This is a genomic window from Actinoplanes philippinensis (assembly GCF_900113015.1).
Taxonomy (GTDB): Bacteria; Actinomycetota; Actinomycetes; order Mycobacteriales; family Micromonosporaceae; genus Actinoplanes; species Actinoplanes philippinensis.
This window is the reverse complement of sequence record NZ_FONV01000012.1, coordinates 171,673-282,959: the sequence shown is the minus strand read 5'-3', so window position 1 is coordinate 282,959 and position 111,287 is coordinate 171,673. Positions and strand designations below refer to the sequence as shown.

Sequence of the window (111,287 nt, the reverse complement as noted above, 5' to 3'; positions counted from 1 at the left end):
GTGCCGCTCGTCCGGCCGGCGCATCACGAACGCCTCGACCCGCAGCGCGTGCGCGCCGACGATCAGGTTGCAGGCCGTCTTCAGCTTGTGCGTGCCGGGCAGGGTGACCACATAGGAGCTGTCACCGGTCGCCTCCCACTCCAGCTCGCGCTCGGTCAGGACCTGCTCGATCAGCTCGGTCACCACGCTCAGGACGCCCCTTTCCAGATCGGCCCGGTCACCACGGGACGGATGCCTCTTTCCCCGATCGGTCCGGTCACCACGCTCAGGATGCCCCCATTCCCGATCGGCCGGTCACCACGGGACGGATGCCTCTTTCCCGATCGGCCCGGTCACCACGCAACGGATGCCTCTTTCCCGATCGGCCCGGTCACCACGCGACGGATGCCTCGTCGAGCCGGGCCGCGATCATCGCCCGGTGTGCGCTCACCGCGTCACGGTAGACGCGCAGCAGCGTCTCGGCGGTGCGGTCCCAGGAGAACTGCGACGCGTGGGCGACCGCCCCGGCTGCCAGCCGATGACGGCGGCCGGGCTCGTCGAGCAGCCGGTCCAGCACCCGCGCCCAGTCCCGCGGATCGTGCCCGTCGACGAGCACCCCGCTCACCCCGTCACGCACCGCGGTGACCAGGCCGCCGACCGCGGCCGCGACCACCGGCGTGCCGCAGGCCTGCGCCTCCAGGGCGACCAGGCCGAAGGACTCGTTGTAGGACGGAACGGCGACCAGATCGGCGGCCCGGTAGAGAGACGCCAGGTCGGCGCCGGTCTGCGGCGGCAGGAACACCACCGAGTCGGCGACCCCGAGGGTCGCGGCCAGCTCGATCAACGCGGTCGGCCGGTCCAGGCCGCTGCCGCTCGGGCCGCCGCAGATCACCAGGGTCGCGCCGGTGCGCATCTCGGCCAGGGCGGCGATCAGCACATCGGGCGCCTTGAGCGGCTGGATCCGGCCGACGAACGCGATGATCCGGCCGCGCTCGGGCAGGCCGAACCGGGCCCGGTCGGCCGCGCCGGGCCGGAACCGGCGCAGGTCGACACCCGGCGGCACCACGCTGACCAGCGACGGGTCGGCGTCGTAGTGGGTGATCAGGTCCTGCGCCTCGAACTCGGTGTTGGCCACGAGACGGTCCGACGCGGCGACGACCTGCTCCTCGCCGATCACCCGCGCTTTCGGCTCGGGCCGGTCACCGGTCGCGATGAACCTGTTCTTCACCTTGGCCAGGGTGTGCGCGGTGTGCACGTGCGGCACGCCCCAGCGCTCCCGGGCGAGCCAGCCGACCTGCCCGGAGAGCCAGTAGTGCGAGTGGATCAGGTCGTAGTGGCCCGGCGGGTGCGCGGCCTCGGCCCGGAGCACGCCGTTGGTGAAGGCGCACAGCTGGGCGGGCAGCTCCTCCTTGGCGAGCCCCTCGTAGGGCCCGGCGGTGACATGCCGCACGTGCACCCCCGGCGACATCTCGACGACGGGCGGCAGGTCGCCGGCGGTGGCCCGGGTGAAGACCTCCACCTCGACGCCCCGCTCGGCCAGGCGTTTGGCGATCTCGACGATGTACACGTTCATCCCGCCCGCGTCGCCGGTGCCCGGCTGCTCCAGGGGCGAGGTGTGCACGGAGAGGGTCGCGATCCGGCGAGGAGTCGGCCATCGGCCACCGGCCCGTAGCTCAGCCACGCTGGCTCCCTCCGTATCGGTTCTGCAACATGCTTGTTGCGCCAACGTTCATCTTCCCCATCGGCGGCCCCGGAACCACCACTCAGCCGACCCGGGGTGATCCAGGTCATTGATCACGTGGGACGTCCCTCGTCATGGACCAGAATCGAGGCATGCAGAACATCGCAGTGGTCACCGGCGCTTCCAGCGGGATCGGCGCGGCGACGGCCCGCCGGCTGGCCGCGGAGGGATTCCACGTCGTCGCCGCGGCACGGCGTGCCGACCGGCTGGAGGCGCTGGTCAAGGAGATCGGGGCGAGCGCCACGGCGGTCGAGTGCGACGTCACCTCGGACGACTCCGTGGCCGGCCTGGCGGCGGCGGTGGCCGCGCTCGGCGGTCCGGTCACGCTGCTGGTCAACAACGCGGGCGGGGCCCGTGGCGTGGATCCGGTCGCCTCCGGGTCGGTCGACGACTGGCAGTGGATGTATGACGTGAACGTGCTCGGCACCCTGAGGGTGACGAAGGCGCTGCTCCCGGCCCTGGAGGCGAGCGGCCACGGCACGATCGTGACGGTCGGGTCCACCGCGGCCTTCACGCCGTACGAGGGTGGCGGCGGCTACGTGGCGGCCAAGCACGCCGAGACCGCTCTGGTCGGCACCCTGCGGCTGGAGCTGGCCGGCAAACCGGTCCGGGTCATCGAGATCGACCCCGGCATGGTGCGCACCGACGAGTTCGCGGTCAACCGGTTCGGCGGCGATCAGGACAAGGCCGACGCGGTCTACGCCGGGGTCCGGGAGCCGCTGGTGGCCGACGACATCGCCGACTGCATCGCGTGGACCGCCACCCGCCCGCAGCACGTCAACGTGGACCGGCTGGTGGTGCGGCCGATCGCCCAGGCCGCCCAGCACAAGGTCCACCGCGAGCTCTAGGTTCTCGGGGTATGAAGCCGGTCGGCGCGATCACCCGGGGGACGACCAATCCCAACCGGCTCCGGCGCGTCGACAACTTCATCGCGTACCGCTGCGGTGGGCCTTTGAAAGAGGCGGCGCAGCCGCTGGTGATCGATCTGGGCTACGGCGCCACTCCGGTGACGGCGGTGGAGCTGCGCGGCCGTCTCGCTGCCGCGGTCCGGCCGGACGTCGCGGTCGTCGGTCTGGAGATCGATCCGGTCCGGGTGAGTGACGCCCAGCCGTTCGCGGACCCGCCGTGGCTGGAGTTCCGGCGTGGCGGGTTCGAGCTTGCCGGGCTGACGCCGGTGGTGGTGCGCGCGTTCAACGTGCTGCGGCAGTATGCCGAGGACGAGGTGGCGGCGGCCTGGCGGACGATGACCGCGACCGGGGCGCTGCTGGTCGAGGGCACCTGCGACGAGCTGGGCCGGATCGCCACCTGGACGGTCGTCGAGGGTGGTGTGCCGTCGACGCTGACCCTGTCGGCTCGGCTGCCGACGCTCGGCCATCCGGCGGTCTTCGCCGAGCGCCTGCCGAAAGCGCTGATCCACCACAACGTGCCCGGTCATCCGGTGCACGAGCTGCTGCGGGCGCTGGGTCGCGCGTGGGAGACCGAGGCGACGCCGTTCGGGCCGCGGCAGCGCTGGCCGGCCACGATCCGGCGGATGCGCGACGAGGGCTGGCCGGTGCTCGACGGCCCGGCCCGGTGGCGGCTCGGCGAGCTGACCCTGCCCTGGCCGGGTTAGCCCTGGTCCTTCCGGTCCAGCGCCTCTTTCACCGCGGTCAGGAGGGCGTCGGCGGTGAACGGCTTCTTCACCAGGATGTCGTCCTCGGTGATCTCGCCCTTGGCGACCGCGTGGTCCTTCGGCAGGCCGGAGACGAAGACCACGCCGATCCCGGGGCGCAGACTGCGGATGGTCCGGGCCAGCTCACCGCCGGAGGCGCCGGGCAGTGTCAGGTCGGTGATCAGCACGTCGATCTTTCCGGGGTGATCCCGGGTGATCGAGAGGGCCTCGTCCGGCTCGCCGGTGGCCAGCGTCGTATACGCCCCGCGGCGCTCCAGCATCCGGCGCATGATGTCGCGCAGATCCTCCTCGTCGTCGACGACCAGGATTGTCGGCCTCTCGGCGACCGGCGCCTCGGACATCTCGGTCCTCCTCGGGCTGGGGTCGCTCTCACGCTATCCGCCCCCGAGGCCCGGCGTACGGCTCACCGTCAAAAACCGGCTGGTTCCCCGTGCTGTCCCGAAGGCCGGGAAACAGCACCGGGAACCAGCCGGGTTCTCGCGGCCGGATGCCAGGGCTGTCTCCGCCGCGGGGAGACAGCCCTGGCAACCGGCAAGGGATTCGGTTCAGAGCAGGTGGCCGGTGTAGAGCAGGCGGTTCGGCGAGCCCTTGCCCGGGTCCTTGACCAGGTTGACGCCGGCGTTGGCGACCAGGTCGTCACGCACCTGGCGGGGCGTCCAGTCCGGGTGCGCGGCCAGGACCAGGGCGGCCGCGCCGGCCACGTGCGGCGCCGCCATCGAGGTGCCGCTCATCTTCTGAACGGCGGTGTCCGAGCCCTTCGCCGACGACGTGATGTCCACGCCCGGGGCGAAGATGTCCAGGCAGGTGCCCCAGTTGGAGAAGTCCGCACGGCGGTCGGCGGAGTCGACGGCGCCGACGGTGATCGCGTCGGGCGTGGAGGCCGGCGAACTCTCGCAGCCGTTCTCGTCCTCGTTGCCGGCGGCGATCGCGTAGGTCACGCCCTTGCCGATGGAACGCTTGACGGCCGCGTCGAGGGCCTTGCTGCGCGGGCCGCCCAGGCTCATGTTGGCCACCGCGGGCAGCTGGGCGTGCTCGGTCACCCAGTCGACGGCGGCGATGAAGTCGGAGAACGAACCGGAGCCGTCACAGCCGAGCACCCGCAGGGCGACCAGCTTGACGTCCTTGGCCACGCCGTAGGTACGGCCGCCGATGGTGCCGGCGACGTGGGTGCCGTGGCCGTGGCAGTCGTTCGCGGTGGCGTCGCCGTCGACGAAGTCCCAGCCGCTGCGGGCCCGGCCGCCGAACTCCTTGTGGCTGGTCCGGACACCGGTGTCGATCACGTAGGCGGTGATCGCCGAGGCGGACTTGTAGGTGTAGGTCTTCGACAGCGGCAGCGCGCGCTGGTCGATCCGGTCCAGGCCCCAGGCCAGCTTCTTCGACTGCCGGTACGCCTGGGCGGGAGCCGGCAGGCCCTTGCCGTCGACCACGGCGTCCTGCTCGACGTAGTCCACGGACGGGTCGGCGGCCAGGCGGGCGGCCTCGTCGGCGGTGGCCTCCAGGTGGAAGCCGCGCACCGTGGCCAGGTAGTTGTCGGCGACATTTCCGCCGTACCGGTGGACCAGCTCCTGTGAAGTGGCGGTGACCCGGTCGGCGGCCGGCGTGCCGGATTTCAGCACCACGATGTAGCTGCCGGGGATGGCGCCCTGGGCGCCGGCCCCGGAGATGGATCCCACAGCGGGCACGGCCGGCGCGGCGACGGCCGTCCCGGTGAGGCCCGCGAGGGTGGCGGTGGCGGCGCTCGCGGCGACGGTCAGTCGGATGGCCAGGCGGCGGGCGTCGTTACCGAACATATGTGGTGGGTCCTCTCGGTTGTGTTCTCAGGTCGTGTGGAATCCGGCCCGGGGGCATGCCGAAAGCAGTTGAGGGAAATGTTGGGGACGGCGGGTTGTGCTCCCGGGATCCTCCGGGTTGTGACCGGGTTGCACGGTCCGGGCCGCCAGAGTCACAGCGCGAACCTCTAAGCCACCCGGGCGGGGGGCCGAATTTCTCGCTGTCAGGACCGCTGCACCGCTACCGAAGCACCGCCACCGAGCAACAAGGAGAGCGATATGACCGCACTGCTGTCGCCCGAGATCGACACCGTCGGCGAACTGACCGAGCGCTGCGATCGTTGTGGGGCGGCCGCCAAGCTGGAGGTCGTCCTGACCAGCGGCGGAGACCTGGCCTTCTGTGGGCATCACGCCAACCGCCACCGGGCCGACATCGCCAAGGTGGCCAGCAAGATCCGTCTTGAGGACGGCTTCGACTGGGCGGGCAAGTAACCAACTGCTCACCCCGGGTAGCCCGCGTTATGCTCTTTCCCTCACGTCTTGGGGGTATTTGTGCATATCGCGGCGCACGACGTGGGCAGGTTGTCCCGGCTCGCCGCCGGGTGCGCCGGAGCCACGGCTGCCGTCTTCGGCGCCCTGCACACGTTCGACCCCGGGCCGGCTCCGGCCCTGATCCCGGCCGGGGTCGCCCTCCTGCTCCAGGCGGTTCCGGACCCCGGTGACCAGGCCGGCCGGCTCCGCGCCGGGGCGGCGGTGCTCCTCGCGCTCGCCGCCACCGGCGCCGGCGCCGCCCACCTCGGCTCCCACCCGGCGGCGGCGGTCGCCATCGCCCTCTCCGGACTGGCCCTGGCCTGCCTCGATCTGCGCGTGCCCCGCCGCAGCGGCGGTATCGCCTTCCGGGTGGCCGACCCCCTGCTCCTCGGCGCCGCGATCATCGCGCTCGTCGCCCTCGTGCCCCGGCTCTTCGACGCGGTCGTCTCACCCGGCGAGGAGCCGGAGAGCGTCATGCCCGTCTACCTGGCCGGGGCACTGCTCTGCCTGGCCACCGGCACCATCCTGGCCCGCCCCGAGACCGGGCCGGCGCTCCTCGACGAGTCCGGGCCGCGCGCTGCCGTACGCCGCCTGGCTCCCGCCCTGATCGCCGCGCCCGTCGTCGCCGCCCTGGTCAGCGCCTTCGCCCAGCAGGCCGGCGTCAGCCCGGCGGTGGCCGCGGTGAGCACCGGCGTGATCCTCGCCGCCCTCGCGCTGCTCGCCCTGCTCGGCTATCTGGTCCGCACCCTCGACAACGCCGACCAGCGGGAGAAACACCTCGCGGCCGAGCTGGAGGAGCGGCAGGACTTCGCGCAGACGCTGCTCCAGTCGATGAACGAGGCAGTGATGGTCCTCGACGCCAACTATCGGGTGATCGACGTGAACCGCCGCTGGCGGGAGCTCACCGGACACGACGGCCTCCCCGCCGAGTCGCCGCCGCTGCCGCCACCGGGCACCGGCGGTGACTGGCTTCTGCCCCGCGCCGACGGCACCGACGTGCCGGTGCTCGCCACCATGGCCGCCATCCCGGACGCGGCCGGCGCGACCCGTGGGTACGTAGCCACCTACATCGACATCGCCGAGCGCAAGCAGGCCGAGGAGGCGCTCACCGAACACGCCGCCGAGCTGGAACGCGGCAACGCCGAGCTGGCCGCGGCCCTGGCCTTCAAGAACGACCTGACCTCGATGCTGACCCACGACGTGGCGCAGCCGATCAGCTCGATCGCCAGCCTCGCCGAGCTGCTCTGCGCGGACTGGGCCGACCTGCCCGAGGACATCCGGCTCGAACTGGCCACCAAGATCGACAAGAACACCCGGCGGCTGATCAAGATGATGAACGATCTGCAGCTGCTCTTCCGGCTGGACACCGGGACGGTGACCGCCCGCCGGGTGCCGGTGCCGCTGCTCGAGGTGGTCGAGGCGGCCTGCGGCACGGCCATCGGCACCGGCGACGTCGAGATCGCCATCGACGAGGAGCTGGCGGCGCTGGCCGACCGCGGGCACCTCAGCGTCGTGGTGGAGAACCTGCTGAAGAACGCGCTCGGCCACGGTGCGCCACCGATCCACATCCGGGCCGAGCGGGGCGGCGACGGGACGGTACGGCTGGCCGTGCAGGACAGCGGCGCCGGCATCCCCGCCGACCTGCTGCCCAACCTGTTCGGCCGGTTCATCCGCGGCTCCGGCCTGGGACTGTTCATCGTCCGGCACCTGGTCGAGGCGAACGGCGGGACGGTCCGCTACGAGCCCGCCGAGCCCCGTGGCGCCCGGCTGCTCGTCACCCTGGAGGCGGCGCCGGCGAGCGCCTGAACACGAAAGGGCCCGGAGACGCCGTGCGCCCCGGGCCCCGACGGGAAGCGGGCTATCCGCGCTCCTCCTCGTTGATCATGCCGTTGCCCCACATGTCCGCGCCGGAGGTGCGGCCGCCCATGCGTGCGGTGCCGGCGACACCGGTGTCCCAGCCTGCGCCCGGGCTCGGCGCGGGGGTGTTGCGGTTGCGGATGCGGGCGGCCACCGCGGCCGGCGAGGGGGCGTCGACGCCGGGAAGCAGGTTCTGTGAGCGCGTGCCCATCGTGACGGCGCCGCCGTGCGGGATCGGCCGCCCGCCGAGCACACCGCTCTCCACCAGGCCCTTGAACGTGGTCAGGTCGGCCTTGAGGCGGCGGTTCAGCGACTCCTGGCCGTGCCGGTCGCTGGGCATCAGGAAGGCGATGTCGGCCTCCAGCTGGGCGACGATCTGGGTCTTCGTCTCCCCCATCGGGCGCAGTGTGATCGTCTCCGCGAGCAGCGGGCCCTCCATGGTCGACCAGGAGACCCGCTCGTCCGGCGACCGCTCGATGATCTGGGCGTCGAACTCGCGTCGCTTGCCGTCGACGTCCATGATCCAGTGGGTCTGGTCGGCGCCGATTGGCGTCACCTGCCGCACACCGGTCATGAAACGCGGGTAGTTCTCGAACGCCGCGAGCTGCTCGTACACCGTGTGGACCGGCGCACTGACCTCGATAGCCTGCTGAACCATGCTCATCGCAACTCTCCCATGCTGAAGTGCTGGCATGACAGAGAGTACGGAGGCGAGTGCGTATCGTGTTCGGTTTCGCTGTTCTCCTCAGACACGTCGCAGGTACTGCCAGCGGCCCACCTCGGCGGCGTACCGGGCGTCACTCGCCGGCGCCACCGTCACAGCCGCGTCCAGCAGCATCTGCACCACCCGCGACGACGGGCTGCGCCACGCCTCGCTCACCTCGACGACCGCCCCGGCGGTCCGGCACGCGAAGGCCAGCTCGGCGATCAGCTCCGGCGTCACGCACGAGTCGTCCAGGCCGGCCTGACCGAGCAGCGCCAGCGGACGGGCGAGCTGCGCCGGCACGTACCGGGAAGCCCGCTCCAGGCCCTTGACGGTCGCCGCCACCAGCAGCTCCGCGACCTGGCCGGCGGTCACCAGGCCGAGGTCGAGCCGGGCGCGGACCTCGCGCGGGGTGAGCAGTTCGCCGTCGACCGGCAGGTCGGAGACCGCCACCGAGAGGGCGTCCAGCGGGGCCAGGTCCGGCGGGAGGGCCAGCCAGCCGTCCGGGCGGACCACCTCGACCTCGGCGGCCACCCGCAGCGTCATCTCGGTGCGGTGCCGGGCACGGCGGACCGCGTCGGCGTACGCCGAGAGCCAGGTGGTGTCCGGTCCGGCCTGGTCGGCGAAGGTGAGCGCGGTCAGACCGGCCTGGTCGGCGGCCGAGACCACCACACCGACGGCGTCCCGGCCGGCCGCGAACCCGGTGTGCACATGCGCGTCCACCGACAGGTCCAGCGCGCAGGCGGTGCCCACCGCACCGCCACCGATGACTGAATCGCGCTCTGCGCCCACGCTCTCTCCCCGGCTGAAAGGAGCGGGTTTCTCCCGCCCGATGATGAGAGTGAGGCCCCGATGTTGTCTCCGGGGTCAGTGCCCGGTGCAGGACAGGAGCGTGCGCGGCCCGGATACGCGAGAACGCCCGTCGCCGGCGGCGACGGGCGTCATTCGTGCTCACTGTGCCGTGGTGTCCGGCTTCTCCAACATCTTGGCGAGCGCATGGACCGCATCCTCGGTCGGCGAGGCGGCGGCCCGGTTGGCCTCCTGCAGTTCCCGGTAGACCTCCTCGCGGTGCACCTGCACATCCCGCGGGGCCTGGATCCCCAGCCGGATGACGTCACCGCGGGCTTCGAGCACCGTGATGACGACGTCGTCGCCGATCATCACGCTCTCTCCGGCTCGCCGGGTCAGTACCAGCATCGGTGCCCCCTCCATCCCTCGAACGAACAGCAAAGGCGCGGTCGCGTTGCGACCGCGCCCGCTTGTGGAGGGTCAGAAGTTCCGGTTCATGATCGCCCGGACCGGGTAGCCCGACCCGGAGAGGACGACCTGCATGGCCCGCATGCTGTCGCGGTCCACCACGATCGGGGCGAGCAGGTTCGCGGTGGTCTCGTGCTCGCCGGCGGTGATGACCGTGAGCAGCAGCAGCCGGTCCGGGTCCTTGGTGTTCAGCGCCGCGAAGACCGCGTTCTCGATCTCCGGGGCGTAGTCCGGGAAGAACGGCTCCGGCGGGGCCACCAGGAAGCGGAGCTCGGGGTTCTCGATGGACGTGAACGCGTAGAGCAGACCGTCCTCGTTGAGACGCACCAGGACGAAATCCCGATGAGAGGGGAACCCCGGCATGGGCACCGCCATCGTGATGGTCGGCAGCCCCAGCGACGGGTCGGTCATGGTGGCCTCAATCGGACGGGATGCGGTGCGAGTAGTCATGGTCACCTCAGGAAATCGATGAGCGAGGGCTGGATCACCTTGGCCGTGGCGGCCAAGGCTGCCTGATACGAGGTCTGCTGGAGTTGCAATTCCATGATCGCCTTGGGCAGGTCGACATCCTCGATATCGGACAGCTGCGACGACACGGACATCAAGCGATCCTCTGCGGACTGCTTCATCTGCGTAACCCGATTGTATCGGGCGCCTACGTCCGAAAGGGTTGAATTCAGGGTTTCAGCGGCTTTATCGAGATTCTCCAGGCCGGTCTTGATCCCATCGGCATCACCCGTGCGCATTGCGGTGGAAATGGAGTCGAGCACCCGGAACAGCTGGGCCTCGTTCGGCACCTCGTCACCGTTCGCGTCGACCTGCGGCGTCACCCCGTCGGCCTGCATCATGGCGTCGGTGCCGAACACCTCCGGGCCGCGCACGTCGACGCGGACCTTCGCGTTGGGGCCGATCGCCCGGACGGTCTCGCCGGCCGTCTCCCCCACATAGGAGCCGGAGTCCTCGTACGCGTGGGCGTCCGGAGTGAAGCCGCCGAACACCGGGCGGTTCAGGTACTTGGTGTTCGCGAACTGGACGACCAGGCCCTTGATCTGGTCGATCTCGTCGGCGCGGGCCTTGTTCGCCTGCGGGGTGCTGCCGCCACCGGCGCTCACCCCTTCCAGGGTCAGCGTGCGAACCCGCTGCACCTGGTCGTAGACGCTCTTCAGGGTGTCCTGCACGGTGCCGAGCCGGCCCATCGCGTCGTCGGCGTTGGCCGAGTACTTCTTGTTCGCCCGTACCTCCCCGCGCAGCTGGAGCGCGGTGACGGTGCCGGTCGGCGAGTCCGACGGACGGTGCAGTTGCTTGCCGCTGGAGATCTGGTCCTGCGCGGTCTGCGTCCGGCCCAGGCTCCGCTGCAGGCTGGCCATCGTGCGGGTACGGACGGAGCTCTCGGTCACCCGCGGGCTGCTGCTCATGACGGTGTTCCCCCCACCTGCTACCTACTACCTGCCGACCAGACCGGTTCGGTTGATCAGTTGATCGAGCATCGAGTCGATCGTGGTCAAGACACGTGACGCCGCCTCGTACCCGCGCTGGTACGTCAGCAGGTTGGTCATCTCCTCGTCGAGGTTGACCCCGGACTCGGCATCCCGGGCGGCGTCGACCTGGTCGGTCACCGCGTTCTGGATGTCGCGCCGGCGGATCGAGGACTGCGAGGCCACCCCGAGGTCGCCGATCAGCGCCTGGTACGTGGAGTCCGCCCCGGTCCGGGAAGTGGCCAGTTCGGACAGATCGTCGGCGACCGAGCCGTTCAGCACGCGGGTCGTCGTGCCCACGCCCAGCGGGTCACCGGACGACACCGCCACCTTGTCCACATTGTCGAGAAGCTCGGAGTTGACCCGGATGTTCCGGGCGGTGATGGTCGGGTCGCTGGCCTCGTACGGCACGAACATGTCGATGCCGTGACTGCCGTCCACTCCGTACCCCGCGCTGTGTTTGGCGTTGACGTCCGACGCCAGGGTGGAGGCGACCAGGTCCAGGCGCTGCGAGATCTCCCGCAGCGTGCCGTCCTTGTCCAGCAGCTCCATCTGGGCGCCCATGGTGCCGCTCGCCGCGACCTTGCCGCCGGTGTCCTTCCACTGCAGGTTGACCTCGATGTCCGGCAAGTCCTGGAGCTTCTCGGCACTGCCCGGCACCACCCAGATCTCCCGGGTGTTGAACTCGCTGACCAGCTGCGAGCTGCCGACGTAGACGCTGAGCGCGCCGTTCGGCAGGTCGGTGGCGGTCGCGCCGATCAGCTCGGACAGCTTCAGCATCTGCTGGCCCCGCTGGTCCTGCAGCTCGTTGGCCTGCAGACCGGCCTGGGTGGCGAGGACGATCTCGTGGTTCAGCTTGGCGATCGACTCGGCCGCCTTGTTGACCTCACCGACGTACGTGTCGAGCCCGGCCCTGGTCGACTTGTACTGGTTGTCGAGCTGCGCTGCCGCGTCGTTGAGCGACGACGCGACGGTGACCGACTGCTCCAGCATCGCCGACTTCGGTGCCTGCTTGTCCGGGTTCGAGGCGATCGCGTTCCAGCCGTCCCACATGTCCTGCAGACGGGCCTGCAGGGCGGTGTCGCTGGGTTCGCCGAAGACGTCCTCGATCAGCGTGTACCCGCCGGCCCGCTCGTTGTGGTACGCGGAGTTGGCGTGCTCGGTGAAGCTGCGCTGGTCGAGCGCCGTGTTGCGCAGCCGCTCCACCGAGCTGACCGTGACGCCGTTGCCCACCGCGTTCGTGGTGGAGTAGATGCCCGGCACCAGGTTCGCGTTCTGCGCGTGCATGACCACGCGCTGACGGGTGTATCCCTCGGTGCTGGCGTTCGCGATGTTCTGGCCCGTGACGTCCAGGCCCCGGCGCTGCGCGTAGAGAGACGTGAGCGCCGTGTTGAGTCCGCTGAATGTGCTGCCCATCAGATCGCCTCATCAACCAGGGTGGGGCGCCGCACGGCGCCGCTGACGGTCTGGCCCTGCGGTCCGTACGTTTCCACAGTCTCGGCGAACGCGAGCATGGTTTCGCGAGCCGCGCGCTGGCCCGCGGTCAGCAGCTCACGGTTGACGTCGGCCAGGGCCCGGATCTCCGACGTCAACATCAGGAACGCCTTGCGGTGCTGGTGGAGCAGTTCCGACCAGGGATCGGGGGCGGCGTCGGCGAGCTCGCCGAGCGACGCGTCCGGGGACAGGCCGAGCTCCACGGCGACCTCCTGCGAGTACGCCGCACGGATCACCTCGGTCTGCCGGATCTGATCCAGGACCACCTCCACCTCGCGGGTGGCGTGGCTGAGCCATCGGGACCGGTTGGACGCGAGGAGCAACTGCTCCTCCTCAAGCTTGAACAGCAGCATCTCCAGCAGCTCACGTGAGCGCCAGAGGACACTGGCCAGGTCGGTCAGGCTCACCCGGTCCTCCGTCGTATGGCTGGTCGGGCCTACCCCCTCGGCGGACCCGCTCATTCGGACAGGTCGGCACATCCGCCGTGCCGCTGAGCGCTTTCTCCCGATCGGTACTTCTCCGGTTCGCCCGAAAAGACCGAAAAAATCTCGGAGAATCCTCATGGCTTCTCGGCGACCCGCCGATGGGAAGTGGCGTAACACCACGGCTCATGGACGGGCCGGCTCAAGACCCCACTCAAGGAGGAATCACCCAATGGGTCTTCGCATCAATCAGAACATCGCCGCGCAGAACGCCTACCGGAACCTGTCGGTCACCGACAACCAGATGTCGAAGTCGCTCGAGAAGCTCTCCAGCGGTTTCCGCATCAACCGTGCGGCCGACGACGCTGCCGGTCTCTCGATCTCCGAGGGTCTGCGCGCGCAGACCGGCGGCCTCAAGGTCGCCGTGCGCAACGCCCAGGACGCGATCAGCGTCGTGCAGACCGCCGAGGGCGCGCTCAACGAGGTCACCAGCATGCTCCAGCGCATGCGTGACCTGTCGGTCCAGGCGAACAACGCCTCCCTCGACGACGAGGCCAAGCAGGCCGCGAACGGCGAGTTCCAGCAGCTGTCCGCCGAGATCGACCGCATTGCCGAGACCACCTCGTTCGGCAAGTCGAAGCTGCTCGACGGCACCTTCGGCAACACCCACACCTCGACGGGCACGTCGATCGCCGCGGCCTCGGCGCCGACGACCACCACGGTCAACATCACCGAGCTGGGCGGCAGCACGCTGACCCCGCCGCTCGCCACGGCCGCGATCGACCTGACCGACGGCAAGACGCCGCCCACCACGCTGCCCGCGCACGAGGCGGTCCAGAAGATCAACGACGCCGTCTCCGCAGCCCTCAAGGCCGGCGGCAAGCACGGCGACGAGATCACCTTCAGCGCGGAGGTGGACAGCGCCGGCGCCATCACCTTCAAGGCGCAGGGCTCCACGGCGTTCAACGTCGACGCCGCGACGCTGAACATCGCGGCCGCCGACGCCACCAAGAACACCGCGGCGACGCCGGGCTCGTTCCAGATCGGCGCCAACGCCGGCGAGACGCTGGACGTCGCCATCAACGAGGTCAGCTCGAAGACGCTCGGCCTCAACAACCTGGACCTGACGAAGGCCGCCGACCCGGACAACGGTGTTCCGTCCGGTGCCGCCAAGGCGATGGACGCGCTCGACGTGGCCATCAAGTCGGTCTCGGACACCCGCGCCAAGCTGGGTGCCCACCAGAACCGCTTCGAGCACACCATCAACAACCTCAACGTGGCGGTCGAGAACCTGTCCGCGTCGGAGTCCCGGATCCGGGACACCGACATGGCCCAGGAGATGGTGTCGTTCACCCGCAACCAGATCCTGACCCAGGCCGGCACCTCGATGCTGTCGCAGGCCAACCAGGCCTCGCAGAACGTGCTGTCGCTGCTCCGCTGACGCACCGACTGACAACCGGATAACCACCGGCGACAACTGAATCCGGTCCGCGAACGACCGAACAGTGGGGGTAGTCGGCAAGCCCAGCCGGCTACCCCCACTCCGCTCTCGTCCTCGGTACGAAAGGCAGGCTCCCGTGACCAGCTCCGTTGACGGCCTCGTCAGTGGCCTCAGCACCACCTCGATGATCAATCAGATGATGCAGGTCGAGGCGGCGGGACAGACCAAGCTCAAGACCAAGGTCGAGAAGGCCGAGACCGCGATCAGCTCATACATGTCGGTCAACACCAAGGTCAAGGCGGTCAAGGTCGCCGCGGACGCGGTCGGAAACCTGGCCGCATGGCGTTCCATGAAGGCGTCGTCCACCTCGCCGACCGTCACCGCGACCGCCACCGGTGGCCTCTCCGGCATGACCGGCAACCTCAAGTTCGACGTCACCTCGGTGGCCCGCTCGCAGACCTCGATCCTGGAGGTCGCCGACACCACCGCCGAGGGCGCTCTGCCCTCGACGATCACGATCCAGCCGGGCAAGTGGAGCCCGGATGCCGACAACGACGGCGTCGACGAGTTCACCGCGGTCGGCGACCCGGTCGAGGTGACCATCCCCGAGCCGCGGACCATGGCCAAGATGACCGCGGCGGTCAACTCGGCGACCACCGCGGACGGCACCAGCCTCGGCATTCGCGCCTACACCGTGAACACCACCGGCAACGAGGGCGTCGTGCAGTTCAGCGGGATGAAGAGCGGCGCCGCCAACGGGTTCCAGATCACCGGCCTCGAAGGGTTCGGCAAGGACGGCGCCGACCCCAAGACGACGTCCGCGCGGGACGCCGTCCTCACCGTGAACCCCGGCAGCACCGCCGCGTACCAGGTCAGCAGCACGACCAACACGTTCAGCACCCTGATGCCGGGCGTGACGATCTCGGTCACCAAGGAGGAGGAAGGCGTCGTCGTCGACGCGGCCTCCGACTCGACGGCGATCGCCGACAAGATCCAGGCGATGGTCACCGCGGCCAACGACGCGCTCACCGAGATCGCGGCGCAGACCAAGTACGACGTGGACACCAAGAAGGGCTCGCCGCTGACCGGTGACTTCACCGTCCGGCAGATGAACCAGAGCCTGCTCAGCGCGATCAGCAACGGGCTGTCGTACACCAAGACGCTGACCACCGACGCGGACAACGACGGGAAGAAGGACACCGTCCAGGTCGACTTCGGCTCGCTCAAGCAGCTCGGCATCACGCTCAGCAAGGACGGCAGCCAGTTCGAGTTCTCGGCCTCCGACTTCAACGACGCGTACGTCAAGGACCCGACCAAGATCCAGGAGGCCGGCATGGCCTTCGGGAGCCAGTTGCGCTCCCTGACCGAGGGCCAGACGAACACCATCACCCGCGTCGTGACCGGCCGGAAGACCGAGATCAAGACGCTCAACGACCAGATCGACAACTGGGACGTACGCCTGGCCACCCGCCGTCAGGCGCTGCAGCGGCAGTACTCGTCCCTGGAGACCTCACTGGGCAACCTGAAGAACCAGTCGAGCTGGCTCTCCGGACAGCTGGCGGGCCTGGGCTGACGATCGTCGACCAGGACCCCAGCCGACCGCCCCTGACCGAGGGAGACTCATGAGCGCGCCCCACCTCCGCGACCGCTACCTGCAGGACTCGATCAACACGGCCTCCCCGGCCCGGCTTCTGATCATGCTGTACGACCGGCTGATCCTCGACCTCATGCACGGCGAGGAGGCGCTCCGCAACGACGACCGGGTCCTGGCCAACGAGAAGATCACGCACGCCCAGGAGATCGTGCTGGAGCTGCGGGTCACGCTCGACCTGGAGGCCTGGGACGGCGCGCCCGGTCTGGCCGGTCTGTACGGCTTCGTGCTGACCGAGCTGATCGGGGCGAACATCAAGCGGGACGCCGACCGGGTGGCCGGCTGCCGCTCGCTGCTGGAGCCGCTGCGCGACGCGTGGCGCGACGCCGCCTCGGCCTCGACATGAGCGCGCGGGCGTCGAACGCCGTCGACTGGCGGTCCGCCTGGACCGCGGCGCTCGACGATCTCGAGATGGACGTGCTCGCGGTCGAGACGATGCTGGCCGACGAGCGCCGGATCGCCGAGGCCCCGCCGTCGGACCTGTGGCGCCCGCCGACCGAGCTGGGCGCGCTGCCGCTGGAACTCAGGCCGCGCGCCGACGAGATCCTGACCCGTCAGCTGGCCGCGGCGGAGGAGATCGCCCGGCGGCTCACGGCGAACCGTCAGCAGATGGCGATGACGTCCCGGATCGAGACCGGTGAGGCGGTCAAACGGCCGGTCTACCTGGACTGCGCCATGTAATGCCGAGACGCGAAGGTCCCGGACCCCACAGGGTCCGGGATCTTTTCGTGTGCAACCTTCCGGCAACCGCTTGGGACTCAGCGGATCGGCGAGCACGCCGAACTGCAGGGTACGAGCACGGATCGCTCAACCGAAAAAGCCAAGGACGGGCTACCTCGAACGACTGAGGAGCAACCTTGTTCGACGACCGTTCGTCGTCCGCCCTGCGGGTCGCCGTCGCCGGCCTGGCGGCCCGGCAGCAGGCCATCGCCAACAACATCGCCAACATCGAGACCCCCGGTTACCGGGCACGTAAGGTCAAATTCGAGGAGGCGCTGCAGAGCGCTGTCGCCCGCGGCGATTCACCGGCCGGGGTGTCCCCGAGTGTGCTGACGTCGCTGGAGCCGACCCGGCTCAACGGCAACAACGTCAACCTCGACGAGGAGACGTTGTCGCACATCGACACCACGATGCGCTACCAGCTCGCCATCCGGGCGCTGGACGGCAAGTACAGCCTGCTGCGTGAAGCCATCAAGGGGGCCTGACGATGACCACTTTCAACGCCATCGGGATCGCGGGTTCCGGCGTCACCGTCTACCGCAAGTGGCTGGACGCGGTGGCCGACAACCTCGCGAACATCAACACCACCACGCGGACCAGCGAGAACGCCTTCCAGGCCCGATACGTCGCGGCCCGCTCGGCGCAGGACGGCAACGGCGCCGAGGTCGCCGGGGTCCAGTTCGGCAGCCCCGAGGGCATCCTGGCGTACGAGCCGGACAACCCCCTGGCCGACGCCGAGGGCTACGTCCGCCGCCCGGACATCGACATGGGCAACCAGATGGCCCAGCTGATGATGGCCCAGCGTTCCTACCAGGCGAACCTCGCGGTGGTGGACCGCGCCCGCGACTCGTACACCGCCGCCATCAACCTCGGGAAGTGATCTCCTTGACCTCACCGATCAACCCCATCGGGGGCTTCTCCGCCATCGGCGGCCTCAGCGATCGCGGGGTCGGCCTCGGCGGCCTCAACGGTCTCGGCGGCATGCTCGGCCCGTCCGGGCCGCAGGCGCCGGAGGGCCCCAACGCCGACTTCGCCGGGATGCTCGCCAAGGGCATCGAGAACGTCCAGGCCTCCCAGGCCAAGGCCGCCGACCTGGCCGTCCAGGTCGCCGACGGCCGGCTGGCCGACCCGGCCCAGTACACGATGGCCTCCACCGAGGCGGCCCTCGGACTCCAGCTGACCATGGCGATCCGCAACAAGGCCGTCGAGGCCTTCCAAGAGATCATGAGGATGCAGGCCTGATATGACCGACCGCCTTCCCGCTCCGGTACGCCGCATCACGGACACCTTCAAGTCCTTCACACCGGGACAGAAGGCTGTCACCGTTTTCGCGGTTCTCGCGCTCGCCGTCGGCGGCTACTTCTTCGCCACCTGGGCGGCGAAGCCGTCGTATCAGATCCTCTTCAACAACCTGTCCACGAAGGACGCCAGCGCGATCGTCGAGTCGCTGGACAAGTCGGGCACCCCGTACGAGCTGGCCAACGACGGTCAGACGATCATGGTGCCGCAGGAGCAGGTGAACCAGCTCCGCCTCCAGCTGTCCGGCGAGGGGCTGCCCAACGACGAGGGCACCGGCTACTCGCTGCTGGACCAGCAGGGCATCACCACCAGCGACTTCATGCAGCACGCGAACTACCAGCGGGCGCTCGAGGGCGAACTGGCGAACACCATCAAGTCGATCGACGGCGTCGAGGCGGCGACGGTGCACCTGGTGATGCCGAAGGAGGACATCTTCACCGACGACCAGTCCAAGCCGACGGCGTCGGTGCTGGTCGCGTCCAAGGCCACCAACCCGCTCGACCAGCAGCAGGTGCAGTCGATCGTGCACCTGGTCGCCTCCAGCGTCGAAGGACTCGACCCCACCCAGGTCACCGTCGCCGGCTCGGACGGGCGGATGCTCTCGGCCGGTGGCGGCAACACGGTCGGCGCCGCGGGCCCGGACAGCGGCACCGAGCAGCAGACGGTGGCGTTCCAGAACCGTCTGAACAACTCGCTGCAGCGGATGCTCGACAACCTGGTCGGCCCCGGCCACTCGGTGGTCACCACGAACCCGATCCTGGACTTCGACCAGACGGAGACGGAGAGCAAGAAGTACAGCACCGATCCGTCCATGCCGGCCGAGCAGGAGAACATCAAGAGCGAGACCTACGCCGGCACCGGCCCGAACAACGGCGGTGTGCTCGGACCGGACAACATCCAGGGGCCCAACGGCGTCGGCAGCGGGCAGTACCAGCAGAAGGACGAGACCCGTACCCGCCGCTTCGACGAGGTGCGCGAGGTGCGCCGCAACGCGCCGGGCAGCATCGAGCGGCTCAGCGTGTCGGTCCTGCTGGACAGCACGGTGTCCGGCTCGGTCAAGGCCGCCGACGTGCAGCAGCTGCTCAGCGCCGCGGCCGGGATCGACCCGACCCGGGGTGACACCATCGCCGTCGCCTCGATGCCGTTCGACACCACCCAGGCGCAGGCGGCCCAGACGGAGCTCGCCCAGGCGGCCGCCGCGGAGAAGTCGGCCAAGCAGACCAAGCTGATCCAGACCGGCGCCCTGCTCTTCGTGGTGCTGATGCTGATCATGCTGGCCTGGCGGGCGAACCGGCGCGCCAAGAAGCGTCAGCAGGCGCTCACCGCGGAGGAGCGGCGGCACCTGGAGGAGATGCAGGCGGCGCTGGAGGCTCAGCGCGCGGCTGAGATCGACGTCACCACCGCACACATGCTGGAGCTTCCGGAAGTCGCCGATAAGACGGACGAAGCGCGGGAGGAGCGTCATCGTGAGATCGAGGACCTGGTCCGGGAGAAGCCGGACGAGACGGCGTCCCTGATCCGCAGCTGGATCTCCGCCGACGAGAGCAACCGCTGAACCACAGGAGCAACAGTTGACTACACCGGCGCTCACCACGCTCTCCATGACCGGAGTGCGCAAGGCCGCGATCATGCTCGTCCAGTTCGGCCGGGAACACGCGGCGTCGGTCATGGCGAACATGACCGACAAGGAGGTCGAGATGGTGTCCGCCGAGGTGGCTCGGCTGGGCAAGCTCGACCCCGTCCAGGTCGACGACGTGATGGACGAGTTCTACGCCATGGCCACCACCCGATACGCCGGGTCGGGTGGCATGGAGTACGCCAGGGAGCTGCTGGAGGCGTCGCTCGGCAAGGAGCGGGCGGCGCTGATCCTGGAGCGGCTCGAAGCGTCCATGAACGACATCCCGTTCAACTTCCTGAGCCACGCCGACCCCCGGCAGTTGCTCTCCTACGTCCAGTACGAGCACCCGCAGACCATCGCGCTGGTGCTGGCCCACATCCCGTCCGGGCTGGCCTCCTCGATCCTGGCCGGGCTGCCGCTGGAGGTGCAGACCGAGGTCGCGCACCGGATCGCGATCATGGACCGTACCTCGCCGGACATCATCCGCCAGGTGGAGAGCGCCCTGCAGCGCAAGCTGTCCAGCGTGCTCCAGCCGGACGAGCTGTCCACGGTCGGCGGCCTGCAGCCCCTGGTCGACATCATCAACCGGGCCGACCGCACCACCGAGCGGCTCATCCTGGAAGCTCTCGACGCGCGCAGCCCCGAGCTGGCCGAGGAGATCCGCCGCCGGATGTTCATGTTCGAGGACATCATCAACCTCGAGGACCGCGCGGTGCAGCTCATCCTGCGCCAGGTGGAGCCGGCCGACCTGGCCACCGCTCTCAAGGGCGTGCCCGAGGGCGTGCGCGACAAGGTCACCAAGAACCTCTCCGAGCGTGGCCGGGAGAACCTGCTGGAGGAGATGGACCTGCTCGGGCCGGTCAAGGTCAAGATGGTCGAGGAGGCCCAGGCCAAGATCGTCAGTGTCATCCGTACGCTCGAGGACTCCGGCCAGATCGAGATCCAGCGCGGTGGCGAGGCCGATGAGCTCATCGCGTGACCGGGTGATCCGCGGGGTGGCCGCGGAGAACGCCGCCGCCGCACGGTTCGGCATCGACCTGCGGCAGGAGACACCGGTCGACACCGAGGCCGTGGAACGGGCCCTCCAGCAGGCGCGGACCACCGGATACGCCGAGGGCTGGGCACAGGGCAAACGCGACGCCGCGGCCGCCAACGAGGCGGCCGCGGCACGTGCCGTCGCGGCCGAGGAGGCGTACGACCAGCGCCGCGCCACCGCCCTGGCCAGCGCCGTGAACGCCCTCGGCCGCGCGGTGACCGGCCTGGAGGACCAGCTCATGCCGACCTTCACCGAGCTGCAGGAGGTCGTGCTGGCCAGCGCCTGGGAGCTGGCCGAGGCGATCGTCGGGCGTACCCTGCGCGACGACCCGGAACGCGGCGCGGACGCGCTGCGCCGGGCGATGACCGCCGCGCCGGAACACGGTGACGTGATCGTCAGCCTGCACCCCGACGACTTCCGCAACCTCGTCGGCGAGGGCTCCGCCGAGGACTTCGACTTCCAGGGCCGCCGCATCACGCTGCGCCCCGACCCGGGACTCCAGCCCGGGGACGCGATCGCCGAGACCGGCACCGCCACCGTCGACGCCACCATCGCCGCCGCGGTGGCGAGGGCCCGCGAGGCGCTACGCCTGTGACCGACCTCTTCCAGCACCGCATCCGGAGCGCCGTCGAAGCGGCGCGCCCGGTCGTCAGCGGCCGGGTCACCGGCGCCGTCGGCCTGCGCGTGACGGTGAGCGGTCTGGAAGCCAACGTCGGTGACCTGCTGCGCATCGGCACCGGCCCGGACCAGGTGCTGGCCGAGGTGGCCGCCCTCGACGGCGAACGGCTCTCCTGCATGCCGCTCGGCCCGATCGCCGGGATCGGCGCCGGCACCCCGGCGATCAGCACCGGCGGGCCGCTGCGCGTCGCGGTCGGCCCCGACCTGCGCGGCCGCATCCTCGACGGGCTGGGCCGGCCGATGGACGGCGGCCCACCGCTGCGCGGCGCCCTGGTCCCCATCGACGCGGCGCCACCGTCGGCGATGGAACGGCAGCTGGTGGGTGCGCAGATGTCCCTCGGCGTACGTGTCCTCGACACCCTCGTCCCGTGCGGCAAGGGCCAGCGCATCGGCATCTTCGCCGGCTCCGGGGTCGGCAAGTCGACCCTGATGAGCCAGATCACCCGGGGCACCGCGGCCGAGCTGAACGTGGTCGCCCTGGTCGGCGAACGCGGCCGTGAGGTGCGCGAGTTCATCGAGCACGATCTCGGGCCGGAGGGCCTGGCCCGCTCGGTGCTGGTGATCGCCACGTCGGACACGCCACCGCTGGTCCGGCTCCGGGCCGGCGCGGTCGCCACCCGGATCGCCGAGTACTACCGGGACGAGGGCGCCGACGTGCTCCTGATGATGGACAGCGTGACGCGTGCGGCGATGGCGCAGCGTGAGGTGGGGCTCTCAGTCGGCGAGCCGCCCGCCACCCGCGGTTATCCGCCGTCGGTCTTCGCGATGCTCGCCTCCCTGCTGGAACGGGCCGGGCCGGGCGCGCGCGGCAGCATCACCGGGCTGTACACGGTTCTCGTCGAGGGCGACGACCACAACGAGCCGATCGCCGACGCGGCCCGCTCGATCCTGGACGGGCACATCGTGCTGGACCGCAAACTGGCCACCGCCGGGCACTTCCCGGCCGTCCAGGCCCTCGACTCGATCTCCCGCGTCGCCAACAAGATCACGAATCAGCAGCAGCGGGCCGACGCCACCGAGCTGCGCCGTCTGATGGCCGCGCACCGCGACGTCCGTGAACTCGTCGAGATCGGCGCCTACGTGCCCGGCACCAACCACGACGCCGACCGGGCCAACGCGGCGTGGCCGCAGATCACCGCCTTCCTCCAGCAGGACCTCGACGACCGCACGACGGCCGAGTCCGCGTGGACGGCTCTGCGCGCGCTGATCGCCACCTCCTGACCGGCCGGCTCCCAGGGCGGAAACCACCGCATCAGCCCGGCGGCCGCGTTGCGGCCCCGAGCCCCGGCAACCTCGCGCGGCGCGGGCGGGGCGGTCCGGTCTGCGGTTGAGGACTTTTCCTTTCGTACGAGATGAGGCGCGCGACACCACCGCAGACGCCGCACCGGCCGGCCGGGGTCGTAAACCGGAACCGGGCCGCAGACCGTGCCCACCCGCCGCGCCCGGCCCCGGCCGACGTGAACCGGGAGTGACCGCGCACCGCGCCCACCGAGCACCGGAAAGCAGCGAACGGTGGCCTTGAGGGATGCCGTGTCAGCAGCTCAGTAGCGAAGTCGGTGCAGGGGCTCAGCCGTCCGGCGGGCGGACCGAAGCGGCTAGGTGAGGGCCCACCGGCCCCGCTAGGAGGCCAACGTTGAACCGCCTGTTCCGACTGGCGCCCGTGCTGCGCGCTCGTAAGGCCCAGGAGGACGCCGCCCGCGGCGCCGTCATCCAGTCCCGTGCCGAGATCCGTGAAGCCGAGGCCCTGGTCAAGCGCCGCAAGCTGGACCTCGTGGGGGCGGACGCGCCGAGCGAGGGCTCCGCCCGGGCGATGGTCGCCGCCCTGGTGGCCCGGCAGTCGCTGGCCGCCGGGTTGTTCGATGCGCAACGGATGGTGACCAGCGCCGAGGTGATCGAGCAGGAGAAGCTGGCCGCTCTCGCCGACGCCGCCAAACGCCGCCGCGCCGTGGAGCTGATGGCCGAACGCCACGCCGCCACCGTCAAGGCCCACGACCTGAAGACCGACCAGGCCGCCCTCGACGAGCTCGCGGTCACCGCCGAAGCACGGAACGCCGCCGGAAACGTCGCCGACCCGAACCGGAGCGAAGCATGATGCTGGGTGTCACCGGAGTCCTCTCCCGCGTCGCCGAACTGCAGGATCAGCTGGGTCTCAACCCCGCGCCCACGGTGGTCGGCGGCACGTCGGGCGCGAAGTTCGCCTCGGCGCTCGCCGGGGCCACCGGCGCGACCGCCGGCACCACCGCCGCCTCCGGGCCGACCGGTGGCGACGTCGTCGAGGCGGCGAAGAAGTATCTGGGTACGCCGTACGTCTTCGGTGGCGACGACCCGGCCAAGGGGCTGGACTGCTCGGCCCTGGTCCAGCGGGCCTACCGCGACCTCGGCGTCGAGCTGCCGCGCAACTCCTGGCAGCAGGCGAAGGCCGGCCGTCCGGTGGCGAGCCTCGCCGACGCCAAGCCGGGCGACATCCTGGCCTTCAACTCTCCGGTCGACCACGTGGCGATCTACCTGGGCGACAACCGGATGATCGCGGCGCCGAAGCCGGGCGACCGCGTCAAGATCCAGAGTGTGTACGAGACGCCCAGCGCCATCCGCCGGGTCCTCGACACCGTTCCGTCGGCGGCCGTGCAGGACATGTCGTCGCTGCGACCGGCCGGGCTGCGGGCGGCGGCCACCGGTGGGCTCGGCGGGGTGCCCTACGCGAACCTGTTCGAGCGGGCCGGCGCCGAGTACGGCGTGTCGCCCAAGCTGCTCGCCGCGGTCGCCAAGGTCGAGTCCGGCTACAACCCGAAGGCGGTCAGCAAGGCCGGCGCGCAGGGCATGATGCAGCTGATGCCGGCGACCGCCCGCGGGCTCGGCGTCGACGACGCGTTCGACCCGGCCCAGGCCGTGAACGGCGCCGCCAAGCTGCTCGCCAGGCACCTGCGCGAGTTCAAGTCGGTGCCGCTCGCGCTGGCCGCCTACAACGCCGGTGGTGGGGCCGTGCACAGGTACGACGGCATTCCCCCGTTCGCCGAGACCCAGGCTTACGTCCCGAAGGTGCAGAAGGCCCTCGCCGCCCTCGGCGGCTGACCACGGGCCCGGATCAGACACCCACTAGCAGGGGAGAACGTATGACCAGCGCGAGTTCAGTGTCGGGCCCCGACCGCCGGCCCGGCGCCGACGGGACCCGGCGGGCGGGCGGACGGCGTGGGGAGGGCGGGCCGGAGTTCGGCTCCGCGCTCTCGGCCGAGATGAGCCGGCCCGGTGACGACGACGAACGAGCGGTCGACCGGCCACCGGGCCGGCCCGAGTCCCGCCCCGCCGCCGACCCGCGGAACCTGGCCACCCACGCGGCGGCCCGGTTCGCCGCGGACCGGGCCGCGATGTCCCGCGCCGCCGCCTCCCGGGCGGCGACGTCACCGGCCGCGGGCGAGCGGGCGGCCACCGCGGGTGAGCGAGCCGCAATGTCGCGGGGCGTGGGTGAGCGGGCGGCTCCCGCGCGAGGATCGGCCGACGGACGTGACGGGATGCGGGCCGCTGACCAGCGCGAGGCCGCATCGCGCGCATCCGACGTGCGGGACGCCGCATCGCGCGCGTCCGGCACGCGTGACGCCATGTCGCGTGCGGCGGCGCGGACCGCCGATGGGCGGGAAGCTGCCCAGCGTGCCGCGGCCTCGCGGACGGCCGACGGGCGCGACGCGGCTCAACGCGCCGCGGCCTCCCGGACAGCCGACAGCCGCGACGCGGCTCAACGCGCCGCGGCTTCGCGGGCAGCCGCCGGACGGCCTGGAACGTCGCGGGGTGAGCGTTCCGGGGTCGAGAAGGCGTCGGAGCGGCGGGAGACGACGGGACCGGGGACGAAGCCGGCACCGGACCGGTCGGACGCCCCGAAGACCGTCGTGGACCGGACGACCGGCGCCCCGGTGACCCGGAAGCCCGGGGAGCCCGGCGTGGCCGGGCCACCGGGCGAGGCGGATGCGGACCTGGCCGGGACGGACTCGGCGACCGGTACGGCGAAGACGGACTCCCCCGCCGCGGAGACGGCCGGGACCGAGGACGGCACGGAGGCGGAGAAGGGCACGGACGCGGCCGTGACAGCGCTGGCGACCGCCACGATGCCCGGTCTCACGGTGCCCGTCGCGACCGGGGCCGCCACGGCGGCGGCCGGCGAGACCGCCACGGCGGGAACCGCGGCGATCACCGATGCGGCGCCGCAGGTCACCGCCGGGGCGACCCGGCCGGCGACTGTCACGGCGTCGGCCGGAACGGCGCAGCCGGGCACGGCACAGACCGGCGCCGACCCGGCGGCCGGGACGCAGGCCGCTCCGACCGGCACCGGCCCGGCGGCCGCGGCCGTCTCCGGTGACGCGTCGGGCACTGCTGCCGGAACGGCCGCCCCGGCCGCCGGCGGAACGGCCCCCGCCACGCCGCCGGCCGGTGGCCAGGTCGCCGCAACGGGTGCGACCGGTGCGGCTCCGGCCGGGGTGGGGACCACTCAGGGCGTACCCACGGGGGCTGGAACTCCGGTGGGTCAACCTGCGGCGACCGCCGCCGCGACGGTGACCGAGACCGCCGCCGCGCCACGCCCGGAGGGTCTGCGGACGCCGGAGACGACCGCGACGTCGCCCGCCGCCGACACCATCGGGACGGCCGCCGCCGATCCGGCGCCGACCGGCGAGGTCGCACCGGACACCGGCGGGCAGGGCGGCGCCGGGCAGGGTGACGGTTCTGGTCAGGGCGAGGGCGGCGGTACGGCCGGCGCCTTCACCGGCGGCGTCGAGCGCGCCGCCGAGTCCGGCACCGGTACGACCGCCGCGTTCCCGCAGCTCGGCACCCCCACCGACACCGGCGTCCCGGCGGCTCCGGCCGCCGCCGGCCTCACCGGGGTGACCGGACCGCAGGCCACCGCCCCGGCCGGCCCGGCCGCCGACACCCCGGCGCCGCAGCAGGCCCCGCCCGCACCGGCGCCCCCGGCGGCACAGCTGGCCACCCGGCTCGTCCCGCTCCGGCTGGACGCGGACGGGATCCACCGGCTGACCGTGCAGCTGCACCCGGTCGACCTGGGCCCGGTGCAGGTGGTGGCGGAGATCCGCAACGGTGACATCACGGTGCAGTTGTCCGGTGGGACCGAGGCGGGCACCGAGGCGCTGCGGTCGTCGCTCGACGATCTGCGGCGTGAGCTGGAGAGTTCCGGGTTCGGCAACTGCACGCTCGACCTGCGGCACGGTAACGCCCAGCAGCAGGGACGGCAGCAGTTCGCGGAGACGCCGGGGCGGCGTGCGGACGCGCCGCGCGGTGGCCCGGATGTCGGCCCGGAGCCCGCGCCGGTCGCCACCCGGCGGGTGGATCCGAGTGCGGGCCGGCTGGACGTGCAGGCCTGAGACACGGCCGGCGCCGGTTCCCGTCGGGTGCGGGGACCGGCGCCGGTCAGCTGGTCTTTCCGGGTTCGGGGCGGTCGTACGGCTCGGGCACCATCACGGCGCCGGGCGGCTCGTCGTCGGCCTTGCGGTATCCGGCGAGGACGAACCGGAGGCCGGCCATGAGCACGGCGGCGATCGGCACGGCCACGAGGAACCGGATCAGCACCTGGATCAGGTCCACCTCATTGCCGAGCAGACGATAGAACGCCGGCGCGCTCATCAGCAGCGCGAACAGCAGTACCGACGGCTTGATCATCGGCGGGCGGTCAGCGGCGGCCGGAGCGGGTCACCCGGCGTGGCATCACGGCCGCCGGCATGACCTCGGCCGCGATCCGGGCGCAGAGCATGGCCGCCCAGGCGTGCGGGGTGGCCGGCTTGCCGTCCAGCGAGAAGATCGGGACGTCCAGGCCGAGCACCGACGCCGGATCGGCGGTGAGTTCCACGCTGTGCACCACGAGCGCCTCCACCTCGCCGAGATTGCGCAGGTGGCGAGCCGAGTCGGCAGTCTTGCGGGTGGCGTCGACGACGGCCCACAGGGCGGTGGCGCCGAGCGCGTCGCACATGTCGTTGACCCAGAACGGGTCGGTTCCGCCGACCGGCGCCTCGATCACGACCACCCAAGGGTGCTCGGAACTCTGCAGTTTCTCGGCCCGTGACTCGGCCGCGCTGCGGCTGGAGATGAGCCGGGACGAGTGCAGCCCGGTGCCGGCCGTCGATGGCGCGGCGAGCAGCAGGTGGGTCTGGTCGACGTGCAGCTGTTCGAGGATCTGCTTGGCGATCGGCACCGCGGTGTGCACCTCGCCGGCCAGCACCAGGATCTCGCCGGGACCGTCCGGGATGCCGGGCGCGGCCGGGCGGGCGGCGAGCACGCTGAGCACTCCGGCGTACGTGTCCCCGCCGGTGATCTTGCGCGCCATCGACTCGGGCATGCCGACCGTGATCAGGTTGCGCTGCACCGGGTCGAGCTCGCCGGAGCGCGACGCGGCCGGAGCGGTTGCCGTGGTGGCCGCCGGAGCAGCCGCCGCCGGGACGGGCGAGACCGGGGCCGCCGACTCGTCCAGCCCGTACACGTCGGCCGCGGACCGGATCGGGGTGACCGGCTGCGCGAACGCGGCGCGCGGCGGGGCCGGTGTGGGCTCGGCGGTCCGGAACGGCGCCGGGGAGACCGAGCGCGGCGCGGCGGTGGCGGCACGGATCGGGGTCATCGTCTCGCGGGCCTCGGTGGCGGGGCGTTCCTTGGCGGCGGGCCGCTCGGGGAAGCTCGGGATGGTGGGCAGCGCCGCGGGGAGTGGCCGCTGACCGGCGTTGACCGCCGAGCCGGTGGCGGTGGCCGGGCGGAACGGGCGTACCGTCGGCGTCTCCTCGCGTGCCTCGGCGGGCTTGGCCGTCTCGGCGGCGCGGGGCCGGGACGGGGCACGGCCCTCGCCGAGGTGTCCGGCGACGTCGAGACCGGCCATCAGCTCGGCGAACGCGGCCCCGGTGTCACCGAGCCCGGCCTGCCGGCCCTCCTGGCGGGTTCGCCGTTCTCCGGTGGCGGGCGTCCGCTCGGCGGTCACCCGGTCCCGCGCCTCGGCCTGCTCGAGCAGGCGCTCGAAGTTGTGTGTGCCGTTGCCGGCGACGGTCTGTTGCGCCATGTCATCACTGTCCTCGGTTGGATCCGGTACCTCGACGGAGAGCTCGTAGTGCTGCTTCGCGAAGAAGCCCCCGATGCCACCACTTCGTACCTTGTCGGCGGAGATGATCCGGACGCTCGAGCCGTACTCGTCACGTACCTGAGCCAGCAGTGGCTCGATGGCCGGTCCCTCAAGCAGCACCCGCGTAGGCACCGTTCACCACCCCTATCGTCTCGATCTGTGCGGTGGAACCAGAGATTTCGCTGTACGACAGCACCTGGACCCGGCGCGAGCCGGCTCGCAGCAGTCGCATCAGTGGCAGCCGCAGCTGTGGTGAGCAGGCCAGGACGGGGTTGAGTCCCTGCTGCTCGGCGGCCTCGGAGAGCCGGCTCGCCTCGCTGACGATCGCCTCGGCGCGCATGCCGTCGATCGCCATGAAGGCGCCGGTGTCGCTCGGCCGCAGCGACTCGAGCAGGCTCTGCTCGAGCATCGGGTCGAGGGTGATCACGGTGAGCCGGCCGGCCGTCGCGTACTGGGCGGCGATGGCCGGCCCGAGGGCGCCACGTGCCGCCTCGACCAGGCCGTCGTGGTCCTGGGAGGTCTTGGCCCGCAACGACAGCGCCTCGAAGATGCGGACCAGGTCGCGGATCGGCACGCCCTCGTCGAGCAGCGCCTGCAGCACCTTCTGCACCTGGCCGAGGCTGAGCAGCGCCGGGGTCAGCTCCTCCACCACCACCGGGTGGGTGCGCTTGACCATCTCGGACAGCGCGCGGACATCCTCGCGGCCGAGCAGGCGGCTGGCGTTGGTCCGGACGATCTCGGCCAGATGCGTGATGATCACCGAGGCCCGGTCGACCACCGTCGCGCCGGAGATCTCGGCCTGATAGTGCAGCTCGGCGGGGACCCATTTGCCGGCCAGGCCGAAGACCGGTTCGACCCCGGCCCGGCCGGGGAGCGCCTGCAGTCCCTCACCGATGGCCAGGACGGTTCCCGGCGGCGCCTGGCCGGTGCCGGCGTCGACCCCGGAGATCCGGATCGCGTACGAGGAGAGCGGCAGATCCAGGTCGTCCCGGGTGCGCACCGGCGGCATGATCACGCCGAGTTCCATGGCCATCTTGCGGCGCAGGGCGCGGACCCGGTCGAGGAGGTCGCCGCTGCTCGCGTCGACGAGGTCGACCAGGTCGGGGGCGAGCGCCAGCTCCAGCGGGTCGATGCGCATCTCGCCGAGCAGCTGTTCCGGCGAGTCCGGCGCGGGCAGGTCGACCGCCTCGGCCGCGGCGCCCTTCTCGAGCGGCTCCGGGACCGGGTCCTTGATCCGCTGAGCGATCAGCAGCACGGTTCCGCCGACCAGCAGGAACGGCAGCGGCGGCAGGCCGGGGATGACGCAGAGGGCCATCGCCGCGCCACCGCCGATCCGCAGGGCGAGCTTGTTCTGGCTGAGCTGCGTGGTGACGGTCTGGCCCATGTCGCCGGAGGTGGCCGAGCGGGTCACGATGAGACCGGTGGCGACCGACAGCAGCAGCGCGGGGATCTGCGAGACCAGGCCGTCGCCGATGCTCAGCATGCTGTAGTGGTTCATCGCGTCGGCCGGGGACATGCCGGCCTGGAGGATGCCGACCGCGAAGCCGCCGACCAGGTTGATCACCGTGATGATGATGGCCGCGATGGCGTCGCCCTTGACGAACTTGGACCCACCGTCCATGGCGCCGTAGAAGTCGGCCTCCGAGGAGACCTCGGCGCGGCGCTTCTTGGCCTCGGCCTCGTCGATCAGTCCGGCGTTGAGGTCGGCGTCGATGGCCATCTGCTTGCCGGGCATGGCGTCGAGGGTGAAGCGGGCGCCGACCTCGGCGACCCGCTCGGCGCCCTTGGTGACCACGATCATCTGGACGATCACCAGGATCGTGAAGATCACCAGACCGATCACCAGGTTGCCGCCGACGACGAAGCTGCCGAACGCGTGGATCACCTTGCCGGCGTCGCCGTCGCGCAGCACCAGGCGTGTCGCGCTGATGTTGAGCGCCAGCCGGAACAGGGTCATGACCAGCAGCAACGCGGGGAAGACGGCGAAGTCCAGGGGCTTCTGCACGAACATGGCGATCAGCAGCACGAGCAGCGCCGCCGTGATGTTCACGGCGATCAGCATGTCCAGCAGGAAGGTCGGCAGGGGGACGACCATCATGATGATGATGCCGACGACCCCTATGGGTACGGCAAACCTGCCAAGGTTTCGGTTCTTCACGGTACCTTCCGAGCATGGGCAGTCCGATGGCCATCCGAGCCCAGCCGTCGCCGTCCTGGCGTTGTTCTGTTCGGCGTTCCGTCGCCGTCACTGAGGCCGCTGTGGCACCGCCACGCACCGATCTTCCCTGCTCTTGCACCGCGATGTGAGGAAATCTCCGGAATCGGTGGTTATGCCGCAGCTGGGGTCGGGTTCGGATTGCGGTGGATCCCGGCCGCCGCACCACGTGCCTTCAGGCTCATCACGAACGCCAGCACCTTGGCCACCGCGCCGTAGAACTCCGCCGGGATCTCCTGGCCGATCTCACAGTTGGCGTTGAGCGCCCGGGCCAGCGGGATGTCCTGCACCATCGGGATCCGGTTCTCGGTGGCGATGTCGCGGATCTTCGCGGCCAGCGGGCCCTTCCCCTTCGCCACCACCCGGGGCGCGCCCTTCTGCGGCTCGTATCGCAGGGCCACCGCGACGTGCACCGGGTTGACCACCACGACGTCCGCGGTCGGCACGTCGGCCATCTGCCGGTTCCGGGCCATGGCCATCTGCTTGGCCCGGATCTGGGCCTTGATCAGCGGGTCGCCCTCGGTGTTCTTGTGTTCCTGCTTGACCTCCTCCTTGCTCATCCGCAACTGCTTCTTGGTCCGTCGCCGCACCACGAAGTAGTCGGCCGCCGCCATCACGATGCCGGCCACCGCCGCCGCCCGGATCAGCCGGATCGCCGCGTCGCTGACCACCCCGAGCAGCGTGACCAGGGGCAGCCGCCCGGCGTCCATCAGCACCGGGATCATGTCCTGCATCGTGAACCAGAGGACCGTACCGAGCACGGTGGTCTTGATCAGGGCTTTGAAGCCCTCCCAGAGCGCCTGCGGGCCGAGCATGCGCTTGATGCCGCTGAACGGGTTGAGCCGGTTGAACTTGGGAATGAACAGTTTGGTGGCGACCCGGATGCCGCCCTGCGCGGCGGCCGCCACGACGCCGACCGCCATCATGGTCAGCGCCAGCGGCAGCACCGCCCAGGCGGCGCTCATCAGCGCCTCTCGCAGGATGGCGAGCGTCTTGCCGGGATCCGGGTCGATGATCGTGTCCGGAACCTTCTCCATCAGCTCCTGGGCGTGCTCCATCGCCTGGCGCAGGGTGCGCGGCAGCATGATGCTCGCGGCGAGCATGCCGACCCAGGCCCCCAGGTCCTGGGATTTGCCGATCTGGCCCTCCTGCTTGGCCTTCTTCAGCTTTTGTTGTGTGGGTTCCTCGGTCTTCTCGCCGGACACGTCTCACCTCCCCGCGCTCGTGGCTCTACCAACGTTCTTCGGCGCGGGTCAGCCCCCACTGAGCCGGACCACCGCGGTGACCGCCTTCTCGATCAGCGTGTCCAGCGCGCCCGGCAGCATCGCGATGGCGATCCCGGCGAGCGTCACCACCAGGAAGATCTTGATCGGGAAGCCCAGCTGGAACGCGTTGAGCGCGGGCGCCACCCGGTTCAGCAGGCCCAGCGCCACGTCGGCGAGGAACAGCACGGCGATCAGTGGCCCGGCGATCTGCACGGCGGCCAGGAACATCTCGCCGATCCCGCGCAGCAGCAGCCGGCTGAAGGTCTCCGTCGAGAAGGAGGCGTCGAGCGGCAGGGTACGGAAACTCTGGAGAAACCCGCGCAGGATCATCTGGTGCCCGTCCCCGGCGAAGAGCAGGGTCAGCGCCACCAGGTTGTAGAAGCGGCCGAAGATCGAGGCGCTGCTCTGCGAGAACGGGTCGTACGTCGACGCCAGTGTGAACCCGCTGAAGAGGTCGAGCAGGTCGCCGGCGGCCTGGACGGCGGAGAAGAGCATGAGCGTGAAGAAGCCGAGCGCCGCGCCGACGAAGACCTGGAGGGCGGCGCTGGCGATCAGGTCACGGGTCTCCAGCGACGGGACGGTGGAGGTCAGGTACGGCGTCATCGGCAACGTCAGCCCGACCGAGAGCAGCGCCTTGACCTGCCCCGGGATGAGCCGGGAGTTCAGCGGCGGGCACACCATCATCCACGCGCCGGTCCGCACCGCCCCCAGCATGACCGCCAGGAACTGTGCGATGGCAATGTCGAAGCTCATCGTCTCAGTACGAGCCCACCAGCGCCGTGATGATCAGACTCCACCCGTTGACCAGCACGAACAGCAACAGTTTGAACGGCAGCGCGATGGTGACCGGGGGCAGCATCATCATGCCCAGCGACATCAGCGACGCCGACACCACGAGGTCGATGATCAGGAACGGGATGAAGATGACGAACCCGATGATGAACGCGGCCCGCAGCTCGGAGAGTACGAACGCCGGCACCAGCGTGGTCAGCGGGACCGCCTGGATGTTGGCCGGACGGTCCTCACCGGACACCTTGATCAGCAGCGCCAGCTCGTCCTCGCGGGTCACCTCGTACATGAACTCGCGCAGCGGCTCGACACCGTCCTTGAAGGCCTGCGACTGGCTCTTGTCGCCCTTGAGATAGGGCTGCACACCCTGGTCGTTTATCGCCGACATGGTCGGGCCCATGATGAACAGGCTCAGGAACAGGGCGAGCCCGGCGAGCACCTGGTTGGGTGGCATGGTGGTCAGCCCGAGCGCGTTGCGGGTGATGCCGAGGACCATGAAGACCTTGGTGAAACAGGTGCAGAGCAGCAGCAACGCCGGGGCCACCGACAGCAGCGTCAGGCCGAGGACGATCACGAGGGACGCGGCCGGCCGGCTGCCGTCCGGGTTGGTGCCGTTGATCCGGATGTCGATCGAGGGTGGCGTCGGCGCGGGCGCCGCCCCGGCCGCCGTCGGCAGCAGGAGCAGGGTGGCCACCAGCATCAGCAGGCCGAGCGCACGCCTCGCCATGTCTATCGCCTCGTCGTCCGGTCGCGGAGAAACTCGATGGTCGAGGTCCACGTCTTCGGGGAGAGCAGGGAGCCGTCGAGCCGGCCGCCGAGGCTCCTCGGATGCCGGCCCGGGAGCTTGGCGTGCAGGCCGTCGGGCTCCAGCTCCATGTGATCCCGATGTTCCTCGGGCTCGGTCTCGAAGGCGTCGATGTCCGTCTCGCCGAGGAGGCTGACCTGCTGCTCGGTGATGCCCAGCACCAGCGCCCGGTCCGCCACCCGGACCACCGCCACCGCCGACCCGCGGCTCAGCTGCTGGCGGTTGAGCACCGCGAGCACCCCGTCCCGGCGGCTCGTGTACGGCCGGCGGACGGCCTTGGCGAGCAGCCACATCAGCATCAGGACGACCAGCAGGGCGGCGATGACGCGAAGGGTGAGCGCGATCAAGACGGTTACTCCGCGCCCGGCGAGACGATCTCGGTGATCCGGATGCCGAAGTTCTCGTCCACGACGACGACCTCGCCCCGCGCGATCAACCGGCCGTTGACCAGCAGGTCGGCCGGGCTGCCGGCGGCCCGGTCCAGCTCGACGATCGCGCCCGGGGTGAGGGAGAGCAGCTCCCGCACGCTCATCCGGGTCCGGCCCAGCTCGGCCGAGACCTCCATCTCCACGTCGTGCAGCATGTCCAGCCCGCCCCGGCCGGAGGCCCGCCGGCTCGGCGCCGACATCGGCGCGACGTTGACCGCGCCCGGTTCGGCGCCGGGCCACTGGCTCAGCGCGAGGGCGAGCACCGCCCGTACCTCCGTCTCGTCCTGGAGGGGAACCGCGACCGAGCCGTCCTTCGCGGCCAGCGCGCTCAGCGCGATCTCCGGCTCCATCAGCTGGCCGGGGTCGAGGACCACCGGGCCGAAGACGCGGGCGGCGGCTTCGAGCGCCGGCCGCACGGCGGCGGTGAGGTCCAGCTCGCCGAGCGGGCTCTCCCGCAGAGCGTCCGCCAGGTCCTGGCCGACCACCACGAGGACCTCGCCGGAGGCCGCACCGGTGAACCGCGCCGTGATCGCCTGGCCCTCGATCACCGTCCCGGCGTCCGGTACGACCGGATCGCCGGCCACCAGGGCTCGGCTGGTGGGCAGGACGGCCAGCGCGGCCTCGGCGGCGTTCCGGGCGAGCGCCAGCTGAGGCGCGGTCATGGTGGGCGCTGTCATGGGCGGCCAGACTCCTTGGACGAGCTCTCGTTGGGCGACGGCACGACGAGACAGGCCAGCCGGGCGCCCTGGTTACCGGGAACTGCATGAGCGAAGACGATGTCGTGCACGGTCACCTCGAGCGGCCGGCTGGTCGCGTGTCCGAGCGGGACCACGTCGCCGGGGCGCAGATCCACGATGTCATCGGTACGCATCCGAATGGGCTGAAATCGCACTGCTACGTCGATCGGAGCGGCGGAAAGTCCGGCCGTCAGGTTCCGCAGGGCGGTGTCCTTGGCCTGGCGTTCGGCGGCACTCAACACGATCGCCTCGGTACGCGACAGCACCGGCAGGATCGTGTTGAACGGCAGGCAGAGAGTGGAGATGCACTCCTCGGCGCCGATCTTCGTCTCGAACGAGGCCACCACCACGGCGTCGCCGGGCGCGTGGGCACGCAGGAACTGCGCGTTGTACTCGATCTCCTTGAGCTTCGGCGAGATGTCCACCATGCTCTCGAACCCGTAGCGCAGCTCGCCCAGCATGCGCTCCATCAGGCCGCGCAGCAGCGGCATCTCGACCTCGGTCAGCGGCCGCTCCGGCTGGCTGCCGCCGGGCCCGCCCAGCATGTGATCTATCGCGGTCATCACCGCCGACTGGGCGATCTCCAGCAGGACCGTGCCGGGCAACGGGTCCAGCGTGACCACACCGATGATCGTCGGGTTGGCGAGCGCGCCGACGTACTCGTCGTAGTTCAACTGCTCGATGGAGATCAGACTGACATTGCTGACCGCCCGGAGCCGGGTGGTCAGCAGGGTGCCGCAGCTACGCGCATAGGACTCGAAGACCATCTGCAGCGTACGGACGTGTTCGCGGGAGAGCTTGATGGGACGCCGGAAGTCGTACGCGGTCGGGCCCCCGCCTTGGCCGCGACGTGACATCCTGCCGGGGGATCGCTGAGCGGTGGTCACGTCGTCCTCATCGGCTCACTTACCGAACCGCTGAGCCGTGGCGGCGTTTTCATCCAGTTCTCGCACCGATGGGCGGGTCCCGTTGAGGAGACCCGCCCGGACGACGGCCTTACTGGGTCACGAAGGACGTGTAGTAGACGTCCATGACCATCTTCGTCTTGTCCTCGGTGTAGGCCTCGATCATCTTGGCCACCAGCTCCTTCTTGATCGCCTCGCGGCCCTCGGCGGTGGAGAGCTCGGCGACCGTACGGCCGGTGTACTCGTCGATCGCCAGCTGGTAGGCCTCGCTCAGGTCGATCGCCTCCTCGCCGGCGTCCTCGGTCTGCTGGACCGCGAAGCCGAGCTTCAGGTAGTGGCCGTCGGCCAGGTTCACCGTGATGGTGCTCTCGGCCGGGGTGACGACGCCCTTGACCAGCTTCTCCTCGGCGGCCGAAGCCGTGTCGCCGCGCAGCATGAAGAACGCGCCCGCTCCACCGCCGCCCAGGATGACCAGCACGAGGGCGATGACCACCATCAGCATCTTGTTGGACTTCTTCGGCGCCTCGGCCGTTTCCTTCTCGTCAGCCATTACGAACTCCCCTCGGTTCAGTCGTGCTTGGTGGTGGTGGTCGTGGTGGTCTCGGTGGCGGCCTTCTGCTCGGCCTCGTACTCGGCGGTGGTCTGGCCGGTGTGCAGCTTCCCGTCCTCGCCGGCCGCCGACGGCAGCAGCGCCGCCTGGTCCGCGGTGAGCTGGGTGAGGACTACGACGTCCACCCGGCGGTTCATCTGGATCGAGCGCGGGTCCTTCGGGTCGATCAGCGGCTTGGTGTCGGAGAAGCCCACCGCGCTGAGCCGCTTCTTCGGCAGACCGTGGTCGGTGAAGAACCGGACCGTCGTCGAGGCGCGCGCCGCGGACAGCTCCCAGCCGCTCGGGTAGAACGTGGTCCGGGCCTTGAGCTGGTTGGTGTGGCCGTCGACCTCGATGCTGTTGGGCAGGTCCGCCAGCGTCGGGGCGATCGCGCCGAGGATCTTCTCGCCGCCGCTCTGCAGCTCCGCCCGGTTGCCGGCGAAGACCACCTCGTTGGTCACGATGGTGACGATCAGGCCGCGCTGGTCGATCGTGAACTTCGCGCTGCCGAGCATCTTCTGTGCCGCCAGCGCGTCGGCGATCTTCCGTTCGATGGCCTTCAGGTCCTCGGCCTCCTTGGCCGCCTTCTCCGCGTTGGCCGAGGCCTTCTTGCGGTCCTCGGCCTGCACGGCCCGCTCGACCGCTTCCTTCTGCTTCTGGTTCAGGCCCTCGGTGCCCGAGGTGCCGTCGCCCGGGTTGGAGCCCGGGTCGATCTGCACCACCTGGGCGTTGTTCGAGGCGCCGTCCAGCGGGGCGTAGTTGCCGCTGAACGCCGCGCTCTTGGAGCCGAAGCCCGACGACAGGCCCTGCGCCAGCTGCGCGAACTTCTTCTGGTTCACGTCACTCATCGAGAAGAGCACCACGAAGAGAACGAACAGCAGGGTCAGCATGTCTGCGTACGACACGAGCCAGCGCTCGTGGTTGACGTGCTCCTCGTGTTCCTCGTGCTTCTGCTTACGCTTGCCGCCCCCGCTGCTCATCTAGGTCAGGCCGCCTTCTTGCTCGAGGCCGCCGCTTCGGCCTTCTTCATCTCGTCGGGCGGGAGGAGACTGCGCAGCTTCTGGGCCACCAGACGCGGGTTCGAGCCGGCCTGGATCGCCAGGACGCCGTCGATGACCAGCTCCATCTCCTCGGCCTCGATGTTGCTGAGCCGGTCGAGCCGGGCCGCCATCGGGAGCCAGATGATGTTGGCGCTGAGCACGCCCCACAGGGTCGCGACGAAGGCCGCGGCGATCGAGTGGCCGAGCGTGTCCGGCTTGTCGAGGTTCTCCAGCACGTGGACCAGGCCCATGACCGTGCCGATGATGCCGATCGTCGGGGCGTAGCCACCCATGTTCTCGAAGAACTTCTTGCCCGCCTTGTCGGACTTCTTCTTGGCCGACACCTCGGCGTGCAGGATGTCGTGCAGCTCGTCCGGGTCGGTGCCGTCGATGGCCAGCTGCAGACCGCGCTTCAGGAAGGGGTGCTCGACCGTCTTCACCGCGTCCTCGAGCGCCAGCAGACCCTCACGGCGGGCCCGCTCGGCCAGCTTCACGACGTTGTCGAGCAGCTGGGTCGGCGGGGTGACCTTGTTGGTGAAGGCCTTCTTGAGCTGGTTGACGAAGCCGCCGGCGTCCTTCATGACACCACCGGCCATGGCGGCCGCGAAGGCCCCGCCGAACACCAGCAGCATCGAGGGAATCAGCAGGATGGAGGCGGGCGAGCCGCCCTCCAGGATCTGGACGGTGAAGACGATCGCCAGGCCGGCGACCACACCGATGATGCTAGCGAGGTCCATCAGCGTTCCTTCCGGTGCAGCGGGAGCACCTTGGCGTCGAGGTCGTCATCCGAGGACGACGAGGAGGTGGTGAGGGCCGAGGGCTCGGGCTCCATGCGGCTCGCCTGGGCGATCAGCGAGGCGCGGTAGTGACGCACCGAGTCGATGAATTCGGGCACGGACTCGGCGATGACGTACTTGGTGCCGTCCACCAGGGTGACGACCGTGTCGGGCGTGCAGTCGACGCGCTCGACCAGGTCGGGGTTCAGGGCGAACACGGCACCGTTGATACGAGTTACGAGGATCAAGACAGTTCCGTCCTTGGGTCGTCCTTGGCTGGTGGGGGCCGTCCGTGGCCCTTCGCCTGTTACTTCGGCCCGATCCCGGTTGCCGATGAGATCGAGGCGGTCGCGATCCGGGTGCGAAGTGATCACCCGTACGGATCGCACGAACGGCCGGGACGGGCATGTCTGCCCGTCCCGGCCGCCCGGGTGCTGCTCGTGTTACCGCTTCATGCTGACGAGCTCCTGGAGGATCTCGTCCGAGGTGGTGATGATGCGGCTGTTGGCCTGGAAGCCGCGCTGGGCGACGACCAGGTTGGTGAACTCCTGCGCGAGGTCGACGTTGGACATCTCCAGCGCGCCGGAGATGACCTGTCCCATGCCGGCGCTGCCGGGTTCGCCGACCTGCGCGTACCCCGAGTTGACGGTGGTCCGGAAGAGTGAGTTGCCGACCTTCTCCAGGCCGTTGACGTTCTTGAAGGTCGCCATCGCGACCTGGCCCAGCGTTTGCTTCAGGCCGTTGCTGTAGACGCCGATGATCTCACCGCTGTCGGAAACGGTGTAGGAGAGCGAGGTGAGGGCGCCGGCCACCTGACCGTCGGTGCTGAACACCCGCGCGTCGGTGTTGCCCGAGTACGAGGTGATGTCGGTCATGTCGACCATGTAGCCGCCGATCTCCATCTGGCCCAGGTTGTCCAGCTGTGTCGGGTCGACCTTGCCGCTGACCAGGTTGACGGTCTGCGGGTTGGTGCCGGTGGTGAGGGAGACGTTGTTCTCGTCGAAGATCTCCACACGCCAGGCCGACGTCGGCTCGGTGGGCGGGGTCGGCGCGTTGTCGTTCGCGGTCCGGGTGAACTTGGCGGTCACCGTGTGCGTGCCACCCTGGTCGTCGTAGACCTTGATCGGGATCGTGGTGATGTAGCCGGGCTTGGGCGGGGAGCCGCCGAGGTCCTCGATGCCGGCGTTGTCCACGTCGTTGGGGTCCGGGATGGTGTCACTGCTCAGGTTGCCCTTGAGCGTGATCGTCTTGGTCCGCTCCGGCGGGATGGTCGCGCCGAGCGGCATCCGGATGTCACCCGGCTTCGCGGCCGAGTTGACCTTGCCGTCGACCGCGGTCCAGCCCTGCACCGGCTCGCCGGTCGCGGTGGCGAGCACGCCGTTCGCGTCGAAGAAGAACGAGCCGGCCCGGGTGTAGAGGTTCTCGTTGCCGCTGCGGGTGATGAAGAAGCCGTCGCCCTGGATCATCATGTCGCCGGACTTGCCGGTGGTCTGCGCCGAGCCCTGGCTGAAGTTCTGGGTGATGCCGGCGACCCGCACACCGAGGCCGACCTGCGCCGGGTTGGTGCCCGCCATACCGTCCTGGGGAGAGCCGCCGGAGCCCATCATCTGGCTCAGGGTGTCGTTGAACTGCACCGCGGCCGACTTGTAGCCGGTGGTGTTGACGTTCGCGATGTTGTTGCCCGTGACGTCGATCATCCGCTGGTGCGCGTTGAGTCCGCTGATACCGGAATAGAGAGAACGCAGCATTGATGGGTTTCCTTACGCGTGGTGGAGGGGAGACGGAGTTAGGCGGTCTTGGTGTCGGTGACTTCCGTGACCTTGGACAGCTGCACATCCGTGTTCCCGACCTTGAGCGTCGGTTCGCTGTCTCCGTTGAGCTTCGCCGCGGTGATCACGCCGGTGTTCATGGCACCGGTCTCATCCATGTACGTGACCGTTTTGCCGACCAGCGAGCTGGCGCCGATCATGCGCTGCGCCTGCAGCATGCCGATCATGTCTTCCAGCTTCTCGACCTGCGTGAACTGGGCGGTCTGCGCCAGGAACGCGGTCGAGTCGGCGGGCTTGGTGGGGTCCTGGTACTTCAATTGCGCGACCAGGAGCTTCATGAAGGTGTCCTTGTCGCCGAGCGACTTGCTCTTCGACTCCGTGGCCTTGGCAGCGGCGAGCGCCTTGGCCGGATCGGCTCCGTTGGCTCCGGACACTGATGAGGTCATCGACTTCTCCTTGTCCCGTAGCAGGCTCAACCTAAGCTTCGGCCCGGCCCCGGAATTGCTTAGACACAAATTTGCGGGCCCGCCGAGTGGCGGGCCCGCAACGGGAGATCTTCAATTTGTACGCCTTCGGCGGATCCGTAGGGTCAGGGTGCGAGGGACAGGCTGAGCTTGCCCTTGCCGTACCGGTTGACCTCGACGGCAAGGTCGAGGCGCCGGCCCAGGGCGAGCAGCACGGCACGGGCGTCGGCCGGCAGCTCCTGGTTCGGGTAGATCACCTGGTAGAGCTTCACGTGCGGCGCCCCCTCCCGGTTGAGGAGGCTGGTGAACACGTTGCACAGCTCGAAGACGTTCTCCGCCAGGTTCGGGAAGAGCTGCTTCTCGTCGATGCTGTCCTCCGCGGCGCCGGCCGGCAGGAGGCCGAGCGCGGCGCCCGCGTTGGCGGCGAGGCTGAGCGTCATGCCCATCACCGCGTAGATCTTCTGGCCGTTGTCGGTGAAGATCGCGGTCGTGGTGAGAGGAACCTCGGGCGCGCTGATCGGGTCGCCGGGGCTGACCGTCACCTCTCGACCGAGTAGGTCCTCGAAAAGGTTGCGTACGGCTAGAGAGCCGGGAAGAACCGAGACGTCTGACATGTCTTAATCATCCCAAAATAGGAGCGAACACTTCGTCGAATCGCTCAGCGGTGAAGGGTTTGACGATGAAGAACGCCGCTCCGGCGCCTTCGGCGGCCGACTTCATCTCCGGAGTGCTCTCCGAGGTCACGAAGCCGAACTTGACGTTGTTGCCGGCGGCGCGAAGCTGACGCAGCACCTCGATGCCGGTCATCTGCGGCATGTTCCAGTCGGAGATGACCAGATCCGGCTTCTCCGCGGTGACCATGTCGAACGCCTCCTTGCCGTCCGCGGCCTCCACCAGGTCGTGATCCCCGAACCCGGCCTGTCGCAGGGTCCGGACGACGATCTGCCGCATCACCCGGCTGTCATCGGCGATGAGGATCTTCATGCACCCTCCTCCTTGTTGTCGGTGCTGCTCTGCCACATCGAAATGGACACCGGTTCGCCTTCCCACATCCCGTACACGCCGCTGATGCGCTCGGTGTTCGGGAATCGCGCCGATGCCTCCGGCGCGAGTACCACCTGCGGGAGCGACAACTGCGCCCCCGGCGGCAACATCGCTTTGACGTTGCCACCGACGATGTTGGCCAGTTCGCCGAGCGTGTCGGAGATGTCCTCCTCACTCACTTCCTCAAGCTCCATGGCGAGGAAGGCGGCCGCGGCGCGCTGGGCGGCGGCGCGGGAGGACGCGTACACGACATGCCCGGTCCAGGACCCGGTGATCGATACCGAGGAGTGCACCTCGGAAGGCTGGTTTTCGTCGTACGTGGGGATCAGCGGACTGACACCCTCGGGGTCCAGGTATGACTCCCATACCTGCTCCACCATCTCGGCGAGGTCACTCTCGTCGACCTCGACTTCGACACTCATGAGTTCGCTCCGGTCGGGACGAGGCCCAGCAGGGCCAGCTTTTCGATCATGGCGCCTTCGGTGAAGGGCTTGATCACGTATTCGTGGGCGCCCGCGGCGAGCGCCCGGACGATCTGGCTCTGTTCGCTCTCGGTGGTGACCATCACGAGCGTCATCTCCCGCAGTCGCGGGTCGGCCCGGACCTTGGTGACGAATTCGAGCCCGTTCATGTTGGGCATGTTCCAGTCGATGAGGGCCAGCTCCGGCACCTCGGTCATGTCGGCCAGGAGGTCCATCGCCTCCTTGCCGTCCCCGGCCTCCACCGCCTCGAAGTTGAGCTTCGTGACGATGCGCTTGAGGATCATGCGCATCGCGCGCGAGTCGTCGATCACCATGGCACGCATCGGCGTCATCCCCTTCTCGCGGCACCGGCGGGCGCCGCTGTACGAGACCGGTAGGCAGAGGTGCGCCCGGCGGCCACCCGTTCGTAGTTGTCGTCGATCCCGATAGTGGTCTCGGCAGCACCGAGGAAGAGCAGCCCGTCCGGGCGAAGGATCTTGGCGGCGTTCTGGAGGACCTGGCGCTTGGTCGCGACGTCGAAGTAGATGAGGACGTTGCGCAGGAAGATCACGTCGAACGGCTGCATCGGCGGGAACGGCGCGGTCAGGCTCATGTGCTTGAACGACACGTTCTTGCGCAGCGCCGGGATGATCCGCCAGTGCGCGCCGGCCCGCTCGAAATACTGCACGAGCTGGGTGGCGGCCAGGCCCCGGTTCACCTCGACCTGGCTGTACTCGGCCTTCTGCGCCCGCTCCACCATCGCGGTGGAGATGTCGGTGCCGAGGATCTCGTACGTCCATCCGGCCGGCAGGGTCTCCTGCAGTGTGATCGCCAGGCTGTACGCCTCCTGGCCGCTGGAGCTGGCCGCGGACCAGAAGCGCAGCTTGCGCACCGTGGCCCGGGACTTGATCAGCTCCGGCAGGACCACGTCGGTGAGCGCGGCGAACGGCTCCCGGTCCCGGAAGAACGAGGTCTCGTTGGTGGTGAGCGCGTCGATGATCTTCCGCTGGTGCGCCGGATTGGGGCGCTTCTGCAGCTCACCGATGAACTCGTTGACGTTCGGCGAGCCGACCGCCCGGGCGACCGGGATGAGCCGGGCCTCGACCAGGTACTCCTTGCCGGGCGCAAGGACGATGGACGCCTCCTTGCGGACCAGGTTGGAGACGAAGGCGAATTCCGCTTGGGACAGGGTCATCGGGCCACCGCCGGTGACCGGCCCACCCGGACACGGTTGACCAGGGCCCCCGCGATCCGGTCCAGCGGCAGCACCTCGTCGGCCAGGCCGGCGGCCACCACGGCGCCGGGCATGCCCCAGACCACCGAGGTCGCCTCGTCCTGTGCCAGCACCTCGGCGCCCGAGTCTCGTAGCACCTTCGCACCACCCCGTCCGTCTTGTCCCATTCCGGTGAGAATCGTCGCGAAACACGACCCGCCGTACAGAGCGGCCACCGACCGGAACATCACGTCCACCGCCGGCCGGCACGAGTTCTCCTGCGGCCCGTTGTTGAGCTGGGTCATCGTCGTCGTCCCGCGACGCTGGAAGACCAGATGCCGGTCACCCGGGGCGATGTAGACGGTCCCGGGGGTGAGCTCCATGCCCTCGCCGGCCTCCACCACCTTCAGCGGGGTGCTGCGGTCCAGCCGCTCGGCGAACATCTTGGTGAACACCGGGGGCATGTGCTGGGTGATCACGATCGGGACGGGCAGGTCGGCCGGCAGCCCGAGAAGCACCTTGGTGAGCGCGTCCGGGCCGCCGGTGGACGAGCCGATCGCCAGGATGTCGATCTTGCCGCCGGGGCCGCGCTTGACCGCGGGCCTGGTCGGGGCGGCCGGGCCCGCTCCGGGGCGCACCGGGGCGCCGGGCGCCGAGCCGGGCCGCAGCGGCGCGGGGCCGGAGGGTCGCAGTCCGGCCGGGGCCGGCCCACGGCTGGGCGGTCCGGCCGGCGGACGGCGACGGCCACCCAGCGCCTGGATCTTGGGTACGAGCTGCTCGCGTACCGCCATCATCGACTCCTGCACGGAGCCGACGTTGCTCGGCTTGGTCACGTAGTCGGTGGCGCCCGCCGCCAGCGCCTCGAGCGTCGCGGTCGCGCCCGCCGCCGAGAGCGTGCTGAACATGATCACCGGGGTGTTGTGCCGCTTGCGGAGCTCGCGGACCGCCTCGATGCCGTCCATCTGCGGCATCTCGATGTCCATCGTGATCACGTCGGGCTTGAGCTGATCGATCTTCGCCTGTGCGAGCAAACCGTTCGCGGCGGTGCCGACGACCTGGATGCCCGGCGCCTCGCCGAGAGCATCGACGATCAGCCGACGTACCACCACGGAATCGTCGACGACGAGAACCGAGATCATTCGACCACTCCCTTCAACCGAGCCAGGCCGGGCCGAGCGCCGCGACCACCGGAGCGAGCAGCCGGTGAGCCGTGGCGGTGTCCAGCAAATCGCGCACCACCAGCGCCTGAACGGCGCCGCTGAGCATGTTCCAGACCCCTCCGGCACGATCTGCCAGCGGAATCCCGGCCGTATCCACCGCCTGCACCAGCAGCATCTGGGCGGCGGCCGCGGTACGGACCCGGTCGGAGAGGTACGCCGCCCACGACGCCGAGTGCACGGCGGGCGACCAGCCGGCGGTGTTGCGCCGGGCGTCGTCGGCTGCGGTGGAGACTCGTTGGCGGTCCTCCGGGCGCAGCGTGCGTAGCCGGTCGAGCAGGGCCGACACCGTGTAGTGGTGCGGTCCCAGGTCGATCGGCGGGCCGGACGGCAGCTTCCGTACCGCCGAGACCCACCCGGCGCCGAGCCGGCGGCGGGTCTCCTCGTCCAGCACCTCACGCAGGTAGCTGGCGACCGCGGCGTCACAGAGCAGCGCCGTCGCGGCGGCCGCGTCCTCGCTCTGCCGGGCGTCCCGGCCGGTGCCCTCCCAGGTCCACGACATCACGTCGTAGCGCAGGCAGGTCAGCAACGCGTCCACCGAACCGATCGGCGCGCGTTCGACCAATGCGAGGTTTCCGGCCGGGTCGTCTTTCGACATTCCCTTGAGTGTCGGCATCCGCCGCGCGGCGGACTCCACCTCCACCCACAACGGCCCGCGCACGTTCTCGTCGGGCAGCCGCTCGGCGAGCACCGGCAGGTCCCCGCTCTGCAGGCGCAGGGCACGCAGCATCACCTCGGCGGCGGCCGACCCGCCCTCCAGGCGGGTCAGGTCGAAGCCCAGGACCGGGGCGCTGACCAGGCTGTACATCAGTTGGTGGCGCGGTAGGTATCGACGGCCTGATTGACGTCGAGAGCCAGCATCAACCGCCCGTCCAGCTTGAACGTGCCCACTACCAACTCCCTCGTGGGACCGCTCAGCGTGTCCGGTGGGGGTTCGAACGTCTCGTCGTCGAGATCGACCACCTCGCCGATCTTGTCCACCAGCAGTGAGACCGGCTCCCCGTCACCCCGCAGGATGACGTTCATGACCGGTCCCTGCAGGGCCTGCCGGGCGAGGCCCAGCTGCACCCGCAGGTCCACCGCGGCGATGACCTGACCGCGCAGGTTGAACAGGCCACCGACCGCGGGCGGCGCGAGCGGCACCGGGGTGTACTCGTTGTACGAGAGCACCTCCTGCACCGTGTGCACCTCGACCCCGAAGAGCTGGCCGTCCACCTCGAAGGTGGCGAACTGACGACTCGCCATGTCAGGCCTCCACCAGCATGTCGTCCATCGAATCGCTGTAGAAGTTCGGGTCGGCGGCGAGGATGGCGCGGCGTACGTCGAGCAGCTCGGTGACCCGCTGCTGGATCACGGCGGTGCCGACCAGGCCGTCCTCCTCGGCGTCGCGGCGTGCGGTGGTCGAGTTCTCGGCTATGTCGACGATCCGGTCCACGACCAGCGCCACGCTCTTTCCGCCCTCGCTGTAGACGACCACCGACACGGTGTCGCCCTCCAGCTCCTCGCCGTACGCCCCGAGCAGGTGCGACAGCCGCACCAGAGGCAGGATCTGGCCCCGGTACTGGACCACCTCGCGGGAGCCGGCGTGCTCGATCCGGTCGCGCGGGAACTCCTCCAGGCGGGTGACGGTGTCCAGCGGGATCGCCACCCGGCGCTCGCCGACCGCGGTGACCAGCAGACGCTCGGTGCCACCACCCTGCTGACCGCGCTTGTCGGAGACCGTCTCGCGTTCCGAGTCGACGGCCAGGTGCGAACGGCGGGCCAGCGAGGACACGTCGAGGATCAGACCCACCTTGCCGTCGCCCAGGATGGTCGCTCCGGCGTACAACCCGATGTCCTTGAATCTGGTGTTGAGGGCCTTGACGACGACCTCTTCGGTGTTCAGCACCCGGTCGACGACCAGGCCGAACCGCCGGCCGTCGGCCTGCAGCACCATGATGTAGACGCCCTGGTCGCCGCCGACCTCCAGGCCGAGCGCCCGGTCCAGGCGGACCAGCGGGAGCAGCTTGCCGCGCAGCCGGTAGACCGGGGCGCCCGAGGCGTACTCGACCTTGGTGGTGTTGCCGTCGATGAAGACCAATTCCAGGACCGCGACCTGGGGTACGACGTACCGCTGGTCGGCGCAGTCGACGGTGAGCGCCTGGATGATCGCGAGCGTCAGCGGAATGGTGAGCCGCCAGACGGTGCCCTCGCCCGGTGTCGAGTCGACGCTGACCGCGCCGCCGATGTTCTCGATGTTGGTCTTGACCACGTCCATGCCGACGCCACGGCCGGAGACGTTGGTGACCTTCGCGGCGGTGGAGAAGCCGGGCTGGAAGACCATCGCCATGATGTCGCGCTTGTCCATGTTCGGAATCTGCTCGGGACGGAGCAGCCCGTTCTCCACGGCCTTCTGCGCGATCCGCTCGACGTTCAGGCCGGCGCCGTTGTCGGCGACCTCGACCGCGACGTGCCCGCCTTCGTGGTACGCGCGGAGCGTGAGCGTGCCCTCCGGGTCCTTGCCGGCGGCGATCCGCCGCTCCGGCTCCTCGATGCCGTGGTCGACGGCGTTGCGCACGAGGTGGGTCAGCGGGTCCTTGACCGCCTCCAGCAGGCTCCGGTCGAGCTCGGTCTCCTTGCCCTCCATCACGAGCGCGACCTGCTTGCCGAGCGAGTTGCTCAGGTCCCGGACGACTCGGGGCAGCTTGGACCAGATGTGCTCGATGGGCTGCATCCGGGTCTTCATGATGCCCTCTTGCAGCTCACTGGTGATCATGCCGAGCCGCTGGGCGCTGCGGACCAGACCGGAGTCGCCGATCTCCATCACGCCACGGACCAGCTGGTTCCGGGCGAGCACCAGCTCACCGACCATGTTCATCAGGGTGTCGAGCAGGTCGACGTCGACCCGGATCGCGCTGTCGGCGATGCTGCGCTTCGGCGCCTGCGACTGCAGCGCCTCGCTGACCGCCGTCGGCGCCGCCTTGCCCTCCTCGAGCAGGATCGTGCCGAGTTTGCGTTCGTCGCCCTCGATCTGCTGCTGCAGTGCCGAGGCGACGTCGGAGGCCTGCGCGGCGCCGGCGTCGACGAGCATCTGGCCGAGCGGCTGGCGCTGGTCGGTGACCGGCTCGGGCGCCGGGCGGGCGGCGGGCGCCTCATGCTCGACGCTGACCGGGGCCTCGGCGGCCGGACCGCCCTCGGCGGGTGCGGCCTCGGCCGGTGCAGCCTCGGCGGCCGGAGCGGCGGCGTCCGTCGGGGCGTCCATCTGCGCCTTGATCCGGACGATCATGCTCTCGATGTCGACCTCGGCCTCGGACCCGTTCTCCTCGATGGAGGAGAGGATCGACCGCACACCGTCGATGCAGAGCAGCAGGACGGTGATGGTCTCCGGGGTGACCGGCTGGACGCCGTCGCGAAGCCGGGACAGCAGGGACTCGCCGGCGTGCGCCAGCTTCTCCAGGCGGGAGAACGCCAGGAACCCACTGGTGCCCTTGATCGTGTGGATCGCCCGGAAGATGCGGGAGATCAGGTCACGGGAGCCCGGCTCCTGTTCGAGGCTGACGAGGTCCCGGTCGATCTGGTCCAGGTTCTCGTGGCTCTCCATGAGGAATTCGCCAACGATCTCGCCAAGGTCTTCCACAGCTTGCTACCTCCTGCTCGGCTTCACTGCCCTCATCGACCCCTCGGGGCACCAACTGAGAAGATCGCCCGGTACGCCGGAATGATCAGGACTCCCCGCCCGGGCGGCGGTAGCGATAGCCGAACCCGCGCACCGATTCGATCGGTGACTCGTCCGGGTCGGACCAGCCGAGCTTGCGCCGCAGACGCAGCACCGCGAACTTGACCCGCTCCTGGCCGATGCCGGTCGGGTCGTCCCAGGCCTGCGTGAGCAGCTGGTTCGGTGAGAGAACCGCGCCGGCATGCCGCACCAACGCGTTGAGCAGGCGGAACTCGGTCGGGGTGAGACGTTTCTCCTCACCCTTGACGTAGACCCGGCGCTTGGTCGGGTCGAGGTGCACCAGGCCGTCGTCGTAGACCTGGCTGGCCCAGCTGTTCTGGCCGGAGGACGAGCGCCGCAGCAGCGCCTCCACCCGGGCCAGCAGCTCGTTGTTGGCGAACGGCTTCGTCAGGTAGTCGTCGGCGCCGCCGCGGAGGCCGCGCACCTTCTCCGCCTCCTGGCCGTGAGCGGTGAGGACCAGCACCGGCACATCCGAGACGTCGCGCAGCCGCTCCAGCACCTGCCAGCCGTCCATCTCCGGCAGGCCGACGTCGAGCACCACCAGGTCGGGGTGTTCGGCGTAGGCCTCCTTCAGCCCGGAGCGGCCGTCGGCGGCGTGCGCCACCTCATAACCGGCCCGGCTGAAGAGCAACCGGAGAGCGAGTGCGATGTCCGGGTCGTCCTCGACCACGAGTAGGCGACTCATCGTGTGCTCACCCTGTCCCTAACCCGCACTGGCGGCGCAAAACCACCATATAGCGTGATGTCACCGCCTATTTACGGACAGTGACAGTCTAGCGTCGGGTGACGGGGTCGGAGCCGGTCCGCAAGGATCCGCCGAGACGGGCCGAATGCCGGATCCTGCGGCGGCCCGATCAGGACATCCCTACAGCCTGACATTTCCCGTACGGCTTATCGCCCTTTCCGCGAAAGATGTGACACGCCGCGTGCAACGGGGTGCGATAGCCGTGTCGGGCGATCCGCGCCCGATCAATGCGTTCCGGGAGGCAACCCGTGTTCGACCAGGTGGTACGACGCGTCGCCACGCTCGCGGCGGCACCCGCACTGTTCGTACTCTCCGCACCGGCTCTGGCCACCGGGCCGGCCGTCCCGCCACGCCCCCAGCAGATCACGCCGACCCCCACCGTCACCGCCACACCGAGTCCCACGCCGTCGCTCAACCCCGCGCAGATCCGGGCCCGCGTCGTGATGGTGCAGGTGGTGCGGCTGACCAACGAGGAGCGCAAGGAAGCCGGCTGTCCCGCGCTGACCGTCGACGGCCACCTGGTCACCGCCTCTCTGCGGCAGAGCAACTACATGGCCCGGACCAGGCTGTTCAGTCACGTGTGGCGGGACGGCTCGACCTTCGTCGACCGCAGCGAGCAGTCCGGGTATCAAGCGCCGGCCGGGGAGAACATCGCCTGGGGATATCGCAGCGCGACCGAGGTGATGAAAGCCTGGATGGCCAGCCCCGGGCACCGGCACAACATCCTCAACTGCGAGGCGAAGTCGTTCGGCGCCGGGGTGGCCTTCGCGGTCGACGGCACTCCCTATTACACGCAGGTCTTCGGCTGGAAGTGATCAGAGCTCGCAGCCGACCAGCACCGGCTCCGGGTGCAGCTCCACGCCGTACCGCGCCCGGACCCCGTCCCGGATGGTCCGGGCCAGATCGAGCAGCGCCGCCGTGGTGCCGCTCCCGCGGTTGGTGAGCGCGAGCGTGTGCTTCCCGGAGATGGCCACACCGTCACCGGCGAACCCCTTCGGGAAGCCGGCGTGCTCGATCAGCCACGCCGCCGGCAGCTTCACCAGCCCCTCCCCGGCCGGCCAGTGCGGCGCCTCGCCGATGCCCGCCAGCAGGCCGGCCGGGACCACCGGGTTGGTGAAGAAGGAGCCCACCGACCAGGTGTCCCGGTCCTCCGGGTCGAGCACCATGCCCTTGCCGGCACGCAGCTTGAGCACCGTGTCGCGGGCCTGGCGCAGCGGCACCCGGTCACCGGCCTCGGCGCCGAGCGAGCGGGCCAGCTCGGCATAGCGGATCGGGGCCGACTCGCCGGAGCGGGACAGCCGGAAGTCGACGGCGGTCACCAGGTAGCGGTCGTCGTGCTTGAAGACGCTCGTCCGATACCCGAAACCGCACTCCTCGGGGGTCATCACCCGGATCGCGCCGGCCTGCCGGTCGTAGGCGTGCACCGCCGCGATGGTGTGCGCGACCTCCTGCCCGTACGCCCCGACGTTCTGGATCGGGGTGGAGCCGGCCGCGCCCGGGATGCCGGAGAGGCACTCGACACCGGACAGGCCGCTCGTCACCGCGTACGCCACGAAATCGTCCCAGGGCTCGCCTGCCGCGACCCGCACCAGGACGCCGGAGGCGTCCTCCCCGACCACCTCGACGCCGCGGGTGCGCAGCAGCAGCACCTCACCGTCGAAGCCGTCGTCGCCGATCACCACGTTGCTGCCGCCGGCGAGCACCAGCAACCGCCGCCCGGCCGCCGCGGCCGACTGCACCGCGCCGACCGCCTCGTCCGTATGGACCGCGGTGGTCACTGTGCCTGCGGGCCCACCGAGGCGTAGCGTCGTGTATGCCGACAGGAATCTCTCCGGGGCCGAAGGGGTATCAGTCACGACGCCAACCCTAAGGTCCATCCGAGGGAAGGTTCACCGGCGGTCCGGCCGAGCGGGGAGACGACTGCGATGAACAGGTTGCACGCGACGAAGGATTTCTGGCTCGCAGCGCTGCGCGCCGATGGGCCGGCGCTCTGGGACGCCGTCGCCGAGACCGGCCCCGAGCCGGCGATCCCCGGCTGCCCGGACTGGACCGTGGCCGATCTGGCCCACCACGTCACCGAGGTGCTGCACTGGGTGCGCAGCACGGTGACCCGCGGGGTCACCACTCTTCCGGAGAGCGCGCCGGTGCTGGAACGCAGTGACTGGCCGGAGACGCTCGACCTGCTGCGGCGAGAGCTGACCGGCACGATCGAGACGCTGGAGGCGCTCGATCCGGACTTCCCGGCGTGGAACTGGGCGCCCCAGCCGAAACGGGCCGGGTTCTGGGACCGGCGGATGGCGCACGAGATCTCGGTGCACCGGTGGGACGCCGAGTCGGCGGCTGGGCGGGCCACCCCGATCGAGACGAAACTCGCGACCGACGGCGTCAGCGAGATCCTCGACTCGTGGCTGCCGGCCGGCAAGCGGCAGGGCCCGACCGATCTGCACGGCGTCGTGCACCTGGTCGGCACGGATGCCGGGCAGGAGTGGTTCGTCCGCCTGCGGGGCACGGGCATCGCGTTGCTGGACACCGGAACGATCCTGGACAGCGACGATCATCACGCCCGGGCGAAGGTGATCGGCAGCGTCAGCGATCTGCAATTGGCCCTGATGGGCCGCAAGCGAGCGGACCAATTGGCGCTCAGTGGTGACCCTCGCCTCTTCCAAGCACTGCGAACGGGCTGAAGTTCCGAGCGCTTACCCTTGTTGGAGCGCTCTCAGGCCGTAAGATGAACCGGTTAAGTTCGGCGGATCATCAGGAGCAGATGACATGACGGCAACCGTCACGTCCACGTCGGCGCAGCCGGCCCCCACGGGGATCACCTTCCCCGACGGCTTCGTCTGGGGGACGGCCACGGCCTCGTATCAGATCGAGGGCGCCGCGAGGGAGGACGGTCGCGGCCCGTCCATCTGGGACACCTTCAGCCGTACGCCGGGGAAGGTCTTCGCGGGCCACACCGGCGACGTCGCGTGCGACCACTACCACCGGTATGCCGAGGACGTCGCCCTGATGGCCGACCTCAACCTCGGGGCGTACCGTTTCTCGGTCGCCTGGCCGCGCATCCGGCCGGACGGCACCGGCCCGGTCAACACCCGTGGTCTCGACTTCTACGACCGGCTCACCGACGAGCTGCTCAGCAAGGGCATCGACCCGGTCGTCACCCTCTACCACTGGGACCTGCCGCAGACCCTGGAGGACCGCGGCGGCTGGACCGTGCGGGAGACCGCCGAGGCCTTCGCCGAGTATGCGCAGGTCGTCTTCGGCCGTCTCGGTGACCGGGTCGGCACCTGGACCACGCTCAACGAGCCGTGGTGCTCCGCCTACCTCGGCTACGGCAACGGCATCCACGCCCCCGGCCGGCAGGACCCGGCCGGCTCGCTGGCCGCCGTCCACCACCTGAACCTCGCCCACGGCCTCGCCGCCCGGGCACTGCGCTCGGCCGGCGCGCGCAACATCAGCATCACGCTCAACCCGTGCGAGGTCTCCCCGCTCGACCCGGCGAACCCGGCCGACGTCGCTGCCGCCCGCATCATCGACGGCGTCGCCAACCGGATCTTCTTCGACCCGATCCTGCGTGGCCACTACCCCGCCGACGTGCTCGAGCACGTCTCCCGGATCACCGACCTGTCGTTCATCAAAGACGGCGACGAGGAGATCATCAACGCCCCGATCGACGTGCTGGGGATCAACTTCTACACCCCGTCGTACGTGTCGGCGAAGCCCGGCCAGCCCGCCGCCCTCGACTACCCCGGCAGCGAGGGCATCGCCTTCCGCAAGCCGGTCGGCCCGGTCACCGACATGGGCTGGCAGATCGAGCCGGAGTCGCTGACCCGCCTCCTCACCCGCATCCACCGGGACTACCCGGGCACCCCGCTGATGATCACCGAGAACGGCGCGGCCTACCCCGAGGGCGTCCACGACCCGCTGCGCATCGAGTATGTCGACGCCCACCTGCGCGCCTGCCACGACGCCCTCGCGGCCGGCGTCGACCTCCGGGGATACTTCGCCTGGTCGTTGATGGACAACTTCGAATGGGCCGAGGGGTATGCGAAGCGCTTCGGTATCGTGCACGTCGACTACACGACGCAGCAGCGTGTGCTCAAGGACAGCGCGAAGTGGTACCGCGAGGTGATCCGGCGTAACGGCCTGGAGTAAAGACGGGGGCACATGTGACGACGCGGGAACGACCCACTCTGGAAGCGGTCGCCCGTCGTGCCGGGGTGTCCCGCGCGACGGTGTCCCGCGTCGTCAACGGCTCCACCACGGTCGCGGCCGCCATCCGCGAGGCCGTCAACCGGGCCGTCGAGGAGCTCGGCTATGTGCCGAACCAGGCGGCCCGCAGCCTCGTCACCCGGCAGACCGACTCGATCGCGCTGATCCTCCCCGAGACGGCGAACCGGGTCTTCTCCGACGACCTGTTCTTCCCGGCCATCATCCGCGGTGTCGGCTCCGAGCTGGAGGCCGCCGACAAGCAACTGGTGCTGATGATGGCCGGCTCGGCCGCCGGATACCACCGGGTCGAGCGCTACGCCGTCGCCGGCCACGTCGACGGCGTCATGTTCGCCTCCATCCACGGCGCCGACCCGCTGCCCGGCCTGCTGGCCCGCCGCGGCATCCCGGTCATCTGCAGCGGCCGCCCGATGCTCGCCGACCCGCCGGTGCCCTACGTGGACGTCGACCACGCGGGCGGTGTCGCCGCCGCCCTCCAGCATCTGATCACTTCCGGTCGGCGGCGGATCGCGACGATAGCCGGCCCACAGGACATGGTGGCCGGTCTCGAACGCCTCACCGGCTACCGCGAAACCCTCGGCGCGGCCGGCCTGCCGTCCCTGGTGGCGGCCGGCGACTTCACCCGCGACTCCGGCGTGACCGCGATGCGCGCGCTCCTCGACCAGGACCCGGATCTCGACGCGGTCTTCGCCGCCTCCGACCTGATGGCCCACGGCGCGTTGCAGGCCCTGCGTGATGCCGGCCGCCAGGTGCCGGAGGACGTCGCGGTGATCGGTTTCGACGACTTCGAGATCAGCCGCTACAGCGACCCGCCGCTCACCACGGTCCGCCAGCCGATCGCCGAGGCGGGCCGCGTGATGGCTCGGCAGTTGTTGCGCCTGATCGCCGGCGACCCCGAGATCGACCCGGCGATCATCCTCCCCACCGAACTGATCATCCGAGCCTCCGCCTGATCACTTCCGATCGTCTCCGCTGCCACCTTTGTCGCGGGCCCGGCCGGCGCGGCGTTTCGACCCCTTCTTTGTACGGCCACCAGGACGAACCGTGAGCCACCCCGGAGAGGTGGCTGCCCACTCCCGGCCGACCCGCGGCCGCCGGGCTGAAGCCGCTGGTCACCGCCCACACCTCCACCGATCGCCACCGTGCCCGGCTCGCTCCTCGCCCATGCTGCCGGCAACGCTGGGTGACCGATCGCCCTCCGGCTGAGGTCGCCGACCGATCACCGGCGTGATCGACCGCGATTCATCCGAGGCTCGCGGCCACGCGGCGGGCGGTCGCTGCCGTGTCCGCGCCGAACAGCACCAGCGCCGCCGCTCGGAGGTGCTTCGGCTCGGCCACGCGAAGCACCGTGAGCGCCTGGCGGACCGCATCGTCGACCGGCCACCGATAGATCCCGGCCGAGATCAGCGGAAACGCGATCGTCTCCGCGCCGAGCCCATCGGCGACCTGTAGCGAGTTGGCATAGCAGGCCCGGAGCAACTCCGATCGGTCCTCGTCGGCACTGAAGACCGGCCCGACCGTATGAACCACCCACCTGGCAGGAAGCCGGCCGGCGGTGGTCGAGACCGCCTGGCCGACGGGGAGCCCTCGCCCGTACCTCGAAGCGCGAAGCATCCGGGTCTCCGCCAGGATCGTCGGGCCACCTTTCCGATGGATCGCCCCGTCCACACCCCCACCGCCGAGCAGCGACGAGTTGGCCGCGTTGACGATCACGTCGACTCGCTGGACGGTGATGTCGCCTTCAACCAGTTCGATGTCCACGCCCGAACCGTATCCATCGAACCTGTGGAATCCGCCGCACCGGCTGGTCCTCGTTGCTGCCCGCAGCGACCGGCAACAGCCATCCGGTTCGGAGGGAGACTCCTTGCCTACAGGGAGGCGGTGGAGGTGATGGTGATCGGCTTGCCCAGGGAGCGGCGGGCCAGCAGGGTGGCGCCGGCGATGGCGGCGGGCATCAGGAAGACGGCACCGAGCGGGATCAGGAAGACAGCGAAGACGGCGGCGCCGAAGCCCAGGGTCAGCGGCTTGTTCCGGGCCAGCACCTCACGACGGTGCCGAAGCCGCCGGCCACGACGCTGGAACGGGACGCCGGTCAGCTCCAGGGCGAGCAGCCAGCCACCGACCGCGCCGGCCAGCACCGGGATCGCCGTCTGGCCGACCACGGGGATCAAGCCCAGCAGGAAGAGCGGGATGGCGACGAGGACGGAGATCCCGACGAGTTTGAGGGAGTCGACGAGGCTACGGCGCAGCGTGCGCCAGAAACCGACGTCGACCGCGTCGGGGACACCGCCGAAACGGTCCTCCACCAGTTCGGAGACCTTCTCGTAGAACGGATCGCCGATCAGCAGGGTGACCGCGGTGAACGTGAGCACGGACAGCAGCAGGCCGAGCCCGAGAACAGCGATCCCGCCGAGCACCCGGATCGTGCCACGCAGCCACTCGGCCCAGTCGTCGGCGAACCAGGTGACCTGCGCGGAGAGGTCCGGCAGATAACGGATCAGGAAGACCAGCGCGACGATGTAGAGGATCCCGGACAGCAGGGTGGGCAGCAGTCCGAGTAGGAGCAGCCGGGGACTACGCAGCACCAGGCCCAGGCCGCGCCCGAGCAGACCGGCCCCGGTCGCGAACTCACGGAAGGCCGTCACCGGCCGGGTCTCACTCAGATCACCGCTCACGTTCCGGGAGCTTAGATCCCGGGTTCCAGTACGGACAGCGCCAGCCCCACTTTCCCGCGCCGCCGAGCCCGAGCCACCGAACCCCCGGGCCGGCATCCAGCGCCGTATCGAACCCCGAAACAGCGCCATGGGAAGGCGACCGGCGCTGGGCGCTCGCCGGGAGAGGGCGGGGGAGGCCGGGTCAGCGGCGCCAGTAGCGGAAGCGCTCGAAGCCCATCTGGTCGGACGGCAGCGGCGGCGGGAACGGGAACGGCGGCGTGGCGCTCGGGTCGAACGGGAACCCGAACGGGTCGTCCGGTTCGCCGGAGACCTGCGTCGGTGTCGGCACCGGCGGGTTGGTGAGCGGCGGTGGGTCGGTGGATTCGACCGGGAACCTCGGGTCGGCGGTCCGGGTGACCGTGACCGTCGCCGTGACCGTGCTGGGGCCGGGGGCGGGGGTCGGCTTGGTGTGGGCCGGGTCGGCGGTGGCTCGTGGTGGCCCGGCCGTGAAGCCGCCGGCTGCGGGTCCGCCGGGATTGCGGCCGGCGCCGGGAGCCGAGCCGAGGGCGCCGTCGCCGCCGAGAGGACCTCCGAGACCGGAGGCGCCCAGGGTGGCTTGGGTTACCGCCGGAGCGCCCAGCGCCCAACCGGTCACTACCGCGAACGGCAGGCCGACGACCAGCAGAGCGAGAAAGACGGTCTTAGGGGACAAACGCACGTACGCTTCACCGGATGAGGGCCGTCAAAAGTTACGGCTTTCGGACATAAGGCCCGCAAGTCACCAGAGCCGGGAGCGTCGGTTACGACTCGTTCAGGAACGAGGAGACACGGGTCCGGAGAGCGGCACGGTTGCTCCAGAGGACGGCGGGGTGGTCATACACCTCGAGGTCGGCTTCCGGAAGCAGGTCGGCTATCCGCTCCGCCCAGGATGCCGGGTGGGTCTCGTCGCCCAGGCAACCGATCACCAGGGCGCGGCCGCGGAACTCCTTGAGCAGTGTCTCCTCGGCAAGGGCGGGCGCCGACCACACCGATGCGATCTCCGGGGCCAGGCCGTCGCGTTGCAGCTGCTCGACGCGCTGGCGCAGGTAGCTCCAGCCGGCGGGGGTGTTGCGGACCGACGGTGGCATCTCGCGCTCGACCGCGTCGGCGATCATCGCGGCCTCGCCGGACTCGACCGAGGCCAGCAGGCGCTCCAGACGCTGCACGGAGGCGGCCGCGCGGACGCCGTCGAGCGGGGCGGGAAGGTAGAGGACCACGCGCTCGAAACGGTCGGGGCTCTCGGCGAGCAGACGGCAGAGCGCGGCCGCGCCCATGCTCACGCCCACCGCGCGGGTGGCGCCCGACAGATCGGCGACGGCCAGCAGGTCGGCGGCTAGGTCGGCGAAGGACCACGGGCCGGGCGGCACGTCGGTGCGGCCGTGCCCGCGGAAGTGGAAGAACACCCGGCGGCCGGCGACCGCGCTGCCCAGGGGACGGGTGCCGGAGATGTCGCCGGCCAGCCCGTGCGCGAAGACGGTGATCGGGTCGCCGGCGCCGGTGGTGAGCTGCTCCACCCGTACCCCCGAGGGGAGGGTGACCATCTCGGTGGCCGGACCCGGCAGCGTCGGGCGGCCACCTCGCGGCCCGGTCCGATCGACGCGCTGCAGGCGCGGCCCACCGTCCGGCGGAGGCGGACCGAAACGGCCCCTCACCACGTCACCAGAAGCCCTTGCCGTCCGAGATGTCCTTGAGACCAGGACGGACGTCGAGCATGTAGATCAACCCCGCGGCGATACCGACCATGGGGATCAGCAGATAACCACGGATGAGGAAGCTGAGCACCAGCAGGACGGCCAGGATGCCGGCCCACGCACCCTTCGGCAGGGTGCCGAGCGCCTGGAACGCCGGCCCGCGCTGGGTCAGACAGTGGATCAGCGCGACGGCCTGGATCCCCACCGCGAGGAGCATGACGATGATGTCGATCCAGATGACGACGTACTGGTAGGGCAGTAGGTCCAGTCCTGTGGTCATGAGGGAGAGTCTATGCCGCGGGCCCCGGCACATGCCGGGGCCCGCGGTCATGGCAGGTCAGTGTCGGATCACTCGGCGGAGCCGGCCGGCTTGACGCGCTTGCGCGGCTTCGGCGCGGCCTCGACGGCCTTCGCGTCCTCGACGGCGGCCTCGACGGCCTTCGGCTGCTCGGTGGCCTCGATGTCGGAGTTGACCACGTCGGCGGCCTCGACCACACCGGTGCCGACCACGCGCTCGCCGCGGGCGACCAGCTCGTTGTAGACGGCGACGGCGCGCTCCTGGGCGACCTGGGCGAAGTTGAGAGCGGCGGTGGTGGCGCTGTCACGCAGGGCCACGAAGTCGGTCTCCTGGGCCTTGCCGCGCAGCTCGGCGGCCTTGGTGCCGGCCTGGTCGTTGTACGCCTTGAGCGAGGCGGCGGCCCGGTCGCTCAGCTCGTTGAGCACGGCCGGCAGCTTGCGGAGCTGCTCGTAGGCGGCGTCACCGGCGCCGGCGGCGGCGTAGAGGGGGGCGGGGATCCTGGTCTTGGTCTGCTCGGTCATTTCTGCTCCTCAGCGTCTTCGGCGGGCTGCGCGTTACGCGCGTTCTCGTTGCGGAACGTCTCGTAGATCTGCGTCAGGGACTGCTTCTGCGCGATCGTGAGCTCCGGGTCGACCGCGATGGCGGCCAGCACGCCCTGCTGGCCCTCGCCATCGAGCAGCCCGGCCCGCAGGTACATCGCGGGCGTCGACACTCGTAAGGCGCTGGCGATCTGTTGCAGCACCTCGGCGCTCGGCTTTCGCAGGCCACGCTCGATCTGACTCAGGTAAGGGTTGCTCACCCCCGCCTTGTCGGCGAGCTGCCGGAGCGAGATCTTCGCGGTCTGCCGCAGGTCTCGGATGAAAGTTCCGATGTCCTCGGGCAGGTCCTTCGGCGTGGCCATGCTTCGACGTTAGCCCGGGGTGCTAGCTCCTGCAAGCAGAACGCTTGCAAAAGCTAGCGTGAACCGAGTCACCCCTGAACTTCGCCCCTAGGGGCTCAGAAGACGGCGCGGACCTCGCCCACCGGGCGGCCACCACCGAGGACGACCTCCGGCAGGTCCGGCACGTCCAGACCGAGCCGGCGCAGGGCCGCGAGCAGCACGGGTACGCGCGCACGCGTCGCGCCGTCGGAGATCTTGAGCGCGACCGCGCCCACCCCCGCCACGGCGGCCGCGGACACCCCGTCGGCTCCGCGCTTCACGATCAGGCCGGGCATCGCGGTCATCAGCACGGTGTCCTCGGAGCCGGTGCCCGCCACCAGCTCGGGGTGTGCCCGCATCGCGTCGGCCACCCGGCGCTCCGGGGTGCCCGGCTCCGCCTCGACCAGGCGCTGGAAGGCCCGGGCCAGCCCGAGCGGGGAGATCGCGAAGATCGGCGCCCCGCAGCCGTCCACCGCGAGCGCGGCGATCGGCTCGCCGGACAGCCGGCTCACCGTGTCGGCCAGTGTCTTCTGCAGCGGGTGGTCGACCTCCAGGTACGACTCCAGGGGCCAGCCGTTGACCACGCAGGTCGCGAGGAAGCCGGCGTGCTTGCCGGAGCAGTTCATCAGGATCCGCTCGGGTTCGCCGCCGGCCCGGAGCCAGTCGCGTTTCGCGGTCTCGCTCAGTGGCAGGTCGGCGGGACAGCGCAGCGCCTCCGGCCCGAGCCCGGCCGCGGCCAGGATGGCACGCACACGTTCCACGTGGAACGTCTCCGCGTCGTGGCTGGCGCTGATCAGCGCGAGGTCCGCCTCCTCGCGCGGGACCAGCCCGGCGGTGAGCAGGCCCACGGTCTGCAGAGGCTTGTTGGAGGAGCGGGGGAAGAACGGCGACTCCACGTCACCGAAGCTCGCGCCACCGACGACGGCGACCACCCCGTGGTGGACGCTCTCCACGAAACCCGAACGGATCACCTCGGCGACGATCATCGGGCCGGGACCCCCAACAGCTCACGGGCCTGCGACGGGGTCAGCGGCGGGCGCTGGGCGAGCTGGGCGAAACCGACGGCACGGGCCACGAGCTGCATGTTCGACTCGACGGCACGGCCTTTGGCGTACGTCAGAGTGTCCTCCATGCCGACCCGCAGGTGCCCACCGGCCGACAGGGACGCGAGCATCACCGGCAGGGTGCTGCGGCCGATGCCGGTCGCCGAGAACGTGGTGCCCTCCGGCAGGTCACGGATCACCTGCTCGCAGGCGACCAGGGCGGCCGCCGTCCCGGGCATCCCGCCGGGCACGCCCATCACCAGGTCGACGTGCACGTGACCGCCGAACGGCAGGCCGTGCCTGGCGAGCAGCCGCTGCAGGGTGGTGAGCTGGCCCAGGTCGAAGATCTCGTACTCCGGGACGATCCCGCGCTCCTGCATGCGGGTGTGCAGGTCGACGATGAACTCCCAGCGGTTCAGGAACACGTCGTCACCGAAGTTGACGGTGCCCATCGTGCAGGACGCCATCTCCGGCCCCGCGTCGAGCACGGCCAGCCGATCCGCCTCCGGATCGTGCACCGAGCCACCCGAGGAGAGCTGCACGATCAGGCCGGTGGCCTCGCGCAACCCGGCGACCGTGTCCCGCAGCCGGCCCTGATCGAGGGTCGGCTGGGCGTCGTCGTCCCGGATGTGGACATGGATGATCGAAGCGCCCAGCGCCTCGCACTCCTTGGCGGTGGCGGTCAGCTCGGCCAGGGTCACTGGCAGGGCCGGCGCGTCCACCTTCTTGCTCTCCGCGCCGGTCGGGGCGACGGTGATCATGGTCCCGGTCATGCCTCGCATCCTGCCACGGCCCTCTCGCCCGCCGGCAGTCTCCGAACCGACGCGTCAGACGTCGATGGCGGCGGCCGACTCCCCCACGGTGAGCCGGGCGTCGTCGGGAACGTTGCGCTTGAGGACCGCCAGGGCGACCATGCCCAGCTCGTGATGCCGGACCGCGGTGCCGACGAAACCGACCGCCCGCCCGTCCAGCTCGACGGCGGTGCCCCGGGCCGGCGGGTGGTCGGTGGCCACCCCGTCCAGGTGCAGCAGGACCTGACGGCGCGGCGGACGGCCCAGGTTGTGCACCCGGGCGACCGTCTCCTGGCCGCGATAACAACCCTTGTCCAGATGTACGCCCGGAGCCATCAACTCGATCTCGGCCGGGATGGTCCGGTGGTCGGTCTCCCAGCCGAGCCTCGGAATACGGTGAGCGACCCGGACCGCCTCGTAGGCCCAGAGCCCCGCCCGCCGCACACCGAGCTGCTCGATGATCGCGTCCTTACCGGACCTCGGCACCAGCAGGTCCACGCCGAGCGGCACCCGGCGTGCCAGTCCGCCCTGGAAAGCTCGTACCGCATAGAGGCTCGTCGCCCTCGCCGGAACGGACCCGGCGGCGAACCGCGGACCCGGCACCGCACCCACCTGAGGGGCCGCGAGGTCCGGGAAGAGGCCGGCCGCGTCCGGGCCGACGAGCGAGAGAACCGCCAGCTCAGCGGTCGCGTCGCGCGGCTCGACCCGAGTGAAGAACCGCATCGTCTCCAAGTATTTGAGCAGGCCGGCACCGGCGCCGGGCTCGGTGTCCAGCCACGCGGTCGTCCCGTCCTCGGTGACGTAGGCGTGCTGCTCGACATGCCCGTTCGGCGAGAGAACCAGCAGCTCACTGCCCTGATTGGCGCTCAGCGTGGACAGGTGCTGGGTGGTGAGCGTGTGCAGCCAGCTCGCCCGCTCCGCACCGGGCACCGCGATCACCTCACGGTTCGACCGGTCGACCAGGCCGACCCCGGTCTCCAGCAGCCGCTGCTCCCGCATCGGATCACCGAAGTGCGCCGGCACCCCGGCATCCGCCGAACCCGGCTCCAGGTCCTCGACCATGACGGTGGTCACTCGGCCTCCTTGCAGTTGCCGCACACTCCGAACAGCGAGACGTGCCCCACATCGACCCGGAAGTCGCGCTCCCGCAGCAACCGGTCGGTCACCGGCTCCATCACCGCCGGATCCACCTCGGCGATCGACCCGCACGCCCGGCACACCAGGTGCACGTGCTGATCCTCGCCGGCCGCATGATACGTCGGGGAACCGTGCGACAGATGGGTGTGATTGACCAGGCCGAGCTCCTCGAGCAGCTCCAAGGTCCGGTAGACCGTGGTGATGTTCACGCCGGCGGCCCGCTCACGGACCGCGTTGTGCACCGACTCGGGTGTCGCATGACCGAGCTCGTGCACCGCTTCGAGGATCAACTGGCGCTGGGGAGTGAGTCGCAGGCCCCGCTCGCGGAGCATGGCGGCTAGCGATGTGGCGGACACGAGACGAGCATAGTTCGGGTGAACGACCGGATCCTTGTCGCGCCCACCGACCTGCTCGGCGACGGCGTGTTCGAAACCGTGCACCTGCGCCCCGACGGGCCGTGGCTGCTCGACCGGCATCTGGCCCGGCTCTGCCGGTCCGCCTCGATCCTCGGTCTGCCCGAACCCGATCTCACCCCGATCCGGGACCGCGTCTTCATCTCGACGGGCGCGCTGCGAATCATCTACACCCGCGGTCTCCTCGACGTCTCGGTCTCGCCGTTCCCGGAGACGGCGCTGCGCGAACGGCGCGACGGCGTCCGCGTCCTCAGCGCTGACCGGGGCATCTCGGTCCGGCGGCGGCCGCCGTGGTCCATCTCGGCGGCCAAGTCGCTGTCCTACGCGGAGAACTTCGCGGCTCGCCGATGGGCGGCGCGGCAGGGCGCCGACGATCTGATCTGGCTTTCCACCGAGGGGTACGTGCTGGAAGCGCCCACCGCCTCGGTGGTCTGGCTGGCCGGGGACGAGCTGTGCACGGTTCCACCGGATGAGGCGGACATCCTGCCCGGCATCACCGCGGCTCATCTGCTGTCGCTGGCGCCGTCGCTGGGACTGCGGGCCGCCGAGCGGATGATCACCCTGCCCGAGCTGGTCGCGGCCGACGCGATCTGGCTGTCGTCGTCGCTGCGGGGCCTCGCCGAGGTGACCGCACTCGACGGAACACCACGGGCGCGCTCACCGTGGACCGGGCGGCTCCTGGCCGCTCTCGGCTTCTGACGTCACCAGGCCGGCTCTCAGCACGGAGAGCCGGCCTGGATCGGTTTGGCTCTCAGCCGCCGATGCGGAGCAGCCGCGCCGACATGTGCGGCTTCAGCCCACTGTTGTCGACGGCGATCTCGTGCGCGTAGAGCAGCGCCCCCTCGACGATCCCGAACAGCCGGTGCCCGCCGGTGACGTGCAGGCCGGACGGCGTATACGCCACCGCGTCCGCCGCCATCTCCAGCCGGGTCGTGGCCGCCTTGCCCAGGTAGAGCTCGGCCACCCCGTCCGGGCGGATCATCGTGGCCTCCATCTCGTCGCCCGGCCGCCCGTCGACCAGCACCGGACGCCAGAACCCGGACTCGACGAGCGCCTGACCGAGCGGCTTCGACTCGTCGTCGAGCAGCCAGGCCCGCGACTCATACCGCAGGAACGACCGGCCGTCGTGGCTGATCCGGATCTCCTGCGCGAAGTTGTAGTCGTCCTCCTCCGGGAACCCGCCCTGTCCCCGCCCGCGCCACAGCCCGACGAACGGCAGCAGCCCGAGCAACGACGGATGCAGATCCGGCCCGGACCGCAGGTCGTGAGTGTCCTCATAGGGATACCCATCGACCGGCGGAGCGTTGAGCCACGGCGGCGGGCCCAGCGGGTTTTCCGTCTCGTTGCTCACCAGCGTCCCCTCGAAATGCGCATTGCCAGATAGCCGAAGCCGCCGGCCAGCCCACCCAGGGCGGCCACCAGCAGACTCACGAACCCGATCTCCGTAACCATGACCGGCCCATCTTATGCTGGCCGGTATGGCACGTTTGCTGGTCGTCAAGGCCACCGCCGGCGCCGACGCCCCGGAGCGCTGCAACCAGGCGTTCAACGTCGCCGCGACGGCCGCCACCGCCGGTGTCGACGTGTCCCTGTGGCTGACCGGTGAGTCCACCTGGTTCGCCCTGCCCGGCCGGGCCGCGACGTTTCAGCTGGCCCACGCCGCTCCCCTCACCGACCTGCTCGAACTCCTCCTGGAAGCCGGCCGCGTCACCGCCTGCACCCAGTGCGCGGCCCGCCGCGAGATCACCCCCGCCGACGTCGTCCCCGGCATCCGCATCGCCGGCGCCGCCGTCTTCGTCGAGGAGATCATGGCCGAGGGCGCCCAGGCCCTCGTCTACTGACGGGCCTCCGGCTTTCAGCCGGCCCGGCAGGCGGTGGTCACGCTCACCCGGAAACGATCACGGTCCGCGGTGACCACCACACTTTCCGACCCGCTGCGGTACGCCCAGCCGCCCGCGTCCGACCACACCGGGACCGTCCCCTCGGGCACCCCTTTCGGCCCGCTCTCCGGCGCGGCCGGGCCCGCATCACGCACGAACGTCGACATCGTCCCGCCGCCCGGACAGGCCACCGCCCGGGCCTCCGCCGCCACGCCCTCGGCACCGGGCGTCGCCGCCGGGCTCGCGCTTGCCGGCGCCGTGCTCCCGGCGGTGATCGCGGCGACGGTGCTGTCGAGCACGGCCGGCGCCGCCCCGGCGGGTGGATCGGTCAGATCCAGGTCGCCCACGGCCGGCCGGCAGCCGGTGAAGACCCGCAGCGTGAGCAGATGATCAGCCGAGTTCGCCTCCGACTCGATCCCGACCTGCTCCCCCGCGTCGGCGAAGAACGTCAGCCGCGTGCCTCCACGGCTGGTGACCACGCCCGCCCGATAATCCGCGGGCAACCGCTTCACGACGGTGTCCAGCGCCGCCCGCGCGTCACCCTCGGGCACGTAGAGGCCGACCGCGCGGCTCGCCTCCTGCCCGTCCCACACCGGGGTGATCGCACATTTCTCGACCTGGAGCGCCCCGAGGCTCAGCACCCACCGCTCATCCTGAGCCGCCGCGACCACCGCCCCCGACGCGACCCGGAGCACCGCCACGGCCCGCCCGACGTCACGCTGCTCGGGCACGGTCGGCGGATCGTTGCGCACCGACCAGAAGCCGATGCCGATCAGCACCACACCCCAGATCCCGACCGCGGCCCACAGCCATCGCCGCCGCGGCCCGGTTCCCTCCGGCGGCGGATACCCATACCCCGGCCCCGTCACGGCAGCCATGGTGACACGCCACGTCCGATCGGCCGACACACGACTCAGCGGTGATATAAGTTTTATTTATACTCGCCGGATGTGGGAGATTAGACTCCATCCCGAGGTGGAGGAGTGGTTCTTACACCTGTGCCTCGCCGATCCCGGCAGTGCGGACCTCATCGCCGAGGCCATCGACATCCTCGCCGAACGAGGCCCCACCCTCGGGCGACCGCTGGTGGACCGCCTCAAAGGCAGCGGGTTTCACAACATGAAGGAGTTACGGCCGGGCTCCTCCGGCGCCACCGAGATCCGGATGATCTTCGCTTTCGATCCGGCGAGGGAAGCCATCTTCCTAGTGGCAGGAGACAAGTCCGGTCATTGGCGAGAATGGTATGAACACGCCATCCCATTGGCCGACGCTCGATTCGCCGAACATCTCAAGGCGCTGAACGAGGAGGGTGAGCGATGACCGAAGCCGCGAACTGGCGCGACGTCAAGGCGAAGGCTCGCACCACCGACCCGGACTGGGACAGCCCCGACCGCACCGCACGCCGCAGCCGCATGCGTGAGCAGATGCTCGCCACGGTCAGCGGCGCCCGTCTCGCCGACATCCGCAAACAGCTCGGCATGACCCAGAGCCAGCTCGGCGAAGCCACCGGCCTGAGCCAGGCCCGAATCAGCCAGATCGAGAGCGGCGACGGGATGACCCTGGATGTTCTCCGCGTCTACGTCGCCGGCCTAGGGGGACACGTCGAGATTGTGGCCCGAATCGGAGACATCCAGCTCAACGTCGCCTGATCGGCCTGATCATCGGGTGGGAGCAGGCGCACTCGTCACCGGAAAGCGGAGCAACTCGTCACCGGAAAGCGGCGTACTCGGAGGAGGCCAGGAAGCGCTCGATGATCTCCGCGCTGCCCGGCGTGAACGGGCGGTCCAGCACCTCGGCCGCCGGGATGAAGAGCATCGCCGCGCCCTCGCCGAGGACCACGTCGTCCTGACCTGCGGAGGTCGTGCCGTAGAAGTAGTTCTTCACCCGGCTCCGGTGGGCGCCCTGGGCGGGCAGTTCCTGGCGCGCGAACAATTGCAACGGCCCGTCCGGCCGCAGGCGCGTCTCCTCCCACAACTCCCGGACGGCCGCTTCGCCGGGTGTCTCGCCATCCTCGACGGCGCCACCGGGCAGGCCCCAGACGTTCGGGTAGTAGGACGCCTTGTCATCCCGCAGTTGCAGCAGCAGGGCGCCGCTCCGGTCGACGAGAAACGTGCAAGCGATCTCCAATGACCCCGTCACCAACAGCCCCGTCCGTCGTAGATCTTGCGTCTTCCCGCCCATCCTCGCCGACCTTCACAAGACCCTCACCGGCGACCGTGGCGCACATGGGGCGCCGCGAACGATCGAACCGGCCCCACGCAGACGGCGAGCCGGCGGGTTGAAGGCCGACCTTCCCCCCTTCACGGGAACGGCGGTCGCCGCCAGGCAGGCAAGCCACACGAAAAGCCGGCCGACCACCCGGAATGCCCCCGCCGCCGCGCAGGGCGAGCCGCCCAGGAAAGGCTCGTCGCCGCGAGGCAGGTGAGTCACGCGACAAACCCAGGCGACCATCCGGAAGGCCCATCTCCCCACGGGAACGCCGTGGCTGCGAAGTGGGCAGATCACACGAGAGACCGGGCGGCCGGGGAGGCGCCTCGCCCCGCGGATGGGGCGCTCATGTGAAACGGACAGCCGTCACGAGACCGGCCACGGAAGCCGGGCGGCGGCGGTGGGGTGCCTGGTGGAGGGTGGTTCAGGCGTTGGCCAGGCGGCGTAGGGCTCCTTCGGCGACGTCCGGGCGTGTGGTGTACCAGAACGGGGGCAGGGACTTGCGGAGGAAGGCGCCGTAACCGCGGGCCGTCTCCAGGCGGGAGTCGAGGACGGCGACCACGCCCTTGTCTCCGGTGGAGCGGATCAGGCGGCCCACCCCCTGGGCCAGACGGACCGCGGCGATCGGGACGCTGACGGCGGAGAAACCGGAACCACCCGAAGCATCGACGGCGGCTGCACGAGCGGCGGCCAAGGGCTCGTCCGGGCGGGGGAACGGCAACCGGTCGATGACCACCAGCTGGCACGAGTCGCCGGGGACGTCGACGCCCTGCCACAGGGACATCACGCCGAAGAGGCAGCTCGCCTTGTCCTCCTTGAACTTGCGGACCAGGATCGGCAGCGTCTCCTCACCCTGGAGCAGGATCGGCAGGTCGGTTTTGGCGCGGAGCAGCTCGGCGGCCTGGGTCGCCGCCTTGCGGGAGGAGAAGAGCCCGAGAGTACGCCCACCGAGCGCCTCCACCAGCCGGAGCAGCTCGGCCCCGGCCGCGTCGGGCAGACCGGAGGCCGCGGGCCGGGGCAGGTGCGCCGCAACATACAGAATGCCCTGTTTGGGGTAATCGAACGGGGAACCGACATCGAGCGACGTCCACCCGTCACCGGAGGCGGGAACGGACGCCGCGGCGGAACCGGAAGCCCGCACCGAGCCGGGAGCAGAACCAGAAGCACGGCCGGCGCCAGAAGCGAAACCCGACGCAGAACCTGAAGCGGAGCCGGATGAAGAACCCGACGCGGAAGCCGAAGCGGGGCCGGAAGCCGAAGCGGGGCCGGAAGCCGAGGCAGGGCCGGAAGCCCGGGCCGAGCCGGAGGCCGACGCCGAGCCGGAGGCGGCAGTGCCCGACGGACCCGGGGCCGCGACCGGCAGGCCGAGCGACCGGGCCACCGTGTCGAAACGACCGCCCAGGGTCAGCGTGGCCGAGGTGACCACCACGGTCCGGTCGGCGTAGAGGTTTTCCGCGAGCGTGCCGGCCACCGAGAGCGGCGCCACCACAAGGGCCCGCCGCCCGCCGCCCAGGTCGGATTTCTCCACCCAGGCAACGTCGTACGAATTGTCCTCCAGCAGGCGCTGCGAGGTCGTGGACAGCTCGTCGAGGACGGCTTTGGCCTGCTGCTTGCCGACCGGGTCGGGATCGTCGGACTTGATCTCGCCGATCGCGGTGAGGCCGGCCCGGGTGGCGGACTCGATCATGGAGACGGCCAGGCGCAACCGCTCGGGCAGGCCGTCGGTGAGCCGCCCGGCGGGGAGGTCGGCGAGGCTGACGGTGAGCGCGTCGGCGGCCTCGGCCAGGGACTCGGCGGCGGCCGGGGTGATCATGGTGCGGGAGCGACGGCCGGCCCGCTCGACGGCCTCGGGGGTGATCTCGGCCTGCGCCGCCGAGGAGACCCGGTCGGCCAGCTCGTGCGCCTCGTCGACGATGAGCAGCTTGTGCGGCGGGACGATCTGCCGGCCGGCGATCATGTCGACGGCGAGGAGGCTGTGGTTGGTGACGACGATGTCGGCCTCGCGGGCCCGGGCGCGGGAGGCCTCGGCGAAGCACTCCGCACCATACGGACAACGGCCGGCCCCGACGCAGTCACGGGCCGGCATGGAGACCTGCCGCCAGGCGAGGTCCTCGACGCCGGGGTCGAGCTCGTCGCGGTCGCCGGTCTGCGTTTTCTCCGACCATTTCCGGATCCGCAGGATCTGCTTGCCGAGCCGGGCGCCCTCGCCGAGCCACTGGCCGGCTCTGGGGGCCGCCGGCTCGGCGTCGAAGAGGGTGTCGGTGGGGCCCTCCTCGTCGGCGTGCTCGAGTTTCGCCGCGCAGAGATAGTGGTGCCGGCCCTTGAGCACGGCGAACGTGGGCTTGCGCCCGAGCACCGGCTGGACCGCCTCGGCGAGCCGGGGCAGATCGTGCTCGACCAGCTGGTTCTGCAGGGCCAGGGTGGCGGTGGAGACCACGACCGGGCCGTCGACGAGCAACGCCGGTGTGAGGTAGCCGAGGCTCTTGCCGGTGCCCGTGCCCGCCTGGACGAGCAGGTGCTCCTTGTTCTTCACGGCCTTGTCGATCGCCTCGACCATGGCCTGCTGACCTGGGCGGGCGGAACCGCCGGGGACGGCCCCGACGGCGGCGGCGAGGATCTGCTCGGCGGTTGCCTTTTTCTTACTGGCTGCGGGCACGGAGGAACCGTACCCGCCACCACCGACATATCCGGGTCACCGCTAGGGTGCAACCCATGCCGAGCGAGATGGTCCGGGTCATCTACACGAAGTACGACGGTTCGGCGCATCGTGACTACCCGGCCCGTCGTCTGGCCGAGGACGACCTGGGCATCTGGGTCGGCGTGACCCGGGGCACGGCGTCGGTCTACCACGGCCGGCCCTCTGTCGAGCAGATCCCGTTCGTCCTGCTCATCCCGCATCACGCCTGGTGGACGGGGATGTTCAACCCACCACCGCGGACCAGCGAGGTGTATTGCGACATCACCACGCCGGCCCGCTGGGAGGGTGACACGGTTCACATCATCGACCTGGACCTGGACGCGGTGCGCCGCCGCGAGACGGGCCTCGTCGAGTTGCGTGACGAGGACGAGTTCGCCGAGCACCGGGTCGAGTTCGGCTATCCGGACGACCTGGTCGAGCACGCGTTCGCGGCCTCCCGCCACCTGATGACGGCGCTCGGCGACGGCACCGAGCCGTTCGCCTCGCACTACCGCAAGCACCTACTCGAGGTCACTCCCCGGGAGGATTAGCTTCTCCGGGTTCTGCTGGTTGAAGATGCCGGTGATCCGGCCCTCGTCGACCGCCACCGCGCTCACCACGACGAGCCGGCTGCCGTCCGGGCGGCTGCCCCGCAGGAGCATGGCGGCCGAGCCGTTGACGATGACCGGCTCGACCTTGATGTCGGTGACGTCGGCGAGACGGTAGTTGAGCAGGCCGGTGAAGAACCGGGCCACCTTGTCGGCGCCGTGGATCGGGCGCAGGGCGGTGCGGGCCACTCCGCCTCCGTCGCCGATGGCGACGACATCGGGTGCGAGCACGGCAGCGAGGGTACGCATGTCGCCCGTCTGTGCCGCCGCGAGGAACGCGCTGAGCACCCGTTTCTGCTCGGCGAGCCCGGCGGTGTGCCGGATCCCGCCGTCGGCGACCGCCTTGCGAGCCCGGGAGGCGTGCTGGCGGGCCGCCGCCGGTGTGCTGTCGAGCACCGCGGCCACCTCGTCGAACGGCACCGCGAACGCGTCGTGCAGGACGAACGCGACCCGCTGCTCGGGGGTGAGCCGTTCCAGCACCACGAGCAGCGCGACGCTGACCTGGTCGGACAGCTCGGCGTGGCGGGCCGGGTCGGCGTCCGGCTCGATCACGAAGGCGGGCAGCCACTCACCGGGGTACGCGGTACGGCGTACCCGAGCGGAGTTGAGCTGGTCCAGGCAGATCCGTGCGGTGACCGTGGTGAGCCACCCCCGCACATCCCGGATCTCCTCGGTCTGCTGCGCGTAGCGCAGCCAGGCCTCCTGGACCGCGTCCTCGGCCTCGGCACGGCTGCCGAGCATGCGATAGGCGACGGCCATGAGGTACGAGCGCTGGGCCTCGAACTCGACCGCGGACGGTGACGGCATGACACGAATTCTGCGCGACATTCCCGGTGTACGGGTATCAGCTGTGCCACAGTATGAAATACCCATAAAGTACGAATCGGACGGTGCTCGGTGCAGGACATGGCGACTATCGCGGGCGGACTGGCCGGGCTGGCCGGAGCCGGTGGCGCGGTCACGGTCGCGATCCTGCGCCGCACCCGCTCGTTTCTCCCCGCCGGACACGCGTTGATCGGCCCGGACACGACCGACCCGCTGCCCGGCGTGCTCCGGCTCGGGCTGGCCGGCATGACGGTACGGGTGGTGCCGGGACCGCACGGCGAGCTGTTCCTCGGGCCGGGGCGGCCGCAACCGGGCCGTACCCTGCGTCGCCTGGTCCTCGCCCCGATCTTCGCCCGGGCCCGCTCCGGCGGCGGACGGCTCTGGCCCGACCAGCGTGTGCCGTTCCGGCTGGTGATCGAGTTCGGCGGGCCGAGCCGTGACCCGGAGGCGCTGCTGCACGCCTATCGGGTGCTGGACCGGCAGTTGCAGGACCACGCCGGGCTGCTCAGCCGGTGCCGGTCGGGAGTGCTCACGCCGTCCGCGGTGACCGTCACGGTGACCGGCGTCATCGACGTCCGTGAGCTGCTGGCCGCGCAGACCGAGCGGTACGCGTTCGCCGACGGCACCCTCGACGACCTGGGCTCCCGCTCCACCCCGCCGTCGCTGGCGCCGATGGTCAGCGAGGCGTGGTCACGGCGGTTCGGCTGGGACGGGTGCGAGCCGATCACCGCCGAGGAACGGCACCAGTTGCACGCGCTGGTCCGGGCGGCCCACGCCGACGGGCGCAAGGTGCGGTTCTCCGGGCTGCCGGAGGGCTCCCGCAAGGCCCGCGCCGCGATCTGGACCGAACTCGGTACGGCCGGTGTGGACGTGATCGCCGACACCGACCTGTCCGGACTGGCCCGCCACCTGCGCCGGCACCCCGTCGCCGGCGTGCCCCTGCCACACGTTCCGGCCAGGGCGGTTCGCCGTTCCGCGCCGCGCCCGAACGCGCCACGTTCAGCGAATCGTCACGAGGCGGTTTAAGGGCCGTCGCGAAGGGTGAACCCGCGTGGACCGATAGCATGCCTTCGGAGATCCATTCATAAAGCCTGTTGATCGAGGTCCGCGCCGTGAAGTTCTCATTCCGCCCCGTCGAGGGGGCCTTCTACGAACTGTTCACCAGGGCGGCCTACAACCTGGTCAAGGGCACCGAGCTGCTCAACGAGCTGGCGCTGCCCGGAGTGGACGTCCAATCGGTGGCCGACCGGCTGAGCGATGTGGAGCACGACAGCGACTCGATCACCCACGAGCTCTACAAGAAGATCAACTCCACCTTCATCACCCCGTTCGACCGGGAGGACATCTACTCGCTCGGCTCCCAGCTGGACGACGTGATGGATCACCTGGAGGCGGCCGGCAACCTGCTCTACCTCTACGGCCTGACCGATCTGCCCTCGCTGCCGCGCGAGATGCACGAGCTGGTCACCGTGCTGGACCAGCAGGCCAAGGTGACCGCCGAGGCGATGCCGAAACTGCGCTCGCTGAAGGGCATGGAGGAGTACTGGATCGAGATCAACCGGTTGGAGAACGATGGCGACCGGGCGTACCGGATGCTGTTGGTCCGTCTCTTCTCCGGGGAGTACGACGCGCTGACCGTGCTGAAGATGAAGGAGGTCGTCGACGAGCTGGAGGCCGCCTGCGACGCCTTCGAGCACGTGGCGAACACCATCGAGACCATCGCGGTCAAGGAGTCCTAGAGCGTGGATGCCGAACTCATCGCCGTCGTGGCGGTGATCCTCGCGGCGATGGCGTTCGACTACACGAACGGCTTCCACGACGCCGCCAACGCGATCGCCACCAGCGTCAGCACCCGCGCCCTCACCCCACGGGTGGCCCTGGCCATGGCCGCGGTCGGCAACTTCATCGGCGCGCACCTGGGCACCGAGGTGGCCAAGACGGTCGGGGACGGCCTGGTCGACCTGCCGATCGGGATCCCCAGCCTGGGCATCGTCTTCGCCGGCGTGCTCGGCGCCATCACCTGGAACCTGATCACCTGGTATTTCGGCCTGCCGTCCAGCTCGTCGCACGCGCTCTTCGGCGGCCTGGTCGGGGCCACCCTCTTCGCCACCGTGGGCGAGGTGCAGTGGGACAACATCATCAACAAGGTGCTGATCCCCATGGTGGTGTCGCCGGTGGTGGGCCTGGCGCTCGGCTTCATCTTCATGATCGCGATCATGTGGGCCTTCCGGCGCGGGCACCCCGGCCGGCTCAACCGGGGTTTCCGCCTGGCGCAGACCGTCTCGGCGGCGGGCATGTCGATCGGGCACGGCATGCAGGACGCGGCGAAGACCATGGGCATCGTGGTGCTGGCGCTCTACACGGGCGGGTTCCAGTCCGATTCGGCGCACATCCCCGAGTGGGTGTACTGGACATCGGCGTCCGTGCTGGCGGCCGGCACCTACGCGGGCGGCTGGCGGATCATCCGTACCCTGGGCCGCAAGATCATCGACCTGGGCCCGTCCGAAGGGTTCGCGGCCGAGACCGTGGCCAGCTCGGTGCTGTACTTCAACGCGCTCGTGCTGCACGCGCCGATCTCGACGACCCACACCATCACCTCGGCGATCATGGGCGTGGGCGCGACGAAGCGGCTCAGCGCGGTCCGCTGGAACGTGGCGGGCAACATCGTGATCGCCTGGGTCACCACATTCCCGGCGGCCGCGTTCTTCGCGTGCGTCTTCTACTTCGTGGTCCGCCCGCTGTTCGCCGCCTGAACCGCCGCGCGACCCACCGCCCGACGCCGTGCGGCGCCCCGGCCGCTGGTCGATGCCCGCCTTGCCGGCCGCGGCCCCTCAGCCGGCCGGTCCAGCCGGGACCTTCCGACCCTTTGCACGACGAAGCCCCCGGGACTCGGCTCCCGGGGGCTTCGTTGTACGGATTCGTCAGGCGACCAGCGCCAGGTCTCCGGTGGTCGCCTTGATGCCGCGCATGAGGGTCAGCACCGCCTGCGCCGAAGGCAGCATGAGCGCGCCGGACCGGGTGAGGGTCACACCCGAGGAGGTACGGACGAACAGCTTCGCGCCGAGGGTCATCTCCAGGCACTTGATCTGGTAGCTGACCGCGGGCTGCGAGTAGCCCAGGGCCTTGGCGGCGAGATCCATCCGGCCGTGCTCCGCGACCGCCACGAAGGCTAGGAGTTCACGCTCATTCATTTCGACCCCCGTACGTTCGATCCCGATCAGTTGACTTCTGTCATCGCTGCGTAGTCATGAGCGTAATATTCGCAAGCCGAATCGTCAATCTCTGTCATCACCGCAGGTCTTCCGCGTTTCTCCTGGTAGAGCGAATTCCCAGCAGCCTCACAGCAACATCTCGGCAAGCCCGGCCGTCATACGCCGAGCGGCCCAGTCATATTTCATGACTGGGCCGCTCGACCGGGGGAGAATCAGGTACGGGTCACCACAGCGGAACCGCCGTGCCGCAGGCCGACGTGCCTGCGGCCGAGCACAGTCGCACGGTCGGCACGCGGCCGATCGACACGGCCTGGAACGTGGTGAGGAAGGACTGCGCGGTCTCGCCCGAGCACGTCGCCGGCGAGGTCCACGACGTGCCCTGAGCGTCGATCACGGCGTGGAAACAACCGGACCCCGAGCCGGTCTTGATGACTCCCTTGACCGTCGTGGTCCGGGTGATCCCGAACGGGTCCTGCGTGTAGGTCGCGGTGCCGCCGGCCTGGGCACCGGCGTACGACGCGGTCCAGCTCAGCGGGATGACAGCCGCCGCGAACGCCGGCGCGGCCGTGGTGACCGCCGTCGCAGTCATCACCACCGCGGCGGTCAGGACACGACGGAAATGGCGGGAAAGGGACATGACCAACCTCCGATACCGATCCGGCAATTGCGGCAGCTCGCCCCCGATCGAGGCATTAGGCGGACGACGGCTATCGATGCCCTGGTCGCTGCCGGGACAATTGCAACAACGCGGTTACCGGCGCTCAATACCGTATTGAAACTCTTGAAACACTCGTCCGGATCTCGTGGGCGGGCGATCTTACGGCGCACCCCACCCGGGTCCGCCACCCCGTTGCCGATCATCCACAAAGATTTCGATACAGGGACCACCCGGCGAGCGGCGGGCCGGTAGACATTGAGCCATGACGAAGAACTCGCGCCACCTGGTGATGCCGACCATCCTCGCCGCCGCCGCGATCGCCTTCACCGGCACGCAGATCACCGCCCCGCAGCCGACCACCTCGGCCACCGGGACCACCCAGCCCGTCGTCGTCCCCACCGACCTCCCGGGCGTCCCGCTCGACCCGAAGCAGCCGATCACCCACGACTGGCCCTGGTGATCACCGAAACACCCGTCCCGGAACACATCCGGTCGGCCGCGGCAGCGAGGGAGCCGCGACCTTCCTAGACGAAACGGCCTCCGCGCACACCGCGCGGAGGCCGTTCTCCTTTTCCCGGCAGACGCCTCGGTCGGTGCCGCGCTTCGGCCGGACGCCGATGCTGCCGCGAGGCACGCGGGACAGCTCTGGGGGCGGCGTGTTCGAGGCGGCCGGCGTGGGGCCGGGCTGTCAGGCGATCTCGGTCACCTCGCGCCAGATCTGGCTCGCCCGCCGGTATGCGGCTGCGGCCTCGGCCAGCTGCGCCGCCCGGCGCAACGACGCGGCCGCCTCCTCGGGCAGGCCGCACCGCCGCTGGGCGCGACCGACCGCGAGCACGAACCGCACCTGCTCGATGCCGGACAGGCCGGTCTCGTCGACGGTGGCGGCGATCTCCAGGGCGCGTTCCGGTTCACCGACGGCCACCGCGTATCGCACTTCCAGGCTCGCGGCGGCCGACGGTGTGGCCGCGGTCTCGGCGGCGGCCATCGCCGCGCGGGCGGCCTCCATCCGCGAGGTGATCTCGCTCAGGTCCGCGTCGGCGTCCATCAGCGCGGACACCGCCGCCACCGAGAACCGGGCCCAGTCCCGCAGCGACGTGGTCGGGTGCGCGAGCATCTCCCGGGCCGACCGCAGGTGCTCCAGCGACCGCTCGACCTCACCGATGCGGGCCATCGCGATGCTCGCCACCCAGTGCGCCCGGCCGGAGATGGTCAGGCTCTTCACCTCGGCCGCCATCGCCACCATGCGGTCCACGATGCGGGTGATCTCGGCGCCGCCACCGGCGTCACTGAGGATCGAGATGTGTACGGCATGCAGGCGCACGTGCTCGCTGCCGCCGACGAACGCGGTGTCGGCGATCTCCGCCTGGGCCTGCTCGATGTGGGTGAACGCCTCGGTGAGCCGGCCGACGTCCCGGGCCGCGGCGGCGAGCGCGATCCGGGTGCGCACGAGCGCCTCCGGCACCCCGGCCCGCTCGGCCACCGTCACCAGCTCGGTGAGCAGCTCGTAGCGCCCGGCCCGGTCGTTGCGCTGCTCGAGAATCCGCTCCAGGGCCAGCCCGTGGCTGAGCATCGCGGCCGGCTGCCCGTCGTGCCGCGCCTCCTGGAGGGCGTCGGTCAGCACCTGCTCCGCGCGGGACAGGTCACCCTGGTCGACGGCGCTGCTGACGATCAGCTCCCGGGCCAGCCCGGTGCCGGTCACGCCGGGCGCCGTTGCGGCGGGGGCCGCGAAGCCGGTCTCGACGCCGGCGAGCTCGTCGACCGGAACACCGAGGACCTCGGACAAATGGCTGACGACTTCCAGCGTCGGAACGCGTGAGCCTTTCTCCAGCAGCGAGATGTAGGACTGATTGACCACACCCACGGCGAGATCACGCTGCGACATTCCGCGCTCGATGCGCAGACGCCGCAAACGGCGCCCGAACTCGGGCTGCACAATCTGCGTGGCCATGTGGACTACCTGCAATTCATGTCGCTGATTCTGATGGTGTGGCCGGCCGATTCTGCACGATACTCCCGGCCGAGTTCGCCGGGGGATGCCGAGTCGGGCCGTTACGGGCCACCTGGACGGACAGCCCCGTGGGAAGGCGTCCGTCCAGGTGGCGGCTCATGGAGTCACCGTGGTGATGACCCGTCGGTCATGTCGTCGGGGGTGCGGTCAGCTGACGGCGAGGAGGATGGTGGCCAGCAGGAGATCCACGCCGGGGAAGGCGTCCGCCGGCGAGCCGGCGACCTGGGGGGACCTGGCGATCTCCGCGGCTCGGGCCCGGACGGCCGGGTCGTCCCCGCCGGGCACGTGATCGATGCCGTGCAGGATGGCGATCAGCACGGCGGCCTCCACATCGGAATCGGCCGCCGGCGGGTCACCGCGCAGCGCCGCCGTGATGGCGGCACGGATCGCCTGCTCCCGGGACGGATCCGCGGCGGGCCATGTCCTGATCTTGAGTACGCCGAGCACCCGCTGCTCCTCGAACCGCACCGCACCGTCGGCGGCCAGCCGTTCCAGCAGCGGCCGCCAGGCCCGGTGACCGGCGTTCTCGGCCGCCCACCCCACCGTCGGCCGTCCGCCGAGCCCGGACAGTGCCGCATCGAGCACCGTGTCACCCGTCGGGCCGCCGTCGACCACGTCGACCCGGGCCTGCCGGGCCGCCACGGAGGACGACGTGGGCGCTGTCGGTGTGACGGTGATGCGGCCGGCGCGCGCCAGATCGAGCAGGACGGCGCCGCCCACCGCACGATGGCGATGCCCCAGGGAGACGGTGCTGCGCCCGCTCTCGTCGTCGAGCAGGAGCAGGGCGAGGCTCTCGGCCAGAAGGGGCATGCGGATCTCCTCGGTACGGAATACGGGCTCACTCATGCGACGTCACCGTGTGCCAGCTGCTTCTCGATGAGGTCGGCCGCGGCGGGCGCCCCTCCGGAGAGGAGGATCTCGGCGCGCATCGTGTCCAGGGCGGTACGGGTGGCCGGATCGCTGGTGAGCTCCCCGGCCGCCGCACGGATCGCCGCGGGCGAGAGCCGCTCCGGGGTGATCATCCGGCCCACGCCGAGGGCCTGCACGCGAGCCGCGGTCAGGAACTGCTCGACATCCTGCGGTACGACCACGAGCGGCACACCGTACGCCAGCGCGTCGAGCACCTCCCCCGCACCGCCCGCGGTCACGAGGATCGAGGCGTGCTCCAGCACCGCGGCGGCCGGGAGATCGGAGCCGCCGCTGGCGGTGACGACGTGCCAGCCGGCGGCGGCGAGTCCTTCGGCACAGCGGATCGGCACGTCGTCGCGACCGTGGTGCCCGCTCCCGAGGGACACCAGCGCGACCGGCCGGCCGGCCGGCGCGTGCCAGTCCTCACCGGCCCGCCCGCGCCACGGCACCGGCCCCACGAAGAGGTGCTCCGGCCCGACGTGGTCCACATCGGCCTGCAGGGATCGCGGCATGGCGACCACCGTGGGAACGGCCGGCTCCTCGCCGGCCGGGAGGTAGACGTGGGTCGGGGAGAACCGCACCCGCGGCACGTTCCAGAGCCCGGCGAGCCGGGGCGCGAACGCCGTGACCGTGTCGTGGACGATCAGGTCCGGCCGGTCCGCCCCGTACGCCGCGACGACCTGCGGAAAAGCGGCGTCACACTCGCGGCCGATCTCCTGGGCGACGGGAGCGGCAAGCCAGCCGGCACCGGGCACGCCGTCGGCCGGGAGGGTCGACCGGTACGTCACCGCTGTGGCGCCGGTCTCGGCGATCAGTGCGCCGAAGCCCCCGCTGGAGGCGAATGTCACCCGGTGGCCGCGGTCGACCAGCTCGGCGGCCACGCCCAGCATCGGACTCACGTGGGCGTGCAGCGGAACGGACATCAGCGCGATGTGCGATCGCATCGGTGCGCCCCCTTTCGCGAGTGGTCGGGACCGGTCTGTGGCGCCGGCCGCGTGAATTGTCGGTGAGACATTTCTACCCACCGGTAGGGATGGAAACCAAGCGTCCATAAGAGACTTGAATGTGCCCTGGTGGAGCACTCCACTCGTGGAGGCGCAGGTGGCGGCAGCGGCGCTCCCAGGAGGTATGGACGTCCGACATTTGATGCGCATTTTCCAATCGATATCGAATATGTTTGATCGAGCGCCCGCGACAAGCGCCCGATAATAGGAATGAGCCGAGTTTTGGCAATACCGGAAAGGATCTGATTCAAAGCTTTGAATAAGAGGTTCCATCGACCGCCGGAGTGCCCGTAGAAAGTTGGACATGACGAAGCACCGCCACAACGGCGGCGCCGGACGGAAGGGGTGACAGTGGGATCGAACACCGCGCTGCTGCCGGAGAAGAAGGTGGATCGGCCCCGTTACACGCCGGTCGATCTCGATCGGCACCCGGCCGTCGAGGCGTTGCTCGGCCGGCTCGGCCTCGGCGCCTTCGACCGTGACTCCCTGGCCGCGCCGGTCGGCCGCAACGACACCTGGGCCGGACGCACCACCGGTGGCCGCTCGGTCTTCGTGAAGCGGCTCGTCGGTTCCGACCCGGCCGAGGTCGAGCGGCGGATGAAGCGCCTGCTGGCCTTCCACCTCTGGGCCCGGGACCTGCCGGTCGCGGCGCTGCGCGGGCCGGACTTCCTGGGGTACGACCGGGACGCCGCCCTGGTGGTGTTCGAGCTGGTCGACGGCGCCCGCAACGGCGCCGAGCTGATGGTCGACGAGACCTTCGACGCCGCTCTGTCCAGCACGATCGGCGAGGCGGTCGGCCGGCTGCACGCGGCGGTCCCGCCGGCCGGCGTCGACTGGGACCGGTCGGTGCCGTACCAGCCTCCGCTGGAAGCGCTGCACGGCCTGTCGCCGGCGACCTTCGACTCGCTGAGCTTCGGTGAGCTGCAGGGCTGGCGGCTGATGCAGCAGGACGCCGAACTGCGTGCCGCCGTGGCCCGGCTGCGTGAGCGGGAGGCCGAGGCGCCGCTGGTGCCCACGCACTGCGACCTGCGGGTCGACCAGTTGCTGATCACCGGCGACACGGTCTACCTGACCGACTGGGAGGAGTTCCGGCTCGCCGACGGCGCCCGTGATGTGGGCTCGTTCGCCGGCGAGTGGCTCTACCGCTCGGTGCTCGACATCGTGACCACCCGGGGCGACACCGTCTTCGTCGACCTGGAGCTCACGCACGAGATGGTGCTGAGCCGCGGCGTGGCGAAGATGCAACGCCTGATGCCGCTGGTCCGGGACTTCTGGCGCGGCTACCGGACCGCCCGGCCGGAGGTGGACGACCGGTTCGCCGCCCGTGCCGCGGCCTTCGCGGGCTGGCACCTGCTGGACCGGCTCATGGCCGGCGCCTCCCGTGCCTCCCGGCTCTCCGGGATCGAGCGTGCGGCCGCCGGCATCGGCCGGGGCGTGCTGCTGCAGCCGGAGAAGTTCATCGACACCCTCGGACTCGGAGACTCGTGATGACTGTGACGACCTGGCGGATCCCCTCCGCCCTCAACGTGGCGCTGGACGCGGTGACCGTCGCGCCGGACCGTACGTCGGCGACCGCCGGTGACCGCACCGTCGAGTCGGAGAGCCCGCGTGAGCTGCGGCGACTGCTGGCCGAGGCGATCTATGACGTGCTGCACGCCGGCCAGCGGGTGGAGAAGGACAAGCTGCCCTTCCGGCTGCGTGACGACGAGCTCGAGAGCCGGTTCGCCGCGGCGATGCCGCATCGGGGCACGACCGTACGGGCCAGGTATCACGGCGCTCGCCGGACCGCGAACAACGGCCGGGAGATGGTCCTGGTCGAGCGGGACGGGGTACGGGTCTGGGTGCCCGAGGCCGCCGTGCCGGACACCGATCCGGGGCCGTTCGTGGACCTGACCGTGCCGGCCATGCGTCCCGCGCTGTCACCCGGGTTCTTCCTGGTCGACGGGTCGGCGCCGCAGCCGGCCCGCTCCGAGATGCTGCGCGTCTACGTGCACCTCACCGCGTGGGAGCCGGCCGCCGAGGTGTTCGGCCGGGTGCTCGGTGCGCTGGAGGACGGCGGTGTCCCGTACCGCGCGAAGATCTTGTCCTCCCGCCTGCTCTATCCCCGCCGCGACGCGCTGGTGGTCTATCTGGACCGGCCCTGGTGGGCGGCCGCCCACCGGGTCGCGGAGGTGGTCCGGGATCGGCCCGGCCTGGGTGAGGCGACGTCCGTCTTCACCGAGCCGCTGGGTCCCGGTGTGGCGGTGGCGTGGGAGCCGGACGACGCCCGGCCCGCCATGAAGGGCCTGAGTTTCGGGCAGCACCGGGCCACCGCGCTGGCCACCGCGCTGCTCGCCGACGGCGGCTCGCTCGAGGACGCGCTGTCGGAGGCCTTCGCCGAGGCCGGGATCGACCCGGTCCGGCCGGCCCGCAACACGAGCTCCAGCCCATTTCCGGGCTGAGAAGGAAACCGGTTTGAGCAGATCGCAGGGGACGAGTGTACGCATCCCCTGTTTTCCGCTCAAACCTCTATGAAAGGAGTCCACTATGGACAAGAACACCGAGATCGTCGACCTCGTGGCGCAGTACGAGACCTACGCCGAGGCGAACGAGCTCAACCTGTCGGCGGCGTCGGACGCGCCGGCCACCTCCCCGGTCTGCGCCGTCTCCGCGGCCAGCTCCACCTGGTGCGCCGCCGGCGCGAGCGCCGTCTCGGGCGCCACCTACGAGTTCGTCTGCTGACGAGCCCGCATCCCTTTCCCTTCCGTAAACCGACACAAAACACACACAGAAAGAGGTAATCCGATGGAGCAGATCGAGACCGTCATGGAGCTGGTCGCGAACTACGAGGCCTACACCACCGGCGCCGAGGAGCTGGCCGTCTCGGCCGCCGCCGACGCCCCCGCCACCAGCGCCCCGTGCGCCGCGGCCGGTGTGAGCTGGATCGTCAGCCAGTTCTCCGGCAAGACCATCTCGGAGGGTTGCTGAGCCACGGGCCCCGGGTGGGGCGGCGGTCCGCCGCCGCCACCACCCGGCCCGGCCGGCCGGTGAGCTGAGTGCAGGGGGCGAGTACACGCACCCTCTGTCGTCAGCTCAACGGGAGCTGCCGATCCGTACCGAAAGGAATCCAGAGATGTCGAACAACACCGAGAACACCGAGATCGTCGACCTGGTCGCGCAGTACGAGACCTACGCCGAGGCGAACGAGCTCAACCTGTCGGCGGCGTCGGACGCGCCGGCCACCTCCCCGGTCTGCGCCGTCTCCGCGGCCAGCTCCACCTGGTGCGCCGCCGGCGCGAGCGCCGTCTCGGGCGCCACCTACGAGTTCGTCTGCTGACCAACCCCCACCGGTTCGAGAACGAGAGAGGGAAACCCATGGAGAAGACCGAGAACCTCAACGAGCTGATCGAGGGCTACCTCGTCTACAGCGAGACCGACGAGCTGAACGTGGCCGCCGCCGCCGACGCCCCGGCGACCAGCGCCCCCTGCGCCGCCGCCACCGCGTCCTGGCTGATCAGCCAGTTCTCCGGCAAGACCATCGCGGAAGGCTGCTGACCGCAGCATCAGGCACGGGGTGCGGCCCGCACGGGCCGCACCCCGCCCGAACCTTGAGGACGGAAGAGATGCCGACCACCACGCTCAACCACCACGAACGCCTGCGGGCGTTGACCGACCTCCTGACCCCGTCGATCATCCGGGCCGCCGCCACCCTGCGGCTGGCGGACCACATCGCGGCGGGAGTCAACCGTACGGACGCGCTGGCCGAAGTGACCGGCACGATCCCCGAGCTGCTCGACATGCTGCTGCGCCGGCTCGCCGGCCTGGAACTGCTGAGCCGCGCCGAGGACGGCAGCTACGCGGTCGCGCCGCTCGGCGAGCCGCTGCTCGACACCGACCCGTCCGGGATCCGCGGCCTGCTCAGCATGGACGGCCTCTTCGGCCGGCAGGAGCTGGCCCTGGTCAACGTGCTGCACACGGTGCGGACCGGCCAGCCCAGCCACGCCGCCGTCTTCGGCGCCGGCTACTGGGAGGACATCAATCACAACCCCGAGTTCGTCGACGCCCTGGAACTCAACGCGCACAACCCGATCGGCTGGGACGCGAGCATCATCGTCGAGGGCTACGACTGGTCGCAGGTCCGCAGCGTCACCGACGTCGGTGGCCACAGTGGAGCGCTGCTCATCGAGCTGCTCCGCAGCCACCCGCACCTGACCGGCCGTCTGCTCGACCTCAAGAACGTCGCCGAGGTCGGTGGCCGGGCCATCGCCGCCGCCGGGCTGGCCGACCGGGCCGAGGCCGTCGTCGGCAGCTTCTTCGAGCCGCTGCCCACCGGCACCGACGTGTACCTGCTCTCCGCAATCCTGGCCGACTGGGACGACGAGCAGGCGATCACCATCCTCCGCCACTGCGGCGAGGCGGCCGGCCCCGGCGGCAAGGTGCTGCTCGCCGAGGTCAACCTGCCCGTCGCCGAGACCGGCAGCCTGGAGACCGCCGGCTTCGAGCTCTACCTCAGGGCCACCATGCCCGCCCCGGTCCGCAGCGTCGAACAGCTCGAGCGTCTCGGTGAGGCGGCGGGGCTGCGCGTCAGCTGGCGCGGGCCGGTGACCCCGGTGCGCTCGCTGCTCGAGTTCACCCTCGCCTGAGGAGCCACACACCATGCTGAACTTCGATCGAGTGGTCAAGAGCTTCGGGCCCAAGCAGGTCCTCAACGAGCTCAGCTTCGCCGTACGCCCCGGAGAGCTCTACGGATTCTGCGGGGCCAACGGCGCCGGCAAGACGACCGCGATGCGCATCGCCCTGGGGGTGCACGACGCCGACAGTGGCGTCGTCACCATCGACGGCCGGCCCATCGACGCCGACCTACGCGCCCAGATCGGCTACATGCCCGAGGAACGTGGGCTGTACGCCAAGATGCGCCCCATCGACCAGCTCGTCTACCTGGCGAAGCTGAGTGGCGTACGCGCTGACGAGGCCTCGCGGCGGGCCGCCGAGTGGATCGAGCGGCTCGGCGTGGTGATGTCTCCGAAGGACCCGCTGGAGAAGCTTTCGCTGGGCAACCAGCAGAAGGTCCAGCTGATCGCCGCGCTGATGGCCGAGCCGCGGGTGCTGGTGCTCGACGAGCCCTTCTCCGGGTTGGACCCGGTGGCCGTCGACGCGATGGCGGACGTGCTGCTGGAGCAGGCCCGCAACGGCATCCCGGTGCTGTTCTCCAGCCACCAGCTGGATCTGGTGGACCGGCTCTGTGACCGGATCGGCATCATCCGCGGTGGCCGGATCGTCGCCGAGGGCACCGTCGGCGAGCTGCGGGCCAAGGTCGCCGGCCGGCTGCTGCAGATCTCGCTGCAGGGCGCCGAGGCCGGCTGGCCGGAGAGCGTGCCGGGCGTCCGGCGCGTCGACGACCACGACGGCCTCGTCTCCTTCGAGCTGTCCGACGGCACCGACCCGGACGACGTCCTCGACGCGGTCCGCCGGCTGGGCCGGATCGAGCACTTCGGCTGGCGCAACCCCTCCCTGTCCGACATCTTCCGCGAGGCGGTGACAGCATGAGCGTCGACGTCCGATCAGAAACGGTCAACGTCACCACGTCCACTTCGACCACGACGCCGGCCTCCCGCGTCCGGGCGTCCGCGCTGATCCGTGCGGTGGCCGGCCGGGAGATCTCCCAGCAGCTGCGCAACAAGAACTTCTGGTCCTCGCTGCTGGCGACGGCGCTGCTGGCCGCGCTCAGCCTGGGGCTCACCACCCTGCTCGACCGGGACACCGAGCAGCCGACCGTCGCGGTGCCGGCCGGTCAGGTCGCGCTCACCGAGGCGCTGCGCGCGCAACTGCCGGTCACGGAACTGCCCGACGCCGAGGCGGCTCGGTCGGCGGTCCGGGAGCAGAAGGCGGACGTGGCGATCATCGGCGACGAGATCGTGGTGCTGCGCAAACTGCCGGACGAACTCGGCCGTACCCTCGCCGACACCTTCCGTACCGTCACCTATCAGGAACGTCTCCGCGCGCTGAACGCCGCACCCGCCGACATCGCCCTGCCGGCGATGCGGGTGACCACGCTGGACGCCGACGCCGCGCGGGTGCAGCAACGCACCATCACCGCCGGCGTCTCGGTGATCGCCCTGGTGCTGCTGATGTTCATGGCCGGCATCGGGATCGCCCAGGGTGTCGCCGAGGAGAAGTCGAGCCGGATCGTCGAGCTGCTGCTGGCCAAGGTCACCCCGCGCCAGCTGCTGATCGGCAAGATCCTCGGGCTGGGGGTGGCGGCCCTGGTGCAGATCTCGGTGACGCTCGGCCTCGGCCTGGCCGCGGCGACCGTCGCCGGGGTGTTCACCGCGCCCGCCGAGATCCTCGGGACCGCTGTCAACGTGCTGCTCTGGTTCATCCCCGGATACCTGCTCTTCGTCACCCTCTACGCGGTGGCCGGCTCGCTCGCCTCCCGCCAGGAGGACGTCAACCACGTCACCGGCCCGGTCAGCATGATCCAGATGGGCACGCTGATCGGCCCGATCCTCGCGATCACGGCGCCCGCCTCTCCGGCGCTCGGCGTGGTCTCCATGATCCCGGGACTCTCCTGGGCCGCCATGCCGGTGCGCATGGCCTACAGCTCCGTGCCGTTCTGGCAGGTCGCCGTCGCTCTGGCGCTGACCGTCGCCGCCGTCGCGGCCCTGCTCGCCATCGGCAGCCGGGTCTACACCGGGGGGCTTCTCCAGTACGGCGGCGTCATCAAGGTTCGCCAGGCCCTCCGCGCGGCCCGGCACTGACTCTCCTCGACACAGGAAGGACCGTCGTCATGCCCGTAACGCCCGAGCGGCTCAGGATTCTCCGGGAACTGACCCGCGGCCGCGGGATCCAGGTGGCGCTGATCGCGATTCTGGTTCTCGTCTCCACCAGTTCGTCGCTGGCCGTACCGATGCTGGTCGGCAGGCTCGTCGCGGCCATTCAGTCGGACGAGGCGCTGCTCGGGCTGACCGGGCTGCTGATCGCTACCGGACTCGGCACCGCCGCGGCCGGGGCCCTCGCCACGTTCCTGCTGGGCCGGATGGGCCAGCAGCTGATCTACCGGCTGCGGGTCCGCACCGTGGACCACTCGCTGCGGCTGCGGATGGCCGACATCCGCCGCCAGGGCAGTGGCAACCTCGCCGCGCGGCTCACCATGGACGCCGCCCGGCTGAAGGCCCTCATCGACATCGGGCCGGTCCAGCTGCCGATGGCCGGGGTGACCCTGCTCGGCACGCTGATCATCATGGGCCTGCTGGACTGGGTGCTGCTGCTGGTCACGCTCGCCGCGTTCGCGGTGGCGGCGGCGATCGTGGTGATCGTGGTGCGCCGGCTGCGCCGTACCTACCAGAGCGTCCAGATCGAGGTCGGCGGCTTCGTGCAGCGGTTCGTCGGCGTGATCGACGCGATCACCGTGATCAAGGCGAACCGGGCCGAGCCGGTGGTCGGGGAGCAGCTCGCCGAGAGCGCCGCCCGGCTGCGTGACCTGGAGATCAAGGCCGCGCGGATGGAGTCGCTGATGGTCCCGGTGATCAACCTGGGCCAGCAGATCGCGCTCGCCGCGGTGGTCATCGGCGGTGGCGCCCGGCTGCTCAGCGGTCACCTGACCCTCGCCACGTTCGTCTCCTTCCTGCTCTACCTCCTGCAGCTGGCCGCGCCGCTGCTGATGGCGGCGTCCGGGGTGACCGGCCTGCAGATGGGCCTGGCCGCCCGCGAGCGGTTCGACGAGATCTTCGCCCTGCCCCGGGAGGACCGCGACGACCTGGACGGCGCCATCCTGTCGGCGCCGCCTGTCGCACCCACCGCAGCCGTCGAGTTCGACCAGGTCACCGCGGGGTACGACGCACGCCCCGTACTGCGTGACGTGTCCTTCGCCGTGCCCTCACGCGGCCTCACCGCGGTCGTCGGCCTCTCCGGCTCGGGCAAGAGCACCGCGCTGAACCTGATCCTCCGCTTCCTCTCCGCCGAGCAGGGCCGGATCTCCGTCTTCGGCGAGCCGGTGCAGAGCTGGCGGCTCGACCGGCTGCGCTCCGAGATCGCCTATGTGGACCAGGCGGCGACCCTGCTGCCGGACAGCATCCGCACCAACCTGACGCTGGGCTCCGAGCGCCCGGCCGGTGACGCCGAGCTGCGGGCCGCCCTGGACCGGGTGGGACTGCTCGACGAGATCGGCCACCTGCCGGACGGGCTGGACACGGTCCTCGGCGGCGAGTTCGACCTCTCCGGCGGCCAGCGTCAGCGGCTCGCCCTGGCCCGGGCGCTGATCTCCGGCTCCCGGCTGATCCTGCTCGACGAGCCCACCTCCCACCTGGACGGCGTCAACGAGCACCGGCTCCGCGAGGTCGTCGACGAGCTGGCCACCGACCACGCGGTCCTGGTCGTCGCCCACCGGCTCTCCACCGTGCGACAGGCCGACCACGTGATCGTCCTCGACAACGGCCGGGTCGCCGACCAGGGCAGCCACCACGAGCTGCTGGACCGCTGCGAGCGCTACACCGAGCTGGTCGACGCGCAGGCCCTGGCCCACGCGTGACCTCGGAAGGACTGGCGATGAGCACCTATTCCATCCTGATGCCGTTCGCACCCACCCGCCCCGAGCAGGCGCTGCCCTTCGGCGCGTTCGCCCAATGGAGCTCCGCCCACCGGCTGTGGCAGGGACAGGCCACCCTGCACGAGCCGCACCACACCTTCACCCACATGGCCGCCGGCGGGTTCCGGGTACCGGTCGGGTTGGGCGTGACCCTCATGCCGTTCCGTCACCCGTACGACGCCGCGCTGCAGGCTCAGTCGCTGGCCGTCACGATGGGACATCCGGTGGTCGCCGGGTTCGGGCCGGGCGCCAAGGTCCTGCAGGAGGGGCTGCTCGGTGCGCCGTACCGCAGCCAGCTCCAGGCCGTCCGGGAGTACGTCACCATCGTCCGCGGCCTGCTCGACGGTGAGCCGGCCCCGCCGCCCGGCGAGTACTTCACCTGCAAGGCCCGGCTCCCCAAGGTGCCGCGCCCGCCGGTCGAGGTCGGGCTGGGTGTGCTGCGGCCGGGCATGGCGCGGGTCGCCGGGGAGACCGCCGACGTGGCGATCACCTGGTTGACGCCGGCGTCGTACCTGCGGGACACCCTGATCCCGGCGCTGCGGGAGGGCGCCGAGGCGGCCGGGCGGCCTGTCCCCCGAGTGGTGTCGATCGTCCCGATCGCCCTGGACCGGGACGGCTCGGACCCGCGTGACGCGGTGCTGACCGCCAACTCCGGCCACCTGTCGCTCCCGCATTACCGGGACATGCTGAGCCGCAGCGGCATCCACGTCGACACCGCGGACCCGCGGACGGCCGCCGAGCAGGTCCTCAAGGGCGGGGCGTTCCTCGCCGGGACCCCGGGGCAGGTGGCCGGCCGGCTGCGGGAGTTCACCGAGGCCGGCGTCGACGAGATCGTTCTCAACACCACCGCGACGTACGCCCGTTTCGGTGTGAAGTCCGCTTTGGAGGAACTCGAGAAAGTTCTGAGGGAGGTGTCGTCATGACCGATCTCGCCGCACCGCCGCAGGCGCCCGTCCTGGACATCCAGCGACTCGTGCTGGTGGTCACCGGATCGGCCGCCGCCGCGGGCATGCCGTTCTGGGTGTCGTGGCTGCGGACCCAGTACCCCGAGCTCCAGGTCACCACCGTGGTGACCCGCAGCGCCCAGCGGTTCGTGACCCGGGCCGCGCTGGCCGGGCGTACGCACGGCGAGGTGCTGATCGACGAGTGGCCGCCGGACGAGCACCGGGCGCGGCACGTGGAGCTGGCCGAATGGGCCGAGGCGTTCGTCGTCTACCCGGCCACCCTGCACTTCATCGCCCGGCTCGCCCTCGGTCTCGCCGACTCGCCGTCGTTGCTGGCCGCCCAGTGCTCCGCGGTGCCGATCGTGATCGCGCCGGCGCTGCCGCCCGGTGGCATGTTCAGCGCCGCGTTCCGGTCGCACTGGAGCGCCCTCGCCACCCGGGACAACATCGTGCTGGTGGCGCCGCAGACCGGGGTCAGCCTGACCACCGGGCGGCCCGAGGCGTGGGCGCCGCCGCCGCTGCCCGAGGTGCTGGAGCATCTCGCCGAACACCGGCTGCGACTCGCCACCCCGGTGGTCCGGACGGTGCCGTCATGAGCGTCGACACGTCGCCCCGGCACGCCGGTGAGCGGGGCACGGCGCTGCTGCGGACCACCGAGGTACGCGGACCGGGCGGGATCGGCGTGCGCCGCCGGCTGCCCGGCCCCCGTGCCCCGCGCGCGTTCGTGCCGGTGGATCCCGGCCTGCACCGCCGGCTGGCCCGGATCCGGGTCACCGGTGACGCGCGACTGGCGGTGCCCAGCTCGCGCGGCGACGCCCGGGTCTACTACGTGGACGGTGGCGAATCGGTCGCGAAAGCGCTGCTCGCGCACGGTCCGGCGGCGGAACTGGTGGAGCCGGTACGGAGCATGGGCCGGCTCCTGCGGGCCTTGCATGCGGTGCCGGCGCCGGCCGCGCTGGCCGGGGAGCGGGCGCCCGGACTGGACCGGCTCGGCGACTGGCTGTCCGGTCACCATCGGCACTCTTATCCGGCGTACGCCCAGGCGGTGGTCCGTCGCCGTCTCGGCCAGGCCGGCTGGGCGCTGGTGCGCGAGCACTACGAGCGGCTCGCCGCCGTCCAGTCCGGTCTGGTGCACGGGGCCGCCGGGCTCGGCTCGATGATCGTCGGCTCGGCGCAGGGCGACGTCCTGCTCACCGGCGAGGACCTGGCCGTCGGTGACTGGCGGATGGACGTCGGCTGGGTGATCGGCGAGCTGGTCGAGCTGCGCTGGCAACTGGGCGGCGACGGCCCCTCCTGGCAGCGGCTGATCCAGGCGCTCCTCGACGGGTACGGCCGTGACCTGGGCCCCGACTGGCCGATGATCGCCGTCCTCCGGATCCTGCTGCACGTGCACGACATCGCCTCGTACGTCGACTGGTTCCAGGCCGGGTTCGACCACTACGCGGGCTTCGTCGCCTTCCTGGTCGGGCTGGCCGCCGACTCCTCCTGACCTCGTGAGAAAGGCAGTTTCGATGCGCACTCGTACCCTCGGCAATGGTCTTCGTCTTCAGATCGTGCACGTGCCCGGCGCGTTGCGCACCGGGGTCGCCCTGCACTACGGCGTCGGTTTCCGCTCCGAGCGCCCGGGGCAGGAGGGCCTGGCCCACCTCTTCGAGCACCTGATGTTCCGGGGCAGCGCGAGCCTGCCCGACGGCCGCTTCTACGACCACATCAAGCGCTGGGGCGGCGCCGCCAACGGCACCACCCACCAGGACTACACCGACTACTACCAGGTCACCCCGCTGGTCGCGCTGGAGGCGGCGCTGTTCGCCGAGGCCGATCGGATGCGGTCGCCCCGGTTCACGGCGGCCGGGCTCGCCGAGCAGATCGAGGGCGTGGGCACCGAGATCGACGAGGCGCTGCGGGGGCGGCCGTACGGCGGTTTCCCCTGGCCACTGCTGCCGTCGGTGCTGTTCGACGGGCACGCCGACGCCCATGACGGGTACGGCGAGCCCAGCCGTCTCGCCGAGGTCACCCTGGACCGGGTCGAGGACTTCTTCGACACCCACTACACGCCCGGCAACGCCGTTCTCACGGTGGCCGGCGACGTCGACCCGGATCACGTCGAAGCCCTGGTCGAGCGGCACTTCGGCGACATTCCGGGCGGTGCGGACGTCCCACGCCGAGCGGCTGCGGAGGCGCCGGCGCCGGTCACGGACCGCCGGCTCACCACGACCCGCCCCGGCATCCCGCTCACCGCGCTGGCCGTCGGCCACCCGCTCGCCGGTCCGGAACAGGACCTGGAGGGCTACCTGGCCCACCTGGTGCTGGGCCGGATCACCGCCCGGCACGGCGCCCGGCTCGGCCTGCACAGCCTCTCCGCGAGCTGCGGGTTCTTCGGGGCTTTCGACGCCCGTACGCCCGATGTGCTGATCACCGCAGGTCTGCTCGCTCCCGGCCGGGAACCGGATCGGGTGACCGACGACCTGCGGGCGCTGTGGCGCACCCTGGGCGAGCCGGACGCGGTGGCCGGCGCGGTCCGCCACGTGGTGCCGCTGCTCGTCGCCGAGCATCACCGCAAGCACGCCGACATCGGGGAGCACGCCCGCGCGCTCGGCCGGTTCGCGCTGCTCTTCGACGACCCCGGCCTGCTGGACCGGATTCCCGCCGGGCTCACCGCCCTCACTCCGGAGACCGTCGCCGGCGCCGCCCGCCGGCTAGCCACCCGCCCGCACGCCGCCGTGGTCATGGCCCCGGCCGTCGTGACGCCCCGGCCCCGGCCGGGGGCGCGCCCGCTGCCCGCGCCGGGCCCGCAGCTCACCCCTGACCTCGGCCCGGTACGCGACCGCGTGCTCCCCCGCGGCCTGCACGTGGTGGCCGCCCCGGACGGCCGGGCGCCACTCGCCGAGGCCCGTCTGCGCCTCCCGGTCGGCGACCACGACCCGGCCACCGTCGGCGGGTGGGTACGCTCCGCCGCCACCCGCGCCCCGCTGGCCGAACGTCTCGGCGGCGCCCTGACCGTGACCGCCGACGCGCACTGGCTGGACCTCAGCGCCCACGCGCCCCGCCACCGCGCCGCCGACCTGCTCGACCTCTTCGCCACGGTGCTCGACACCCCGGCCGGCCCGGCCTCCGCGCCCGCCCTCGCGAGCCCGGAACACGAGATGGACACCGCGCTGCGCCGGCACTGGCTCGGCGCGCCCGGCCCCGGCCCGTTCGTCCCGCCGCTCTCCGCCGGCGTGCTCACCGTCGTCGGCGCCGACCCGCGGGCCGTCCTCGACGCCGCGGCCGTGCTCGACCGGGCGGACGCCGTTCCGGCGCCACGGCCCGGCGCCGCCCGGCCCGGCACGCTCGCCCTGAGCCGGGACGGGGCGACCCGTGTCCACATCACCGTGAGCGTCGCCGAACCGGACGGCGGCCCGTCCGAGGCGGCCCGGTTCCTCGCCGCGGCGGTGGTCGGCGGCGGCCCGGACGCCCGGGTCCCGGCCCGCGCCACCCTCGGCGGCTATCACGCGCGTACCGGCCGGGACCTGGTCGGGACCTTCGCCCGTGCGTACATCCGCGCCGAATGCGCCCCGGATCAGCTGGCCGGCGCGCTCGCCGACCTGGCCGCCGAGCGGCAGCGGCTGCACGACGAGCCGCTCACCGCCGCCGAGATCGACCCGCTCCGGGAGTACTGCGCGGCCCAGCTGCTCGCGGCGTTCGACAGCCCGGCCACCCTCGCCGATCTGCTGTCCATCCTGGTCTCCGGTGGGCGCGACGCCCGCTGGCTGCAACAACTGCCGGGCCTGCTGGGCAAGGTGCCCGCCGAGGAGGTCGCGGAAGCCGCCCGAATTCTGTACGGCTCGACCGAATCGTGCATTGTGGTAAGTGGCCCCGCCGAATCCGTACGTGTCCTGTCCCCGCTTTCGAAGGAGCCGAACGATGAGCACTCTCGCTGAAGACGTCCTGCAGCTGGTCTTCGACGACAAGACCGGCCGCTCGGTGATCAACCAGACCTACCTGGACTCGGTGATCGCCGGCGCGCTCCTGCTGGACCTGATCCGCCTCGGCCGGGTGACACCGGGCCAACCCGAGGGCAAGGACGGCAAAGACCGCGCGGCGATCGTGACCGACCGCACCCCGACCGGCGACCCGCTCCTCGACGCCGCCCTCGCTACCGTCGCGGAGAAGCCGCGCACCCTGAGGAAAGCCGTGGAGGCGCTGGTCAAGGGCAACCGGAAAGCGGTGATCGAGCGTCTCGTGGAGCGTGGCATCCTGCGCCACGACCGGTCCCGGGTCCTCGGCATCTTCAAGCTGACCAGCTTCCCGGCCGCGGACACCGAGAACGAGGCCGCGCTGCGCCGGGCCCTCGTCGCCACCCTGCACGAGGGCGCCGCCCCGGATTCGCGTACCGCCTCGCTGATCGCCCTGCTGCACTCGGTGAAGTCGCTGCCGAAGGTGGTCGGCGGCGACAAGGCCCAGCTCAAGGCGCGGGCCGACGCGATCGTCGCGGGCAACCCGGCCGACGACGCCGTCCGTGAGGCGGTCAAGCAGGTCTGGACCGCTGTCGAGATGAACGCGGCCGCGGTGGCCGCCGCGGCGTCCTGATCGTCGCCGCCGGGAGGGGGCCGGACAGCCCCCTCCCGACCGGTCAGTAGGCGACGCCGATCTGCTCGCGCAGCGCGTCCAGCAGCGCCATCACCTCGAGGGTGGTGTTGTGCGAGACGAGCGGGCTCTCCCGTTCGCCGGCGAGCATGGCGCGCTGCACCTCGGCCGCCTCGAACTGGTACCCGCTGCCCTCGAACGGGAACTCGAACGTCTCCGGCGCCAGGTCCGGCCGGGTCAGCGTGAACGAGCGCGGCACGAAGAAGCCGACCGGCAGATCGATCCGCCCGGCCGTGCCGGTGATCGACGCCGCGTTGCGGCTGGCGCCGTTGATGCTGCAGGTCAGCGCGGCCACCGCACCCGACTCGTAGCCCAGCAGCACCCCGGTGTTCTCGTCCACCCGTTCCGGCGTGAGATGCGCCCACGCCTGCGCCGACGCCGGCGCGCCCAGGATCGTGTGCGCCAGGTGGATCGGGTAGACACCCAGGTCGAGCAGCGCGCCGCCGCCCAGCTTCGGGTCACGCAGCCGGTGCGACGCCTCGAACGGCCCCTGCAGGCCGAAGTCGGCGTGGACGGCGCTGACGTCGCCGATCGCGCCCTCGGCCACCAGCTGGGCGATCCGGCGGATGGCCGGGTTGCAGCGCATCCACATGGCCTCCATCAGGAACACCCCGTTGGTCCGCGCCGCCTCGATGAGCAGCGCGGCCGTCGGCAGGTCCAGGGTGATCGGCTTCTCCACCAGCACCGCCTTGCCGGCCTCCACGCAGAGCAGCGCCGCCTCCAGGTGGAACGCGTGCGGCGTGGCCACGTAGATCACGTCGACGCCGTCGTCCGCGGCCAGCTCCGCGTAGGAGCCGTACGCCCGCGCGAACCCGTGCCGATCCGCGAACGACTGCGCGCTCGTCAGGTTGCGTGAGGCCACGGCGGCGAGCTCGGCGCCCTCCACCAGCGGCAGGTCTGCGGCGAATGTGCTGGCGATCCCGCCGGGGCCGAGAATCCCCCAGCGCACCTTCTCTCCGGTCATGATCGATACCGTATCCCCCGGACCGCGCCCGGCGGCACGATCGTCCGTGACCTGACCGCCCCGCGGTGCCAGGATCGAACGGTGACCGACTCGATGCAGCTCCCGCCCGCCATGTCACAGCGCGCCCGCGAGTTCACCGGCCCACCGGCCGAGGCCCGCCCGGCCGCCACCGTGGTGCTGCTGCGCCCGCACGGCGACGGCTTCCAGGTGTACGTTCTGCGCCGCGCCTCCACGATGGTCTTCGGCGGCGTCTACGCCTTTCCCGGCGGCGTCGTCGACCCCACCGACCGCCCGTCGACGATCCGCACCGACTGGTCCGCGCGCCTCGGCGTCCCCGACGAACAGGCCCGGGCCGTCGTCGGCGCCGCCGCCCGGGAACTCTTCGAGGAGGCCGGGATCCTGCTGGCCGGGCCGCTCGCCGAGCCCGACCGGACGGTCACCGCCACCGCCACCGACGACTGGGAGGCCGACCGGGCCGCCGTCGCCCGCCGCGAACTCACCATGACCGATCTGCTGGCCCGCCGCGGCCTGCGGCTCCGCGACGACCTGCTGCTGCCGTGGGCCCGCTGGATCACCCCCGACTTCGAACCGCGCCGCTACGACACCTGGTTCTTCGCCGCGCTGCTCCCGGAGGCCCAGACCGCCCGCGACGTCTCCGGCGAGGCCGAGGGCACCGCGTGGATCGCGCCCGCCACCGGCGACCTGCCGATGCTGCCGCCCACTCGCCGGACGCTCGACCAGATCGCGGCGTGTCCGAGCATCCCGGACGTGGTCGCCGCCTCGGCCCACCGCGACGCGGCGACGCCGCTCAACCCCCGCATCTCGGTCGCCGCGGACGGTCAGGTGACGGTTCACCTCCCTTAGCCGGTACGGCCACCCCTCCCGCACCCCCCAAAAAGAGCGCCGGCCCTCGCAACAGCGGGACCGGCGCTCGGACGCGGAGTTTCGATCAGCCGAAACGGCCGGTGATGTAGTCCTCGGTCTTCTTCTGGGCGGGGTTGCTGAAGATCTTCTGGGTGTCGTCGTACTCGATGAGGCGGCCCGGGTCACCGGTCTTGTCGATCGAGAAGAAGCCGGTCTTGTCGCTGACGCGCGCGGCCTGCTGCATGTTGTGCGTGACGATGATGATCGTGAAGCGGTCCTTCAGCTTGAACATCAGGTCCTCGATCGCCAGCGTCGAGATCGGGTCGAGCGCGGAACACGGCTCGTCCATCAGCACGACCTGCGGCTCGACAGCGATGGTCCGGGCGATGCAGAGACGCTGCTGCTGACCGCCGGACAGGCCCGCGCCGGGGCGGTCGAGACGGTCCTTGACCTCGTCCCACAGGTTCGCCGACCGCAGCGACTTCTCGGCCGCCTCGTCCAGGATCGACTTCTTCTTGACGCCGTTCAGCTTCAGGCCGGCGACCGCGTTCTCGTAGATCGACATGGTCGGGAACGGGTTCGGCCGCTGGAAGACCATGCCGATCATGCGGCGGACCGCGGTGACGTCCACGTCCGGGTCGTAGATGTTCTGGTCGTCGATCGTGAGGCTGCCCTCGATGCGGGCGTTCGGCAGAACCTCGTGCATGCGGTTGATGGACCGCAGGAAGGTCGACTTGCCGCAACCGGACGGGCCGATCAGAGCGGTGATCGTCTTCGGCTCGACGGTCATCGAGACACTGTCGATGGCTTTGAAGGAGCCGTAGTAGGAGGAGACGTTGCTCGCCTCGATGCGCTTGGCCATGGATGACACCTTCTTTACCGGGACAGTTTGTTGCGGCGGGCGAGCAGCTTGGCGGCGACGGTCAGGATCAGGACCAGCGCCACCAGGGTCAGCGCGGCGGTCCAGGCCCGGTCCGGGGCGTAGCGGGAGGCGTCACCGGCCTGCTGGTAGACGAAGAGCGAGAGCGACTGCTGGTTGCCGGCGAACGGGTCGAAGTTGATCGCCGCGGCGCCACCGGCGACCAGCAGGACCGGGGCGGTCTCACCGGCGGCACGGGCGACGGCGAGCATCACACCGGTGACGATGCCGGGCAGCGCGGTCGGCAGGACCACGCTGAGGATCGTCTTCCACTGCGGGACGCCGAGCGCGTACGAGCCCTCGCGCAACGGCCCCGGCACCAGCCGCAGCATCTCCTCGGTGGATCGGACGATCGTCGGCAGCATCAGCACCGCCAGCGCCAGCGCTGCCGCGAAGCCGGAGAAGCGCGGCTGCCCGTCGTTGAACCACGGGCTGACGATGAGCACCCAGAACGACAGGATGAACAGACCGGCCACGATCGACGGGATGCCCGTCATGACGTCGACGAAGAAGCGGACCGTCCCGGCGAACTTGCCCCGGCCGTACTCGACGAGGTAGATCGCGCCGAGCACGCCCAGCGGGACCGACATCAGCGTGGCGATGCCGACCTGCTCCAGGGTGCCGATGATGGCGTGGTAGGCGCCGCCCTCCGGGTCCCGGGCGCCGATGTTGTTCATCGAGGTGCCGAAGAAGTTGCCGTCCAGCCGGGCGACGCCCTTGGAGACGAGCGTCCACACCACCGACGCGAGCGGCAGGATCGCCAGGACGCACGCCGAGTAGATGAGCGCCTTCATGGCCCGGTTGCGAGCCGCCCGCCTGCCCTCGATCCGGCCGGCCACCACGTTCAGCCCGACCAGGTAGAAGACAGCGCCGAGCACCACGACCAGCACCCAGTTGCCGATGCCGGCGCCGAGCACGATCGCGGCGGCAACCACGAACGCACCCACGGCGATGCCGAGGTTGACGGCGACCGGAAGCGTCCGGCTGCGAATGTTGTCCGGCGTCATAACGACGCCCGGAACCTCACGGTCCAAAAGACTCATGCTGCACTGTCCCGGAACTCGCGACGGCGGTAGATGATCGCCCGCGCCGTCATGTTGACCACCAGCGTGATCGCGAAGAGCACCAGACCGGAGGCGATCAGCGCGCCACGGCCGGTGTCGTTGGCCTCCGCGAAGGAGTTCGCGATGTTGGCGGCGACCGAGTTGCCGCCGTTCTCGATCAGGTTGAACGAGATGTTGAAGGCGACGCTCAGGGTCAGCGCCAGAGCGATCGTCTCGCCCAGGGCACGACCGAGACCGAGCATCACCGCGGCGATGACACCGGGCTTGCCGTACGGCAGGACCGCGGTCCGGATCATCTCCCAGCGGGTGGCGCCGAGAGCCAGGGCCGCCTCCTCGTTCATGCCCGGGGTCTGCTGGAAGACCTCGCGGGAGAGGGAGGTGACGATCGGCAGCACCATGATCGCCAGCACCAGGCCGCCGAGCAGGACCGACTGACCGAACGGGCCGTCACCACCGAAGAGCGGGATCCAGCTGAAGTACTTGTTGAGCCAGATCGAGAAGTCGCGGACCGGCTCCTGGAAGACGTCCCGGCCCCAGAGACCGAAGACGACACTGGGCACGGCCGCGAGCAGGTCGATCACGAAGCCCAGCGGGGTGGCCAGCCGCTTGGGCGCGTAGTGCGACAGGAACAGCGCGATGCTGAGAGCGATCGGCACCGCGACGATCAGGGCGATGACCGAGCTGAGCACGGTGCCGAAGGCCAGCGCCGCGATGCCGAACGAGGGCTGCGCCTCGTTGGGCCGCCACTCGAACTGGGTCAGGAAGTTTCCGGTGTTGGCCTGCAGCGCCGGAATCGCCTTGGAGATCAGGAAGACGGCGATGGCGACGATGATGACCAGCACCATCGCACCGGAGGCCGTGGACAGGCCGCGGAAGCCCGCCTCGATCGAGAACCGGGCCTTCTTGGGCAGTGCGCCACCGCCACCGCGCGGGGGCTCGTCGAAGTTACTCGGGGAAGCGCCAGAGCCGGCGCCCCGAGCGTGACGCGGAGTCACGCCCAGGTCGCCGGCGGTGGCGTTCACCGAGCGGGAGGGGTAGTCACCCATCTGCGCGCTCGCTGTCGTGTCGGAGGGATAGGCGGGTACGTCAGGCGATGGTGGCGACCGACTCGGCAACCTTGGCCCGGAGGGTCTCCGGCAGCGGGGCGTAGCCCAGCTTGGAGAGCTCCTTCTGGCCCTCGGTGCTCGAGGTGTACTTCAGGAAGGCCTGGACCGACTTGGCCTTCGCGCTGCCCTTGCTGCAGGCGATCTCGTAGGTCACCAGCACGATGGGGTAGGCGCCCGGGGTGGTGGTGGCGTAGTCGAGGGAGAGGGCGAGGTCGCCGTCCTTGCCCTTGACCTCGGCGTTCTCGAAGGTCTTGCCGGCGTTCTCGGCGGACAGCTCGGCGAACTCACCCGCGCCGTTCTTGATCTTCGCGGTCTGCAGGCTCTGGTTCTCGGCGAACGACATCTCGATGTAGGAGATGGTGTTCGCGGTGCCCTTGACCTTGGTGGCGATACCGTCCGACTTCGACACCGCGGTGCCGCCCGGCGCCTTCCAGGCCTTCGCGTTGCCGTAGGTCCAGTCGGCCTCGGCGGTCTTGCTCAGGAACTTGGTGAAGTTGTCGCTGGTGCCGGACTCGTCGGCGCGGTGCACCGTCTCGATGTTGGCGTCCGGCAGCTTGGCGCCGGCGTTCTCGGCGGCGATGGCCGGGTCGTTCCACTTGGAGATCTTGCCGGAGAAGATCTTCGCCAGGGTGGCCGACGAGAACTGCAGGCCGTCCGCGCCCTAGACGTTGTAGACCACGGCGATCGGGCCGATCACCATCGGGAGGTTGAGGGCCTTGCCACCGGCGCACTTGGCGTCGGCCTTGGGCTGCTCCTCCTCCTTCAGCGCGGAGTCGGAGCCGGCGAAGTCGGCGGTGCCGGCGATGAACGCCTCGATGCCCGCGCCGGAGCCGGTGCCCTGGTAGTCGACGGTGGTGCCGGTACCACACTGCTTCTGGTACGCCTTGATCCACTCGTCCATGGCGTTCTTCTGAGCGGTGGAGCCCTGCGCCGTCAGGCTGCCGCTGACGCAGCTACCCGGAGCAGCAGACGTGCCGCCGGCCGCCGGCTCGTTGTTGTCCGAGCCGCACGCGGTGAGAGCGATGGTCGCAGTCAGAGCAATGCCGGCCACGAAACCGGACCGCTGGAGCTTCACGATTGTCCCTTCGGGGTTGCCGCCGGTCTCTCACCGGCCCACACCCGAAAAGCTAGGAAGGCGAAGTGACCGGATCCCCGGTCGCAAATGAACTGGGAGTGAACAGGTCCGCGCCGGAAGGTAGCCATCCCCCGGAATACAGTTGTCCGTTAAGTGAACTGCGCTCCGGCTACCCGATATGTCGGGTATTTACGGTCAGTCGTGACCGCAGCGAGACAACCGCTTGACCGGGCCGTTATCGGCTGTAGTTGACGTCCGTCTTGAAGATCTCGAACCCGAGCCCCCGGTACAGCTTCACGGCGGCGGAGTTCGACTCGTCGACGTAGAGGCCGGCGACGGTCAGACCGCGGCCGGCGAGGTATTGCAGACCGGCCACGCTCAGGGCGGCGCCAAGGCCGCGACGGTGCCCGGACGGGTCGACGCCGAGCACGTAGATCTCACCGAGCGCCGGCTCGTCACCGGACGCCGGGTGCACCTTGGTCCAGTGGAAGCCCAGCACGGTGTCGGTGATGTCGACGGCGAGCAGGAACCCGGCCGGGTCGAACCACGGCTCGGCCTCGCGGCTCAGCAGGTCGTCGACGGTCCAGCGGCCCTGCTCCGGGTGGTGGGCGAAGGCCCGCGCGTTGACGCCGAGCCAGGCCTGCTCGTCGGAGCCGGGCCGGAAGTGACGCAGAGTCACGCCCTCGGGCAGCGGGATCTCCGGCAGCGGCGCCACCAGCGAGCGGCGCATCTGCCACAGCACCCGGGCGCGCGCGAAGCCGTTGCCCGCGGCGAAGGCGGCCGCGCCGGGGTCGTCACCGTGCGCCCAGAACCGCAGCGGGCCGGGGCCGGCCGCGGTCAGCAACTCGGTCCCGACACCCGCGCGCCGGAAGTCGGGATGGACGATCAGCTCACCGGAGCCGTCCTCCAGGAAGGCGTAGCCGGCCAGCCGGTCGCCGGCATACGACAGCAGATGAACGCCCTGGTACGGAACGTCGCCGCGCACTCGCAACACGACGTCCTCGGAGAGCGGGTAGACGCCGTCGAGGTGCCCCGCAGCCGCGGCCAGGGCCAGCACGTCGTCGGCCTCGGACGACGACAGCCGGTCCGTGGCACGGACCGGCTGTCGACTCGTCATGTGTGGAACTCCAGCTCAGACCGGAAGGGAGACCGGCTCGTTGTCCGGCAGCTGACGACCGGACGGCGGAACCACGAACTTGTAGCCCACCTGGCGCACGGTGCCGATCATCGACTCGTACTCCGAGCCGAGCTTGGCCCGCAGACGACGCACGTGGACGTCCACCGTACGAGTCCCGCCGAAGTAGTCGTAGCCCCAGACCTCACGCAGCAGCTGGTCACGGGTGAAGACCCGGCCGGGGTGCTGGGCGAGGAACTTGAGCAGCTCGAACTCCTTGTACGTGAGGTCGAGCGGGCGGCCCTTGAGTTTCGCCGCGTAGGTGTCCGGATCGATGTTGAGCTCGCCCGCGCGGATCGAGCCGCCGGCGCCGGCGGTCGCGTTGTTGAGACGGCCGACCGCCAGGCGCAGCCGCGCCTCGACCTCGGCCGGACCGGCGCTGGCCAGGATCACGTCGTCGACGCCCCAGTCGGCGTTGAGCGCGATCAGGCCGGCCTCGGTGACGACGGCGACCAGCGGGACGCCGATGCCGGTGGCGTGCAGCATGCGACAGGTGGCTCGCGCCTCGGAGAGCTCGGAACGGGCGTCGACCAGAACGGCGTCCGGGCTCGGGCCGGACACCAGGGTGCGCACGTCACGCGGAGCGGTACGAACCGAGTGGGGCAGAAGGTCCAGGGCGGGCAATACGACAGAGGGCTCTCCGGCACGTGCCGTGACCAGCAGAAGGATCTCCACACTCACCTCCGTCCTCGCGGCGTGGGAGCCGCTCGGGTGACCCGGTCTGCGTGAGTCGGGGGACTCCGCCACCGGAGGATGGGGCCCGGCGTCACCGACGGGTGGGTTGCGCTCACCTTAACCGATGCATCAGCCCTGATACCCCGGTCGCGCACGCAAGTGATGTAGAGAACGCCTAGTAGGTGACCGAACGGTGGATTCGTAACCAGCCTTTTACCCGAGAGGCGATGCCCCCGCGGCAGCGATTGGGACCTCGGTCACCGGTCTGGCACGATCGCACTCGTGTTTCCCTCTATGCCGAACGACGACCCCTGGGACGCCGAGGCCTCTCAGCAGGTCGCCCGCATGAACCCGGGGCGGCCCAAGGCCGGGTTCTACGGCGCCGTCCCGGAGGACGAGGAGGATCGGACGCCCTCCTCCGAGCCCGAGGACGAGGAGGAGTTCGAGGAGATCCCGATTCTTCCGGTCCGGCCGCAACTGTCGGCGGCGATCGGCGGATTCGCGGTTCTCCTCGCCGTCGCGCTGATCATCGGCAGTCACGTGACCGGGCCGGGCGCGCGCGTGTCGTACGCGATCGTGCTCTTCGGGGTGCAGTTGCTCGGTCTGCTCGCGTGGACCATGGCGCTGCAGCCGCCGGCGGCGGGCGCGACGGCCGCGGTGGTCGCGGTGGCCGCGCTGGCCGCCGACTACCTGGCGGTGACCGGTGAGCCGGGCGCTCTGCTGCCGCTGTTCTGGGTGGTGCTGGGCGGTTTCACGGCGGCGATGATCGCGCAGGTGATCCGCGCCGAGGACCGGCAGCGTGCCAAGGACTCCTGGCGCACCACGCTGCTCATCGTGTCCGGGGCGGCCGCCTACGCCGTCCTGATCACGCTGGTCAAGGAGCCGCTCGGCGCGCCGGCCATCCTGATCTGCTGCACCGGCGCCGGGGTGGCGCTGTTGATCGCCCGGCTCACCGACGCGGTGTTCCCGAAACCGCGGATCGCCGCTCAGGTGCCGCGCGGCGCGACCGGCGTCGTGCTCGGCGCCATGCTGGGCACCCTGGCCTCGGCGGTGCTCGGCAGTTACATGGTGCTGCCGTTCGACCCGACCAAGGGCGCGGTCCTCGGGCTGGTCGCGGCGGTGGCCGCGCAGCTGGTCGACCTGGCGGTGAACTTCGGCGAGGCGGGCCGCCGGCTGGCCGGGGAGGCGCCGACCTTCTGGCTGGCCCGGCACATGCAGGGCCCGCTCGGCGGGTTCGCCCTGACCGCCGTGGCGACGTATCTGTCGGTGCACTGGTATCTCACCTGACACACCTGTCGCACCGATCCGGTTTCACTGAACCCTGGACCCGGGCATGTACGTTCCCCAGGGCAGCCGGGTGAATCGGGAGGAAAAGTGGCCGAGGTGTACGGATCGGAACGTCCCCGCCGTCGCCGGGGGCGCACTCTGCGCGTCGTGATCCTGACCCTGCTCGTCTTCCTGATCGTCGGCGTCGTCGTGCTCGACCGGTTCAGCAACTCGTACGCCGAGAACGTGCTCGCCGACAAGGTGGCCACCGAGGTGGCGAACCAGAAGGCGGAGAGCAGCCGGCCGGTGGTCACCATCGCCGGCGTCCCGTTCCTCACCCAGGTGCTCGCCGGCAAGTACGAGGAGATCCGGATCGAGCTGCCCGACTTCAAGGCGCAGACCGGCAGCGGCGAGACCGTCCGGATGGACCTGCTGGACATCCGGGCCCGGGACGTGAAGGCCCCGCTGAGCGCGCTGCGCGGCCAGGGTGACGTGGTGGCCGGCACGGTCACCGGGACGGGCACCATCGACTACCGCCTCCTCGCCGACGCGACCGGCCAGAAGGATCTGAAGCTGACCGAGAAGGACGGCAAGCTGGTCGGCTCCGGGGTCCTGGCGATCTCGCAGACCCAGCAGGTCCCGGTCTCCGCCGCGGCTGACGTCAAGGTCGTCGACGGCAAGGTGCAGGTGCGTTTCTCCGACGTGAACACGCCCGGCCTGCCGGACAACCCCCTGGTGCGTACGCAGGTCAACGCGTTCTTCGCGCAGATGGCCTTCGAGCTGGACGTGCCGAAGCTGCCGTTGAACCTGGTCGTGCAGGAGTTGCAGCCGCTCCCGGAGGGGCTGCGGGTCACCTTCGGGGCCAGCGATGTCAACCTGGCCGCGGCCGGGGTGTGACGACCGTCCGATCCCGGATCGTGGTCGGACCTGTTCCGAGAGTTGGGCCCGCTGGTAGGGTCGTTTCCCATGAGCCTGTTGCTCACGAAAAGGCGCGCGGTCGACCTGTGCCGCGTGGCCGCGTGCCTGTGTCGTCCCGTCATCTGACGGGGCCACCTCGTGCTGAGCACCTTCTGAAGCTCTAGCTAGGTCCAGGGCAACCACTTGCCCGGCAGTGGCGCCGTCGCACAGCAGCCCGTGATCCCACCTACCGATGGGTCCGCGCGGAGTGCGACATCAGCTCTCTCCGTGCGCTGACTCTCCCTACACCCACCTTCCACAGGGAGTGAACCGATGAGTCGCGACACCGCACTCGTCTCGGCCGAGTGGGCCGAGCAGAACCTGGAGACCCCGGGCCTCGTCTTCGTCGAGGTCGACGAGGACACCACCGCCTACGACGGCGGCCACATCCCCGGCGCCATCAAGCTGGACTGGAAGAAGGACCTGCAGGACCCGGTCCGGCGTGACTTCGTCAACCAGGAGCAGTTCGAGGCGCTGCTGTCCGAGCGCGGCATCTCCAACGACGACACCGTGATCCTGTACGGCGGCAACAACAACTGGTTCGCGGCGTACGCGTACTGGTACTTCAAGCTGTACGGTCACGAGCAGGTCCGCCTGATCGACGGCGGCCGCAAGAAGTGGGAGCTCGACGCCCGTCCGTACTCGAAGGACGTGCCGGTCCGGGCGAAGACCTCCTACACCGCCAAGGCTCCGAACCTGGAGATCCGCGCGTTCCGTGACGAGGTCGTCCAGGCCATCGGCGTGAAGAACCTGGTCGACGTGCGCAGCCCCGACGAGTTCGCCGGCCGCCTGCTCGCCCCGGCTCACCTGCCGCAGGAGCAGTCGCAGCGGGGTGGCCACATCCCGACCGCGATCAGCGTGCCGTGGAGCAAGGCCGCCAACGAGGACGGCACCTTCAAGTCCGACGAGGAGCTCGCCAAGATCTACGGCGAGGCCGGTTTGGACGGCAGCAAGGACACCATCGCGTACTGCCGCATCGGCGAGCGCTCCTCGCACACCTGGTTCGTGCTCAAGGAGATCCTCGGACACGAGAACGTGAAGAACTACGACGGTTCGTGGACCGAGTACGGCTCGCTCATCGGCGTGCCGATCGCCCTCGGCGACGAGCCCGGAAAGGCCTGATCATGACTTCTCCCGCAACGAACGTCGCCTCCAACGTCGCAGCCGGCTGCGCCGCCCCGGACCAGTCCGCGCCCCTCCCCAGCAGCGTGGACCTGGCCAAGGAGACGGTCATCACCGGCATCGTCCGCAACGCGGACGCCGAGGTCGTCGGCGGCGCCTACGTGCGCCTGCTGGACGGCTCCGGCGAGTTCACCGCCGAGGTCGTCTCCTCGCCCGAGGGTGTCTTCCGCTTCTTCGCGGCGCCCGGCTCCTGGACCGTGCGGGCGCTCAGCCGGCACGGCAACGGCGAGCTGGCCGTCGACGCCACCCGCGGCGTCAACGAGGTCACGCTGAACGTGGCGACCGTCTGACCCACGCTCTGTTGAAAAATGGGGGCCCCTCGGGGCCCCCATTTTCATGCTCCGCCGCTGGTCACCACTTCGGCGTGGGGTGGGACCTCCGGGCGGCGGCGGGACAGGCGGCGGACCGCGGTGTTCAGGACGGCGATCAGTGGTACGGCCACCAGCGCCCCGATGATCCCGGCCAGCACCACGCCGCACGCGATCCCGATGATCACCGCGAGGGGGTGCACCGACACCGCCCGTCCCATGATCAGCGGCTGCAGGATGTGGCCCTCGATCTGCTGGACCAGGATGACCGCGCCCAGCGTGATCAAGGCGACCACCCAGCCCTCGTCGACCAGCGCCACCAGCACCGCCACCGCGCCGGACACGCTGGCGCCGACGATCGGCACGAACGCGCCCAGGAAGACCAGGGCGGCCAGCGGGAACGCGAACTCCACGTCGAGCACCATCAGCGCCAGGCCGATGCCGACCGCGTCGATGAACGCGACGAGCACGGTGGCCCGCACATAGGCGCCGAGCGTGCGCCAGCCGGCGTCTCCCGCGTCGGCGAGCGACCAGCGCGCGTTCACCGGGAACAGCCGCACGATGAATCGCCAGATCGCCCGGCCGTCGCGCAGGAAGAAGAACGTCGCGAAGATCACCAGCAGCATGCCGGTGGCCAGCTCGGCGATGGTCGCGACGGTGGCGATGCCGGTCGACGTGAGCGCCGCCGTGTTGGAGTTGACCCACTCCTGCGCCGCGGCGATGGCCTGGGCCACCTGGTCGTTGGAGAGGTGCAGCGGGCCGGTCTTGGCCCACGTCTGGATCTGGTTGACACCGGCCGCGGCGTTCTCGGTCAGTTTCGGCACACCGGCGATGAACTCGTTGACCACCAGGGTCAGCGTGCCCACGAGCAGGCCGATGCCGGTGACCAGCACCAGGAAGGTGGCCAGCGACCGGGGCAGGCGCAGCCGCAGCAGCCAGCCCACCGCCGGGCCGAACAGCGCGGACAACAGCAGCGCGATGGCCAGCGGGACGACCACGATGCTGACCATGCCGATCAGCCGCAGCAGCGCCCAGCCGATCACGCCCACCACGATCAGGCGCCAGCTCCAGGCCGCGGCGATGCGCAGGGGCTGCGGCACGTCGGCGTCGTCGCGGCTGTTCGTCGAGGTGTGCACGATCTCGGCATCCGGTGTCTGCGGGAGGAACTCGTCATATCGATCAGGCTCCGCCGGACGGTCCGCCCGAGCCTGCCGCACCGACTGCCGGCCCGCGTCGTAGGCCTTGATCAGGTTGTCCCGGACGCGCTGGAAGCGGTTCAACCGGATAACCCCCTCCACCTCGAATTCGCAGTAGTCACGCTAGTACGCGGATGCCCGCGATGCCTTACCCGGCGACAGGGCCCACACGCGGCGGCGTACCGTCTGCAGCGTGAGTGCCGACACCCGTACCGAGACCGGACTGCCGATCCGGATGCTGCACGACCGTGTCCTCGTCCGCCAGGACGGCGGCGAGGGGGAACGACGGTCGACCGCCGGCATCGTGATCCCGGCCACCGCCTCGATGGGCAAGCGCCTGTCCTGGGCCACCGCGGTCGGCGTGGGGCCCAACGTCCGGTCGATCGTGGTCGGCGACCGCGTCCTCTTCGACCCGGACGACCGCTCCGAGGTCGAGCTGCACGGCAAGGGCTACGTCCTGCTGCGCGAGCGCGACGTGCACGCGGTCGCGGCCAACCGGGTCGAGTCGGACGGGACCGGCCTCTACCTCTGAGCCCGCGTCACCACTGCTGCTGCGGCGGCGGGGCGAACGGGGGCGGGCCACCGTACGGACCGCCGTAGGGCCCGCCGTAGACCGGTGGCGGTGGCGGCGGCAGGACGATCGGCACCGGCATCACCGGCTCCGGCGGAGGCGCGACGGTACGCACCACGCCGTCCGGGAAGGTGATCCGGTAATTCCGCCCATCCCACCACGACGGCGGCGTCTGCGGGTCACGCCCGGCGAACGCCGACCGGTAACCGGTGATCGCCACCAGCAGCTCCCGCTCCTCGTCGACCGCCCGCTGCAGGTCCACCGGGGTCCGCGGCAGGCCACGCTCCAGGCCGTCCCGGATCAGGGCGAGCCGGGTCGCGGCGAACTGGAACGCGCGCATCGACCGGTGCCCCACCGGACCGGCCACCCGGCGTGCCCACTCGCGGGCGGCGTGCCGGCGACCCAGCGTGCCCAGTGCGGCCACCTCGGCCGGGGCGAACCAGCCCGCTTCCGCGTACCGGTACAGCACCCGCTCGGCGAGCCGGCCCTCCCAGCTGCGCAGCGCCAGGGCCAGGCCGACCGCGGCGAAGAAGAACGGCACCATGAAGCCGAGGTAGCCGTACAGCATGATCATGGTTTCGCCGGTGGCGGCGGAGATCGTCGGCAGCAGGTTGAAGATGCCGTGCAGCATCATCGCCAGGAGCAGGCCGCCGACCGGGGCGAGCCACCGGATCGTCCGGTTGCCGGAGCGCGCCGCGAGGCCCAGGCCGATCCCGGACATCGAGGTGAAGAGCGGGTGCGCGAATCCGGTGAAGAGAATCCGCACGATGAAGATCAGGAAGACGTTCTGCAGGCCGGTCGCCGGGCCGTACTCGGCCTCGCCCGCCGCGTAGCCGTGCCCGCCCAGGTAGAGCACGTTCTCCACCATGGCGAAACCGAGCGCCGACAGGCCGCAGTAGACGATGCCGTCGGTCATGCCGGACCACTCGGAACGCCGCCGCCAGAAGACCAGCAGCGGGCCGAGCAACTTCATCGACTCCTCGATGAAAGGCGCCACCAGCACCGCGACCAGGGCGTCCGGCAGCCCGATCCGGTCGAACAGCCAGGCCGAACCGGTGTTCACCGCCAGGGCCACGGCCGTCGCGATCGCCGCGCCCCAGGCGAAGCAGAAGACCAGGTATTTCGTCGGCTCCGGCTCGTAGCGGTCCAGCCAGATGAAGGTGCTGGCCAGCAGCGGCACCGGCAGGATCGCCGCGGTAAGGCCGATCGCCAGGCCGGTGACCCCGATGTTGTAGCCGAGATAGGTGAGCATGCCGATGGCCACCAGCGCGATCACCACGATCGCCGAGGTCATCGGCAGCCAGCGGCGCCAACCGGTACGGCGGCCGGGGACCGTGGTCTTCGCCGGGTCACCACCCGACGGGTACGGCGGGACGGGCTCCGGACCGGTCGGCAGCTGCACCGGCGTGAGCGGCCCCTGCTGGTCGGGCAGCGTGAAATACGCCGTGGCCACCGGCGCGGGCGGCGGGGCCGACACCGGCGGCGCGAACGACGGTGACGCCGGCGGCGCGAACGACTGCGGTGGCGCCGGGGATGCCGGGTAGGCGCCCTGCGCCGGGGACGACGGCCGGATCGTCGGCTCCTCGAAGACCGGCGGCGCGAAGACCGGCGCGGTCGGCGGCTCGGGCGAACCTGTGGGGGCCGGCACGGTCGGCGGCTCGGGGGCGCCCGGCGAGACGGGAGCCGCGGCGACCGTCGGCGGCGCGGAGTCGGCCGGAGGCTCAGGGGCAGCCGGTGGGGCGGACTGCGGGCGGTCGGCGGGATCGGGCGTTCCGCTCGGCGAGACATCGGCCATGCCCGCCAGCGTAGTCACCGCGGCCGCGTCCGACCGGCCCGAGGAGCCCGAAACCGATCACGACGGCATCGATCCGGACCGTCCCGGCTTTCGGCGGGCCCCGTGCGGCCGCCCGCGCCAGCCGATCGCGTCGCGCACCTGCCGGGTCGCCTCGGCGTACTCGATGCCGGTGGCACGCAGCAGATCGGCCACCGTGGTCCGGGTCTGCGCCACCACCACACCGCCGGAATACCCGACTCCGGCCTGGTAGGCGCGCCCCGACTCGGTGACCGCCCGGAGTGCCTGCTGCCTGGCGCCGACCGGCTCGTCGCCGCGGTCCCACTCCTGGCGCAGCAGCTCGACCGCGTCGCCGAGATGGCGTACCGAGACCGGCAGCACGTCCGGGATCGGCTCCCGGTCCTCGATCGCGGTCTGTGCCCGCCGCAGCAGCACCCGCACGTTGCGCAGGGCGTAGGTGAGCTGGGCGCTGCCCTCCACGTACTGCGCGAGAGCGCCCCGGGTCCGCCAGCGGGCCGGCGCGAACGCCACGTTTTCCCGGGCCGCGTCGATGGCCGCGCTGAAGGCCGCGAACGTGCCCTCGGCCGCCCGCAGCCGCTCCACCGCGGCCCGCACCACCGAGGCGTCCGCGTCGGCCAGGCCGGCCGCGGCGTCGTACAGCCCTCCGGTGAACGCCCGCAGCGCCGGGTCGGCGGCCCGGCGGACCACGGTGAGCGGGTTGAGCGGCAGCAGCACGGTCATCACGACCAGGGCGATCCCGCCGCCCACCAGCGCGTCCAGGAAGCGCGTCCATAGCTGGCCGGTGGTCGAGGTCAGGGTGGCGACGAGCACGGCCGACGAGGCGGACTGCACGATCAGCGGCGCCCCGCCGCCGGCCGCGGTGGCCAGCAGCACCGCCAGCAGCACGATCACCCCGATCTGGACCGGGCCGGCGCCGATCAGCAGGATGATGCCGTCGCCGAGGCCGATCCCGGCGGCGACCCCGGCGACCAGCTCGGTGGTGCGCCGCAGCCGCTGCCCGACCGAGGAGCCGAGGGCGATCACCGCGGCGATCGGCGCGAAGAACGGCATCGGGCGGCCGAACAGGTCGTGCGCCACGAACCAGGCGAGGCCCGCGGCGAGCCCGGCCTGCACGGCGAGCATCAGCCCGGCACGGCCCCGGGACAGGGCGGCGGTCAACCGGCCGATCATGATCTCAACCTACGTGCCAGGATGCCTGGGTGACATCTCTGCCCGATGCCTTCCGGTCCGCGGCACGCGGCGCCGGCGCCACCGCTGACGACGCCGACCTGGACGCCGCCGCGCAATACCTGCTGGGCCGCTGGAGCGAGCCGCAACGCCACTACCACGACGTGACCCACCTCGCGTCGGTGCTCGAGGTGATCGATCGCTTCGCTCACCTCACCCCCCATCCCGATCGGGTACGGCTGGCCGCCTGGCTGCACGACGCCGTCTACGACCCGCGTGCCCTCGGTGACGCGAACGAGCGGGACAGCGCCGAGTTCGCGGCCGGCCTGCTGCAGAGCCTGGGCGCCCCGGACGAGGTGTCCGCCGAGGTGGCCCGCCTGGTCAACCTGACCGCCGGCCACGCGACCGAGGAGGACGACCCGGACGGCGAGCTGCTCTGCGACGCGGACCTGTCGATCCTCGCCGCCGACGCCGAGCGCTACACCGCGTACGCCGGCGCGATCCGTCGTGAGTACGCGCACGTCCCCGACGACGCGTTCCGGGCCGGCCGCTCCCGGGTGCTCACCGAGCTGCTGAACCTGCCGTCGATCTACCGGCTGGCCCCGATCCACGAGGAGTGGGAGGAGCGGGCCCGCGCCAACCTCAAGGCCGAACTGGCGGAGCTTGCCTAGGCCGGACCAGGTGTTTGGGGCGGCGTAACCCGGAGGCGCGGAGACGGGCGGTCAGGTCCCGGGAGGGCAGCAGGGTGGCGCCCAGCCACAACGCGCTGCGGAACCGGGCCTCCGGGATGTCGTAGTGGTCGCGGTCGAAGCCGCGCCGGGGCACGCCCAGCATCTCGGCGAAGGCGTGCAGCTCGGCATAGGAGACGTCGCTGACCAGGTGGGACCAGAGATGGCCCCGCCCCGGCCAGCGGGGCTCGTCGACGAGGATCAAAGCTCGATCTCGAGCAGCGGCAGCCTCCGGTCGGCGGCCAGCCCGCGCACGTCCGGCACACCGATCCGGGCCGCGTCGGCGGTCGCGTCGTCCGGCATGGTCTGGGACTGCCGCTCGGCGGTGACCCGGGCCAGGTAGTGCTCGATCTCCTTCTGCCGGACGGTCGCGTCCCATCCGAGGGCCTCGCCCATGATCCGGGCGGCGTGCTCGGCCGACTCGGCGCCCCGGTGTGCGGTCTCGATCGAGATCCGGGTCCGCCGGGTGAGCACGTCGTCCAGATGGAGGGCGCCTTCGGCGAGCGCCGCGTACGCCACCTCGGCCGCCAGATACTCGGGAGCGCCGGCGAGCGGGACGGCCAGCTCGGGCTGGGCGGCCATCATCGCCAGCAGGTGGACGGTGAGCGTCCCGTACCGCTCCAGGAGATGCTCGACGACGCCCGCCGTGACGCCGTGCCGCCGGGCGATGTCGTGCCGGTCGCGCCACGCGGCGGCGTAGCCGTCCGCGCCGAGCAGGGGCAGCTCATCGGTGCGGGAGGGCCGCTCGGGACCTCCGAGGCGGCGCACCGCGCGGTCGATCACGTCGGCCGCCATCACCCGATACGTCGTGTACTTGCCGCCGGCCACCAGCATCAACCCTAGCATCGGCTCGACCACGGCGTGCTCGCGGGACAGTTTGGAGGTGGAGTCGGCCTCACCGGAGAGCAGCGGCCGCAGCCCGGCGTAGACCCCCTCGATGTCGTCGGTGGTGAGTGGCCGGTCCAGCACCGTGTTGACCTGGTCCAGCAGATACCTGATGTCGCGGGCCGAGGCGGCCGGGTGGGCGCGGTCGAGCTGCCAGTCGGTGTCGGTGGTGCCGATGATCCAGTGGCCGCCCCACGGGATCACGAAGAGCACACTCGTCGCCGTCCGCAGGATCAGCCCGGCCTCGCCGGTGATCGCCGAGCGGGGGACCACCAGGTGCACGCCCTTGGAGGCGCGGACCCGGAAGCCCGGGCGCACCCCGACGTCGTTGAGCATCTGCGACATGTCGTCGCTCCACACCCCGGTCGCGGCGACGACGGTCCGTGCCCGGACCTCGAAGGGCTCTTGATCGGGGGCCTCCAGGTCGCGCACGCGGACACCGACCACCTGCCGGGCCTCGCGGACGAAACCGACCACGCGGGCGCTGGTGGCGACGGCCGCGCCGAGGCTGGCCGCGGTCCGGGCCAGGTTGACCACGAGACGGGCGTCGTCGACCTGGCCGTCGAAGTAGCGGATCGCGCCGACGATCCGGTCGGCGCGCAGGCTCGGGAAGAGGTGGCGCGCGCCGTCGCGGGTCAGATGCCGGTGCAGCGGCATGCCCCGGCCGGCGCCGAAGAGACCGGCGAAGACGTCGTACGCCGCCACGCCCAACCCGTAATACCCACGCTGCCAGGCCCGTTTCGGCAGGCCGGCGCTGGGCAGCGGCACCAGGATCGGCACCGGGCGCACCAGGTGCGGGGCGAGCCGGGTGGCCAGCAGGCCACGCTCGGTCAGCGCCTCGTGCACCAGATGCAGCTCCAGCTGCTCCAGATAGCGCAGACCGCCGTGGATCAGCTTGCTGGACCGGCTGGACGTGCCGGCGGCGAAGTCGCGGGCCTCGACCAGGGCCACCTTGAGGCCCCGGGACGCGGCGTCGACAGCGGCCCCGGCCCCGGTGACGCCGCCACCGATCACCAGGACGTCGAACTGTTCGTCACGCAGCCGCCGCAGGTCGGCCGTGCGACGGATCGGGGAGAGCCGGCCGGCCGAGTAGCGGGAGACGGAGGGATCACGCACCCGTCCCACGTTAGCGCTTCCGCCGTTCACCCCGGCGAGGGAAATCACGGGGGCGGCGGCCGGTGATCAACCTCTCGCAACCCTACGGGCAACGATCTGCCCCCGTTCTGCACTCAGCCGCTCTTACGGTTTGCAATTCCCGGCCCGCAGGGCCGCTTCCCCCCCGGATGCGAGAAGACATGCCTCGAGCCGTTCTGCGAACACGCACACGGCAGGTGATCACCGCGATCATCGCTTTGGCACTCGTGGCCACGGCCGGTCTCGCCGTCTCGTCGAAGCAGGCCGAGGCAGCGATCACCAACCCGTT

The 111,287-nt window shown here is 70.7% G+C and carries 124 protein-coding genes and 2 pseudogenes (2 of these 126 only partly in view); 55 read left to right on the top strand and 71 right to left on the bottom strand.

The genetic code is table 11. From position 1 onward, the window contains the following. A protein-coding gene (locus BM290_RS31825) for a type III secretion system chaperone family protein (RefSeq protein WP_093619601.1) crosses the window boundary here: on the bottom strand, positions 1-186 show its start. Its footprint begins 333 nt before the window's first position; 186 of the gene's 519 nt are visible here — the first part of the coding sequence; the start codon lies at positions 184-186; the stop codon falls past the left edge of the window. A 184-nt stretch (positions 187-370) separates the two neighbouring features. Continuing rightward, the gene (gene mshA, locus BM290_RS31820) at positions 371-1,660 is read right to left on the bottom strand and encodes a D-inositol-3-phosphate glycosyltransferase (protein WP_093619600.1); all 1,290 of its coding nucleotides are present in this window, start codon (positions 1,658-1,660) and stop codon (positions 371-373) included. A 152-nt stretch (positions 1,661-1,812) separates the two neighbouring features. Here mshA and BM290_RS31815 point away from each other — a divergent pair, with 152 nt between their 5' ends. Further along, positions 1,813-2,568: an SDR family oxidoreductase gene (locus BM290_RS31815; RefSeq protein WP_093619697.1), complete on the top strand. Its 756-nt coding sequence runs from the start codon at positions 1,813-1,815 to the stop codon at positions 2,566-2,568. Between the two features lie 11 nt (positions 2,569-2,579). Continuing rightward, on the top strand, positions 2,580-3,332 hold the full coding sequence (locus BM290_RS31810; RefSeq protein ID WP_093619599.1) for an SAM-dependent methyltransferase: 753 nt from the start codon (positions 2,580-2,582) through the stop codon (positions 3,330-3,332). Here the strand turns inward: BM290_RS31810 and BM290_RS31805 are convergent. Then, complete coding sequence (locus tag BM290_RS31805; RefSeq protein WP_093619598.1) at positions 3,329-3,733, bottom strand: response regulator; 405 nt, start codon at positions 3,731-3,733, stop codon at positions 3,329-3,331. The genes BM290_RS31810 and BM290_RS31805 overlap by 4 nt on opposite strands. Before the next feature lie 204 nt (positions 3,734-3,937). After that, positions 3,938-5,182, bottom strand: coding sequence for a S8 family peptidase (locus tag BM290_RS31800; protein ID WP_093619597.1), 1,245 nt, complete (start codon positions 5,180-5,182; stop codon positions 3,938-3,940). Positions 5,183-5,440: 258 nt separating this feature from the next. Here BM290_RS31800 and BM290_RS31795 point away from each other — a divergent pair, with 258 nt between their 5' ends. Together BM290_RS31795 and BM290_RS31790 are read left to right on the top strand one after the other, a co-directional pair. Then, entirely contained in the window at positions 5,441-5,653 is a 213-nt protein-coding gene (locus BM290_RS31795) for a DUF7455 domain-containing protein (protein WP_093619596.1), read from the top strand. Between the two features lie 48 nt (positions 5,654-5,701). Beyond that, positions 5,702-7,498, top strand: a complete 1,797-nt coding sequence (locus BM290_RS31790; protein ID WP_239143803.1) for a sensor histidine kinase — start codon at positions 5,702-5,704, stop codon at positions 7,496-7,498. A gap of 52 nt (positions 7,499-7,550) precedes the next feature. On the opposite strand, the gene BM290_RS31785 is transcribed toward BM290_RS31790, so the two are convergent. The 7 genes from BM290_RS31785 to BM290_RS31755 all read right to left on the bottom strand — a co-directional run bounded on the left by BM290_RS31785 (position 7,551) and on the right by BM290_RS31755 (position 12,885). Then, the gene (locus tag BM290_RS31785) at positions 7,551-8,213 is read right to left on the bottom strand and encodes an SRPBCC family protein (protein WP_239143802.1); all 663 of its coding nucleotides are present in this window, start codon (positions 8,211-8,213) and stop codon (positions 7,551-7,553) included. Between the two features lie 81 nt (positions 8,214-8,294). After that, entirely contained in the window at positions 8,295-9,044 is a 750-nt protein-coding gene (locus BM290_RS31780) for a hydrolase (protein WP_093619595.1), read from the bottom strand. A 159-nt stretch (positions 9,045-9,203) separates the two neighbouring features. Then, complete coding sequence (csrA, locus tag BM290_RS50820; RefSeq protein WP_093619594.1) at positions 9,204-9,449, bottom strand: carbon storage regulator CsrA; 246 nt, start codon at positions 9,447-9,449, stop codon at positions 9,204-9,206. 72 nt (positions 9,450-9,521) lie between these two features. Beyond that, positions 9,522-9,920, bottom strand: a complete 399-nt coding sequence (fliW, locus tag BM290_RS31770) for a flagellar assembly protein FliW (RefSeq protein ID WP_239143801.1) — start codon at positions 9,918-9,920, stop codon at positions 9,522-9,524. Between the two features lie 41 nt (positions 9,921-9,961). Then, positions 9,962-10,924, bottom strand: coding sequence for a flagellin N-terminal helical domain-containing protein (locus tag BM290_RS31765; protein ID WP_093619592.1), 963 nt, complete (start codon positions 10,922-10,924; stop codon positions 9,962-9,964). 27 nt (positions 10,925-10,951) lie between these two features. Beyond that, positions 10,952-12,400: a flagellar hook-associated protein FlgK gene (gene flgK, locus BM290_RS31760; RefSeq protein WP_093619591.1), complete on the bottom strand. Its 1,449-nt coding sequence runs from the start codon at positions 12,398-12,400 to the stop codon at positions 10,952-10,954. After that, positions 12,400-12,885: a flagellar protein FlgN gene (locus BM290_RS31755; RefSeq protein WP_093619590.1), complete on the bottom strand. Its 486-nt coding sequence runs from the start codon at positions 12,883-12,885 to the stop codon at positions 12,400-12,402. The genes flgK and BM290_RS31755 overlap by 1 nt, the downstream gene beginning before the upstream one ends. 247 nt (positions 12,886-13,132) lie before the next feature. Here BM290_RS31755 and BM290_RS50815 point away from each other — a divergent pair, with 247 nt between their 5' ends. The 14 genes from BM290_RS50815 (at position 13,133) to BM290_RS31685 (ending at position 26,703) form a co-directional block, all read left to right on the top strand. Next, on the top strand, positions 13,133-14,341 hold the full coding sequence (locus tag BM290_RS50815; RefSeq protein WP_093619589.1) for a flagellin N-terminal helical domain-containing protein: 1,209 nt from the start codon (positions 13,133-13,135) through the stop codon (positions 14,339-14,341). Positions 14,342-14,477: 136 nt separating this feature from the next. Beyond that, on the top strand, positions 14,478-15,914 hold the full coding sequence (gene fliD, locus BM290_RS31745) for a flagellar filament capping protein FliD (protein ID WP_093619588.1): 1,437 nt from the start codon (positions 14,478-14,480) through the stop codon (positions 15,912-15,914). Positions 15,915-15,963: 49 nt separating this feature from the next. Next, the gene (gene fliS / locus BM290_RS31740; RefSeq protein WP_093619587.1) at positions 15,964-16,338 is read left to right on the top strand and encodes a flagellar export chaperone FliS; all 375 of its coding nucleotides are present in this window, start codon (positions 15,964-15,966) and stop codon (positions 16,336-16,338) included. After that, a complete protein-coding gene (locus BM290_RS31735; RefSeq protein ID WP_239143800.1) occupies positions 16,308-16,673 on the top strand; it encodes a hypothetical protein in 366 nt (121 codons plus the stop codon). Before fliS ends, BM290_RS31735 begins: the two co-directional genes overlap by 31 nt. Positions 16,674-16,849: 176 nt before the next feature. Next, entirely contained in the window at positions 16,850-17,197 is a 348-nt protein-coding gene (locus tag BM290_RS31730) for a flagellar basal body rod protein FlgB (RefSeq protein WP_093619585.1), read from the top strand. Positions 17,198-17,199: 2 nt separating this feature from the next. Continuing rightward, positions 17,200-17,592, top strand: a complete 393-nt coding sequence (locus BM290_RS31725) for a flagellar basal body rod protein FlgC (RefSeq protein WP_093619584.1) — start codon at positions 17,200-17,202, stop codon at positions 17,590-17,592. 5 nt (positions 17,593-17,597) lie between these two features. After that, positions 17,598-17,954 carry a flagellar hook-basal body complex protein FliE gene (gene fliE / locus BM290_RS31720; RefSeq protein ID WP_177319987.1) on the top strand — a complete coding sequence of 119 codons (357 nt, stop codon included), beginning with the start codon at positions 17,598-17,600 and terminating at the stop codon, positions 17,952-17,954. 1 nt (position 17,955) lies between these two features. Then, a complete protein-coding gene (fliF, locus tag BM290_RS31715) occupies positions 17,956-19,566 on the top strand; it encodes a flagellar basal-body MS-ring/collar protein FliF (protein WP_093619582.1) in 1,611 nt (536 codons plus the stop codon). Positions 19,567-19,582: 16 nt separating this feature from the next. Beyond that, positions 19,583-20,608 (top strand): flagellar motor switch protein FliG, encoded by a 1,026-nt coding sequence (fliG, locus tag BM290_RS31710; protein WP_093619581.1) that lies wholly within the window; start codon positions 19,583-19,585, stop codon positions 20,606-20,608. Next, positions 20,592-21,260 (top strand): FliH/SctL family protein, encoded by a 669-nt coding sequence (locus tag BM290_RS31705; protein WP_239143799.1) that lies wholly within the window; start codon positions 20,592-20,594, stop codon positions 21,258-21,260. Before fliG ends, BM290_RS31705 begins: the two co-directional genes overlap by 17 nt. Continuing rightward, positions 21,257-22,564 (top strand): FliI/YscN family ATPase, encoded by a 1,308-nt coding sequence (locus BM290_RS31700; RefSeq protein WP_093619579.1) that lies wholly within the window; start codon positions 21,257-21,259, stop codon positions 22,562-22,564. The genes BM290_RS31705 and BM290_RS31700 overlap by 4 nt, the downstream gene beginning before the upstream one ends. Positions 22,565-22,976: 412 nt before the next feature. Beyond that, entirely contained in the window at positions 22,977-23,435 is a 459-nt protein-coding gene (locus tag BM290_RS31695) for a cell envelope biogenesis protein TolA (RefSeq protein ID WP_093619578.1), read from the top strand. After that, entirely contained in the window at positions 23,432-24,412 is a 981-nt protein-coding gene (locus BM290_RS31690) for a transglycosylase SLT domain-containing protein (RefSeq protein WP_093619577.1), read from the top strand. Before BM290_RS31695 ends, BM290_RS31690 begins: the two co-directional genes overlap by 4 nt. A 41-nt stretch (positions 24,413-24,453) precedes the next feature. Further along, a complete protein-coding gene (locus BM290_RS31685; RefSeq protein ID WP_143134014.1) occupies positions 24,454-26,703 on the top strand; it encodes a flagellar hook-length control protein FliK in 2,250 nt (749 codons plus the stop codon). 46 nt (positions 26,704-26,749) lie between these two features. Here BM290_RS31685 and BM290_RS31680 read toward each other — a convergent pair whose 3' ends face one another. The 25 genes from BM290_RS31680 to BM290_RS31560 form a co-directional block, all read right to left on the bottom strand. Continuing rightward, positions 26,750-26,998, bottom strand: coding sequence for a hypothetical protein (locus BM290_RS31680; protein ID WP_093619575.1), 249 nt, complete (start codon positions 26,996-26,998; stop codon positions 26,750-26,752). Positions 26,999-27,008: 10 nt separating this feature from the next. Then, positions 27,009-28,556, bottom strand: a complete 1,548-nt coding sequence (locus BM290_RS31675) for a hypothetical protein (RefSeq protein ID WP_093619574.1) — start codon at positions 28,554-28,556, stop codon at positions 27,009-27,011. Continuing rightward, positions 28,546-30,594, bottom strand: coding sequence for a flagellar biosynthesis protein FlhA (gene flhA, locus BM290_RS31670; protein ID WP_093619573.1), 2,049 nt, complete (start codon positions 30,592-30,594; stop codon positions 28,546-28,548). Before flhA ends, BM290_RS31675 begins: the two co-directional genes overlap by 11 nt. Before the next feature lie 170 nt (positions 30,595-30,764). Then, positions 30,765-31,856: an EscU/YscU/HrcU family type III secretion system export apparatus switch protein gene (locus tag BM290_RS31665; protein WP_093619572.1), complete on the bottom strand. Its 1,092-nt coding sequence runs from the start codon at positions 31,854-31,856 to the stop codon at positions 30,765-30,767. A 48-nt stretch (positions 31,857-31,904) separates the two neighbouring features. Continuing rightward, a complete protein-coding gene (locus tag BM290_RS31660; RefSeq protein WP_093619571.1) occupies positions 31,905-32,669 on the bottom strand; it encodes a flagellar biosynthetic protein FliR in 765 nt (254 codons plus the stop codon). Between the two features lie 4 nt (positions 32,670-32,673). Further along, complete coding sequence (fliP, locus tag BM290_RS31655) at positions 32,674-33,432, bottom strand: flagellar type III secretion system pore protein FliP (protein WP_093619570.1); 759 nt, start codon at positions 33,430-33,432, stop codon at positions 32,674-32,676. Between the two features lie 2 nt (positions 33,433-33,434). Next, positions 33,435-33,857, bottom strand: a complete 423-nt coding sequence (locus BM290_RS31650; RefSeq protein WP_093619569.1) for a flagellar biosynthetic protein FliO — start codon at positions 33,855-33,857, stop codon at positions 33,435-33,437. A 5-nt stretch (positions 33,858-33,862) separates the two neighbouring features. Next, positions 33,863-34,615: a flagellar motor switch protein FliN gene (gene fliN / locus BM290_RS31645; RefSeq protein WP_093619568.1), complete on the bottom strand. Its 753-nt coding sequence runs from the start codon at positions 34,613-34,615 to the stop codon at positions 33,863-33,865. Further along, positions 34,612-35,562, bottom strand: coding sequence for a flagellar motor switch protein FliM (locus BM290_RS31640; RefSeq protein WP_239143797.1), 951 nt, complete (start codon positions 35,560-35,562; stop codon positions 34,612-34,614). The genes fliN and BM290_RS31640 overlap by 4 nt, the downstream gene beginning before the upstream one ends. 109 nt (positions 35,563-35,671) lie before the next feature. After that, the gene (locus tag BM290_RS31635; RefSeq protein WP_093619566.1) at positions 35,672-36,130 is read right to left on the bottom strand and encodes a flagellar basal body-associated FliL family protein; all 459 of its coding nucleotides are present in this window, start codon (positions 36,128-36,130) and stop codon (positions 35,672-35,674) included. A gap of 17 nt (positions 36,131-36,147) precedes the next feature. Next, on the bottom strand, positions 36,148-37,149 hold the full coding sequence (locus BM290_RS31630) for an OmpA/MotB family protein (protein ID WP_093619565.1): 1,002 nt from the start codon (positions 37,147-37,149) through the stop codon (positions 36,148-36,150). Between the two features lie 5 nt (positions 37,150-37,154). Next, positions 37,155-37,946 (bottom strand): flagellar motor protein, encoded by a 792-nt coding sequence (locus BM290_RS31625; RefSeq protein ID WP_093619564.1) that lies wholly within the window; start codon positions 37,944-37,946, stop codon positions 37,155-37,157. After that, positions 37,946-38,233 (bottom strand): flagellar FlbD family protein, encoded by a 288-nt coding sequence (locus tag BM290_RS31620; protein WP_093619563.1) that lies wholly within the window; start codon positions 38,231-38,233, stop codon positions 37,946-37,948. The genes BM290_RS31625 and BM290_RS31620 overlap by 1 nt, the downstream gene beginning before the upstream one ends. 195 nt (positions 38,234-38,428) lie before the next feature. Continuing rightward, entirely contained in the window at positions 38,429-39,733 is a 1,305-nt protein-coding gene (locus tag BM290_RS31615) for a flagellar hook protein FlgE (protein ID WP_093619562.1), read from the bottom strand. Between the two features lie 38 nt (positions 39,734-39,771). Then, entirely contained in the window at positions 39,772-40,200 is a 429-nt protein-coding gene (locus BM290_RS31610) for a flagellar hook assembly protein FlgD (RefSeq protein WP_093619694.1), read from the bottom strand. Positions 40,201-40,343: 143 nt separating this feature from the next. Further along, entirely contained in the window at positions 40,344-40,832 is a 489-nt protein-coding gene (locus tag BM290_RS31605) for a hypothetical protein (RefSeq protein ID WP_093619561.1), read from the bottom strand. Positions 40,833-40,839: 7 nt separating this feature from the next. Further along, on the bottom strand, positions 40,840-41,202 hold the full coding sequence (locus BM290_RS31600) for a response regulator (RefSeq protein ID WP_093619560.1): 363 nt from the start codon (positions 41,200-41,202) through the stop codon (positions 40,840-40,842). Then, positions 41,199-41,684 carry a chemotaxis protein CheX gene (locus BM290_RS31595; RefSeq protein WP_093619559.1) on the bottom strand — a complete coding sequence of 162 codons (486 nt, stop codon included), beginning with the start codon at positions 41,682-41,684 and terminating at the stop codon, positions 41,199-41,201. The genes BM290_RS31600 and BM290_RS31595 overlap by 4 nt, the downstream gene beginning before the upstream one ends. Further along, positions 41,681-42,058 carry a response regulator gene (locus tag BM290_RS31590; protein ID WP_239143795.1) on the bottom strand — a complete coding sequence of 126 codons (378 nt, stop codon included), beginning with the start codon at positions 42,056-42,058 and terminating at the stop codon, positions 41,681-41,683. Before BM290_RS31590 ends, BM290_RS31595 begins: the two co-directional genes overlap by 4 nt. Positions 42,059-42,072: 14 nt before the next feature. Continuing rightward, positions 42,073-42,918, bottom strand: coding sequence for a CheR family methyltransferase (locus tag BM290_RS31585; protein WP_093619558.1), 846 nt, complete (start codon positions 42,916-42,918; stop codon positions 42,073-42,075). Continuing rightward, positions 42,915-44,075 carry a protein-glutamate methylesterase/protein-glutamine glutaminase gene (locus BM290_RS31580; protein WP_093619557.1) on the bottom strand — a complete coding sequence of 387 codons (1,161 nt, stop codon included), beginning with the start codon at positions 44,073-44,075 and terminating at the stop codon, positions 42,915-42,917. The genes BM290_RS31585 and BM290_RS31580 overlap by 4 nt, the downstream gene beginning before the upstream one ends. A gap of 13 nt (positions 44,076-44,088) precedes the next feature. Then, on the bottom strand, positions 44,089-44,961 hold the full coding sequence (locus BM290_RS31575) for a hypothetical protein (RefSeq protein WP_093619556.1): 873 nt from the start codon (positions 44,959-44,961) through the stop codon (positions 44,089-44,091). After that, positions 44,961-45,398, bottom strand: coding sequence for a chemotaxis protein CheW (locus BM290_RS31570; RefSeq protein ID WP_093619555.1), 438 nt, complete (start codon positions 45,396-45,398; stop codon positions 44,961-44,963). The genes BM290_RS31575 and BM290_RS31570 overlap by 1 nt, the downstream gene beginning before the upstream one ends. Position 45,399: 1 nt before the next feature. Beyond that, positions 45,400-47,769, bottom strand: a complete 2,370-nt coding sequence (locus tag BM290_RS31565; RefSeq protein ID WP_093619554.1) for a chemotaxis protein CheA — start codon at positions 47,767-47,769, stop codon at positions 45,400-45,402. Between the two features lie 85 nt (positions 47,770-47,854). Further along, positions 47,855-48,553: a response regulator transcription factor gene (locus BM290_RS31560; RefSeq protein WP_093619553.1), complete on the bottom strand. Its 699-nt coding sequence runs from the start codon at positions 48,551-48,553 to the stop codon at positions 47,855-47,857. 308 nt (positions 48,554-48,861) lie between these two features. On the opposite strand from BM290_RS31560, the gene BM290_RS31555 reads away from it, so the two are divergent. Then, positions 48,862-49,428 (top strand): CAP domain-containing protein, encoded by a 567-nt coding sequence (locus BM290_RS31555; protein ID WP_093619552.1) that lies wholly within the window; start codon positions 48,862-48,864, stop codon positions 49,426-49,428. Here BM290_RS31555 and BM290_RS31550 read toward each other — a convergent pair whose 3' ends face one another. Beyond that, on the bottom strand, positions 49,429-50,490 hold the full coding sequence (locus BM290_RS31550; protein WP_093619551.1) for a UDP-N-acetylmuramate dehydrogenase: 1,062 nt from the start codon (positions 50,488-50,490) through the stop codon (positions 49,429-49,431). It abuts the gene before it with no gap. A 48-nt stretch (positions 50,491-50,538) separates the two neighbouring features. Between BM290_RS31550 and BM290_RS31545 the strand changes: the two genes are divergently transcribed. From BM290_RS31545 to BM290_RS31535, 3 genes are all read left to right on the top strand, one after another. Next, the gene (locus BM290_RS31545) at positions 50,539-51,297 is read left to right on the top strand and encodes a maleylpyruvate isomerase family mycothiol-dependent enzyme (protein WP_093619550.1); all 759 of its coding nucleotides are present in this window, start codon (positions 50,539-50,541) and stop codon (positions 51,295-51,297) included. Between the two features lie 85 nt (positions 51,298-51,382). After that, positions 51,383-52,768 (top strand): GH1 family beta-glucosidase, encoded by a 1,386-nt coding sequence (locus BM290_RS31540; protein WP_093619549.1) that lies wholly within the window; start codon positions 51,383-51,385, stop codon positions 52,766-52,768. 14 nt (positions 52,769-52,782) lie between these two features. After that, positions 52,783-53,796 (top strand): LacI family DNA-binding transcriptional regulator, encoded by a 1,014-nt coding sequence (locus BM290_RS31535; protein ID WP_093619548.1) that lies wholly within the window; start codon positions 52,783-52,785, stop codon positions 53,794-53,796. Between the two features lie 289 nt (positions 53,797-54,085). On the opposite strand, the gene BM290_RS31530 is transcribed toward BM290_RS31535, so the two are convergent. The 11 genes and pseudogenes from BM290_RS31530 to BM290_RS31480 form a co-directional block, all read right to left on the bottom strand. Continuing rightward, positions 54,086-54,604: an O-acetyl-ADP-ribose deacetylase gene (locus BM290_RS31530; protein WP_093619547.1), complete on the bottom strand. Its 519-nt coding sequence runs from the start codon at positions 54,602-54,604 to the stop codon at positions 54,086-54,088. 107 nt (positions 54,605-54,711) lie between these two features. After that, positions 54,712-55,518 carry an EI24 domain-containing protein gene (locus BM290_RS31525; RefSeq protein ID WP_239143793.1) on the bottom strand — a complete coding sequence of 269 codons (807 nt, stop codon included), beginning with the start codon at positions 55,516-55,518 and terminating at the stop codon, positions 54,712-54,714. 181 nt (positions 55,519-55,699) lie between these two features. After that, on the bottom strand, positions 55,700-56,215 hold the full coding sequence (locus tag BM290_RS31520) for a hypothetical protein (protein ID WP_143134013.1): 516 nt from the start codon (positions 56,213-56,215) through the stop codon (positions 55,700-55,702). 82 nt (positions 56,216-56,297) lie between these two features. Further along, positions 56,298-57,188: an alpha/beta fold hydrolase gene (locus BM290_RS31515; protein WP_093619693.1), complete on the bottom strand. Its 891-nt coding sequence runs from the start codon at positions 57,186-57,188 to the stop codon at positions 56,298-56,300. Positions 57,189-57,192: 4 nt separating this feature from the next. Continuing rightward, entirely contained in the window at positions 57,193-57,507 is a 315-nt protein-coding gene (locus BM290_RS31510) for a DUF2516 family protein (RefSeq protein WP_093619544.1), read from the bottom strand. A gap of 68 nt (positions 57,508-57,575) precedes the next feature. Continuing rightward, entirely contained in the window at positions 57,576-58,046 is a 471-nt protein-coding gene (locus BM290_RS31505; RefSeq protein WP_093619543.1) for a hypothetical protein, read from the bottom strand. A gap of 8 nt (positions 58,047-58,054) precedes the next feature. Beyond that, positions 58,055-58,426: pseudogene (locus BM290_RS31500) on the bottom strand (helix-turn-helix domain-containing protein); the annotation flags it as partial. Positions 58,427-58,521: 95 nt separating this feature from the next. Then, positions 58,522-59,430 carry an asparaginase gene (locus tag BM290_RS31495; RefSeq protein ID WP_093619541.1) on the bottom strand — a complete coding sequence of 303 codons (909 nt, stop codon included), beginning with the start codon at positions 59,428-59,430 and terminating at the stop codon, positions 58,522-58,524. Next, on the bottom strand, positions 59,427-60,260 hold the full coding sequence (locus BM290_RS31490; RefSeq protein WP_093619540.1) for a beta-keto acid cleavage family enzyme: 834 nt from the start codon (positions 60,258-60,260) through the stop codon (positions 59,427-59,429). Before BM290_RS31490 ends, BM290_RS31495 begins: the two co-directional genes overlap by 4 nt. 54 nt (positions 60,261-60,314) lie before the next feature. Beyond that, positions 60,315-61,340 (bottom strand): CAF17-like 4Fe-4S cluster assembly/insertion protein YgfZ, encoded by a 1,026-nt coding sequence (gene ygfZ, locus BM290_RS31485; protein WP_093619692.1) that lies wholly within the window; start codon positions 61,338-61,340, stop codon positions 60,315-60,317. An 8-nt stretch (positions 61,341-61,348) separates the two neighbouring features. Further along, a complete protein-coding gene (locus BM290_RS31480) occupies positions 61,349-61,771 on the bottom strand; it encodes a Fur family transcriptional regulator (RefSeq protein ID WP_093619539.1) in 423 nt (140 codons plus the stop codon). A gap of 18 nt (positions 61,772-61,789) precedes the next feature. Between BM290_RS31480 and BM290_RS31475 the strand changes: the two genes are divergently transcribed. Continuing rightward, positions 61,790-62,527, top strand: coding sequence for an aminotransferase class IV (locus BM290_RS31475; protein ID WP_093619538.1), 738 nt, complete (start codon positions 61,790-61,792; stop codon positions 62,525-62,527). 52 nt (positions 62,528-62,579) lie between these two features. Here the strand turns inward: BM290_RS31475 and BM290_RS31470 are convergent, their stop codons facing one another. Continuing rightward, complete coding sequence (locus BM290_RS31470; RefSeq protein WP_093619537.1) at positions 62,580-63,179, bottom strand: heme-binding beta-barrel domain-containing protein; 600 nt, start codon at positions 63,177-63,179, stop codon at positions 62,580-62,582. Then, complete coding sequence (gene mtfM / locus BM290_RS50810) at positions 63,176-63,280, bottom strand: small membrane protein MtfM (RefSeq protein ID WP_043533180.1); 105 nt, start codon at positions 63,278-63,280, stop codon at positions 63,176-63,178. The genes BM290_RS31470 and mtfM overlap by 4 nt, the downstream gene beginning before the upstream one ends. A 14-nt stretch (positions 63,281-63,294) precedes the next feature. Between mtfM and BM290_RS31465 the strand changes: the two genes are divergently transcribed. Beyond that, complete coding sequence (locus BM290_RS31465) at positions 63,295-63,669, top strand: DsrE family protein (protein ID WP_093619536.1); 375 nt, start codon at positions 63,295-63,297, stop codon at positions 63,667-63,669. 14 nt (positions 63,670-63,683) lie between these two features. On the opposite strand, the gene BM290_RS31460 is transcribed toward BM290_RS31465, so the two are convergent. Further along, a complete protein-coding gene (locus tag BM290_RS31460; RefSeq protein ID WP_239143792.1) occupies positions 63,684-64,586 on the bottom strand; it encodes a hypothetical protein in 903 nt (300 codons plus the stop codon). 70 nt (positions 64,587-64,656) lie between these two features. On the opposite strand from BM290_RS31460, the gene BM290_RS31455 reads away from it, so the two are divergent. Together BM290_RS31455 and BM290_RS31450 are read left to right on the top strand one after the other, a co-directional pair. Beyond that, positions 64,657-65,028: a type II toxin-antitoxin system RelE/ParE family toxin gene (locus BM290_RS31455; RefSeq protein WP_093619535.1), complete on the top strand. Its 372-nt coding sequence runs from the start codon at positions 64,657-64,659 to the stop codon at positions 65,026-65,028. Continuing rightward, positions 65,025-65,357 carry a helix-turn-helix domain-containing protein gene (locus BM290_RS31450; protein ID WP_093619534.1) on the top strand — a complete coding sequence of 111 codons (333 nt, stop codon included), beginning with the start codon at positions 65,025-65,027 and terminating at the stop codon, positions 65,355-65,357. Before BM290_RS31455 ends, BM290_RS31450 begins: the two co-directional genes overlap by 4 nt. A gap of 58 nt (positions 65,358-65,415) precedes the next feature. On the opposite strand, the gene BM290_RS31445 is transcribed toward BM290_RS31450, so the two are convergent. Both BM290_RS31445 and BM290_RS31440 read right to left on the bottom strand, forming a co-directional pair. Further along, entirely contained in the window at positions 65,416-65,847 is a 432-nt protein-coding gene (locus BM290_RS31445) for an NUDIX hydrolase (protein WP_239143791.1), read from the bottom strand. 493 nt (positions 65,848-66,340) lie between these two features. Further along, positions 66,341-68,572 (bottom strand): ATP-dependent DNA helicase, encoded by a 2,232-nt coding sequence (locus BM290_RS31440; RefSeq protein WP_093619532.1) that lies wholly within the window; start codon positions 68,570-68,572, stop codon positions 66,341-66,343. A 56-nt stretch (positions 68,573-68,628) separates the two neighbouring features. Here BM290_RS31440 and BM290_RS31435 point away from each other — a divergent pair, with 56 nt between their 5' ends. Next, complete coding sequence (locus BM290_RS31435) at positions 68,629-69,144, top strand: DUF402 domain-containing protein (RefSeq protein WP_093619531.1); 516 nt, start codon at positions 68,629-68,631, stop codon at positions 69,142-69,144. Here the strand turns inward: BM290_RS31435 and sigJ are convergent. Further along, positions 69,115-70,008 carry an RNA polymerase sigma factor SigJ gene (sigJ, locus tag BM290_RS31430; protein WP_093619530.1) on the bottom strand — a complete coding sequence of 298 codons (894 nt, stop codon included), beginning with the start codon at positions 70,006-70,008 and terminating at the stop codon, positions 69,115-69,117. The two genes, BM290_RS31435 and sigJ, sit on opposite strands and share 30 nt — an antisense overlap. Positions 70,009-70,107: 99 nt before the next feature. Here sigJ and BM290_RS31425 point away from each other — a divergent pair, with 99 nt between their 5' ends. The 3 genes from BM290_RS31425 to BM290_RS31415 all read left to right on the top strand — a co-directional run bounded on the left by BM290_RS31425 (position 70,108) and on the right by BM290_RS31415 (position 72,779). Next, positions 70,108-71,052, top strand: a complete 945-nt coding sequence (locus BM290_RS31425) for a PI-PLC domain-containing protein (protein ID WP_093619690.1) — start codon at positions 70,108-70,110, stop codon at positions 71,050-71,052. Positions 71,053-71,138: 86 nt separating this feature from the next. Further along, positions 71,139-71,765 (top strand): DUF47 domain-containing protein, encoded by a 627-nt coding sequence (locus BM290_RS31420; protein WP_093619689.1) that lies wholly within the window; start codon positions 71,139-71,141, stop codon positions 71,763-71,765. A gap of 3 nt (positions 71,766-71,768) precedes the next feature. Then, the gene (locus tag BM290_RS31415; protein ID WP_093619529.1) at positions 71,769-72,779 is read left to right on the top strand and encodes an inorganic phosphate transporter; all 1,011 of its coding nucleotides are present in this window, start codon (positions 71,769-71,771) and stop codon (positions 72,777-72,779) included. 168 nt (positions 72,780-72,947) lie between these two features. On the opposite strand, the gene BM290_RS31410 is transcribed toward BM290_RS31415, so the two are convergent. Together BM290_RS31410 and BM290_RS31405 are read right to left on the bottom strand one after the other, a co-directional pair. Continuing rightward, positions 72,948-73,217, bottom strand: a complete 270-nt coding sequence (locus tag BM290_RS31410) for a LysR family transcriptional regulator (RefSeq protein ID WP_093619528.1) — start codon at positions 73,215-73,217, stop codon at positions 72,948-72,950. Between the two features lie 244 nt (positions 73,218-73,461). Then, complete coding sequence (locus tag BM290_RS31405) at positions 73,462-73,875, bottom strand: hypothetical protein (protein WP_093619527.1); 414 nt, start codon at positions 73,873-73,875, stop codon at positions 73,462-73,464. 283 nt (positions 73,876-74,158) lie between these two features. On the opposite strand from BM290_RS31405, the gene BM290_RS31400 reads away from it, so the two are divergent. Then, complete coding sequence (locus BM290_RS31400) at positions 74,159-74,356, top strand: hypothetical protein (RefSeq protein WP_093619526.1); 198 nt, start codon at positions 74,159-74,161, stop codon at positions 74,354-74,356. Positions 74,357-74,584: 228 nt separating this feature from the next. On the opposite strand, the gene BM290_RS31395 is transcribed toward BM290_RS31400, so the two are convergent. The 3 genes from BM290_RS31395 to BM290_RS31385 all read right to left on the bottom strand — a co-directional run bounded on the left by BM290_RS31395 (position 74,585) and on the right by BM290_RS31385 (position 77,757). Continuing rightward, entirely contained in the window at positions 74,585-75,844 is a 1,260-nt protein-coding gene (locus BM290_RS31395; RefSeq protein WP_093619525.1) for a helix-turn-helix domain-containing protein, read from the bottom strand. 207 nt (positions 75,845-76,051) lie between these two features. After that, positions 76,052-76,750, bottom strand: a complete 699-nt coding sequence (locus BM290_RS31390; protein WP_093619524.1) for a GOLPH3/VPS74 family protein — start codon at positions 76,748-76,750, stop codon at positions 76,052-76,054. Continuing rightward, positions 76,747-77,757, bottom strand: a complete 1,011-nt coding sequence (locus BM290_RS31385) for a nucleotide disphospho-sugar-binding domain-containing protein (RefSeq protein ID WP_093619523.1) — start codon at positions 77,755-77,757, stop codon at positions 76,747-76,749. Before BM290_RS31385 ends, BM290_RS31390 begins: the two co-directional genes overlap by 4 nt. Positions 77,758-78,168: 411 nt before the next feature. Here BM290_RS31385 and lxmK point away from each other — a divergent pair, with 411 nt between their 5' ends. From lxmK to BM290_RS31310, 15 genes are all read left to right on the top strand, one after another. Next, complete coding sequence (gene lxmK / locus BM290_RS31380; protein ID WP_203779534.1) at positions 78,169-79,305, top strand: class V lanthionine synthetase subunit LxmK; 1,137 nt, start codon at positions 78,169-78,171, stop codon at positions 79,303-79,305. Then, positions 79,305-80,258 (top strand): T3SS effector HopA1 family protein, encoded by a 954-nt coding sequence (locus BM290_RS31375; RefSeq protein ID WP_093619522.1) that lies wholly within the window; start codon positions 79,305-79,307, stop codon positions 80,256-80,258. Before lxmK ends, BM290_RS31375 begins: the two co-directional genes overlap by 1 nt. Positions 80,259-80,343: 85 nt before the next feature. Then, a complete protein-coding gene (locus BM290_RS31370) occupies positions 80,344-80,538 on the top strand; it encodes an LxmA leader domain family RiPP (RefSeq protein ID WP_093619521.1) in 195 nt (64 codons plus the stop codon). 63 nt (positions 80,539-80,601) lie between these two features. Further along, positions 80,602-80,784 carry an LxmA leader domain family RiPP gene (locus BM290_RS31365; protein ID WP_093619520.1) on the top strand — a complete coding sequence of 61 codons (183 nt, stop codon included), beginning with the start codon at positions 80,602-80,604 and terminating at the stop codon, positions 80,782-80,784. A gap of 145 nt (positions 80,785-80,929) precedes the next feature. Further along, a complete protein-coding gene (locus BM290_RS31360; protein WP_093619519.1) occupies positions 80,930-81,133 on the top strand; it encodes an LxmA leader domain family RiPP in 204 nt (67 codons plus the stop codon). Between the two features lie 38 nt (positions 81,134-81,171). After that, a complete protein-coding gene (locus tag BM290_RS31355) occupies positions 81,172-81,351 on the top strand; it encodes an LxmA leader domain family RiPP (protein WP_093619518.1) in 180 nt (59 codons plus the stop codon). Positions 81,352-81,419: 68 nt separating this feature from the next. Continuing rightward, entirely contained in the window at positions 81,420-82,439 is a 1,020-nt protein-coding gene (locus BM290_RS31350) for a methyltransferase (protein WP_093619517.1), read from the top strand. 13 nt (positions 82,440-82,452) lie between these two features. Next, complete coding sequence (locus tag BM290_RS31345; protein WP_093619516.1) at positions 82,453-83,343, top strand: ABC transporter ATP-binding protein; 891 nt, start codon at positions 82,453-82,455, stop codon at positions 83,341-83,343. Further along, complete coding sequence (locus BM290_RS31340) at positions 83,340-84,554, top strand: ABC transporter permease (RefSeq protein ID WP_093619515.1); 1,215 nt, start codon at positions 83,340-83,342, stop codon at positions 84,552-84,554. Before BM290_RS31345 ends, BM290_RS31340 begins: the two co-directional genes overlap by 4 nt. Positions 84,555-84,583: 29 nt before the next feature. Then, the gene (locus tag BM290_RS31335) at positions 84,584-86,323 is read left to right on the top strand and encodes an ABC transporter ATP-binding protein (RefSeq protein WP_093619514.1); all 1,740 of its coding nucleotides are present in this window, start codon (positions 84,584-84,586) and stop codon (positions 86,321-86,323) included. A 17-nt stretch (positions 86,324-86,340) separates the two neighbouring features. Beyond that, positions 86,341-87,303 carry an LLM class flavin-dependent oxidoreductase gene (locus tag BM290_RS31330; RefSeq protein ID WP_093619687.1) on the top strand — a complete coding sequence of 321 codons (963 nt, stop codon included), beginning with the start codon at positions 86,341-86,343 and terminating at the stop codon, positions 87,301-87,303. Further along, positions 87,300-87,920 (top strand): flavoprotein, encoded by a 621-nt coding sequence (locus BM290_RS31325; RefSeq protein WP_203779532.1) that lies wholly within the window; start codon positions 87,300-87,302, stop codon positions 87,918-87,920. The genes BM290_RS31330 and BM290_RS31325 overlap by 4 nt, the downstream gene beginning before the upstream one ends. After that, a complete protein-coding gene (locus BM290_RS31320) occupies positions 87,917-88,813 on the top strand; it encodes a phosphotransferase family protein (protein ID WP_093619513.1) in 897 nt (298 codons plus the stop codon). Before BM290_RS31325 ends, BM290_RS31320 begins: the two co-directional genes overlap by 4 nt. 22 nt (positions 88,814-88,835) lie before the next feature. Continuing rightward, the gene (locus BM290_RS31315) at positions 88,836-91,244 is read left to right on the top strand and encodes a M16 family metallopeptidase (protein WP_093619512.1); all 2,409 of its coding nucleotides are present in this window, start codon (positions 88,836-88,838) and stop codon (positions 91,242-91,244) included. Continuing rightward, positions 91,228-91,893 (top strand): GOLPH3/VPS74 family protein, encoded by a 666-nt coding sequence (locus tag BM290_RS31310; RefSeq protein WP_093619511.1) that lies wholly within the window; start codon positions 91,228-91,230, stop codon positions 91,891-91,893. The genes BM290_RS31315 and BM290_RS31310 overlap by 17 nt, the downstream gene beginning before the upstream one ends. A 43-nt stretch (positions 91,894-91,936) precedes the next feature. On the opposite strand, the gene BM290_RS31305 is transcribed toward BM290_RS31310, so the two are convergent. Further along, the gene (locus BM290_RS31305; protein ID WP_093619510.1) at positions 91,937-92,914 is read right to left on the bottom strand and encodes a Gfo/Idh/MocA family protein; all 978 of its coding nucleotides are present in this window, start codon (positions 92,912-92,914) and stop codon (positions 91,937-91,939) included. Positions 92,915-93,007: 93 nt separating this feature from the next. Here BM290_RS31305 and BM290_RS31300 point away from each other — a divergent pair, with 93 nt between their 5' ends. Then, a complete protein-coding gene (locus BM290_RS31300) occupies positions 93,008-93,778 on the top strand; it encodes an NUDIX hydrolase (protein WP_093619685.1) in 771 nt (256 codons plus the stop codon). A gap of 85 nt (positions 93,779-93,863) precedes the next feature. Here BM290_RS31300 and pstB read toward each other — a convergent pair whose 3' ends face one another. From pstB to BM290_RS31270, 6 genes and pseudogenes are all read right to left on the bottom strand, one after another. After that, positions 93,864-94,640, bottom strand: coding sequence for a phosphate ABC transporter ATP-binding protein PstB (pstB, locus tag BM290_RS31295; RefSeq protein ID WP_093619509.1), 777 nt, complete (start codon positions 94,638-94,640; stop codon positions 93,864-93,866). Positions 94,641-94,654: 14 nt separating this feature from the next. Continuing rightward, entirely contained in the window at positions 94,655-95,740 is a 1,086-nt protein-coding gene (pstA, locus tag BM290_RS31290; protein ID WP_093619508.1) for a phosphate ABC transporter permease PstA, read from the bottom strand. Then, positions 95,737-96,807 (bottom strand): phosphate ABC transporter permease subunit PstC, encoded by a 1,071-nt coding sequence (gene pstC / locus BM290_RS31285; protein WP_093619507.1) that lies wholly within the window; start codon positions 96,805-96,807, stop codon positions 95,737-95,739. Before pstC ends, pstA begins: the two co-directional genes overlap by 4 nt. Before the next feature lie 40 nt (positions 96,808-96,847). Next, positions 96,848-97,942, bottom strand: a pseudogene (gene pstS / locus BM290_RS31280) (phosphate ABC transporter substrate-binding protein PstS). Between the two features lie 235 nt (positions 97,943-98,177). Beyond that, on the bottom strand, positions 98,178-99,059 hold the full coding sequence (gene mshD, locus BM290_RS31275) for a mycothiol synthase (RefSeq protein WP_093619506.1): 882 nt from the start codon (positions 99,057-99,059) through the stop codon (positions 98,178-98,180). Between the two features lie 15 nt (positions 99,060-99,074). Next, a complete protein-coding gene (locus tag BM290_RS31270; protein WP_093619505.1) occupies positions 99,075-99,791 on the bottom strand; it encodes a winged helix-turn-helix transcriptional regulator in 717 nt (238 codons plus the stop codon). A gap of 282 nt (positions 99,792-100,073) precedes the next feature. Between BM290_RS31270 and BM290_RS48695 the strand changes: the two genes are divergently transcribed. From BM290_RS48695 to BM290_RS31250, 5 genes are all read left to right on the top strand, one after another. After that, complete coding sequence (locus BM290_RS48695; protein ID WP_239143790.1) at positions 100,074-101,078, top strand: hypothetical protein; 1,005 nt, start codon at positions 100,074-100,076, stop codon at positions 101,076-101,078. Positions 101,079-101,225: 147 nt separating this feature from the next. Then, positions 101,226-101,954 (top strand): LmeA family phospholipid-binding protein, encoded by a 729-nt coding sequence (locus BM290_RS31260; protein ID WP_093619684.1) that lies wholly within the window; start codon positions 101,226-101,228, stop codon positions 101,952-101,954. Between the two features lie 69 nt (positions 101,955-102,023). Then, complete coding sequence (locus tag BM290_RS50960) at positions 102,024-102,101, top strand: Ms5788A family Cys-rich leader peptide (protein ID WP_311772860.1); 78 nt, start codon at positions 102,024-102,026, stop codon at positions 102,099-102,101. A 186-nt stretch (positions 102,102-102,287) separates the two neighbouring features. Beyond that, positions 102,288-103,136, top strand: coding sequence for a sulfurtransferase (locus tag BM290_RS31255; RefSeq protein WP_093619503.1), 849 nt, complete (start codon positions 102,288-102,290; stop codon positions 103,134-103,136). A gap of 2 nt (positions 103,137-103,138) precedes the next feature. Then, positions 103,139-103,486, top strand: a complete 348-nt coding sequence (locus BM290_RS31250) for a DUF1416 domain-containing protein (RefSeq protein ID WP_093619502.1) — start codon at positions 103,139-103,141, stop codon at positions 103,484-103,486. Between the two features lie 44 nt (positions 103,487-103,530). Here BM290_RS31250 and BM290_RS31245 read toward each other — a convergent pair whose 3' ends face one another. After that, the gene (locus tag BM290_RS31245) at positions 103,531-104,784 is read right to left on the bottom strand and encodes an AI-2E family transporter (protein ID WP_093619501.1); all 1,254 of its coding nucleotides are present in this window, start codon (positions 104,782-104,784) and stop codon (positions 103,531-103,533) included. A 151-nt stretch (positions 104,785-104,935) separates the two neighbouring features. Between BM290_RS31245 and BM290_RS31240 the strand changes: the two genes are divergently transcribed. Further along, complete coding sequence (locus tag BM290_RS31240; protein WP_177319986.1) at positions 104,936-105,232, top strand: GroES family chaperonin; 297 nt, start codon at positions 104,936-104,938, stop codon at positions 105,230-105,232. A 7-nt stretch (positions 105,233-105,239) separates the two neighbouring features. Here BM290_RS31240 and BM290_RS31235 read toward each other — a convergent pair whose 3' ends face one another. Next, complete coding sequence (locus BM290_RS31235; RefSeq protein WP_239143789.1) at positions 105,240-107,066, bottom strand: PrsW family intramembrane metalloprotease; 1,827 nt, start codon at positions 107,064-107,066, stop codon at positions 105,240-105,242. Positions 107,067-107,123: 57 nt separating this feature from the next. Next, positions 107,124-108,254 (bottom strand): FUSC family protein, encoded by a 1,131-nt coding sequence (locus tag BM290_RS31230; RefSeq protein WP_093619499.1) that lies wholly within the window; start codon positions 108,252-108,254, stop codon positions 107,124-107,126. A 29-nt stretch (positions 108,255-108,283) separates the two neighbouring features. On the opposite strand from BM290_RS31230, the gene BM290_RS31225 reads away from it, so the two are divergent. Then, positions 108,284-108,922 (top strand): HD domain-containing protein, encoded by a 639-nt coding sequence (locus BM290_RS31225; RefSeq protein WP_093619498.1) that lies wholly within the window; start codon positions 108,284-108,286, stop codon positions 108,920-108,922. Here BM290_RS31225 and BM290_RS31220 read toward each other — a convergent pair. Both BM290_RS31220 and BM290_RS31215 read right to left on the bottom strand, forming a co-directional pair. Further along, positions 108,894-109,184, bottom strand: a complete 291-nt coding sequence (locus BM290_RS31220; RefSeq protein ID WP_093619497.1) for a DUF4031 domain-containing protein — start codon at positions 109,182-109,184, stop codon at positions 108,894-108,896. The two genes, BM290_RS31225 and BM290_RS31220, sit on opposite strands and share 29 nt — an antisense overlap. Next, positions 109,181-110,980 carry a glycerol-3-phosphate dehydrogenase/oxidase gene (locus BM290_RS31215; protein ID WP_093619496.1) on the bottom strand — a complete coding sequence of 600 codons (1,800 nt, stop codon included), beginning with the start codon at positions 110,978-110,980 and terminating at the stop codon, positions 109,181-109,183. The genes BM290_RS31220 and BM290_RS31215 overlap by 4 nt, the downstream gene beginning before the upstream one ends. A 215-nt stretch (positions 110,981-111,195) precedes the next feature. Between BM290_RS31215 and BM290_RS31210 the strand changes: the two genes are divergently transcribed. Beyond that, positions 111,196-111,287, top strand: the start of a protein-coding gene (locus tag BM290_RS31210; RefSeq protein WP_177319978.1) for an Ig-like domain-containing protein. 5,143 nt of this gene lie beyond the right edge of the window; 92 of the gene's 5,235 nt are visible here — the first part of the coding sequence; the start codon lies at positions 111,196-111,198; its stop codon lies off the right edge, out of view.

Bases quoted from the DNA above. Each gene is read 5' to 3' on its own strand.
- BM290_RS31815 (WP_093619697.1), top strand. From the start codon at position 1,813: ATGCAGAACATCGCAGTGGTCACCGGCGCTTCCAGCGGGATCGGCGCG.
- BM290_RS31810 (WP_093619599.1), top strand. From the start codon at position 2,580: ATGAAGCCGGTCGGCGCGATCACCCGGGGGACGACCAATCCCAACCGG.
- BM290_RS31805 (WP_093619598.1), bottom strand. From the start codon at position 3,733: ATGTCCGAGGCGCCGGTCGCCGAGAGGCCGACAATCCTGGTCGTCGAC.
- BM290_RS31800 (WP_093619597.1), bottom strand. From the start codon at position 5,182: ATGTTCGGTAACGACGCCCGCCGCCTGGCCATCCGACTGACCGTCGCC.
- BM290_RS31795 (WP_093619596.1), top strand. From the start codon at position 5,441: ATGACCGCACTGCTGTCGCCCGAGATCGACACCGTCGGCGAACTGACC.
- BM290_RS31785 (WP_239143802.1), bottom strand. From the start codon at position 8,213: ATGAGCATGGTTCAGCAGGCTATCGAGGTCAGTGCGCCGGTCCACACG.
- csrA (WP_093619594.1), bottom strand. From the start codon at position 9,449: ATGCTGGTACTGACCCGGCGAGCCGGAGAGAGCGTGATGATCGGCGAC.
- fliW (WP_239143801.1), bottom strand. From the start codon at position 9,920: ATGACCGACCCGTCGCTGGGGCTGCCGACCATCACGATGGCGGTGCCC.
- BM290_RS31765 (WP_093619592.1), bottom strand. From the start codon at position 10,924: ATGAGCAGCAGCCCGCGGGTGACCGAGAGCTCCGTCCGTACCCGCACG.
- flgK (WP_093619591.1), bottom strand. From the start codon at position 12,400: ATGGGCAGCACATTCAGCGGACTCAACACGGCGCTCACGTCTCTCTAC.
- BM290_RS50815 (WP_093619589.1), top strand. From the start codon at position 13,133: ATGGGTCTTCGCATCAATCAGAACATCGCCGCGCAGAACGCCTACCGG.
- fliS (WP_093619587.1), top strand. From the start codon at position 15,964: ATGAGCGCGCCCCACCTCCGCGACCGCTACCTGCAGGACTCGATCAAC.
- BM290_RS31725 (WP_093619584.1), top strand. From the start codon at position 17,200: ATGACCACTTTCAACGCCATCGGGATCGCGGGTTCCGGCGTCACCGTC.
- fliF (WP_093619582.1), top strand. From the start codon at position 17,956: ATGACCGACCGCCTTCCCGCTCCGGTACGCCGCATCACGGACACCTTC.
- BM290_RS31705 (WP_239143799.1), top strand. From the start codon at position 20,592: ATGAGCTCATCGCGTGACCGGGTGATCCGCGGGGTGGCCGCGGAGAAC.
- BM290_RS31690 (WP_093619577.1), top strand. From the start codon at position 23,432: ATGATGCTGGGTGTCACCGGAGTCCTCTCCCGCGTCGCCGAACTGCAG.
- BM290_RS31685 (WP_143134014.1), top strand. From the start codon at position 24,454: ATGACCAGCGCGAGTTCAGTGTCGGGCCCCGACCGCCGGCCCGGCGCC.
- BM290_RS31680 (WP_093619575.1), bottom strand. From the start codon at position 26,998: ATGATCAAGCCGTCGGTACTGCTGTTCGCGCTGCTGATGAGCGCGCCG.
- BM290_RS31660 (WP_093619571.1), bottom strand. From the start codon at position 32,669: ATGAGCTTCGACATTGCCATCGCACAGTTCCTGGCGGTCATGCTGGGG.
- fliP (WP_093619570.1), bottom strand. From the start codon at position 33,432: ATGGCGAGGCGTGCGCTCGGCCTGCTGATGCTGGTGGCCACCCTGCTC.
- fliN (WP_093619568.1), bottom strand. From the start codon at position 34,615: ATGACAGCGCCCACCATGACCGCGCCTCAGCTGGCGCTCGCCCGGAAC.
- BM290_RS31635 (WP_093619566.1), bottom strand. From the start codon at position 36,130: ATGGCTGACGAGAAGGAAACGGCCGAGGCGCCGAAGAAGTCCAACAAG.
- BM290_RS31630 (WP_093619565.1), bottom strand. From the start codon at position 37,149: ATGAGCAGCGGGGGCGGCAAGCGTAAGCAGAAGCACGAGGAACACGAG.
- BM290_RS31625 (WP_093619564.1), bottom strand. From the start codon at position 37,946: ATGGACCTCGCTAGCATCATCGGTGTGGTCGCCGGCCTGGCGATCGTC.
- BM290_RS31615 (WP_093619562.1), bottom strand. From the start codon at position 39,733: ATGCTGCGTTCTCTCTATTCCGGTATCAGCGGACTCAACGCGCACCAG.
- BM290_RS31610 (WP_093619694.1), bottom strand. From the start codon at position 40,200: ATGACCTCATCAGTGTCCGGAGCCAACGGAGCCGATCCGGCCAAGGCG.
- BM290_RS31605 (WP_093619561.1), bottom strand. From the start codon at position 40,832: ATGTCAGACGTCTCGGTTCTTCCCGGCTCTCTAGCCGTACGCAACCTT.
- BM290_RS31600 (WP_093619560.1), bottom strand. From the start codon at position 41,202: ATGAAGATCCTCATCGCCGATGACAGCCGGGTGATGCGGCAGATCGTC.
- BM290_RS31595 (WP_093619559.1), bottom strand. From the start codon at position 41,684: ATGAGTGTCGAAGTCGAGGTCGACGAGAGTGACCTCGCCGAGATGGTG.
- BM290_RS31590 (WP_239143795.1), bottom strand. From the start codon at position 42,058: ATGGTGATCGACGACTCGCGCGCGATGCGCATGATCCTCAAGCGCATC.
- BM290_RS31585 (WP_093619558.1), bottom strand. From the start codon at position 42,918: ATGACCCTGTCCCAAGCGGAATTCGCCTTCGTCTCCAACCTGGTCCGC.
- BM290_RS31580 (WP_093619557.1), bottom strand. From the start codon at position 44,075: ATGATCTCGGTTCTCGTCGTCGACGATTCCGTGGTGGTACGTCGGCTG.
- BM290_RS31575 (WP_093619556.1), bottom strand. From the start codon at position 44,961: ATGTACAGCCTGGTCAGCGCCCCGGTCCTGGGCTTCGACCTGACCCGC.
- BM290_RS31570 (WP_093619555.1), bottom strand. From the start codon at position 45,398: ATGGCGAGTCGTCAGTTCGCCACCTTCGAGGTGGACGGCCAGCTCTTC.
- BM290_RS31560 (WP_093619553.1), bottom strand. From the start codon at position 48,553: ATGAGTCGCCTACTCGTGGTCGAGGACGACCCGGACATCGCACTCGCT.
- BM290_RS31550 (WP_093619551.1), bottom strand. From the start codon at position 50,490: ATGGACCTTAGGGTTGGCGTCGTGACTGATACCCCTTCGGCCCCGGAG.
- BM290_RS31545 (WP_093619550.1), top strand. From the start codon at position 50,539: ATGAACAGGTTGCACGCGACGAAGGATTTCTGGCTCGCAGCGCTGCGC.
- BM290_RS31540 (WP_093619549.1), top strand. From the start codon at position 51,383: ATGACGGCAACCGTCACGTCCACGTCGGCGCAGCCGGCCCCCACGGGG.
- BM290_RS31510 (WP_093619544.1), bottom strand. From the start codon at position 57,507: ATGACCACAGGACTGGACCTACTGCCCTACCAGTACGTCGTCATCTGG.
- BM290_RS31505 (WP_093619543.1), bottom strand. From the start codon at position 58,046: ATGACCGAGCAGACCAAGACCAGGATCCCCGCCCCCCTCTACGCCGCC.
- BM290_RS31495 (WP_093619541.1), bottom strand. From the start codon at position 59,430: ATGATCGTCGCCGAGGTGATCCGTTCGGGTTTCGTGGAGAGCGTCCAC.
- BM290_RS31490 (WP_093619540.1), bottom strand. From the start codon at position 60,260: ATGACCGGGACCATGATCACCGTCGCCCCGACCGGCGCGGAGAGCAAG.
- ygfZ (WP_093619692.1), bottom strand. From the start codon at position 61,340: ATGGTCGAGGACCTGGAGCCGGGTTCGGCGGATGCCGGGGTGCCGGCG.
- mtfM (WP_043533180.1), bottom strand. From the start codon at position 63,280: ATGGTTACGGAGATCGGGTTCGTGAGTCTGCTGGTGGCCGCCCTGGGT.
- BM290_RS31465 (WP_093619536.1), top strand. From the start codon at position 63,295: ATGCTGGCCGGTATGGCACGTTTGCTGGTCGTCAAGGCCACCGCCGGC.
- BM290_RS31460 (WP_239143792.1), bottom strand. From the start codon at position 64,586: ATGGCTGCCGTGACGGGGCCGGGGTATGGGTATCCGCCGCCGGAGGGA.
- BM290_RS31455 (WP_093619535.1), top strand. From the start codon at position 64,657: ATGTGGGAGATTAGACTCCATCCCGAGGTGGAGGAGTGGTTCTTACAC.
- BM290_RS31450 (WP_093619534.1), top strand. From the start codon at position 65,025: ATGACCGAAGCCGCGAACTGGCGCGACGTCAAGGCGAAGGCTCGCACC.
- BM290_RS31435 (WP_093619531.1), top strand. From the start codon at position 68,629: ATGCCGAGCGAGATGGTCCGGGTCATCTACACGAAGTACGACGGTTCG.
- sigJ (WP_093619530.1), bottom strand. From the start codon at position 70,008: ATGCCGTCACCGTCCGCGGTCGAGTTCGAGGCCCAGCGCTCGTACCTC.
- BM290_RS31425 (WP_093619690.1), top strand. From the start codon at position 70,108: ATGGCGACTATCGCGGGCGGACTGGCCGGGCTGGCCGGAGCCGGTGGC.
- BM290_RS31410 (WP_093619528.1), bottom strand. From the start codon at position 73,217: ATGAATGAGCGTGAACTCCTAGCCTTCGTGGCGGTCGCGGAGCACGGC.
- BM290_RS31405 (WP_093619527.1), bottom strand. From the start codon at position 73,875: ATGTCCCTTTCCCGCCATTTCCGTCGTGTCCTGACCGCCGCGGTGGTG.
- BM290_RS31400 (WP_093619526.1), top strand. From the start codon at position 74,159: ATGACGAAGAACTCGCGCCACCTGGTGATGCCGACCATCCTCGCCGCC.
- BM290_RS31395 (WP_093619525.1), bottom strand. From the start codon at position 75,844: ATGGCCACGCAGATTGTGCAGCCCGAGTTCGGGCGCCGTTTGCGGCGT.
- BM290_RS31390 (WP_093619524.1), bottom strand. From the start codon at position 76,750: ATGAGTGAGCCCGTATTCCGTACCGAGGAGATCCGCATGCCCCTTCTG.
- BM290_RS31385 (WP_093619523.1), bottom strand. From the start codon at position 77,757: ATGCGATCGCACATCGCGCTGATGTCCGTTCCGCTGCACGCCCACGTG.
- BM290_RS31375 (WP_093619522.1), top strand. From the start codon at position 79,305: ATGACTGTGACGACCTGGCGGATCCCCTCCGCCCTCAACGTGGCGCTG.
- BM290_RS31370 (WP_093619521.1), top strand. From the start codon at position 80,344: ATGGACAAGAACACCGAGATCGTCGACCTCGTGGCGCAGTACGAGACC.
- BM290_RS31365 (WP_093619520.1), top strand. From the start codon at position 80,602: ATGGAGCAGATCGAGACCGTCATGGAGCTGGTCGCGAACTACGAGGCC.
- BM290_RS31360 (WP_093619519.1), top strand. From the start codon at position 80,930: ATGTCGAACAACACCGAGAACACCGAGATCGTCGACCTGGTCGCGCAG.
- BM290_RS31355 (WP_093619518.1), top strand. From the start codon at position 81,172: ATGGAGAAGACCGAGAACCTCAACGAGCTGATCGAGGGCTACCTCGTC.
- BM290_RS31350 (WP_093619517.1), top strand. From the start codon at position 81,420: ATGCCGACCACCACGCTCAACCACCACGAACGCCTGCGGGCGTTGACC.
- BM290_RS31345 (WP_093619516.1), top strand. From the start codon at position 82,453: ATGCTGAACTTCGATCGAGTGGTCAAGAGCTTCGGGCCCAAGCAGGTC.
- BM290_RS31340 (WP_093619515.1), top strand. From the start codon at position 83,340: ATGAGCGTCGACGTCCGATCAGAAACGGTCAACGTCACCACGTCCACT.
- BM290_RS31335 (WP_093619514.1), top strand. From the start codon at position 84,584: ATGCCCGTAACGCCCGAGCGGCTCAGGATTCTCCGGGAACTGACCCGC.
- BM290_RS31330 (WP_093619687.1), top strand. From the start codon at position 86,341: ATGAGCACCTATTCCATCCTGATGCCGTTCGCACCCACCCGCCCCGAG.
- BM290_RS31325 (WP_203779532.1), top strand. From the start codon at position 87,300: ATGACCGATCTCGCCGCACCGCCGCAGGCGCCCGTCCTGGACATCCAG.
- BM290_RS31320 (WP_093619513.1), top strand. From the start codon at position 87,917: ATGAGCGTCGACACGTCGCCCCGGCACGCCGGTGAGCGGGGCACGGCG.
- BM290_RS31315 (WP_093619512.1), top strand. From the start codon at position 88,836: ATGCGCACTCGTACCCTCGGCAATGGTCTTCGTCTTCAGATCGTGCAC.
- BM290_RS31310 (WP_093619511.1), top strand. From the start codon at position 91,228: ATGAGCACTCTCGCTGAAGACGTCCTGCAGCTGGTCTTCGACGACAAG.
- BM290_RS31305 (WP_093619510.1), bottom strand. From the start codon at position 92,914: ATGACCGGAGAGAAGGTGCGCTGGGGGATTCTCGGCCCCGGCGGGATC.
- BM290_RS31300 (WP_093619685.1), top strand. From the start codon at position 93,008: ATGCAGCTCCCGCCCGCCATGTCACAGCGCGCCCGCGAGTTCACCGGC.
- pstB (WP_093619509.1), bottom strand. From the start codon at position 94,640: ATGGCCAAGCGCATCGAGGCGAGCAACGTCTCCTCCTACTACGGCTCC.
- pstA (WP_093619508.1), bottom strand. From the start codon at position 95,740: ATGAGTCTTTTGGACCGTGAGGTTCCGGGCGTCGTTATGACGCCGGAC.
- pstC (WP_093619507.1), bottom strand. From the start codon at position 96,807: ATGGGTGACTACCCCTCCCGCTCGGTGAACGCCACCGCCGGCGACCTG.
- mshD (WP_093619506.1), bottom strand. From the start codon at position 99,059: ATGACGAGTCGACAGCCGGTCCGTGCCACGGACCGGCTGTCGTCGTCC.
- BM290_RS50960 (WP_311772860.1), top strand. From the start codon at position 102,024: ATGAGCCTGTTGCTCACGAAAAGGCGCGCGGTCGACCTGTGCCGCGTG.
- BM290_RS31255 (WP_093619503.1), top strand. From the start codon at position 102,288: ATGAGTCGCGACACCGCACTCGTCTCGGCCGAGTGGGCCGAGCAGAAC.
- BM290_RS31250 (WP_093619502.1), top strand. From the start codon at position 103,139: ATGACTTCTCCCGCAACGAACGTCGCCTCCAACGTCGCAGCCGGCTGC.
- BM290_RS31240 (WP_177319986.1), top strand. From the start codon at position 104,936: ATGCTGCACGACCGTGTCCTCGTCCGCCAGGACGGCGGCGAGGGGGAA.
- BM290_RS31235 (WP_239143789.1), bottom strand. From the start codon at position 107,066: ATGGCCGATGTCTCGCCGAGCGGAACGCCCGATCCCGCCGACCGCCCG.
- BM290_RS31230 (WP_093619499.1), bottom strand. From the start codon at position 108,254: ATGATCGGCCGGTTGACCGCCGCCCTGTCCCGGGGCCGTGCCGGGCTG.